94 protein-coding genes (2 of these 94 cut by a window edge) are annotated in these 115,343 nt (G+C 65.6%); 58 read left to right on the top strand and 36 right to left on the bottom strand.

The window, feature by feature from the left end; genetic code table 11:
* Positions 1-330, top strand: partial view of an ABC transporter permease gene (locus DK926_RS04495; protein ID WP_207890739.1) — the 3' portion only. Its footprint begins 408 nt before the window's first position; only the last 330 of its 738 coding nucleotides appear in the window; the start codon falls outside the window, past its left edge; the stop codon is at positions 328-330.
* Positions 327-1,295 carry a glycine betaine ABC transporter substrate-binding protein gene (locus DK926_RS04490; RefSeq protein ID WP_114329026.1) on the top strand — a complete coding sequence of 323 codons (969 nt, stop codon included), beginning with the start codon at positions 327-329 and terminating at the stop codon, positions 1,293-1,295. The genes DK926_RS04495 and DK926_RS04490 overlap by 4 nt, the downstream gene beginning before the upstream one ends.
* Before the next feature lie 9 nt (positions 1,296-1,304).
* Here DK926_RS04490 and DK926_RS26570 read toward each other — a convergent pair whose 3' ends face one another.
* The gene (locus DK926_RS26570; RefSeq protein WP_165839502.1) at positions 1,305-1,952 is read right to left on the bottom strand and encodes a hypothetical protein; all 648 of its coding nucleotides are present in this window, start codon (positions 1,950-1,952) and stop codon (positions 1,305-1,307) included.
* 139 nt (positions 1,953-2,091) lie between these two features.
* Here DK926_RS26570 and DK926_RS04475 point away from each other — a divergent pair, with 139 nt between their 5' ends.
* The 9 genes from DK926_RS04475 to DK926_RS26560 all read left to right on the top strand — a co-directional run bounded on the left by DK926_RS04475 (position 2,092) and on the right by DK926_RS26560 (position 11,548).
* Complete coding sequence (locus tag DK926_RS04475; RefSeq protein ID WP_114329020.1) at positions 2,092-2,979, top strand: hypothetical protein; 888 nt, start codon at positions 2,092-2,094, stop codon at positions 2,977-2,979.
* Positions 2,980-3,326: 347 nt separating this feature from the next.
* Positions 3,327-4,421, top strand: coding sequence for a glycosyltransferase (locus tag DK926_RS04470; RefSeq protein ID WP_347812634.1), 1,095 nt, complete (start codon positions 3,327-3,329; stop codon positions 4,419-4,421).
* An 8-nt stretch (positions 4,422-4,429) separates the two neighbouring features.
* Positions 4,430-5,443 (top strand): glycosyltransferase family 1 protein, encoded by a 1,014-nt coding sequence (locus DK926_RS04465; RefSeq protein WP_114329380.1) that lies wholly within the window; start codon positions 4,430-4,432, stop codon positions 5,441-5,443.
* Positions 5,440-6,501, top strand: a complete 1,062-nt coding sequence (locus DK926_RS04460; RefSeq protein WP_165839501.1) for a polysaccharide pyruvyl transferase family protein — start codon at positions 5,440-5,442, stop codon at positions 6,499-6,501. The genes DK926_RS04465 and DK926_RS04460 overlap by 4 nt, the downstream gene beginning before the upstream one ends.
* Entirely contained in the window at positions 6,498-7,490 is a 993-nt protein-coding gene (locus DK926_RS04455; RefSeq protein ID WP_114329018.1) for a hypothetical protein, read from the top strand. The genes DK926_RS04460 and DK926_RS04455 overlap by 4 nt, the downstream gene beginning before the upstream one ends.
* On the top strand, positions 7,487-8,752 hold the full coding sequence (locus tag DK926_RS04450; RefSeq protein WP_114329016.1) for a hypothetical protein: 1,266 nt from the start codon (positions 7,487-7,489) through the stop codon (positions 8,750-8,752). The genes DK926_RS04455 and DK926_RS04450 overlap by 4 nt, the downstream gene beginning before the upstream one ends.
* Positions 8,749-9,354 (top strand): CatB-related O-acetyltransferase, encoded by a 606-nt coding sequence (locus tag DK926_RS04445; RefSeq protein ID WP_114329014.1) that lies wholly within the window; start codon positions 8,749-8,751, stop codon positions 9,352-9,354. The genes DK926_RS04450 and DK926_RS04445 overlap by 4 nt, the downstream gene beginning before the upstream one ends.
* Positions 9,351-10,649 (top strand): hypothetical protein, encoded by a 1,299-nt coding sequence (locus tag DK926_RS26565; protein WP_165839500.1) that lies wholly within the window; start codon positions 9,351-9,353, stop codon positions 10,647-10,649. The genes DK926_RS04445 and DK926_RS26565 overlap by 4 nt, the downstream gene beginning before the upstream one ends.
* Positions 10,646-11,548 carry a glycosyltransferase gene (locus tag DK926_RS26560; RefSeq protein WP_165839499.1) on the top strand — a complete coding sequence of 301 codons (903 nt, stop codon included), beginning with the start codon at positions 10,646-10,648 and terminating at the stop codon, positions 11,546-11,548. The genes DK926_RS26565 and DK926_RS26560 overlap by 4 nt, the downstream gene beginning before the upstream one ends.
* Before the next feature lie 10 nt (positions 11,549-11,558).
* Here DK926_RS26560 and DK926_RS04435 read toward each other — a convergent pair whose 3' ends face one another.
* Positions 11,559-12,092: a hypothetical protein gene (locus tag DK926_RS04435; protein ID WP_114329012.1), complete on the bottom strand. Its 534-nt coding sequence runs from the start codon at positions 12,090-12,092 to the stop codon at positions 11,559-11,561.
* A 121-nt stretch (positions 12,093-12,213) separates the two neighbouring features.
* Positions 12,214-13,989: a DUF4012 domain-containing protein gene (locus DK926_RS04430; protein WP_114329009.1), complete on the bottom strand. Its 1,776-nt coding sequence runs from the start codon at positions 13,987-13,989 to the stop codon at positions 12,214-12,216.
* A gap of 361 nt (positions 13,990-14,350) precedes the next feature.
* On the opposite strand from DK926_RS04430, the gene DK926_RS04425 reads away from it, so the two are divergent.
* The 3 genes from DK926_RS04425 (at position 14,351) to DK926_RS04415 (ending at position 25,806) form a co-directional block, all read left to right on the top strand.
* Complete coding sequence (locus DK926_RS04425; protein WP_114329007.1) at positions 14,351-23,908, top strand: non-ribosomal peptide synthetase; 9,558 nt, start codon at positions 14,351-14,353, stop codon at positions 23,906-23,908.
* Between the two features lie 65 nt (positions 23,909-23,973).
* Positions 23,974-25,455 (top strand): polysaccharide biosynthesis tyrosine autokinase, encoded by a 1,482-nt coding sequence (locus tag DK926_RS04420; protein ID WP_084423711.1) that lies wholly within the window; start codon positions 23,974-23,976, stop codon positions 25,453-25,455.
* A gap of 54 nt (positions 25,456-25,509) precedes the next feature.
* Positions 25,510-25,806: a hypothetical protein gene (locus DK926_RS04415; RefSeq protein ID WP_068425568.1), complete on the top strand. Its 297-nt coding sequence runs from the start codon at positions 25,510-25,512 to the stop codon at positions 25,804-25,806.
* Here DK926_RS04415 and DK926_RS04410 read toward each other — a convergent pair.
* Entirely contained in the window at positions 25,790-26,380 is a 591-nt protein-coding gene (locus DK926_RS04410; RefSeq protein ID WP_114329005.1) for a hypothetical protein, read from the bottom strand. The genes DK926_RS04415 and DK926_RS04410 overlap by 17 nt on opposite strands.
* Positions 26,381-26,422: 42 nt before the next feature.
* Between DK926_RS04410 and DK926_RS04405 the strand changes: the two genes are divergently transcribed.
* Positions 26,423-27,787 carry an MFS transporter gene (locus tag DK926_RS04405; RefSeq protein WP_114329003.1) on the top strand — a complete coding sequence of 455 codons (1,365 nt, stop codon included), beginning with the start codon at positions 26,423-26,425 and terminating at the stop codon, positions 27,785-27,787.
* Here DK926_RS04405 and DK926_RS04400 read toward each other — a convergent pair.
* Positions 27,774-29,639 carry a DUF4012 domain-containing protein gene (locus DK926_RS04400; protein ID WP_114329001.1) on the bottom strand — a complete coding sequence of 622 codons (1,866 nt, stop codon included), beginning with the start codon at positions 29,637-29,639 and terminating at the stop codon, positions 27,774-27,776. The genes DK926_RS04405 and DK926_RS04400 overlap by 14 nt on opposite strands.
* A 307-nt stretch (positions 29,640-29,946) precedes the next feature.
* Between DK926_RS04400 and DK926_RS04395 the strand changes: the two genes are divergently transcribed.
* The 4 genes from DK926_RS04395 (at position 29,947) to DK926_RS04380 (ending at position 33,582) form a co-directional block, all read left to right on the top strand.
* Positions 29,947-31,179 (top strand): acyl-CoA dehydrogenase, encoded by a 1,233-nt coding sequence (locus DK926_RS04395; protein WP_114328999.1) that lies wholly within the window; start codon positions 29,947-29,949, stop codon positions 31,177-31,179.
* A gap of 26 nt (positions 31,180-31,205) precedes the next feature.
* Positions 31,206-32,558, top strand: a complete 1,353-nt coding sequence (locus DK926_RS04390) for an LLM class flavin-dependent oxidoreductase (protein WP_114328997.1) — start codon at positions 31,206-31,208, stop codon at positions 32,556-32,558.
* Between the two features lie 121 nt (positions 32,559-32,679).
* Positions 32,680-32,880 carry a hypothetical protein gene (locus DK926_RS04385; protein ID WP_068425551.1) on the top strand — a complete coding sequence of 67 codons (201 nt, stop codon included), beginning with the start codon at positions 32,680-32,682 and terminating at the stop codon, positions 32,878-32,880.
* Positions 32,881-33,015: 135 nt separating this feature from the next.
* A complete protein-coding gene (locus tag DK926_RS04380; protein ID WP_114328995.1) occupies positions 33,016-33,582 on the top strand; it encodes a YdcF family protein in 567 nt (188 codons plus the stop codon).
* Here DK926_RS04380 and DK926_RS04375 read toward each other — a convergent pair.
* On the bottom strand, positions 33,567-33,929 hold the full coding sequence (locus tag DK926_RS04375; RefSeq protein WP_114328993.1) for a CrcB family protein: 363 nt from the start codon (positions 33,927-33,929) through the stop codon (positions 33,567-33,569). The two genes, DK926_RS04380 and DK926_RS04375, sit on opposite strands and share 16 nt — an antisense overlap.
* Positions 33,926-34,303, bottom strand: coding sequence for a CrcB family protein (locus tag DK926_RS04370; protein ID WP_243636641.1), 378 nt, complete (start codon positions 34,301-34,303; stop codon positions 33,926-33,928). Before DK926_RS04370 ends, DK926_RS04375 begins: the two co-directional genes overlap by 4 nt.
* Before the next feature lie 94 nt (positions 34,304-34,397).
* On the opposite strand from DK926_RS04370, the gene DK926_RS04365 reads away from it, so the two are divergent.
* From DK926_RS04365 to DK926_RS04355, 3 genes are all read left to right on the top strand, one after another.
* Positions 34,398-34,778, top strand: coding sequence for an STAS domain-containing protein (locus DK926_RS04365; RefSeq protein WP_068425537.1), 381 nt, complete (start codon positions 34,398-34,400; stop codon positions 34,776-34,778).
* Positions 34,779-34,799: 21 nt separating this feature from the next.
* A complete protein-coding gene (locus DK926_RS04360; RefSeq protein ID WP_243636640.1) occupies positions 34,800-35,279 on the top strand; it encodes an ATP-binding protein in 480 nt (159 codons plus the stop codon).
* A 105-nt stretch (positions 35,280-35,384) separates the two neighbouring features.
* A complete protein-coding gene (locus DK926_RS04355; protein WP_125833366.1) occupies positions 35,385-36,377 on the top strand; it encodes a hypothetical protein in 993 nt (330 codons plus the stop codon).
* Positions 36,378-36,393: 16 nt separating this feature from the next.
* Here the strand turns inward: DK926_RS04355 and DK926_RS04350 are convergent, their stop codons facing one another.
* Together DK926_RS04350 and DK926_RS04345 are read right to left on the bottom strand one after the other, a co-directional pair.
* Positions 36,394-36,780 (bottom strand): hypothetical protein, encoded by a 387-nt coding sequence (locus tag DK926_RS04350; protein ID WP_243636639.1) that lies wholly within the window; start codon positions 36,778-36,780, stop codon positions 36,394-36,396.
* A 100-nt stretch (positions 36,781-36,880) separates the two neighbouring features.
* Entirely contained in the window at positions 36,881-37,384 is a 504-nt protein-coding gene (locus tag DK926_RS04345) for a low molecular weight phosphatase family protein (RefSeq protein WP_114328988.1), read from the bottom strand.
* 155 nt (positions 37,385-37,539) lie between these two features.
* Here DK926_RS04345 and DK926_RS04340 point away from each other — a divergent pair, with 155 nt between their 5' ends.
* Positions 37,540-38,883, top strand: a complete 1,344-nt coding sequence (locus tag DK926_RS04340) for an Hsp70 family protein (RefSeq protein WP_243636638.1) — start codon at positions 37,540-37,542, stop codon at positions 38,881-38,883.
* Positions 38,884-38,953: 70 nt separating this feature from the next.
* A complete protein-coding gene (locus tag DK926_RS04335; protein WP_114328986.1) occupies positions 38,954-39,925 on the top strand; it encodes a glycosyltransferase in 972 nt (323 codons plus the stop codon).
* Positions 39,926-39,928: 3 nt separating this feature from the next.
* Here DK926_RS04335 and DK926_RS04330 read toward each other — a convergent pair whose 3' ends face one another.
* Positions 39,929-40,465 carry a YdcF family protein gene (locus DK926_RS04330; protein WP_114328984.1) on the bottom strand — a complete coding sequence of 179 codons (537 nt, stop codon included), beginning with the start codon at positions 40,463-40,465 and terminating at the stop codon, positions 39,929-39,931.
* Between the two features lie 187 nt (positions 40,466-40,652).
* Between DK926_RS04330 and DK926_RS04325 the strand changes: the two genes are divergently transcribed.
* On the top strand, positions 40,653-42,290 hold the full coding sequence (locus DK926_RS04325; protein ID WP_243636637.1) for a DUF4832 domain-containing protein: 1,638 nt from the start codon (positions 40,653-40,655) through the stop codon (positions 42,288-42,290).
* 7 nt (positions 42,291-42,297) lie between these two features.
* Here DK926_RS04325 and DK926_RS04320 read toward each other — a convergent pair whose 3' ends face one another.
* Positions 42,298-42,837, bottom strand: coding sequence for a hypothetical protein (locus DK926_RS04320; RefSeq protein ID WP_114328980.1), 540 nt, complete (start codon positions 42,835-42,837; stop codon positions 42,298-42,300).
* 50 nt (positions 42,838-42,887) lie between these two features.
* On the opposite strand from DK926_RS04320, the gene DK926_RS04315 reads away from it, so the two are divergent.
* Positions 42,888-43,982, top strand: coding sequence for a glycosyltransferase family 4 protein (locus DK926_RS04315; protein WP_243636636.1), 1,095 nt, complete (start codon positions 42,888-42,890; stop codon positions 43,980-43,982).
* Here DK926_RS04315 and DK926_RS04310 read toward each other — a convergent pair.
* From DK926_RS04310 to DK926_RS04300, 3 genes are read right to left on the bottom strand one after another with little or no spacing between them, the layout of a single operon-like run.
* On the bottom strand, positions 43,899-44,990 hold the full coding sequence (locus DK926_RS04310; protein ID WP_114328976.1) for a glycosyltransferase family 4 protein: 1,092 nt from the start codon (positions 44,988-44,990) through the stop codon (positions 43,899-43,901). The two genes, DK926_RS04315 and DK926_RS04310, sit on opposite strands and share 84 nt — an antisense overlap.
* On the bottom strand, positions 44,987-46,942 hold the full coding sequence (locus tag DK926_RS04305) for a glycosyltransferase (protein WP_114328974.1): 1,956 nt from the start codon (positions 46,940-46,942) through the stop codon (positions 44,987-44,989). The genes DK926_RS04310 and DK926_RS04305 overlap by 4 nt, the downstream gene beginning before the upstream one ends.
* Positions 46,939-48,603 (bottom strand): flippase, encoded by a 1,665-nt coding sequence (locus DK926_RS04300; protein ID WP_243636635.1) that lies wholly within the window; start codon positions 48,601-48,603, stop codon positions 46,939-46,941. Before DK926_RS04300 ends, DK926_RS04305 begins: the two co-directional genes overlap by 4 nt.
* 107 nt (positions 48,604-48,710) lie before the next feature.
* Between DK926_RS04300 and DK926_RS04295 the strand changes: the two genes are divergently transcribed.
* Positions 48,711-49,778 carry a glycosyltransferase family 4 protein gene (locus tag DK926_RS04295; RefSeq protein ID WP_114329364.1) on the top strand — a complete coding sequence of 356 codons (1,068 nt, stop codon included), beginning with the start codon at positions 48,711-48,713 and terminating at the stop codon, positions 49,776-49,778.
* Here DK926_RS04295 and DK926_RS04290 read toward each other — a convergent pair.
* Together DK926_RS04290 and DK926_RS04285 are read right to left on the bottom strand one after the other, a co-directional pair.
* A complete protein-coding gene (locus DK926_RS04290) occupies positions 49,738-50,619 on the bottom strand; it encodes a WecB/TagA/CpsF family glycosyltransferase (RefSeq protein WP_114328972.1) in 882 nt (293 codons plus the stop codon). The two genes, DK926_RS04295 and DK926_RS04290, sit on opposite strands and share 41 nt — an antisense overlap.
* Positions 50,616-51,323, bottom strand: a complete 708-nt coding sequence (locus DK926_RS04285) for a GNAT family N-acetyltransferase (RefSeq protein WP_114328970.1) — start codon at positions 51,321-51,323, stop codon at positions 50,616-50,618. The genes DK926_RS04290 and DK926_RS04285 overlap by 4 nt, the downstream gene beginning before the upstream one ends.
* 116 nt (positions 51,324-51,439) lie before the next feature.
* On the opposite strand from DK926_RS04285, the gene DK926_RS04280 reads away from it, so the two are divergent.
* Both DK926_RS04280 and DK926_RS04275 read left to right on the top strand, forming a co-directional pair.
* Positions 51,440-52,756 (top strand): hypothetical protein, encoded by a 1,317-nt coding sequence (locus tag DK926_RS04280; RefSeq protein ID WP_114328968.1) that lies wholly within the window; start codon positions 51,440-51,442, stop codon positions 52,754-52,756.
* Complete coding sequence (locus DK926_RS04275; RefSeq protein ID WP_114328966.1) at positions 52,753-54,168, top strand: O-antigen ligase family protein; 1,416 nt, start codon at positions 52,753-52,755, stop codon at positions 54,166-54,168. The genes DK926_RS04280 and DK926_RS04275 overlap by 4 nt, the downstream gene beginning before the upstream one ends.
* Here the strand turns inward: DK926_RS04275 and DK926_RS04270 are convergent.
* Together DK926_RS04270 and DK926_RS04265 are read right to left on the bottom strand one after the other, a co-directional pair.
* Positions 54,107-55,471, bottom strand: coding sequence for a glutamate-1-semialdehyde 2,1-aminomutase (locus tag DK926_RS04270; protein WP_114328963.1), 1,365 nt, complete (start codon positions 55,469-55,471; stop codon positions 54,107-54,109). The genes DK926_RS04275 and DK926_RS04270 overlap by 62 nt on opposite strands.
* Positions 55,468-56,571 (bottom strand): transferase, encoded by a 1,104-nt coding sequence (locus DK926_RS04265; RefSeq protein ID WP_114328961.1) that lies wholly within the window; start codon positions 56,569-56,571, stop codon positions 55,468-55,470. The genes DK926_RS04270 and DK926_RS04265 overlap by 4 nt, the downstream gene beginning before the upstream one ends.
* Positions 56,572-56,624: 53 nt before the next feature.
* Between DK926_RS04265 and rfbC the strand changes: the two genes are divergently transcribed.
* A complete protein-coding gene (rfbC, locus tag DK926_RS04260) occupies positions 56,625-57,179 on the top strand; it encodes a dTDP-4-dehydrorhamnose 3,5-epimerase (protein ID WP_068425480.1) in 555 nt (184 codons plus the stop codon).
* Positions 57,180-57,203: 24 nt separating this feature from the next.
* On the opposite strand, the gene DK926_RS04255 is transcribed toward rfbC, so the two are convergent.
* The 4 genes from DK926_RS04255 to DK926_RS04240 are packed head-to-tail and all read right to left on the bottom strand — an operon-like array spanning position 57,204 to position 61,007.
* The gene (locus DK926_RS04255) at positions 57,204-58,235 is read right to left on the bottom strand and encodes an SDR family oxidoreductase (RefSeq protein ID WP_114328959.1); all 1,032 of its coding nucleotides are present in this window, start codon (positions 58,233-58,235) and stop codon (positions 57,204-57,206) included.
* A 3-nt stretch (positions 58,236-58,238) separates the two neighbouring features.
* On the bottom strand, positions 58,239-58,889 hold the full coding sequence (locus DK926_RS04250; protein ID WP_068425472.1) for a PIG-L family deacetylase: 651 nt from the start codon (positions 58,887-58,889) through the stop codon (positions 58,239-58,241).
* Entirely contained in the window at positions 58,886-59,704 is an 819-nt protein-coding gene (locus tag DK926_RS04245) for a glucose-1-phosphate cytidylyltransferase (RefSeq protein ID WP_114328955.1), read from the bottom strand. The genes DK926_RS04250 and DK926_RS04245 overlap by 4 nt, the downstream gene beginning before the upstream one ends.
* Position 59,705: 1 nt before the next feature.
* Positions 59,706-61,007 carry a class I SAM-dependent methyltransferase gene (locus DK926_RS04240; RefSeq protein ID WP_114328953.1) on the bottom strand — a complete coding sequence of 434 codons (1,302 nt, stop codon included), beginning with the start codon at positions 61,005-61,007 and terminating at the stop codon, positions 59,706-59,708.
* A 453-nt stretch (positions 61,008-61,460) separates the two neighbouring features.
* Here DK926_RS04240 and DK926_RS04235 point away from each other — a divergent pair, with 453 nt between their 5' ends.
* Together DK926_RS04235 and DK926_RS04230 are read left to right on the top strand one after the other, a co-directional pair.
* Complete coding sequence (locus DK926_RS04235; RefSeq protein WP_114328951.1) at positions 61,461-62,930, top strand: sugar transferase; 1,470 nt, start codon at positions 61,461-61,463, stop codon at positions 62,928-62,930.
* A gap of 109 nt (positions 62,931-63,039) precedes the next feature.
* Positions 63,040-64,716, top strand: coding sequence for an Hsp70 family protein (locus DK926_RS04230; protein WP_114328949.1), 1,677 nt, complete (start codon positions 63,040-63,042; stop codon positions 64,714-64,716).
* A gap of 1 nt (position 64,717) precedes the next feature.
* Here the strand turns inward: DK926_RS04230 and DK926_RS04225 are convergent, their stop codons facing one another.
* Positions 64,718-65,248 carry an Lrp/AsnC family transcriptional regulator gene (locus tag DK926_RS04225; RefSeq protein ID WP_114328947.1) on the bottom strand — a complete coding sequence of 177 codons (531 nt, stop codon included), beginning with the start codon at positions 65,246-65,248 and terminating at the stop codon, positions 64,718-64,720.
* A 98-nt stretch (positions 65,249-65,346) separates the two neighbouring features.
* On the opposite strand from DK926_RS04225, the gene ald reads away from it, so the two are divergent.
* Positions 65,347-66,405, top strand: a complete 1,059-nt coding sequence (gene ald, locus DK926_RS04220; protein WP_114328945.1) for an alanine dehydrogenase — start codon at positions 65,347-65,349, stop codon at positions 66,403-66,405.
* A gap of 43 nt (positions 66,406-66,448) precedes the next feature.
* Here the strand turns inward: ald and DK926_RS04215 are convergent, their stop codons facing one another.
* Positions 66,449-67,708 (bottom strand): YibE/F family protein, encoded by a 1,260-nt coding sequence (locus tag DK926_RS04215; RefSeq protein ID WP_114328942.1) that lies wholly within the window; start codon positions 67,706-67,708, stop codon positions 66,449-66,451.
* 256 nt (positions 67,709-67,964) lie between these two features.
* Positions 67,965-69,242 carry a pyridoxal phosphate-dependent aminotransferase gene (locus DK926_RS04210; RefSeq protein ID WP_240930875.1) on the bottom strand — a complete coding sequence of 426 codons (1,278 nt, stop codon included), beginning with the start codon at positions 69,240-69,242 and terminating at the stop codon, positions 67,965-67,967.
* Positions 69,243-69,300: 58 nt separating this feature from the next.
* On the opposite strand from DK926_RS04210, the gene DK926_RS04205 reads away from it, so the two are divergent.
* Positions 69,301-70,008 (top strand): SOS response-associated peptidase, encoded by a 708-nt coding sequence (locus tag DK926_RS04205; protein ID WP_114329362.1) that lies wholly within the window; start codon positions 69,301-69,303, stop codon positions 70,006-70,008.
* Between the two features lie 11 nt (positions 70,009-70,019).
* Entirely contained in the window at positions 70,020-71,930 is a 1,911-nt protein-coding gene (locus DK926_RS04200) for a prolyl oligopeptidase family serine peptidase (protein WP_114328939.1), read from the top strand.
* A gap of 104 nt (positions 71,931-72,034) precedes the next feature.
* Here the strand turns inward: DK926_RS04200 and DK926_RS04195 are convergent, their stop codons facing one another.
* Positions 72,035-72,976 (bottom strand): hypothetical protein, encoded by a 942-nt coding sequence (locus DK926_RS04195; protein ID WP_114328936.1) that lies wholly within the window; start codon positions 72,974-72,976, stop codon positions 72,035-72,037.
* A 171-nt stretch (positions 72,977-73,147) separates the two neighbouring features.
* Positions 73,148-76,546: a heterodisulfide reductase-related iron-sulfur binding cluster gene (locus tag DK926_RS04190; protein ID WP_114328933.1), complete on the bottom strand. Its 3,399-nt coding sequence runs from the start codon at positions 76,544-76,546 to the stop codon at positions 73,148-73,150.
* A 534-nt stretch (positions 76,547-77,080) separates the two neighbouring features.
* On the opposite strand from DK926_RS04190, the gene DK926_RS04185 reads away from it, so the two are divergent.
* The 12 genes from DK926_RS04185 to DK926_RS04130 all read left to right on the top strand — a co-directional run bounded on the left by DK926_RS04185 (position 77,081) and on the right by DK926_RS04130 (position 87,951).
* Complete coding sequence (locus DK926_RS04185; RefSeq protein ID WP_114328931.1) at positions 77,081-77,743, top strand: ammonium transporter; 663 nt, start codon at positions 77,081-77,083, stop codon at positions 77,741-77,743.
* A gap of 658 nt (positions 77,744-78,401) precedes the next feature.
* The gene (locus tag DK926_RS04180) at positions 78,402-79,781 is read left to right on the top strand and encodes an MFS transporter (protein WP_114328929.1); all 1,380 of its coding nucleotides are present in this window, start codon (positions 78,402-78,404) and stop codon (positions 79,779-79,781) included.
* A 126-nt stretch (positions 79,782-79,907) separates the two neighbouring features.
* Positions 79,908-80,450, top strand: coding sequence for a VOC family protein (locus DK926_RS04175; protein WP_114328927.1), 543 nt, complete (start codon positions 79,908-79,910; stop codon positions 80,448-80,450).
* A 2-nt stretch (positions 80,451-80,452) separates the two neighbouring features.
* Entirely contained in the window at positions 80,453-81,208 is a 756-nt protein-coding gene (locus tag DK926_RS04170) for an SDR family oxidoreductase (RefSeq protein WP_114328925.1), read from the top strand.
* Positions 81,198-82,118, top strand: a complete 921-nt coding sequence (locus DK926_RS04165; RefSeq protein ID WP_114328923.1) for a 3-keto-5-aminohexanoate cleavage protein — start codon at positions 81,198-81,200, stop codon at positions 82,116-82,118. The genes DK926_RS04170 and DK926_RS04165 overlap by 11 nt, the downstream gene beginning before the upstream one ends.
* Positions 82,119-82,170: 52 nt before the next feature.
* Entirely contained in the window at positions 82,171-82,527 is a 357-nt protein-coding gene (locus DK926_RS04160; RefSeq protein WP_207890738.1) for a hypothetical protein, read from the top strand.
* A gap of 47 nt (positions 82,528-82,574) precedes the next feature.
* The gene (locus tag DK926_RS04155; RefSeq protein ID WP_243636634.1) at positions 82,575-82,961 is read left to right on the top strand and encodes a hypothetical protein; all 387 of its coding nucleotides are present in this window, start codon (positions 82,575-82,577) and stop codon (positions 82,959-82,961) included.
* A complete protein-coding gene (locus DK926_RS04150) occupies positions 82,958-83,953 on the top strand; it encodes a dihydroxyacetone kinase subunit DhaK (RefSeq protein WP_114328918.1) in 996 nt (331 codons plus the stop codon). Before DK926_RS04155 ends, DK926_RS04150 begins: the two co-directional genes overlap by 4 nt.
* Before the next feature lie 28 nt (positions 83,954-83,981).
* Entirely contained in the window at positions 83,982-84,611 is a 630-nt protein-coding gene (gene dhaL / locus DK926_RS04145; protein ID WP_114328916.1) for a dihydroxyacetone kinase subunit DhaL, read from the top strand.
* Positions 84,608-85,504: a 3-keto-5-aminohexanoate cleavage protein gene (locus tag DK926_RS04140; protein WP_114328914.1), complete on the top strand. Its 897-nt coding sequence runs from the start codon at positions 84,608-84,610 to the stop codon at positions 85,502-85,504. The genes dhaL and DK926_RS04140 overlap by 4 nt, the downstream gene beginning before the upstream one ends.
* Entirely contained in the window at positions 85,494-87,209 is a 1,716-nt protein-coding gene (locus DK926_RS04135) for an IlvD/Edd family dehydratase (RefSeq protein WP_243636633.1), read from the top strand. Before DK926_RS04140 ends, DK926_RS04135 begins: the two co-directional genes overlap by 11 nt.
* Positions 87,193-87,951 carry an SDR family oxidoreductase gene (locus DK926_RS04130; protein WP_114328912.1) on the top strand — a complete coding sequence of 253 codons (759 nt, stop codon included), beginning with the start codon at positions 87,193-87,195 and terminating at the stop codon, positions 87,949-87,951. Before DK926_RS04135 ends, DK926_RS04130 begins: the two co-directional genes overlap by 17 nt.
* A 5-nt stretch (positions 87,952-87,956) precedes the next feature.
* Here the strand turns inward: DK926_RS04130 and DK926_RS04125 are convergent, their stop codons facing one another.
* The gene (locus DK926_RS04125; protein ID WP_114328910.1) at positions 87,957-88,745 is read right to left on the bottom strand and encodes an IclR family transcriptional regulator; all 789 of its coding nucleotides are present in this window, start codon (positions 88,743-88,745) and stop codon (positions 87,957-87,959) included.
* Between the two features lie 149 nt (positions 88,746-88,894).
* On the opposite strand from DK926_RS04125, the gene DK926_RS04120 reads away from it, so the two are divergent.
* Entirely contained in the window at positions 88,895-89,842 is a 948-nt protein-coding gene (locus DK926_RS04120; RefSeq protein WP_114328908.1) for an acetaldehyde dehydrogenase (acetylating), read from the top strand.
* Complete coding sequence (gene dmpG / locus DK926_RS04115; protein ID WP_114328906.1) at positions 89,839-90,888, top strand: 4-hydroxy-2-oxovalerate aldolase; 1,050 nt, start codon at positions 89,839-89,841, stop codon at positions 90,886-90,888. Before DK926_RS04120 ends, dmpG begins: the two co-directional genes overlap by 4 nt.
* Positions 90,889-91,000: 112 nt before the next feature.
* Here dmpG and DK926_RS04110 read toward each other — a convergent pair whose 3' ends face one another.
* From DK926_RS04110 to DK926_RS04095, 4 genes are all read right to left on the bottom strand, one after another.
* Positions 91,001-92,317, bottom strand: a complete 1,317-nt coding sequence (locus tag DK926_RS04110) for a S1 family peptidase (RefSeq protein ID WP_207890737.1) — start codon at positions 92,315-92,317, stop codon at positions 91,001-91,003.
* A 90-nt stretch (positions 92,318-92,407) separates the two neighbouring features.
* Complete coding sequence (locus DK926_RS04105) at positions 92,408-93,529, bottom strand: hypothetical protein (protein WP_243636632.1); 1,122 nt, start codon at positions 93,527-93,529, stop codon at positions 92,408-92,410.
* Between the two features lie 56 nt (positions 93,530-93,585).
* A complete protein-coding gene (locus DK926_RS04100) occupies positions 93,586-95,673 on the bottom strand; it encodes a LuxR C-terminal-related transcriptional regulator (protein WP_114328905.1) in 2,088 nt (695 codons plus the stop codon).
* The gene (locus DK926_RS04095) at positions 95,673-97,436 is read right to left on the bottom strand and encodes an Hsp70 family protein (protein ID WP_114328903.1); all 1,764 of its coding nucleotides are present in this window, start codon (positions 97,434-97,436) and stop codon (positions 95,673-95,675) included. The genes DK926_RS04100 and DK926_RS04095 overlap by 1 nt, the downstream gene beginning before the upstream one ends.
* 257 nt (positions 97,437-97,693) lie before the next feature.
* Here DK926_RS04095 and DK926_RS04090 point away from each other — a divergent pair, with 257 nt between their 5' ends.
* The 3 genes from DK926_RS04090 to DK926_RS04080 all read left to right on the top strand — a co-directional run bounded on the left by DK926_RS04090 (position 97,694) and on the right by DK926_RS04080 (position 103,887).
* Positions 97,694-100,528, top strand: a complete 2,835-nt coding sequence (locus DK926_RS04090) for an IniB N-terminal domain-containing protein (protein WP_114328901.1) — start codon at positions 97,694-97,696, stop codon at positions 100,526-100,528.
* A 99-nt stretch (positions 100,529-100,627) separates the two neighbouring features.
* Positions 100,628-102,442: a dynamin family protein gene (locus DK926_RS04085; protein ID WP_114328899.1), complete on the top strand. Its 1,815-nt coding sequence runs from the start codon at positions 100,628-100,630 to the stop codon at positions 102,440-102,442.
* Positions 102,439-103,887: a dynamin family protein gene (locus DK926_RS04080; protein WP_114328897.1), complete on the top strand. Its 1,449-nt coding sequence runs from the start codon at positions 102,439-102,441 to the stop codon at positions 103,885-103,887. The genes DK926_RS04085 and DK926_RS04080 overlap by 4 nt, the downstream gene beginning before the upstream one ends.
* 14 nt (positions 103,888-103,901) lie before the next feature.
* Here the strand turns inward: DK926_RS04080 and DK926_RS04075 are convergent, their stop codons facing one another.
* From DK926_RS04075 to treS, 3 genes are read right to left on the bottom strand one after another with little or no spacing between them, the layout of a single operon-like run.
* Positions 103,902-104,864, bottom strand: coding sequence for an ABC transporter substrate-binding protein (locus DK926_RS04075; protein ID WP_114328895.1), 963 nt, complete (start codon positions 104,862-104,864; stop codon positions 103,902-103,904).
* A 51-nt stretch (positions 104,865-104,915) separates the two neighbouring features.
* On the bottom strand, positions 104,916-105,452 hold the full coding sequence (locus DK926_RS04070) for a hypothetical protein (RefSeq protein WP_243636631.1): 537 nt from the start codon (positions 105,450-105,452) through the stop codon (positions 104,916-104,918).
* 17 nt (positions 105,453-105,469) lie between these two features.
* On the bottom strand, positions 105,470-107,650 hold the full coding sequence (gene treS / locus DK926_RS04065; RefSeq protein WP_114328893.1) for a maltose alpha-D-glucosyltransferase: 2,181 nt from the start codon (positions 107,648-107,650) through the stop codon (positions 105,470-105,472).
* 253 nt (positions 107,651-107,903) lie between these two features.
* On the opposite strand from treS, the gene DK926_RS04060 reads away from it, so the two are divergent.
* The 5 genes from DK926_RS04060 to DK926_RS04040 all read left to right on the top strand — a co-directional run bounded on the left by DK926_RS04060 (position 107,904) and on the right by DK926_RS04040 (position 112,749).
* Entirely contained in the window at positions 107,904-108,401 is a 498-nt protein-coding gene (locus DK926_RS04060; RefSeq protein ID WP_114328891.1) for a Pro-kumamolisin, activation domain family protein, read from the top strand.
* Between the two features lie 248 nt (positions 108,402-108,649).
* On the top strand, positions 108,650-110,494 hold the full coding sequence (gene dnaK, locus DK926_RS04055) for a molecular chaperone DnaK (RefSeq protein ID WP_068425414.1): 1,845 nt from the start codon (positions 108,650-108,652) through the stop codon (positions 110,492-110,494).
* Entirely contained in the window at positions 110,491-111,126 is a 636-nt protein-coding gene (gene grpE, locus DK926_RS04050) for a nucleotide exchange factor GrpE (protein WP_068425412.1), read from the top strand. Before dnaK ends, grpE begins: the two co-directional genes overlap by 4 nt.
* A 31-nt stretch (positions 111,127-111,157) precedes the next feature.
* Positions 111,158-112,336 (top strand): molecular chaperone DnaJ, encoded by a 1,179-nt coding sequence (gene dnaJ, locus DK926_RS04045; protein ID WP_114328889.1) that lies wholly within the window; start codon positions 111,158-111,160, stop codon positions 112,334-112,336.
* Positions 112,336-112,749 (top strand): helix-turn-helix domain-containing protein, encoded by a 414-nt coding sequence (locus DK926_RS04040; protein WP_068425406.1) that lies wholly within the window; start codon positions 112,336-112,338, stop codon positions 112,747-112,749. The genes dnaJ and DK926_RS04040 overlap by 1 nt, the downstream gene beginning before the upstream one ends.
* A 292-nt stretch (positions 112,750-113,041) precedes the next feature.
* Here the strand turns inward: DK926_RS04040 and DK926_RS04035 are convergent, their stop codons facing one another.
* The gene (locus DK926_RS04035) at positions 113,042-114,175 is read right to left on the bottom strand and encodes a nitric oxide synthase oxygenase (protein WP_207890745.1); all 1,134 of its coding nucleotides are present in this window, start codon (positions 114,173-114,175) and stop codon (positions 113,042-113,044) included.
* A 343-nt stretch (positions 114,176-114,518) separates the two neighbouring features.
* Here DK926_RS04035 and DK926_RS04030 point away from each other — a divergent pair, with 343 nt between their 5' ends.
* On the top strand, positions 114,519-115,343 hold the 5' portion of the coding sequence (locus DK926_RS04030) for a globin domain-containing protein (RefSeq protein WP_114329350.1). Its footprint extends 327 nt past the window's final position; the window shows 825 of its 1,152 coding nt (coding positions 1-825); its start codon is at positions 114,519-114,521; the stop codon falls past the right edge of the window.

Raw genomic sequence — 115,343 nt, 5'->3', positions numbered from 1 at the left:
GGCATCGATCAGGTCGACAAACGAACCATCGAAGCGGCCCGCGGCATCGGATTCTCCGGCGTCCGGACACTCGCACAGGTCGAGCTGCCGCTCGCAGTTCCGGTGATCCTCAACGGAGTTCGCACCGCACTGGTGATTCTCGTCGGCACCGCGACGCTCAGTACGTTCATCGGTGCCACGAGCCTCGGCACGCTCATCACGACCGGAGTGACGCTGTTCCTGCCGAAACTCCTGATCTCCGGCGCCGTTCTGGTGGCACTGCTTGCCTTGATCATCGACTGGCTCGGGCGACTCGTCGAGCTCGTCGCAACCCCGCGAGGAGTGGCATGAGAGGCAGAGCAGCACTCGGAGCCGCATTGATCGCGGCACTCGCGTCGGGATGTGGGCTCGTGAGCTCGTCCGGAACGTTCGAGAGCACCACGTTGACCGAGAACACGACGCCGCTCGACGGCGCATCGTTGGTGGTGACGTCCAAGAGCTTCACCGAGGGTGTGCTTCTCGGCAAGATCACCGCGACCTACCTGGCCGCGGCGGGCGCGAACGTCACCGACCTCACCGGGGCACCGGGGTCCGCGTCGTCGCGTCAGGCGCAGTTGAACGGTGACGCGGACATCCTGTGGGAGTACACCGGAACGGGCTGGGTCAACTACCACGGCGAAACCGAGACGATCGCCGACCCCGACGAGCTGTGGCAGCGCGTCCACGACATCGAGAAGCAGGACTACGACCTCGAATGGCTGCCGCCCGCCAACTTCAACGACACGTACGCGTTCGCCGCGTCGGCCGGTACCGCCGAAAGGCTCGGTGTCACGTCGCTGTCCGACGTCGCACAGCTCCCGATCGGGGACCGGACGTTCTGCGTCGACGACGAATTCTTCAGCCGCGCAGACGGATTCGTGCCAATGCTCGAGACGTACGGGATTCCGCTCAACGCGCCCGACGGGGTACCGTCGGACCAGGTGACGCGCATGGATGCAGGCGTCGTCTACACCTCGACGGCGCAGAGCGCACCGTGCAACTTCGGCATGGTCTACACGACCGACGGGCGCGTGAAGAATCTGAACCTCACCGTGCTCGACGACGACCGAAAGTTCTTCCTGCCCTACAGCGGAACGGCCGTCGTGCGGGGTGCGGTTCTCGAACAGCATCCCGAGATCGCCGACCTGATGGCCGTCGTCTCCGAGCGCTTGAACGACGACCTGATGCAGGAACTCAACGGGCGCGTCGACATCGACGGTGAAGATCCCGCAGACGTCGCCTACGACTGGCTGCGGAGCGAAGGCCTCGTGACCTGATTCAGCCGGCTAGCCGGCACTTCCGGTGGACGGCAGCCCGGGGGTCAGCGGGAAACCAGGTGAGCAGATGGTCTGCTCACACAGCTGATCGAACGGCTGAGTTCCGAAATTCGGCACAGCATCGGGGTTGACGAACGTGACTCCGTCCGGCGACGTGCACGACACCGCACCGCACGTGGTGCCGAGCGGAAATCCACGCGAATCGACGGGATTCGGCGGGGGCATCGACGGTTCGGGCGGTGCAGGGGATGGCGTCGCGATGCCGTTGTCGACGGGCGGTGCAGGAACGTACTCCGTCGTCTCGGCAGGCGGGATCGCGGGAACGTCGTAGTCGACGGACGGAACCGGCTCTGCCGTCGCGACGACGCTGGGCGGGATCAGCGGGGGAGGCGTCGAGGGCGTCGTCGGCGCAGGGGTCGGCGTGGACGACGCGACCCTCGTGGGGGATGTGGTCTCCACGACCGGCGTCGGTTCGGCGACGTCACGTGCGCCGGCGGTACACGCCGTGACGCCGTACAGCGACGCACCTGCCAGCAGAATCATGGCCGACGACCGGAGCCGGCGACGCGCGATCGGTACGCGTCCGGTTCGATACGGCATGAGTCCTCCGGAGCACCCGAGGTGCCGTGTGTCGTCGTCGATGGTCGAGTAGTTCATCTGATCGTGACCTTAGTTCATTACAAAACCATCGGTTCGCTGCTGCGGGCGGCGCGTCGAACTCGATCCATTTCGGGCCCGCACATCGCCGGTCCGATGTTCAATGAAGTGTTCGGTACCTGTCGACATGGGAGGCTGCGTGACTGGAAACGGGGATGGCGACGGTTTCCCGGTCGCCGCCGTTCTCGGTACGTATCGCAGCCTCCGGATCGGCGTAGTGATTCTGGTGCTGATGCTCTTCGTCTCGGTCTTCATCCAGGTCGCGTCCGCCGGATGGTGTCTCCAATCATCCATCAGCGCCTACTTTTTCACCGACGTGCACACTGTCTTCATCGCTGTGCTGTGTGCCCTCGGCACGTTGCTGCTCGTCTACAAGGGCAGTTCGGATACCGAAGACGTCCTGTACGACTTCGCCGGCTTGTGGGCGTTCGTCGTCGCCACCGTTCCGACTGGATGGCCGACCAACCTCGGTCCCGACGGCGGCGGCCGGATGCGAGGCCTGTGCGGTGGGCCGGGTTTGCCGCTCGACTACAACGCAGGTCATGCGATCGGCAACAACGTATCGAGCGTCGTCGTCGGTGCTCTCCTCGTTCTCGTGGCGTCGGTGTCGTTCGCGTCCGGCGCGTTCGGGGCGTCGTGGACGCCGGTCGGCACGCTCGCACGGATCGTCGGCGGGATCGTCACGGCGGTGCTGGCGTACACGTTCGTGTTCACGCCGCACTGGTTCGAGCGGCACGGCCACAGCCTCGCTGCGGTGGCGATGTTCGCGTTCGTGATTCTTGCGATCTGGGCGGATGCCGTTCTCTCCGAATCGGATCGGTACGTCCTCGCGTATCGGATCGTCGGAATCGTCATGCTGGCCACGTTGATCGCCGTTCTCGTGTTGTCGGCGACGGTGGAGTGGACGTTGTTCGTGCTCGTCGCCGAAGCTGCGCTGATACTGGAATTCGCCGCGTTCTGGGCTATCCAGACCGCGGAGCTGTGGAACACCGTCTGTCGCCCGTCCGGGCATCAGGAACTGATCTGACGCGAGCCAAGTGCGCGTTTTTCGGGGATTCGAACGGTTTACGGATCGTTTCGAGCGTGACGGCCCGCGGAATGTCGCGTCGGACCGGTCGTGTGGTGCAAGAATTCGTCGAATCGGTATCGCGGCGTTCGCCGAAAGGCATTCATTCGATGAAATAAATCGATTCATCGATGATTGTCGATACCGACGCGGCTCGAATTCCATCTCGGTTTGACAACGATCGAACGACGGTGTGTCATTCCCTTGGATGACAGAATCGGCGTCGAAATGCCGTGTCGAGTCGTTCGAATCAGAGGTCGAGCCGTCCGGCCGTATCAGCGCCGTGTGGGCAGCTCGCTCATCTGTGCATGCAGGTTACACAAAGCGCACTTCGTCGGGGAGTTGCAGTGACACAACGAATTACGGGCACACATGTGTGCCGAGCGGATGTCCTTCATATTTCGGAGGCATACGGAGGCGGGGTTCAATCCGCCATTTCTCGCTACATCGAGAATTCTCCGTCGCTCGTTCATCAGGTTCTGGTGCGAACGCGGTCTGAACACGACATCGCAGAGCCGTGCGGTGCCGAATCGATCAGTTACAACGGGTCTTTGGCCGGTTTCATCCGGGCGGCACGAGCGCATATCCTCCGCACGAAACCGAATGCAATTCATCTGCATTCCAGTTTCGCCGGATTGTTGCGTCTGTTCGATTTCGGACCGGATATCAAGGTCGTCTACACCCCGCACGCGTACGCATTCTTGCGTCGTGACAGCTCCGGCGCCGCACGGTCGGCCTACCGCGCGATCGAGACGGTGCTGAGCAGACGAGCGCAGACGATCGCAGCGATCAGCCCGTTCGAGGCCGCGTCCGCAGCGCGCATGGCAGGCCCGTCCACCGAGGTCACCTACCTGCCCAACGTCGTACCCGACGCCGCACTCGTGCCGCCGTCCGACCACGGTCCCGACGGCAGACCCGAGGTCGTCATGGCAGGGCGGATCTCGGCGCAGAAGGATCCGCTGTTCTTCGCCGAAGTAGCCCGTGCGTCGCACAGCAACGTGCGCTGGACGTGGGTCGGCGACGGTGACGCCGACATGCGTGAGGTGCTCGAACAGGCAGGCGTCGCCATCACCGGGTGGGTGCCGTCCGACCTGGTCAAGAAGCACATCGCGGCCGCCGATCTGTACCTGCATTCCGCCGAGTGGGAGGGTGCGCCGATCACCCTGCTCGAAGCTGCGGCCGTCGGGACACCGATCCTGGCGCGCGGCATCGACGCCCTCGAAGGGCTCGGATTCCCGCTGACGCGGAACTGCCCCCGTGCCGCTGCCGACGCCGTCGACCGATTCTTCTCCGATCGGGCCTACCGGCACCGCGCGCAGAGGGAGACGAGGGAATCGGTGGCCGTTCATTCGCCCGCGGTCCAGTCGCTCGCACTCGACACTCTGTATCGGAGGGCAGGGTGAGAGTGCTGATGCCGGGACGCATCCTGGAGCGGCACGTGGGAGGCAACACGACCTACGCACGGGCGTTGGCGCATGGCCTACGCGCGAGGGGTACTGCCGTCGAGTCGATGCGCTTCCACGGTTCGGCACCGATGACCATGCTCTCCGAAACCGTGCAGGGCCTCAGGCGTACGGACGCGGTGCTGCACTACGTCGCCGACACGGGCCCTCTGCTGCGGACGAGAACGCCGTCCGTCGTCACGGTGCACGGCATCGCCAGCCGATGGATCGACGGCGTCCGTAGCGGTGCGCAGGAGAAGATCTGGCGCACACGCGTCGCACGTGCGGTGGCGAGTACCGACGCCGTCGTCACGGTGTCGGCGTCGAGTGCCGAGGACATCGCCGACGTGTTCGGTGTCGACCTCGCGACCATCCACGTGGTGCCGCACGGTATCGACGCCGACGCGTTCGCCGAACCGGTGTCGTTGTCCGACGACGTGCGTGGGCGGGTTCCCGACGAGTATCTGCTGTACGTCGGCAACATCGAACCGCGCAAGAACCTCGTCGCACTCGTCGAGGCGATGAGCCGTCCCGACGTGCGGGCGCTCGGGTTACCGCTCGTGATCGCCGGAAAGCCGGCGTGGAACTTCGAGGCGTCCATGGACGCAATCGCGAAGAGCCCGGACGTGATTCACGTCGGATTCGTCTCGGACGACGACCGTCGTGCGCTGATGCAGCGGACGTCGCTGTTCGTGTTCCCGAGTCTCTACGAGGGATTCGGTTTCCCGGTGCTCGAGGCGATGGCCGCGGGGGCGCCGGTTCTCACGTCGAACCGGGGCGCGTTGCGTGACATCGCCGGTCCGGCAGGGGTTCTCGGTGACATCGACGCCGACGCGATCGCCGACGGGATCGTCCGCGCGGCCGAGGATTCGGAGTGGCGCGCCAGTGTGCCCGCTCGCGGACGTCTGTGGGCGTCGTCGTTCACGTGGGATGTGAGTGTGGATGCCCATCTTCGGGTGTACGAGAAGGCGGCGGCATCATGAAGGTCGTCGTGCTGCACGGATACAGCGCCGAGAACGCCGGTGACGGACTGCTCGTCGACGAGACGCTCGCGTTGGTGCGTGCAGCGTTCGGCGACCGCGTCGACGTCACGATCGCCGCGTCGCATCCCGAGACCTTCACGGGAATCGATGCACGCGTGGTCGATTCGAGTCCGTCGCTCACCGGCTACGCCGGGCCGTATCGTCGACTGCTCCGCGAGCTCGACGACGCGGACCTCGTCGTCGCGGTGGGCGGTGGCTACCTGCGCGCCGGCTATGCCGTCGAAACGCTGAAAACCGCACTGGTGCACGGTCCGCAGTTGTGGGCGGCGAGCCGAACCTCCACACCGACGGTGTACCTTCCCCAGAGCGTCGGCCCGGCGAACTCCGCGGTGACCAGGCTGTTGGCGGGCCGCATGCGGAGGATCGACGCGTTCTACGTGCGGGACGATCGCAGTCTGGCGCAGTTCGCCGACGCCGGTGTGCGGCGGCTCAGCGATCTGGCCATTCTCGGCGCGGGCCACATCGAGCGCAGGGGGCTCGATGTGGATCCCGTGCCCGTCCTGACGGTGCGGGCCGTACGCGGGAAGGTCGGTCCGCTGGTGGTGGATCTCGCACATCAGGTGGGAACGTTCGACGGGTACGTCCAGAGTGCGACCGCGGGCAACGACGACGTCGACGCCATGGCCTCGGTCGGTGCGCGAAAGATTCTGCCGCGCGGTGACTTTCTGGCCCCGCAGACGCCGAGAGTCGTCGTCGCGGTGCGTTTGCACGCCGCGTTGATGGCGCTGAAAGCCGGGCACTTCGTAGTTCATCTTGCGTACGAGCGCAAGGGTTTCGGTGCGTTCGCCGATCTCGGTCTCGATCGGTACGTGCACAACGTCAACAAGTTCGAGCCCGCGCGTGTGCTGCAGCAGGTGCGTGCCCTACTGGACGACGAGTCGGAGCGCCGGCGCTACGTCGCGGATGTGGACGAAGGGATGCGCCGCGCGGTACCCGCACGGGACGAGTTGGTGCAGAACCTGCGCAGTCTCGTTCCTCACGTGGAGGCCACGCCGTGAGCACCGTGTACGTGTGCGCGCCGGGACGCACCGGGAACATCGCGTCGTCCATCGCGCGGCGCGGCTATCTCGACTATCTGCGTGAGCGCGGGCACCTCGTCGTGTGGACGGGCACGTCGTCGCCCGACTACGTCGCCGGACTCGGCCTGGACGCGAACGACGTTCGAACGGGCAGCTTTCGAGTGTGGCTCGGGCGGGCATTCGTCAGTGCACTGCGCGGGCCGACGCGCATCGCCGTCGACACCGGACGCGTCGAGGTCAACGTGCGCCACTCGATGCACATGTGGATGCTGGCGGTGTTGATGATCGTCGCGTTCCCGCGCGGCGGGCGCGGGATCTGGCGCGGCCGTGGCGTCGACGCGTCGTCGGCGAATCCGTTGGTGCTGTTGCCGTATCGTCTCGTGGCCGCTCTCTGTCGCAGGCGGCATCCCCGTCCGCTGCCCGACTGGGCTTTTCGGCTCGGCACGCCCGTCGACCGATGGGAGACCGATCGGCCGTTCGCGGCAGTGGTGCTGCGTGGTGATCGCCCGAGGCCGTCGGATACCTGGATGGAGTGGTTCACCGCGACGACGTCGGCACTGGGGCTCGAGCCTGCGGTGCTCGTGCACTCCTCGGCCGACTATCTGACGTCGCAGCATCTGTCGCGGGCGCTCGGCGGGCAGTACCGTGCCTGGTTCGTCGAGAATCACGCCGACCAGGAACAGACGGTGCGCGACGTCTACGCGCGCAGTGCGCTCGTCGTCAGCGACCGGGTCCACGCCCTCGTCGCAGGCGCGACGGAAGGTGCCGTGCCGTTCGGATGGGTCGAGTCGTCGTCCGACACGGTCGGGCCGGTGTTCGACGCCGTCGGCATGCCGTGGGTCGGCCGGTGGGAAGGCGATGCCGCCGAACGGTTTCCGACGATCGACGCCGATCTGTTGGCCGAGTGCCGCGCCACGATGACCGAGTCGGTCGAACGCTGCCGCCGAGTGCTGGGCCGGCGGCAGTGACCTCGACCGAAGCGGGTGTGCGCAGTCTTGCGGTTCGGTTGCTCAAGGGCGGGTTGCCTGCCATAGCCGCGAGTGCCTTCGTGGCGTTCGTGCCGATCCTCGGATCCGCTTATCTGAGTGTCGACGACTACGCCGTGTGGGCTCTGGCAGCGACGTTGTCGACGATCTTCATCGTGTTCGACTTCGGCACACCGACACTCGCGACCAAGCTCTCGGGCGGTGGCCACCTCGACTTTCGCACGTCGACGACGTTGTGCGGGTTGTCGGCTCTGCCTCCGATCGTGTTGGGAGCGTTGGCCATCGGGATCTGGCCTGCGTATTCGACTGCGGCCGGCCTGACCGCCGATGGTGGGTCGGCCTACATGCTGATCGCGCTCGTCTCGCTCGGCGGTGTGCTGCGCAGCATCGGCGTCGTCTACGGTGCTGCGGCGTTGGGGCGCAGCCATTTCTATCGCCGGACCGCGGTGTTGTTCTTCGGCGGATCCGTGCAATTGGTCGCGACCCTCGTCGCGCTCGAGTCCGGGGCAGGCATCGTCTCGCTCGGCATCGGAACCGTCGTGGCAGGCGGCGTGCAGGCGGTTCTCGGATTCGCGCTCGAAGGGGGCAGGCGCCGCAACGATGCTGCGCTGGCTGCCGATACGTCGGCATCGGTGCGGCAGACGATCGTACTGTTCATGAAGACTCGCGTCGTCGTCGCGATGCTCGGGCTGTTGATCACCCAACTCGACAGGTGGGCACTCGGTCTCGTCGGAGACGCGGAACTGCTCGCCCGCTACGACATCGTGACGCGATTCGTCATGATTCCGAAGATCGTGCTGATCGCGCTTGCTGCCGGACTTGTCGCCGACTCGTCCCGTTTGACGACGTCCGAGCAGGGCACTGTTCTGCTCGTCCGAGTCCGGAAACTCGTTCTGCTCGTGATGGTTCCGTTGATGATCGGGGCAGGCGTCGTGGCGTTCGTGGCCCAGCGCGTCGCGCTCGATCTGACGCCGTCGCTGACCGTCGTACTGCTCGTCGCACTGGCACACGGCGCGAACTGCGCCACCATCGCGCCGGTGAACATCCTGACCGGCGCAGGTAGGCCCGACTTCGAGCTGCGCTACCTCGTGCCCCTGGCGGCCGTCGTCGTACTCGGTTACGCAATCGGCATCACGACGGGCGCGGGGATGACGCTGATCACCGTCTGGGCTGTCGCCATGGTGGCGTTCTCACTGTGGTTCTGGGCGGTCTCAGGCCGCTACGTACGGGAGGTGTTCGCATGATCGATCATGTGCTGAGGGTCGTCGACCCGAACCGGTATCGCCGACGCGTTCTGCGGAACCTGATCGCGTCGGGACGCGTCGAGATGGGCGCGCACAGTTACGGAATTCCCGAAGTGCGCCTGTACGACAACGATCCGACGCGGCTGCGTATCGGTCGATACTGCTCGATCGCTGCGGGAGTGAACATCCTGCTCGGCGGCAACCATCCGACCGATCGGCTGACGACGTTCCCGATCCGTCACAAGTTGGGTCTGCCGGGAGCCGGAACCGATGGATACCCCTGCAGCAAGGGCGATGTCGTGATCGGCAACGACGTGTGGATCGGGTTCGGCGCCACCATCGTCTCGGGAGTTCACATCGGCGACGGCGCGATTGTCGCGGCGGGAAGCATCGTGGTGCGCAGCGTCGAACCGTACTCGATCGTTGCCGGTAATCCGGCAACATTGGTACGCAAACGATTCGACGACGACGTCATCGCGCGTCTGCGAGCGTTGCGCTGGTGGGATTGGGACGACGACCGAGTGGCGGACGGCGTCACCGATCTTGCGGGGGAGGACCCGCTGGAAGCGTTGGCGCGGCTCGAGAAAGGTGCTGCTCGATGACGCTCCCGGCGAGGCCGGTGATACCGGCGCAGGTGAGACGCAGCACTCGCTTACGTACACCTGCACCTGCGGAGACCGTGCGGACGGAGCGACGCGGGAGGCGGAGCATTACGCTGCTGCTGCCTGCCGCAGCGATCGTCGTCGCGATACCGGTCGACTTCGTCACGGTCGGGTCGTTCTGGCGCTACCTCGGACTGGCCGGTCTGCTCGTCGGGTCGGCGGCCGCGGTGTGGGCGATTCGTCGCGCCGAGACGACGATCGTGGTGCCCGCGTTGCTGTTCGGCTTCCTCGTGCTGACGTTCAACCAGGTGATGAACTTCAACCCGGTCGGATACGTGACGCTGCTCGCGCCCATCGTCGTCGGCGCCGGACTGGCCGTGGCGCTTCGGCAGCCGCTGGTCGTCCTCGTCGTCCTGTCCGTCGCGCTGGCCGTGACGATGGGCGTCGAATATCTGGTGCAGCAGCACGTCTTCGGCGAGCTGTTCGGCGACCCGCACTACACCGCGTACTCGCGGGACACGTTCCGGTCCCGCGGGCTGATCGGCCAGGCGGTGCCCGCAGGAATGGTGGCGGTCGGTGTCGGTGCCGCGGCTCTGGTGCTGTCGTCGACGATGGCGTCGAGGCGCGCCGCGGTGCGATGGGTCGTCGTGGTGTCCACGGCAGTGTCGGTCTCGACCTCGGGCACCCGTTCGGCCGTTCTGTGCGCTGCAGCCGTCGCCGTGCTGACGGTCGCGACGACTGCGTATCGACGTCGGCAGGGGCAGCTGGCCGTCGGGTACCGGACGGCGTGGCTCGGGCCGCTGCTGCTGGCAGCTGCCGTCACTGTGGTGGTGCTGTACTGGTCGGCGCTGGCAGGCCAACGTGTCTTCGACTTCGGCGGCCTCACCGGGTCCGCGTCGCTCGACAATCGGAACTACGCCGCGATCGTGTTCGACGAATGGTCCGACACCTGCAGCGGCGCGTGCGTCGTATTCGGTTCCGGTGCACGCAGTTTGCTCGACGCACTCGGCAGCGGACTCGGCATCCAGGGGTTCACGACCGTCGACAACCTGTTCCTCAGTCTGCTGTGGGATTTCGGCATCGTCACCGTGCTCGGCATCGTCGCCATCGCGGTCATCGCGATTCGCGCTCTGCTGCGGTCCGATTCGACGAGGGTCCGCGCCGGAGCTGTCCTGATCCTGGCAATCGTGCTGTCGGGCTTCTTCTACGACGCGCTCTACATTCGACCGGTGCTTCTGTTGTGCGGCTTCGGAATCGGCCTGCTCGGATTCGACAAGAAGGACGTGAGCTCATGACGCGCAGTACGACCGTGGACGTCGTCGTGGTCTGCTTCGAATCCGACCCCGACCTGCTCCGTGCGTGCACCGACTCGGTGCAGGCGTCGTATCGAGCATGCGGCGTCGACGGATCGATCCTGTTGGTGGACAACGCAAGTTCGACCCCCGTCGAGGACACGATCGACGCGTCGACCATGCGGGTGTTGCGGATGGACCGCAACGTCGGATTCGGCCGCGCCGTCAACCACGGCGTCGCCGCGTCGACCGCGGATTCGGTTCTGATGCTCAATCCGGACGCGGCACTCGCGCCCGACGGGCTCGCCCGGTTCCTCGACGCGGCCGACCACCACCCACGATCGCTGGTGGGAGGATGGCTTCACCGTGACGGCCGGGTGCAATCCGATGCGTACATGCAGTGGAACTTCTCGATCTCGCGCAAGCGGAAGCGCGACCGCTTCGCTGCCGCGCTCGCCGAGGTCGACGCGGATGTCGTGGTGGTCGAAAAAGTCTGTGGCGGTGCGTTGTTCGCCGACCGCGAGCTGCTCGCAGAGCTCGGACCGTTCGATGCGCGATTCTTCCTGTACGGCGAGGATGCGGACCTGTCGCGCCGGGCGTCGTCGCAGGGAATCGAACTCCTCGTCGCACGGCGAGCGGAGATTCAGCACATCGCCGCGTCGTCGCAAAAGAGTCACGGCACCCTCGTCGAACGAGCACGCGCCGACGCCGCGATCCGCCTGACGTCGTATCACTGCAGCAGACTGACGAGCTACGTCCAGCGTGTGGAACTCGCTCTGGTCACGCTCGCCGGTGTGGTTGCCGGTGGGGCGTCGTCGGCGTCGCGACGCGCGCGGGTGGCGCGCCTCGGGCAGGTGTGGCGGTGGGGCCTGAAGCGAGATGCCCCACCGTTCACTCCGTGATGCAGCCGCACTACTGCTGGTTGATCGAGAAACCGCACGTGCTCTGCGCGTACTGATCGACGCGGGTGCTCGCATCGATGGCGGCCTGAGCGGTGTCGACGTCGATCGACGTGGTCGACTGCTCGTTGAACACCTCGTACGACGGTGCGTCGGCCGCGCTCGCGGTGGCGGCGGCGCTGGCGTCGCGCAGCTTGGTCAGGTCCGATGCGGTCTGCTCGTCGGCGACGTCGATGGCCGGGTCGTAGTGCTCGGCCAGACCGGACGAGTACGCCGTCAGCGCGGACTGCAGTGCAGGCCAATCCGCCGGATCGGCGCCGGCCAGGGCTTGCATCGACTGCATCTCGTAGTCCGAGATGTCCTGCAGCTTGGCGCAGACTTCGTTCGACGGGTCGCTGCCGCCCGCGGCCTGCGACGGCGCGGCGCTCGTCGTGGTGTCGGCAGCTGCTTCGTCGGAGCCGCTGTCGGAGCTGCAGCCGACCAGGCCGACCGTCCCCACAGCGAGGGCAGCAGCGACGGACCAGACCGGTCGGGACTTCGGCAACATGCGGGTACATCTCCGTAACTGTTCGTGGACGCGTATCGCCTCCACATTCACAGTTCAGGGGTCTCGATGTCGAGCCAGCACCCGAAGGTTGGGAAATATCACTGGAAAATTTCAGGAACGGCTACCGGCATTCGGGGACGTCGACGGTGACGGCAGGGGTGTCGACCAGCGGCTGGACCGGGACGCTCGCCTGTCCCGGCACCGAAGGCTCCTCGAGCTCCCACGTGACGGACGACGATTCGCCTGGTGCGATGGACAGGTACGCCGCCTTGACCGGACGTCCGAGTTCGGTGCCGCTCTGCACCGAGAACGCGGGTGCGCCGTCGATCGACATCGACGTGATCTTCGCGCCCTGGGTTCCGTACAGGTAGGCGATCGACTCGTTGGTCCCGTACGGCACGCCCTGCAGGAACGTGCTGGCGACGTACGTGGTCAGTCCATCGGCCTGGACGTTGTTGGTGAGCGTGGCCGTCACCGTCGACTTCCGTGTCGGCCCGGTGCAGGCCTCGGCCGTGTACGTGATGTCGCGTGTCAGGTAGTAATCCAGCTTGTTGCCGCCCGCATTGTTGACGACGACTCCGGCATACGGCGCCGGGTCGTCGGGAAGCGCGTGTCCGATGGCCGTGCCCGCGAGAATCTCCTGCGCCGACGCGTCCGCGCTCCACACGGCGATGCGTCCCTCGCTTCCGGCGCGGCCGAGAGCGTCGATCAGCGCTCGGGTGGGTGCGACACCGCTCGTCATCTTCGTCACGACGGCCGCTGCGATCTCCTGCAGGTACATCTTGCGCGCGAGTTGGTCGTCGCCGAAGCGTGCGTAGGAACTGGACAGCGTCACCTCGACGACGTTGTCCGCGGTGATCTCCTCGCCGTCGGCCAGCCGGACCGGGCCCGTGGCACCGAGCAGATAGCTCAGTGCGATCGGGTCCGTCGCGATGGCACCGTCGAGCGACTCCCCGGTCTGCTCCGTCCACATCGACGTCCAGATCTGCCCCGCGTACGGAAAGTTGGCGCTCGCGTTGGAGTTTCGGAAGTCGACGGTCGTGTTCCGCGGTCCCCACAGCGCGTTGTATTCGGAGCCGAGGTCGATCGGGCGCTCGGCGAACTTCAGTTCCCTTGTCGTCCCGAGCTTGTCGATCTCCGCCGTACCGTTCTCGGCGCGCAGAATTCCGTACCCACCGATGAGCCCGCCGGTTCCGCGTGCCTCCGCAGGCGTCTGGAATGCGAGGAAGTACGAACGTGGACCGTCGGCGCCCATCATCTTCGGCAGCAGACGGGTTGCGGTGTAGGTGTTTCCGAGCAGGCTCGCGAGGTCGTGTGTCTGATTCTGCAGTTGTTCGCGAGCTTCGCCGACCACGGACAGGAACGCCGGGTCGTCGATGGACTGCGCGCGCCGGTACAACTCGTCCGCAGCCGCGGAGGTTTGCGCGAGAACGGGTTCCGCGTCGGACAGAGCCTGCAGGTTCACTCGGCCCCCGCCCTCGACGACGCTGTCGGGCGAGATGGTGGCGCCTGCTTCCGTCGCAGGCTCCAGCACGTCCACTGCAAGACCGTGCACGACGTCGGTGATCTGCACGACGGTGTCGACCGGACTGCCGAGCCACGGAACGGCTGCCGCGACCGTCATCGGCAATGCCGACGTGTTCGCGCGCGCCGCGTCGGCAGCATCCGCGGCTTCCGCGGCAGCGGTGCGGGCGGCAGGTACGTCTCCGGTCAGCAACGCATCCTTGGCTCGTGTCGCGGCGTCGCGTGTCGTCTCGAGATTCGTCCGTGCCGAGTACGTGCAGTAGCCGAGCCAGAGCCCGAAGCCGACGACGATCAGGACTGCGACTGCGAGTCCGATCAGTAAAGGACGTCTTCTTCCCGACGCGGGCGTTCCACTGTGCGCATTATCGGACATGACAGAAATGCTCCTGACGGGAGAAAACCGGACCGCGTGGTACTCGAGAATGAGTGTGAATTCTCCGTGATCGTAGCGTGATGACAAATTTTGTCCATCCCGGACGTCGTGGAACGGGTGGCACGACGTCGCCCAATTCGGGTGCGAACTGACACCTGCACGGCCACTCACCTGCGAAACGGGCGATAGGACGATTCGAGGGGCTGCGCCGAAGCGACGGCGTCGAAATTTCCCGAAATATCGATTCATATACGGAATTCGGGCTCATTCACCGAGTAGAACAATTCATGGAAAAGAACTAACTTGTACGAGCGGGATTACTCAGCTCGCATTCGTTCGGCCCTTGTCGGGAGGGGATCGTGTGGCGTCGAAATCGACTCGTGTCGCGGCGCGCTCGCCTGCCCCCAGCGCCTTCCCGCTGTCTCCCGCGCAGGCCGACATCTACCTCGCACAGACCGTGGATCCGCACGTCCCGTTCACCATTGCTCAGTACGTCGATGTCGTCGGGGGCATCGACGTACCGACGCTGACCCGCGCCTCGTACATCACGACGCGGGAGCTCGAATCGCCGATCGTGAGTCTCTGCGAGCGCGACGGCGTCGTGTACCAGCAGGTGGATCGACACGCGACGTACGGCCTGGAGTATCGGGATCTGACCGGCGAGGCGGATCCCGTCGAAACTGCGTTGGCGTACATGGAGTCTCGTTGCCGACAACCGGTGGACATGCTCCACGATCGACTGATGATCTCGGAGTTGCTGCAGGTCGGCCCGAGGAGATGGTTCTGGTTCAGTCGGGTCCACCACGTCGTCATGGACGGGCTGGGCGCGATCGCCCTGCGGGAACGCACGGCCGCCGTGTACGCGGCGATGATCGACGGCGCCGAGATCCCGCCGACGCGTGGGTTGTCCCTACGGGCCATCCGAGACCACGAACTGGCGTACGAGACCTCGACGCGATTCGAGTCGGACCGGACCTACTGGGAGGCGGTGCTCGCGAATCGCCCCGAACGGGTGTGGCTCGCGGGCCGGTCCGCCCCTGTCGGGGGCGCGGCGATCTCGGTCGGTGCCACACTGAAAGACACTGCTGCGGTAGGTGTTCCGGACGTCCTCGCGGCGTTCGCGCTGTACCTCGCGCGCCTGACCGACACGGACGATGTCGTGCTGAGCCTTCCCGTCTCGGGTCGTACGACCGCGCGGCTACGAGCGTCGATCGGCATGCTCGCGAACGTCGTACCCCTTCGTGTTGCCGTCCCGTCGACGACGACCGTGGGCGAGTTGCGCCGCCGCGTCGAACTGGCACTCTCGGGAGCTCTGCGGCATCAACGCTACGACGCCGGACACAGTTTCGGTCCGACCGTCAACATCATGACCTTCGGCAACGAGATACGTCTCGGCGACACCGTCGGTGACTACCACGTCCTGTCCAGCGGCCCTGTCGACGACATCATGGTCAACGTGTATCCGGGCCTCCCGGGCGCCAGCACCAGGGTGGACCTGTTGGGTAATCCACTGCTGTACGACGTCGTCGCACTGACGACGCACCGGGACCGCTTCCTGTCGGTGCTCGACGCGTTCGTCGCGGCCGACGACGGTGTTGCGGTGTCGGCGATCGCACTCCCGCCCGCCGATCTCGGTTGTGTTCCCGCACCGGTCCCGCCGTGCACACTGCCCGAATTGCTCCGCGGGCGGGCGGGCGATGTTGCGCTTCGGTACGGTGAGACGTCGTACACCTACGATCGACTGCGCGGCGAAATCGACCGTCTGGCAGAACAACTGGTGGCCGCCGGTGCGCGTCCGGAGGTGCGTGTCGCGGTCGCGATGGCCAGGTCGCACCGGTCTGTCGTCGCGTGCTGGGCCGTCGCACGGGCAGGGGCTTCGTTCGTGCCGGTCGACCCGGCCGACCCACGGTCCGTCGACATGATGCGCGCCGCCGACGTACGACTCGGACTCACGGACGTGCAGCCCGTGTGTGACGACATCCGGTGGATCGCTCCCGGCGCCGACGCGGCCCCGGTGGTGGCGTCTGTGTCGGTCGACAACGAGGCGTACGTCGTGCACACGTCGGGAACCACCGGAATCCCCAAGGGCGTCAGTGTCACTCATCGCGGGCTCGCCGCACTCGCGGATGCGGTCGTCGAGCAGTACCGCGTCGACCGCACGTCGCGGGTGCTTCACCTCGCGTCTCCGGTGTTCGACGCGTCGATCCAGGAAATGCTGATGGCCTTTGCGGCGGGCGCCACCCTCGTCGTCGCGCCGACCGACGTCACGTCCGGCCGGCGACTCGCCGATCTGATTGCGGCAGAACGCATCACCCACCTGATCACCGCGCCGGCGGTACTCGCGACCCTGGCGCCGGAGGATCTCGACGGCGTCGCCGTGTTCGACGTCGGGGGCGACGTCTGCCCACCCGCGCTCCGCGACCGGTTCGCGCCGGGGCACACCATGCTCGACGCGTACGGTCCGACCGAGGCAACCGTGGTGGCGACGGTGTCCGCGCCGATGCGCGTGGACGAACCGGTGGCGATCGGCCGCCCGATTCCCGGGGTGCGGGCAGTGGTTCTCGATCGAGCGCTGCGCCCCGTGGCCGCGGGAGGCGTCGGCGAGCTGTATCTCGGTGGCGACGGAATCGCACGCGGCTACGATCGTCGATTCGGCTCGACGGCAGCAACATTCGTCGCCGATCCCTTCACGCCCGGGCAGCGGTTGTACCGCACGGGTGATCGGGTGCGGACCTCGGCGGCCGGAGACGTACTCGAGTTTCTCGGCCGCACCGACACTCAGGTGCAGGTCAACGGTCGACGCATCGAGCTCGGAGAAATCGAGGCGTGCCTCGTGCGTCATCGTTCGGTGCGCGATGCCGTCGTCGTCGTTCGCGGTACGTCGCTGGTGGCGTTCGTCGTGGTCGACGACGACGACGATCATGTCGCCAATCTCGATGCACATGTCAGATCCTCGCTGCCACACTGGATGGTGCCGTCCACGATCACCGTCGTCGACGAGATTCCTCTTGCCCCCAGCGGCAAACCGGACCGCGGGGCGTTGTCGAACCCGGACGACGACGCACAGTACGAAGCACCGATGTCGCCGACGGAAATTGCTGTGGCCGAGGTGTTCTCGACCGCCCTCGGCATCGACCGGGTCGGCCGCCACCACAACCTGCTCGATGCAGGCGGCGATTCGCTGACCGCGTCGACCGTGCTGGCCCGGTTGGGCACGTCGGTGACGCTCGCCGAGTTGTTCCGGCACCCGACGGTCGCCTCTCTCGCGGCGCTGCTGGACGAGAGACACGCAGTGCCCATGACGCCTCTGGCGTCCGTCGTCGTACCGGATCGGGTTCCGTTGTCGGCGGCGCAGTTCCGCATCTGGATGGCCGAGCAAACGAACGAGTCGACCGTGTACGCACTGCCGGTCGCCGTTCGTCTTCCGGATGGACAGGCGCAGAACGCGATCGCGGCACTCCGCGATGTTCTGGGGCGGCACGACATCCTGCGCACGTACTTTCCGGCGGACGAGGACGGAGCGCATCAGGTTGTCGTCGATGCGTCCCAGGTGCTAATCGACCTACCCGAGCTCGAGGCGGCGTCCATCGAGGCCGGCCTGAACCTCTGTGCGGCAACGCCGTTCGACCTGACCGCCGAGGTCCCTCTCCGGGCCACCGTACTGCGCACTCCTGACGGCGACGCCCTGGCGATCGTCGCGCACCACATCGCCGTCGACGGTCGATCGGTCGAGGTGGTGCTGCGGGATTTCGCACGCGCGTTTCAGGCCCGCGGCGTCGGCCGGCCGCCGGAGTGGGTACCGCTCGCCGTGCAGTACGCGCACTTCGCGTCATCGAACCACGCCCACGTCGACGTCGCTCCGCTGGACGACGCACCGACGGCGTACCTGCCCGCGGACGGGACGCGCGGGAGCCTGCGCATCTCTCGACGGCCCGTCGACATTGCCGTGAACGATGTGAGGATGCTCGCGCAGAACGCGCGTGTCACACCGTTCATGGTCGTGCACAGCATCTTCGTGACGACCCTCGCGCGATTCAGCGGACTGGGCCGAACGGTGATCGGCACACCTACGTCGGGACGCACGCACCCGGACACCGTCGACATGGTCGGCATGTTCGCCCTGACGGTCCCACTCGTGGTGCAGGTCGACCGGGAGGCGACCTTCGTCGAACTGCTCGATCAGGTCGGACGGTCGGATCTCGCTGCGCTGTCGGACATTCGGCACGCTGCGCCGAGGATCATGCTGTCGTACGAGAACCAGGTCGATCTGCCGTCCGACGTCGTCACCGGAACCAAGAACGTGTCCGAGTTCGATCTGGGCCTCGTGCTGACCGAGTCCGAGAACAACATCGACGGGTGGCTCGAGTACGCGTCGGACATGTATCGACGTGAGACCGTCGACGCGTTCCTCGCGGCGTTCCAGCGCACTCTCGGGGCCGTGGCCGCGGACCCGGCCGTCGTGGTCGGCGATATCGAATGGGTAGTCGGGGCTACAGCCCCGAGCCATGCACGTGCGGGGGAGGGCACGCTGCTCGACGTCTTCCGATCGGTCGACCTCGACGGCACCGTGGCCGTGGCCGCCGACGTGCTGGAACGGCGATCGAATCGATTGGCGCGCAGTCTGATCGCGCACGGTGCGGGGCCGGAAACCACGGTCGCGATCTCTCTCGAACGTTCTGCCGATTACATCGTCGCGATGTGGGCCGTCGTGAAGTCCGGTGCGGCGTTCATGCCGGTCGATCCGCAGTACCCGGCGGCACGGCGCGCTCAGATGCTCCGCGGGACGTCGCTGGGAATCGGCGGATCCGAATCCGACGTCACGTGGGTGTCCGAGGCGGATGCGGGTGCATGTCGGGACGCGGCGGTCACCGATGCCGACAGGCGGGGACCGCTGAGACCGGACAATGTCGCCTACGTCGTACACACCTCCGGGTCGACCGGCACGCCGAAGCGGGTGACCGTCACTCACCGGGCGGTGCATGCGCTTGCGCGCCAGGCTGTTCCGCGGTACCGGGTCACATCGAAATCACGAGTGTTGCAGGGGTATTCGCTCAACTTCGACGCTGCTGTGCTGGAGATTCTGTTGGCATTCGGTTCGGGCGCGACGTTGGTGGTCGCACCGCCGACGCTCGCCGGTGGCGTCGAGACCGCGGAGTACCTGCGCGCACACGGCGTCACACACTTTCTGTCGACTCCCGCTCTGCTGGCCACGGTGCCGCCCGTCGACACCATCACCACCGTCGCGGTCGGCGGGGATGTACTGCCGGACAGTGTGGTTGGGCAGTGGTCGACGGGACGAACGATGTTGAATGCCTACGGGCCCACGGAGTCGACCGTCGTCGCAACGCTGACCGAACCGCTCACGACGACGGCCACCATCGGCGCACCCCTCGACTCGGTGCACGCGCTCGTGCTCGACGCCCGGTTGCATCCGGTTCCCCTCGGCGCGATCGGCGAGCTCTACCTCGGTGGTGACGGCGTGGCGAGGGGCTACGGCGAGGCGGCGTCGACTGCCGCGTCGTTCGTCGCCGGTGCCGGTGGACGACGGCTGTATCGCACCGGCGACCTGGTCCGTCGACGGCCCGATGGTGCCCTCGACTTCGTCGGACGAGCCGATGCGCAGGTGCAGCTGCGTGGCGTCCGCGTCGAATTGGGCGACGTCGAAGCCGCCCTCACGTCTCATCCGGCGCTGACGCGTGCCGTCGCCGATGTGCGGGACGAACGGCTGGTCGCATGGGTCGTCGGCGACGCGGCGGTCGATGCGCGAGCGTGGGCGTCGAGCAGGCTGCCTGCGTCGATGGTTCCTGCCATGATCGAGTTCGTCGACGACATCCCCGTTACCGCGAACGGCAAGGTCGACCGAGCCGCGCTGATGGCCCCGGATGTCGTTGCTACACAACAAGGGTCGCCACGCACCCTGCGCGAGAGCATCGTGCTGGGAATTCTGTCCGACGTGCTGGGTGTCGACGACCTGACCGTCGACGCGGACTTCTTCGCGCACGGCGGTGATTCGTTGACGGCGCTGCGGGCAGTAGGACGCATCGGATCCACCTTCGCGGTCGAGGTCTCGCTCCGTACCTTGTTCGACGCGCCGACGGCGAGAACGCTTGCCGCTGTGCTCGATACGTCGTCGGGCCGTCGCGTGGCGCTGCCGGTGTTGCGGCACAGCCCGGACGGCGGCACCGATCTGTCGGCCGCCGAACGGCGAATCTGGTTGCACAACAGACTCGACAGTGCGTCCAGCGCGTACAACCTGGCGTTCGCGCTAGCGCTGCCGCGCGACGTCGACACCCGTGCCCTGCGTCGAGCGATCGTGGACGTGATCGACCGACACGAGCCGCTACGGACGGTGTACGCGCCGGGGCCTGTCGTGTCGGTGCGCGCCGCGGACGACGTGGTTCCCGATCTCGCACTGCGGGTCGACGACATCGATCGGATCGCGAATGCCGGATTCGACCTCACCGTCGACGCACCGGTTCGAGTCGCACTCGTGGACTCGGGACGCGAGCACGTCGACCTCGTCGTCGTCGCTCATCACATCGCGGTCGACGGTGCATCCGTGGCACCACTGGTGCGGGACGTGCGCGTCGCGCTCGACGCGCGATTTGACGGTCGCTCGCCCGAGTTCCCCTACCTTGCAGTCGATTACGCGGACTACCGTCGTTGGCACCGCGAAATCCTCGACATCGTCGCGCCGACACAGCTCGCATTCTGGGAGCAGGCGTTGCAGGGACTCCCCGACTACCTCGAACTTCCGAGCGGCACTCCCACGGCAGACGGCCCGGCGACGCCGGCCAACTTCACGATCGACGACGCCACCGCCGTCGAACTGCGGGCGTTGGCACGTCGGCTCGGCGCGACGACCTTCGTCGTCGTCCATGCAGCCGTCGCCCTGTTGCTCGCCGATCTCGCGTCCACGGACGACGTCGCCGTCGGAACCCCGGTGTCGGGTCGCACCGATCCGTTGCTCGACGATCTCGTCGGAATGTTCGTCGGCACAGTCGTTCTCCGGACTCCGATCGATCGCGCGCTCACGTTCGAGCAGTTCGTCGCGGATGTGCGCGGTCGCGACCTCGATGCATTCGCGCACGCCGACGTGCCGTTCGACGACGTCGTGGAGCATCTCGCGCCGCCGCGTCGGGGCGATGCCCACCCGTTCTTCCAAGTCCTGCTGTCGGTGTCGTCGCAGCCGGTCGTCGACGACCTCACCGTTCGCCCTCTCCCCACCGGCGACACCCAGTTCGATCTCGAGATCGTGCTCGACGACGCGTCCATGACCGGCAGTATCGCGTTCGCGCCTGGGCGGTTCGACATGGACACGGTGCGCATGGTCGCGTCGCGCCTGACGGCGTTGCTGCGGGCCGTCGTGCGCGAGCCCACGACCGAGCTGAGGCGCATCGACGTCCTCGGTACGTACGGTCAGCTTCCTGCACACACGGTCGGTGTCTCCGAATCCTGCACGTTCGCAGACGTCTTCGACCACGCCGTCACTCGGTGGCCCGACGCGACCGCCGTGGTCGACGGGACGGATCACCTCACCTATCGCGAACTCGGTGCGCGTGCAACGGAATTGAGCTACGCGCTGCTGCAGCGCGGGGCTGCCCCGGGAACCGTCGTCGCACTGGCACTGCCACGATCGATCGATCACTTCGTCGCGGTCTGGGCCGTCGCCAGGACCGGTGCTGCATTCCTCCCGGTGGATCCGGCGCATCCGGCGTCCCGCATCGCCGACATCGTGAGCGAAGCCGCGCCGGTCGCGGGTGTGTCGAACGAGCCGATCTGCGACGGAACCCACTGGCTGCCTCCGGAGTCGACGGCGTCCCCGTCGGCAGCGGTACGGCCCACGCCCGACGACCCGGCCTACGTCATCTACACCTCCGGGTCGACGGGGACGCCCAAAGGTGTGCGCGTGACCGGACGCGGAATCGCGAATCTGGTGGCGACACAACGTGAGACATTCGGCGTCGACGATCGGTCGGCGGTGCTGCAGTTCGCGTCCCCGGGGTTCGACGCCTCGGTGTTCGAGATTCTGCTCGCAGCAGGTTCTGGCGCGTCCCTCGTCGTCGCGCCGCCTGCCGTGCATGCAGGACGCGAACTTGCGGACTTCATGACCACGGCCGGCGTGACACATGTTTGCCTCACGCCCGCCGTGCTTGCCGCGACGGATCCCGGCGCAGCGCCGACCGTCACGACCGTGATCACGGCCGGGGACGTCGCCGGCTCCGAACTCGTCCGACGCTGGGCGCCCGGCCGATCGGTGTTCGACGCGTACGGTCCCACCGAGGCCACGATCATGGGTACGTGCAGCGACGACCTCGCTGCCGGCGTCGACTCGGGAATCGGCTGGCCGACGCGGGGTTTCGACGCGTTGGTTCTCGACCCGGTTCTGCGGCAGGTCCCGACGGGCGTCGTGGGCGAGCTGTATCTGGCGGGACCTGCGCTGGCCGACGGCTATGTCGCGCGGCCAGGGCTGACGGCGTCACGGTTCGTGCCAGACCTTCTGGGCAAGCCGGGAGCACGCATGTACCGAACGGGCGATGTGGTGCGCTGGCGTCTCGGTTCGGGTGGGCCGTACCTTGAATTCCTCGGCCGCGCGGACACCCAGGTGAAGATTCGCGGGCACCGCGTCGAACCGGCGGAGGTGGAAGCCGCGCTGCTGCAGCATCCGGCTGTCGACCAGGCGTTCGTGACAGGTCGGCACAGCGACACCGGCACGGTTCTCGATGCGTACGTCACCGGGGACGGTACGCACACCGATCTGCGCACGTTCCTTGCGAGGATGCTGCCGTCGTACCTGGTTCCGAGCACGGTGACGACGGTCGACGCGCTACCGACGACACTTGCGGGCAAGATCGACGTGAGCAGGTTGCCTGCCCCGGTGCTCGCGTCGTCGTCGACTCGCAGGCCCTCCACCGAATTGGAAACAATCGTGTGCACCGCTTTCGCCGATGTACTCGGGATACATCCCGACAATGTCGACGTCGACGCCGATTTCTTCGATCTGGGCGGGCATTCCCTTGGGGCCGTGCAGGTTTCCGATTCGCTTTCCGGGCTTCTCGGCCGCGAGGTCCCGGTGGCATGGATGTTCGTCGACCGCACCGTGTCGGCGATGGCCGACAGGCTCGAACGGTCGTCGAACATGCTGGCCCAGAACATGTTCGACGTGCTCCTCCCGCTGACGCCCGGCCGTGACGGAATCCCGGTGTTCTGCATTCACCCTGCCGTCGGGATCGCGTGGAGTTACGCAGCGTTGGCCGCCCACGTCGATGCGCCGATCTACGGGCTGCAACGGCCCGGCGTGGCAGGAGACGAGATCGCCCCGACGTCCATCGACGACTACGCGGATCGCTACGCCGACGAGATCCGCGCGGTGCGTCCGCACGGGCCGTACGTCGTGCTCGGCTGGTCCCTCGGCGGCGTCATCGCGCACGCCGTTGGAACGAGACTCCAGAAAGGGGGAGCGGAGGTGACGCTTGTTCTCGTCGATGCGCATCTGACCGAACCCGAGAACGCCCCGCAGTTCACGGCCCGGGATCTCGGTCGTCATCTCGGGGCGGAGGGTCATTCGTTCGAAGCAATTTCTAGGAATTTGGCGGCGACGTATCCCGGCGCCGCGACCGTCACCAGCGAACATCTGCGCCGCATGTACGAGCCGGTCGTCGCTGCGCCCGCACTGGTCGCTGCGAATGCGCCCGAGAAGTTCTCGGGCGATACTATTTACCTCTCGGCGCGGAACTCCGACGGTGCATCCCAGTGGCACCCGTTCGTGGACAGGCCGGTTCGGGTGCGCGGTCTGGACGTCGAACACGACGAGATGTTGGGGCCGGTGGGGGCGAGTGTGATCGGGGAAGAACTGCGCGCGGTGTTGAGTCCGCAGGCGGCCGAAGGGCCGGGTGTCGGAGGCGACGTGCATTCATGAGGAAAGGCAGTCCGTACGACGCTATGAAATTATCGACACGAATTTTTCGAGTTTAGGAGCACGACGTGGAAATCCAGGACTATCTCAAGATATTGAAGACCAGATGGATGATCATCGTCGTCACTGTCGCCGTCGCGATTCTGGGCTCGCTGGCCGTCTCGCTTCTCACCACACCGACGTACCAGGCATGCAGCCGGGTGTTCGTGTCGACGTCCGGCGGCTCGTCGGTCAGCGAGACGTACCAGGGCAACCTGTTCTCGCAGCAGCGCGTCGCGTCGTACTCCGAACTCGTGACGGGGGAAACCCTGGCCGCACGTGTCATCGACGAGCTGGGATTGACGGCTACCCCGGCCGAGGTCGCGCGCGACACCACGGCCAAGTCGACGCCCGACACCGTCCTGCTCGACATCTGCCACACCGGAACGGACGCGGCGACGGTCCGCGACGTCGCGAACTCGATGGCAACCCAGCTCACCACGCTCGTCCGTGAACTCGAAACCCCGGAGGACGGCGGCTCTCCGACGGCAGGCGTCCGCCTCGTCGAACAGGCGCAGACACCGTCGACGCCCGTCAGCCCGAAGACGAAGCGCAACCTCGCGCTCGGTGCTGCCGTCGGTCTGCTTCTCGGTATCGCACTCGCCGTCCTGCGCGACCGTCTCGACAACACCATCAAGGACCGCAAGACGCTGGAGAAGTCCGCGAATTCGGCGCTCGTCGGCAACATCCCGTTCGACAAGAGCCTCAAGGATTCGTCGATCGTGTCGTTCGGTGCCGGACATTCGTCGAGCGCCGAGGCGTTCCGCGAGCTGCGCACCAACCTGCAGTTCCTCGAGGTCGACAATCCGCCGCGCGTCATCGTCGTCACCAGTGCCGTCCCGTCGGAGGGCAAGACGACGGTCGCGATCAACCTGTCGCTCGCGCTCGCCGAGGCCGGCCACCACGTCGTGCTCGTCGAAGGCGACCTGCGTCGTCCGCGCGTGTCGAAGTACCTGGGTCTCATCGGGTCCGTCGGACTGTCGACGGTCCTCGCGGGCCAGGCGGGTCTCGACGACGTCCTGCAGCCCAGCAAGTTCGTCGGACTCGACGTGTTGGCGTCGGGGCCGTTGCCGCCGAACCCGAGCGAGCTGCTCGGCTCGGAGGCGTCGCGCCGCGTCATCGAAGACCTGCGTGGCCGGTTCGACTACGTCATCGTCGACGGCGCACCGCTGCTGCCGGTGACGGACTCCGCGCTGCTGACGACGCACAGCGACGGCGCGCTCGTCATCGCACGCCACGGCCACACGTCCGAAGCCGAACTCGAGCGCGCGACAGGCAATCTGACCACCATCGGTGCGCACATCCTCGGCGCGGTCTTCACGATGACGCCCACCTCCGGCCGTCGTGGCGGAGACGGCTACGCGTACTACTACGAGACGGACAAGTCGGTGCCGAAGCAGGTGTTGAGCCCGGCGCAGCCCAGCGTCCACTCGACTGCCCAGCCCGCTGCCCAGCCCTACGACGGCGGCCCGGCTCGCAACGGCGTCAGCGAGGCGTCGCGCTACAAGTAACTCGAGTGGTCGTCTCGTTTGAGTCGATCATGCTTTCGAACATATGATCGATCGGTGGACGGATGGGATGGTGGTGCGCACCCGCGGCGGCAGCCGTTCAAGGTGCTCACCCCACCGGTCAAGGTGCTGGTGGATCTCGCGGTGCTCTACCCGCAGCCACCGCACCACACCGGCCGCTACACCGCGGACGGGTTCGAGGTCCGCACCGTCGTACCGGCTGATCTGACGGAGTGGTCGATGACGGTCGACGGCGACTGGATCGGCCGCGTCACCTATCAGTTGATGTCGAAGGATCGCAGCGAGACCGTGACGCACTGGGTGCCGAGCCGAGTGCTCAAGCCGCTCCGGTGACCGACACCGTCAGCGTCGGCGGATTCTGCTGCGGCACGACGACGATGTCGGATCTGTCGACGGACGTCCCGATGAACGCCTGGAACACCCCTTCCGACGCCTGGGCCGTGTGCACGAAGATCGGCCCCTCGGCCTCGGGAGCCGTCACCGTCGACCGGACCATCTGCGTGGTGTCCGCGGACGGATCGGTGATCAGGTCGAGCTGCAGAATCGACCGCCCCGGCACGTCCACCGTCTGGTCGCTGCCGTAGACGGCTGCCTCGTCGACGTAGCGCGCCACGTAGTTGACGACGCCGTCGCCGTCGAACGTGAACACGGCCGCGCCGTCGGCGATGTGGACGTCGGCGATGGTGAACGTGCTGTCGGGCGGCTGATCCACGAAGCCGGGAACGACCGACGGCGAACCCGTCGGCGGGGGAGCGGGCGTGGGATATCCGACCGTCATCGATCCGGATGCGTAGTAGACCTGATGCGTCGTCGAGGATTCGGTCCGCCCCTCGGTACTCGTGTTCTGGTCGCCGCTGCACCCCGCCACGAGCAGCGCTGCAGCCACGAGCGCTGCCGCCGTTCGCATGGCACGACTGTATACCGAGCCGTGCGATGAGAAGATACGGCGGTGAAGACCGGTGAACAGGTGGTGCAGGAGCTCCCCTGGAAATGGGCAGTGCAGGGACGAATCTTCGTCATCGGCGGACTCGGCTACATGTTCGATGCCTGGGACGTCGCGCTCAACGGGTTTCTGACGCCTCTGCTCGGAACGTATTGGGATCTCTCGGAGGCCGAACGCGGACTCGTTGCCACGGGCAACCTGATCGGCATGGCCGTCGGCGCCGTCGTGTGGGGCACGATCGCCGACCGCGTCGGACGCAAACGCGCGTTCTCGCTGACCCTGCTGATCTTCGCGCTCTTCTCGGTGCTCGGTGCGTTCTCGCCGAACTTCGAGATCTTCGTGTTGCTCCGATTCTGTGCCGGATTCGGCCTCGGCGGCTGCATTCCCGTCGACTACGCCCTCGTCAGCGAGTTCTCGCCGCGTCGGATACGCGGAAAAGTGCTGTCCGCCATGGACGGATGGTGGCCGATCGGCGCGACCGTGTGTGGCGTCGTCGCCACGATGCTCGTGCCGATCGACGGCGACACCCGCTGGCGCGTCATGCTGCTGTTCATGGTTCTGCCTGCGCTGCTTCTGTTCTGGGTTCGCCGCGGAATCCCGGAATCGCCGATCTATCTCGCCAAGGTCGGCCGAGAAGCCGAGGCGCGGGCGGTGATCGACGACATGGTCGTGCGCACCGGAGCCGTGCTCCAGCCGTACGAGATCGTCGCCGAGACCGCGCCGAAGCGGTCTGCGCTCGCAGGACTGCAGGCAGTGTGGAGTTACAGCTCGCGGATCACGTCCGCCGCGTGGCTGCTCTTCGTGTCGATCATGTTGCTGTACTACGCCGCACTGAGCTGGATGCCGTCGATTCTGCGCAGACAGGGCTACGACGACTTCGCCGCATTTGCAGGCACGACACTGATGACCGGGGTCGGCATCGTCGGCGTGATCGTGTCCGCGTACCTCGTCGAGGTGGTCGGGCGTAAGTGGGTCATCGGTATCTCGGGGCCGGTGGCGGGCGCCGCGCTCGTGGTCTTCGCGATGATGCTCGACGCCGGATCCGGTGCACTGGTGTGGCTTGCGGTCTTCGGTTTCGTCGTGCAGATCGCGATCCCGGTGCTCTACTGCTATGTCTCCGAGCTCTATCCGACGACGTTGCGCGCCTCCGGTTTCGGCTACGCGTCGTCGGTCAGCCGTGCCGCGACGGGATTCGCTCCGCTGCTGTTCGGATCGGTTCTGTGGCCGGTGCTCGGTCTGCCCATGACGTTCGCGATCGTCGGCGGGCTCGTCCTCGTCGCCGTCCTGTGGATGGCGTTCGCGGCCCCGGAAACGAAGGGCCGCGAACTCGACACCCTGGTCGACGACCGCGAGGCCGTCAGCGGCAGGTAGGCACGTCCACCGTCGACGTCGACGGCTGCACCTGCGGTTGCACCGGTGCCTGCGCCTCGCCCGGCGCCGTCGGTTCGATCAGGTCGAACTCGAGCACGTTGGTCTGTCCGGGCTCGGTCACGATCGGCGTGTAGAAGAACGGGTGCCCGCGCTCGCTCGCCGTCACCAGGAACACCGGGTTGCCGTTGAGCGTGACGTTCTCGAGCGTCGCGCCCTGCGTCGCGTACAACTGCACGACGCTGCGGTTGGTGCCGGGAGGGCCGCCGAACCGAGTGGACTCGTTCTGACGCCCCGCGACGTACACCGGATAGTCCTGAGCCGGTGCGTTGTTGGTGATCTCGGCGACGACCTTGGTGGGACGCGTCGGCCCCTCGCACGATCCGCCCGTGTACGTGACGTCGCGCTGCAAGTAGTAGTCGAGTTTTCCGCCCGCACCGTTGGTGACCGCGACGGCCGCGTACGGGGCCGGGGAATCGGGAATCTCGTGCCCGATCTTCGTGGGGCCGATGATGCTCTGAATCGCGGGGTCCGCACTCCACACCGCGATGTGACCTTCGCTCGTGGCGCGGCCCAACGCTTCCAACAGTGCTGCGGGAGAGCCGATGTCACCCTGCATCTTCGTCACGACCCGGGCCGCGATCTCCTGCAGGTAGTCCTTGCGGGCACGGTTGTCGTCCTGGAAGCGGAAGTAGGCGTCCGACTGCGTGATACGAACGACGTTGTCGGCGTCGATGACTTCGCCGTCGGCCATCGTCACGGGCCCGACGACGTCCAGTACATAGCTGAGCGCAACCGGATCCGTCGCGAGGGCGCCGTCGACGATCTCACCGGTCTCCTGCTGCCACATCGACTGCCAGATCTGCCCCGCGTACGGGAAGTGCGGACTGATGTTGCTGTTCTGCCAGTTCTGGGTCGCCTGGTAGCGCTCCTCGTACGCGGCGTAGAAGTCGGGGCCGAGGTCGATCGGGTCGTAGCGTTCCTTCAGCTCACTGTTCCGGGCGAGATCGTCGACCTGCACACGGCCGTCGACGGCCGTCACGATGCCGAAACCGCCCATCAGCCCGCCGGTTCCACGCGACTCCGCATTGGTCTGAAACGCCATGAAGTAACTACGCGGCCCGTCGGCGCCCATCATCGACGGCAACACCTGCGACGCGATGCTGGTGTTGGTCAGAAGCGTCGACAGTTCGTGCACCTGATCCTGCAGTTGAATCCGTGCATCGTCGACCTGGCGGAGGTACGACGGCTCGGCGATCTCGGCCGCGCGTGCGTTCAACGCATCCGCCGCCGACGCGGCCTCGGTGAGCGCGGGGGCCGCGTCGCGCAACGCCTGGACGTCGATACGGCCGTCGGGAGTGCGAAGACGCTTGGGATCGAGCGCGGTTCCCACCTCGACCGCCGGTGCGAGCACATCGGTGGCGAGCCCGTCGACCACCTCGGTGATCTTCGAGACCGTGCGCAACGGGCTGCCGACGAACGGGATCGCCGACGCGGCCCGCCAGATCGGCGAACCCGTCGCGCTCGCGGCGTCGCTCGACGTGCGGACCGCTTCCGACGACTGCGCGGACGCGCGCTCGCTGTTGCCCGCCAGCAGGGCAGCCCTGGCAGCACTCGCGTGGTCCTTGGCCGCAGTCAGATTCGAATATGCGCTGTACGCGGTGTATCCGAGCCAGCCGCACAGCGCGAACAGCACGAGGACGACGACACCCGACCCGAGGAGGACGCGTCGACGTGTCCGGTGCCGGTTGCGACGAGCATCGGCATGACGACGTCGCCGTAACCGATTACGCCGACGGGAATCGTCGGTCCACCCGCCGTACGCGTCGTAGGAGTCGAGACTGCGTCTGCTCATCGTCGAAAAGGGTCCCTTCGTTCGCGTAAGCGTACAAAGCGGGTGACGGGGAGGCGAACTGGGAACGGGTCGGGTGCAGGCACGCCTCGGCCGCGCAGGTTTCAGCGAACGCGCGGGTTGCAACGTGCGCATCCGCTGAAAGGTGCGCGGGGAGCGGGGTCGGCGACCTCGACCCCGAGGGCAACAAGGTGGCCTTCGTCGAGGAACTGACCTCCTGACCCGTTCTCGCGACCGAAGCCGGGAATTCTTATGTTCAGGCTGATTTCAACTACTGACAACGTGCGCTGAAGGTTCGACGATCGAACGCATGACCACCGCAGTAGACAAGCCCGTCGGCGTGCTCGTTCCCGGCTCGACCGAATACCGCGCACTTCTCGCGACCATCGCCGAGGGAGCGAGCAGGCGTGACCTGGAGGATCAGAACCCGTTCGACCAGATCGACGCACTCCGGCGGGCGGGCGTCGGAGCGCTTCGACTTCCGAAGGACATCGGCGGTGGCGGGCTCACCGTCCGCGAACTGTTCGGCGTCATCACCGACATCGCCGAGGCCGACCCGATCGTCGCGCACATCCTGCGCACCCACTTCTGGTTCGTCGAGGAACGACTCCGTCAGGCGACCGCCGTCGACTATCCGGGATTCGAGAACGACCGCTGGATCCAACTGATCCTGCAGGGCAAGATCTTCGGCAACGCCAGCAGCGAGCGCGGCAGCCAGGCCGTCGGCAACTTCAAGTACGGAACACACCTGACTGCATACGGTGACAAGTTCCTGCTCGACGGCGAGAAGTTCTACAGCACCGGCACCTTGTTCTCCGACTACGTCAGCATCTGGGCCGACATCGACGGTGTCGCGGTGGCATCCGTCATCGTTCCCACCGATCGCGACGGCGTCGAGATCGTCGACGACTGGGACGGAATCGGTCAGCGCCGAACCGGTACCGGAACAACACGATTCACGTCCGTGTCGGTGACCGAGAACGACATCGTCTCGCGCATCCCGCTCGACGCCGCGCCCGACCCGTCGTACCAGTTCGCATTCCTCCAGCTGTACTTGCACGGCCTCGTCAGCGGAATTCTGCGCAGCGTCGTGACCGACGCCGTCGACCTGATCGAGAGCCGTACCCGCGGGTTCGCGCACGGACCGACCGAAGAGCTGACGCGAGACCCGTTGCTGCAGAACGCAGTCGGACAACTGGCAAGTACGGCGTTCGCCGCCGAGTCGACGACGCTCGCTGCGGCGGACGCCATCGACGCCGCCTACGCGTCTCTCGTGAACGCCGTTCCCGACGCCGATCTTGCGGCCCTCGCGTCGCTGCGTGCGTCGCAGGCGAAGGTGCACATCGACGACATCGCCACACGTGCGGCGACGGTTCTGTTCGAGGTCGGCGGCGCATCTGCCGCGTCGCGCGCGAAGAACCTGGATCGGCACTGGCGCAACATCCGCACGATCACGCTGCACAACCCTGCCGCGTACAAGGCCGCTGCCATCGGCAACAAAATTCTCAACGACGAGCCCCTGCCGTTCAACGGCTACTTCTGATCGCACTCACGCACAAGGGAATTCACATGTCACGCGAACTGCACCTCGCAGGCTTTCTCATCGCCTCGCACGTCACCCACTCTCATGCCGCGTGGCGGCATCCGGCGTCGGAAACCGACTATCTCGGGCCCGACTACTACACGCGCGTGGCGAAGACGCTCGAACGCGGCAAGTTCGACTTCCTGTTCTTCGCCGACCTGTTGGCCACTCCGGTCCGCTACGGTAACGACATTCGCGTTCCGTTGAGCAGTGGAACTCAGGCGTCGGCGACCATCGATCCGTCGTTGGTCGCGGCCGTGCTCGCGGGCGTCACCGACAAGATCGGCCTCGCGATCACGAAGTCGACGACGTACTTCCACCCGTATGAACTCGCACGCATCTTCGCGACGCTCGATCACCTCAGTCGCGGGCGCGCAGGCTGGAACGTCGTGACGTCGCTCAACCAGGCCGAGGCGCAGAACTTCGGAATCGACAACCATCTCGGTCACGACGAACGCTACGCTCGCGCACAGGAATTCCTCGAAGTCGCGTACAAGCTCTGGGGCAGCTGGGAGCGCGACGCCCTCGTGCAGAACAAGGAATCCGGACTGTTCGCCGATCCGGACAAGGTGCACACCGTCGACCACGACGGGGAATTCTTCAAGACGCGTGGCCCGCTCACCGTGCCGCACTCGCCGCAGAGTCGACCGGTCATCTTCCAGGCCGGATCGTCGTCGACAGGAAAGGATTTCGCGGCACGGTGGGCCGACGCGATCTTCGAGATCGACCCGACGAGGGAAGGACGCAGGGCCTACTACGACGACGTCAAGTCCCGTGCGTCGAATTTCGGCCGCAACCCGGACGACATCAAGATTTTCCCGTCGTTCGTGCCGTTCGTCGGCGAGACCGAGTCCATCGCGCGGGAGAAGCAGGCGTTCCACAACGAACTCGCCGACCCGATCTCGGGCCTGATCACATTGTCGGTGCACACCGACCACGACTTCTCGCAGTACGACCTCGACGCACCCATCGAGGAGGTCACCGTCCCCGGTAGCCAAGGCCTGTTCGACGTCGCACACCGCTTGAGCGACAAGGACTCGCTCACGCTGCGCGACATCGGAAAGCTGTACGCGCAGGGTGTTCTGCTGCCGCAGTTCGTCGGGACGGCGTCGCAGATCGCAGACCAGATCGAGGAAGGGTTCAACGGCGGGGAGGCCGACGGCTACATCCTGTCCGCAGCACAGGCTCCCGGCACGTTCGACGACTTCGTCGACCTCGTGGTCCCGGAACTCCAGCGCCGCGGGCTGTTCCGTACCGACTACACCGGAACGACGCTGCGCGATCACCTCGGCCTCGCCGACGCGAGCTTGGAAGTGCGCTCCGCACCCGTGCGCGCTTAGTCGGACCCTGGGCCAACCAAGCACGCACGAGCGCGCAGCGCCTGGGTTTCGCCCACCTCGGACCGGGTATCCGCCCGGTCCGCAGTGGCCGATGGGCGGTCACGGGAGGGGATGTGAAGTCATGCGAATCGTCAGTTTGATCGTCCTGATCTGGCTCGTCATCGGAGCCGTCGCAGTGTTCCAGAGGGGATACGCCTCCAGCGCGCCGGAGAACTGCGCGGGCGTCGGGACCATCGCCCTCACCGTCGTGGCCGGTCCGCTCAACTACGTAGGGGTCAATCCCAAAGTGACGGACTGCAACCTCCCGCAGCCGAGCCAGTAGGTCCGCGGCAGACGACATCGATGCGCCGTGGCAGCCGTCTACCGGTTGCTGCGGCGCATCGATGCGTGTTCGGGTAAGTGAGCTTCATCGCTGGCCGAGGCGTCGTCGCGCGTCGCTGCCTACGCTGGACGGGTGATGCGGAGAAGCCGATGGATCGTGGTGGCCATCGTGCTCCCGGTCATCGTGATGTCGGTGGTCGGAATCGGCGGCTATGTGACATTCACCAAAGCGCGCATCGATCCGATCTCGCACGCGGACGCCATCATCGTCCTGGGCGGCGAACACGACGGCCGCGAGGCATACGGAGTCTCGCTCGCCGAGCAGGGCGTCGCCGACACCGTCGTGCTGTCCGACCCGTACGGGCCGAAAGACCCCGTCATGAAGAAGTACTGCGGCGCCGACACCGAGAAGTACACGGTGCTCTGCATTCCACCCGAGCCGAGTACGACGCGTGGCGAAGCGATCTTCACCCAAGAGCTCGCGCGAGAACGAGGGTGGGATCACGTCGTCGTCGTCAGTTGGCGCTACCACCTGCCGCGGGCGCGCTACATCTTCGATCAGTGTTTCGACGGCGACGTCACGATGCAGGCCGTGCCGCGCACCTACAACTTCTCTCTCGTCTTCTGGGAGTACACCTACCTGTACCAGGTAGCTGGGTTCGTCAAGGCCGCAGTCCAGGGCGACTGTCAGAACTTGGAGTAGAGCGTCACGCCGGACTTCAACAGCAGAATTCCGAACATCACGCACGCGACGCCACCGACGACGTTGGCCGCGAGGAACAGCGCCGCGTCGCGCAGTCTGCCGTCGCGTATCTGCGTGACCGTGCACAACGCGACCGACGACATCGGCGCCAGGCCGCCCAGGAATCCGAAGCACACGACGCCGACGATCCATTGCGGCGGTGCCGCGGCGATGACGACGCCGAGTATCCCGCACGTCGAGACGGTGAGAAGGAGAACGCGTCGACGATCGGTGGCGGCCTCGGTCAGCGCGACGTGCGTCAGAGCTGCGGCGCCGCCGCCGAGGGCGACGAATAGAAGAAGGATCATCGACGCGCGGCCACCGGTCGGGTGATCAAGGCGCCCACTGCGAGAGCGACGACCGACAGCACCGGCGTCGTGACGATGTAGAGGACCGAGTGCCATGCTGCGTCGTACGTGACGCCGTGCAGCGCGTAGAAGCCGAACGTGGTGAAGCCGCAGGCGAGCCCGAGCACGCCGGCGCGCAGCACCGGAGCGCGTGAGCCCGACAGATATCCGAGCGCGGCACCGAGCAGCAGGCACCCGACCACGTTCACCGCGAACGTGCTGGCCATCAGCCACCGCGACGAATCGCGTACCTGCCAGATCTGGAATCTGGCCACGGCGCCCACAGCTCCACCGAGGGCCGTCGCCGACAGCGAGGGAAGGCGATCGGTCGTCACCCGATCGACTCTAGTGTGAAACCGACCGAACGCCAGGTGAGCGCGCAACAGCACCATGTGAGGGGCCGCGAGCCCTCGGGTATCTTGTTCTTCTGTGACCGTGGACGAGTCGGGCCTTGGGCCTCAGCATTTCGACGTAGCAGTAGATTGGCGCGACGACATCGTCGTCGTGACCGTATCCGGTGAGCTGGATTTGGTGACCGCACCGCAGTTGTCGGAGTCCATCTCCTTGGTTCTCGGGAAATCGCCGGCGGCTCTCGTCATCGATCTGACCGACGTCGGGTTCCTCGCGTCGGCGGGAATGTCGCTGCTCGCCTCGACCCACCAGCAGCTCGGTGAGAAGGCGAGCTTCGCCGTCGTCGCCGATGGGCCCGCAACCGGTCGACCGCTTGCTCTCGTCGGCCTCGACCAGCTGTTCGGCATCTACGCGACCGTCGACGAAGCACTTACTGCACTCGATGCGGGTAAGTCCTGAAGTTTCGGGTATGACGCTCTCATGAAGGTCACAGCACTCGGTGGAGACGACACGCCGCTCGACGCTGCCACCGGACAGTTACTCAGCCCAGGTCGAGGGGACGTCATGCACCTGAACTTCGACGGCGAAGCCGCGGCCCCGGACCGGGCGTCCGCGCTCAGAGTCGCACTCGGAGAATGGCTCACCGGTCTCGAGGTAGATCCGGAGCGTGTGTACGACGTCGTTCTGGCGACGTACGAAGCTCTGGCGAACGCCGTCGAACACGCTTACCAACAGGACGGCGCGACAGGGACTCTGGATCTGCACGCGTTGTACGCCCCGGAGACCGGTCGGATCGAAGTGACGATCTGCGACCACGGCGTCTGGTCCGTGCATGCCCCGGATGCGACGCGCGGCCGCGGCGTTCCTCTCATGCACGCGCTGGCGGACTCCACAACTGTCACGTCCGACCACGACGGCACCGTCGTGCGCATGGTGTGGGGCGCACCGCAATCCGCCTGAGGAGTTACCGCAAAGCCCGGACAGTCGCAGTTGTGAAGTAGCACAATCGCCTCAGGGTCAGCAGTGCCGGGCGTGGGGGATGGACCACGGGGGACGGCGCCGGCGATGACCCGCACGGTAGTGACTCTCCTCGGCCTGTCGTCACGGCGAGGTGAGTCGCCGGGGTGGGAGGCGACGATGAGCGCGACGGTCACTGCGGGAAGTGTTCTGGCCGACCGATATCGGCTGCTCGAGAAACGCCCGTCGCCGTCGTTCGCCTCATCCTGGCGCGCACGAGACCTCGCGACGGGCCGCGAACTCGGAGTCAAGGTCGTACACATGGACATGGTGCGACCGAACCGTCCGCGATCCGACGCGCTGGAGAAATTCGCGACCCCGTCCGCCGTCCCGCCGCGGGTGATGGTGACCCCGCCCTACGTTCTGTTGATCGCCGATCAGCCTGCGGTGCCGATCGAGAACGGTCACGTCGAACCCTCGGACGCACCACGAATGACGTCGCGAACGCGACTGGCGGCGGCGATCGGTGCAGTGGTGGTGCTGCTGCTGTTCGGCGGTGCAGGGTGGTTGATCTCCACCACCGTGTTCGGCCGCGGCGTACAGAGCGTCGCGGTCCCGTCGTTGTCGGCTCCTCGTGGACCCGGGCCCTCGTCGGCCGACGTACCGTTGCGGCCCGCGAGTGCACAGGCGTGGTCTGCCGTGCGCTACGCGGACAACGCGAACGACGCGGGCCGAGCCGTCGATTCCAATCCGGCCACACGGTGGTCGACCGACACCTACCGCAGCGCGTTCGGCAGTACCGAGCAGGGCATCGGCCTCGTCCTCGACTTCGATCGAACCGTCGACATCGACGAGGTCTGGATCGCATCCGACGACGTCGGAACGGCCGTCGAGATCAGGACTGCGCCGGAGAAGGACGAGGATTTCGACGTGACGCGGGTTCTCGGCTCGGGCGTGTTGAAACCCGGTACGACGCACATCGCCCTCGACCAGGCGACCGAGACTCGCTCGATCCTGGTGTGGATTTCGGAACTCGCCCCGGCCGAGAACGGGTTCGAATCCTCGATCGGTGAGGTCGGCGCGTCCGGATCCGTCACGTAGCGCGCGACTCGGCGACTCAGCGCCTGGGCGTCGCCGTCTCGGTGGTCGTCTCGTTCTCCGAACGATTGGCGGTGGTTCTGCGGGGACTGCGCGTCGTCGACGTGTCGTCGGTACCGGTCGGCGCGGTCTCGGTGGTGGTCGGGGGCGTCGTGGTCGTCGTGCGCGGCTGCGTGGGCACGGCTACCTGCCAGGTGGGTGACGGCGGAACGGTGATGGCCGACGGCGTCGCCGTCACGGCGGTACTGAGGTCCGACCGCAACGCCGGTGGCGCGACCTGCTCGGCGGAATCGTCGAACGCGCCTCCGAGAGCGCCGATACCGAGTCCGACGGCTACTGCGAGTCCTGCGATTGCCACCGCAGATGTCGCGATGACCTTATCACGCATCGTCTTGTCAGCCCTCACGCGAAGTTGCCGTCCCCTTGTCGGCGGCACCGATATCGGAACGTTACCTCAGCGGTCGGTGGTGCGCTCAGCTCGCGACGACGTACAGCCGGACTGCTCGTCAGAAGAGACGAACGATTCCGGGCAGTGCATCGGCTATCTGCTGCCCCACGCTCTCGTACACGTCGTGAGGTCTCGTGTACGGATCGGCGATGTCGGTCTCGTCGACCGAGTGTCGCGCCCGTGCGGCCGCGAGGTCGTCGAGCGACTGCGCTCCCGACTGCTCTGCGAGAGACACCGCCTCGAGGAGAGTGAACGTCCGACGCAGTTTCCTCGGTGCCATTGCGAGCACCTCGTCTCGATGCCGGGCTGTCATCGCCAGAATGAGGTCGGCGTCGTCGGCGATGCGCGGTGAGATGCGGCGTGCGACGAATCCGTCGGGTTCACCGCCGAGCTGACGCAGCACCAACGCGGCGGTCTCGTCCATGGCGTGGCCGGTCAGACCGTGCGTCCCGGCGCTCGACGCCGTCAGCTGCACACCCGCCTCGTCGGCGTAGGCCACCGCAAGGCGTTCGGCGGTCGGCGAGCGGCAGATGTTCCCGGTACAAACGAAGAGGACATGCACTGGGACAGGCTAGTGCCCCCTCGTCACTCGCTGCATCCGGCAATCGCATTCGAAGAACGGTCAGGCTACAGTGATGCCCGAGCGACGGCTTCGAGATGGGATCGTTACCAAACCGGTCGGCGAGTCCGTTCGCTGCCAACCAAGTGAGGCAGGTCATGACTGAGGTTCTCGGTGTATCGGTCGGGTCCAGTGCCGTTCGAATGGCACGGCCCGATCTGCGCCTGCACACGTCCGGGCACCGAGAGTTGGATTTCCAGAGCGATACCGTCGACGCGCACTGGGACCGCGCCGAAGAACTGGCAGCGGAGTCGATCGGCGTCGTGCTCTCCCAGAACGACGGCAGCCAGGTGGAAGCCACCGGCGTCGCGTACCGCGATCAACAGCAGTTCGGCGACATCCAGCAGGCGATGGCCCGTCAGCGGTTGTACAACTATCGGTTGGTCCCCGAGGCCAGAGCCGCGCTCGCGTATCTCGATGCCTCCGGTGAAATCGGTGACTTCTCGACCATCGCCCTGTACGACCTCGGCAGCTCCGGATTGACCGTCAGTGTCATCGATCGGGCGTCGGGCAACGTTCTGCTCGCCGAGCGCACCATCGACATCAGCGGAGACGATTTCGATCGTCTGATCTGCGACAACCAACTCGCCAAGCAGGGCGTGGACCCCCAGAACACGCTCGGCGTGCAGGAGTTCACGAGCCGCTGCCGCATCGCGAAGGAACAGCTGTCCACCAGCGGTGCCGTGTGCCTGCCCGGTGAAAGTGGCGTCATCCTGATCTCGCGTGAATCGTTCGAGGCGCTGGTGACCGTCCCGATCGAGTACTCGGCACGTTTGGTGCGCGACGTCATCAGCCGTTCGCCGCAGCACGTCGACGCCCTCTTCCTGATCGGCGGCGGCGCACGCATTCCGTTGGTCGAGGCCATCCTGCGGTCGTGGACCGGATTGCCCGTCGTCACGCCGCGGGATCCGGAAGCCGTCGCGGCCAAGGGCGCTGCGCTTCTGGCGACACCGGTCGAGAACCCCGAGCCGACCGTGGCAGCTCCCGCACAGGCGCTGACCGGTGCTCCCGATTGGCTCAGCCCGGAGCCGGTGGACCGCACGGCCACGTCGAAACGGAAGATTCGCGGCGCGGCGTTGGTGGCGGGTGGACTCGCTGTCGTCGCAGCCCTCGGACTCGCGCTCGGCTACGGCGGATCGGAAGAACCGGCGAGCGCGCCGACGGAAACGGCCGACACCGTCACCGGAGTGCCGTCGACGTCGAGCTCGGCGGCGTCCACCACGACACCCGACACGACCGTGACACCGCCTCCCGCGACGACGGAAGCTGCGCCCGCTCCCGCTGCACCCGTCGAGACGTACGAGGCTCCGCAGTACGACGAACCCGCTCCGGCGCCTGCGCCCGCACCCGCTCCTGCACCGCTGATTCCGGGATTGCCGCAGATTCAGCTTCCCCAGATCCAGCTGCCGCCTCCGCCCGTGTTCGAGCTGCCCAGGTTCTAGGTCATACTTCCTGTCCTAGAGCTGCGCCGTGCGTCCGACATGCTGCGCACTCCGATTCGGGAGGATTCACGTGGATCAGCGCAGCGGGCAGGACCGACGTGTGGTGAGCAATGTCTGGTACGGCGAATCGTTGGGTGCGGACATCCTGGCGCAGCCGTCGGGAGGCTACGTCAGCGCGGTCGTGTCGGCGCTGTCCTTGCTGTCCGCGGCCGGCAGGAACGGCATCGTCGTGACGTCCGAAGGCGTCGCTCGGCCGGCAGGCATCGTCGTCCTCGCATTGATCTGCGCGCTACGCCGCCACCGCTCTCTCGTGATCGTCGAATTTCTGCCCGGGTTGAAGTCGGGGCTCACGGGCAGGACCGTCAGGTTCCTGTACCGGCGACTACTCCATCGGGCCGCCCGATCCATTCAGGTGATGACGCAGTGGGAACGGTCGCTGTACATCGACGAGTACAACCTCGACCCGGCGGCCGTGACGGTGGTTCCCTTCTACTTCTACGACGATTCGACGTCGCGGACCCCGACGCCGGACGCGGACCGCGTCGGTGTCTTCGCCAGCGGACGCAGCTCGTGCGACTGGAATCTCCTGATCGATGCGGCCCGCGACCGACCGTGGAATCTGACCATCGTCTGTTCGGCGGACGATCACGACGACGTCGTTCGGTCCGCCGCCGGCACCGACATCGTCGTCCGCAGCGAAGTGTCGGAAGAGGAGCACGCCGACATGCTTGCCGCGGCGAGTGTCTACGTCATCCCGCTGCAGGACCGGTCCGTCAGTGCGGGCCACGTTCGGATCATGAGCGCCGCGACACTGGAGACGCCCGTCGTCGTCACCGACGTTCGCGGACTCGAGGGCTACAAGCATCTCGCGGCTGCGGTCGTGCCTGTCGGCGACGCCGTGGCGTTGCGCGAGGCCGTCGACCGTTTGACGAACGACCCGGTGACCCGTGAGCGGGTGCGCAGTCGGGTGCGGGACCTCGCGAGCGCGAACACACGCAGCATGTACCTCGCCGACATCGGCAAGCTGCTCGATCCCGCGTAGCGCTCAGCAGTCCTCGAACACGGCGCGCGCATAGCCGGCGGTCTGATAGACGTACTCCCACGCCCACTCGAACACGTAACGGTCGGTGGTACTGGGCACGTAGGTGACGTCGCCGTCCCAGCACTTGCCGATGATGTACCTGGCCCGCGAGAGGTGCGGCGTCGACGTGACGACGACGACCGACTTCCATCCCTCGCGCCCCGCGCGATCGCGGATCTCGCGAGCCTCGCCGCGCGTCGTCCCCGGTTCGGGCACGAAACATTCGACGGTGACATCGCTGCGACCGTCGCGACAGATCTCGGTCAGCCGGTCCACCGAACCGTACGGATTCGAGTACACGAGCTCCGGCGCGTACCCGTCCTCCGCGAGCTCGAGGCCGAGTTCGTCGCGATTGTCCTCCGATCCGCCGAGGACGACGATCGCGTCGGCATGCGCAGGCCGATCGGCTACCGGATCGACGTATACGGGGTATCCGACCGCCGACGCCGTGGCCACGGCGACGGCAACGGACACGACGACGACCCGTCTCGTGGCCTTCACAGCGGCCGAGAAGTATCGGTTTCGATCACGCACCCTAATTTACCGGCAGTTCTTGTACTATCGGTCCGTAGAGTGCGCCGTTCCCCCCGAGGTGCGCTGTTTCTGTTCCGGTAGAAGGGCCTCATGAACGTCGACGCACGGCTCCCCGCTTTCCTGCGGAGGGCGTACGAGAATGCGACGTCCGCCGTTGTCTGACCGAAGAATGCGCGGTCGATGGCTGATTCTCGCGCCGGTGCTCGCGGTGGCCACTGCCCTGGTCGGGACGGTCGCGCACGAACCCGTGACCGACCATCCCGTGTTCCGTGAGATGGACGGCCCCGACGTCGTCAACCCGATGCGCGGCCAATTCGACAACATCGGAACCGGGTTGTTCCCGCAATCGAACGTCGGCCAGCAACACTATCCGGACTGGCCGGGTTCGAAAGATGCTGCCATCCGAGTCGATTGGCGTTCGCTCCAGCCCGTCGACCCTCGAACGCTGCCCCCCGATGCGCCGGAATCGGCGAAGTACGACTTCTCGGCGATCGACGAGGCGTTGGAGACGTACGCGGCGCAGGGAATGCGCGTCGGCCTGCGGGTGTCGTCGTACGACTCGTGCTGCGAGACGTCCCCGGAGGGCAACGTCAACATCGGTGTACCCGACTGGCTCACGACCGTGCCCGGTGCGACGGCCACCTACGAGTACGACGGCGTGCAGCAGGTCATCCCGAACTGGAACGACAACAACTACGTCGGGAACTTCGAGGCGCTCCTGGCTGCTCTCGGGCGTAAGTACGACCGAGACGAACGACTGTCGATCTTCGAGATGTCCGGCTACGGCGACTTCAGCGAGAATCATGTCGCGTTCATGCGTGACCAGCTCGGAATGCCCGCGCCCGACGAGCAATCGAGTGAAGCGGAACTCGGTTACTACAGTCAGTACCGAGATCAGTACATCACCAAAGCAACGGTGATCCGGTTGGTCGACGCCAATCTTCGTGCGTTCAGGAACACCCAGATGGTCACGGCCACAGGTAATCCGGAGATCGTCAAGCAGTTGCTCAGGGACAGTGCGGAGCTCGCGGGCACCGTCAAACCCGTCGGCCTTCGCTCGGACTGCCTCGGCGTCTTCTCGCCGGTACCGACCTGGGCCGAGAACCAGTACTCGAAGTACGTCGAACGCTCGGATCCGATCGTCGACGTTCTGCTCGAACGCTATTCGACGGCGCCCGTGCTGACGGAATGGTGTCAGAAGCCCGACGACATGACGTCGACCGAGTATTACGAGCGTGCGCTCTCCGACGTCATCGACCACCACGTCTCCATGACGGCGAGCAGCGGATTCCCCGACCAGTTCAACGGCGACACCATGAGCCGGGATCTCTATTCGCTGTGGTCGAGGGCGAACGTCGTGTCGGGGTACCGCTACGTCGCCGACGCCACCGCAGGTGTTCCCGACAGCGACGGAACGGTGTCGGGCACGGTCCGGTGGACCAACAAGGGCACCGCCGCAGTTCACGAGAACTGGACCGTGGAGTACCGGCTGCTCGACCCGAGCGGAGCTGTGGTGCAGACCGTTCCGTCGGCGATCGACCTGCGGACCATGACCTCACCGCAATCGTCGTCCGACACCGGTGGTGTTCCGGCTCCGACCACCGCGCAGGAGAACGTCGAATTCGACGTCTCGGGTCTGTCGTCGGGTTTCTACACGGTGTCTGCAGCGGTGGTGTGGAACGAGCACAAGGCAGGTGCGACGTCGACCGTGAACTACGAACCGATGAGCCTGGCCCAGAACGGACGTGGAATGGACGGCGGCTACGGGCTGGTGACGTTCGAGATTCCGTGACCGCGCGTCAGTCGAGCATCGCGGTCCACAGGTGTCGACGAGTGCCCATGACGTCGTCCACGTAGCCGGGAACGTCTCCCTCGCAGGCGAATCCCCGTAGACGGAGTGCGCGCGACAAGCCGATGTCGTCCGGGTGGACTGCGATCGACGCCCGTCGCAGCCATGGGTCGGAGTGCCGAATGGAGTCGACAAGGGCGCCAACCGCTTCCGGTGCCACGACGTCGTAATCGTCTGTGTCGATGGTCGACACAATGGTGGCCGACGCGGTGCCGTGATCGAGAAGAGCGATGACGAACCCGACCGGAACGGTGTCCACCTCGACGGAGTATCGGTAGTGCGGACCGATGTGACCGCGACCGGCTGCGTGACGCTCGGGCGGTGTCCGCACCAGCTCGAGCACGCCTGCCGTGGTGACGGCCTCCGCCTCCACGGCGCCGAAGTGCACGGACGGGCGACGGGCCTGCCTGATCCGGGCTTTCGCGAGACGAACACCGATCTGGAGCAAGCCGAACCCGAGCTCGAGGGTTCCCTTGGCGGATGGGGGCATGAACCGACTCTCGAGCTGGAGGACAGGAAAAGACCAGTTAGACTATAACAGTGCAGAAATCGCTTCGTGTGCTGGTCATCGGGCCTGCTGCATCGTCACCGACCAGCCGTGGAGGGATGGCGACCGTCGTGTCGCTGATGCTGGCGAATCCGTCCCCGGACGTCCGGACGATCAGCATCGCCACCTACGTCGATTCCACCCGAGCTCGCAAACTGTGGGTCGGTGTGACCGGCATGCTGCGTGCGTCGTGGACGATCGCGCGTCGTCGCACCGACGTGGTGCACGTCCATCTCGCCCACGGTGGCAGCGTTCTCCGTAAATGCCTGCCCATGGCGGTGGCTCGACGCGTCGGCGTTCCCGTCGTCGTGCATGCACACAGCTACGATTTCGCCGGGTGGTTCGACGGACTGCCCTCGGCGGGGCGATCTTTCGTTCGACGCGCCTTGACCGCGGACCGGTGGCTGGTACTCGGTAGCGCTCTCGCCGACGAATATGCGGAGCGCGTGGGGCTGGACCGTCGTGCGGTGACGGTACTGCACAATCCGGTTCGGCTACCAGAAGTGGTTGCCTCGCAGATCGATACGGACACCGTACGCATCGTCACGCTCGGAAGGCTCGGGCAGCGCAAGGGATCGTTCGACCTGGTGGACGCGGTGGCGTCGCTACCCGAGGACGTTCGACGACGCACGTCGGTGACGATGTGCGGCGACGGTGACGTCGACGAGGTACGAGAAGCCGTGCGCCGTCACGGAATCGGCGACGTGGTGACCGTCGCGGGATGGATGTCACCCGAGCAGTGCGCGGAGATCCTGTCGCGATCGCACGTGTTCGCGTTGCCGAGCTACAGCGAAGGCCTGCCGATGGCGCTGCTCGAGGCAATGTCGCACGGGCTCGCTCCGGTGTGCACCCCGGCGGGTAGCGTCGGCGAAGTGGTCACGGACGACGTCGACGCGCTCGTCGTGACCCCCGGAGACGTTCCAGCACTGGCGAAGTCGATCCGACGCCTCGTCGAGGACGGTGACGCGCGACGTCGCATCGCCGCCGGGGCGCGGGCCACCGCATCAGAGTTCGACGTCGACGCCTGGTACGCGGGGCTGGACGAGATCTGGCGCGACACCTGCCGTCGCCGCGAGCAGCGCATGTAGACGAGCACCGGCGACGGCGGAGGAGAACTGCGCGTCGTAGTGCTTCCGAGCAGCAGATCCGGATCGAAAGGCAATGTCGGAGTTCGCAACCCGATCGAGTTCGGCGACGAGCGCATCCACGTCGTCGACTCCGATCACCGGTTCGCCCGGAGTCTGGAATTCGGGTAGTGCACCCCGGTCGCTGACGATCGTCGCGACACCGAGCTGCATGCACAACACCTGAACACCGCTCTGCGACGCCCGACGATAGTGCACGAGAGACGCTTTCGCGCGCGAGATCGCGCCGAGTTCGTCGTCGTATCGGAACGGTTCGTTGCGGTGAATCGTGTGCGGGGGCAGCGGGACCCCGATCTCCCCTTTGCCGATGACGACGAGATCGTCTCCACGCCAGCCCGGTCCACCGACATGGCGTCGCCACGCCTCGAGAACGACCTCGATGTTCTTGTACGAGTTGATGCGTCCCAGCAGAACGACGTCCCGACGCGCATCCGCGGGAACGACCGTCGAGACGCGTGTGTCTTCGACATCGCTCGTCAACGGGATCACATGGACCGGTGAGCCTGCGCCCGGAACCCGCCCGTGGCGTACCGCATCGGCAACGTAGTCGCTGAACGCTATCGTCGCAGCGGAGCGTCCGCCCCACCGGTCGAAGATCGCACGCTCCCAGGCCGGTCGATTCTCGGACGCATCGTGCGGTCGGTCGTCGTGGATCAACTGCACGCGAGGGGCGAGAGCGCCGAACGCCGTCCAGCGCGGATCACGCACGAGCTCGGTGACGACGACGTCGGGTGCGAATGCGCGCGCGGCCCGCAGGGCACGCAGGAACGGCACCCAACTCGACGGCTGTTTGACACGCGCGTCGAGCACGATCTCGTACGGGCGGGCCGCGTCGGACTCCGGGTGTTGGTCGGTGGTGACCAGCATGACGTCGTCGCCCTGGGCGCGCAACGCTTCCACGTGTATACGAGCCAGCGGCCGCATCCACGGGGACAGCCACAGTACCTTCATCGAGAACCCTCCGACAGCACGGCGTCGAACGCTTCCTCGTAGGCGTCGGCCATCGATTCGATCGTGTACTCCGATCGCATGCGGTCGTACCCGGCGAGACCGAGTGCAGGCCACGTCGACGTGTCGCCGAGTAGATCTGCCAGAGTCCGACGCCACGCGTCGACGGTGATCGGTTCGACGAGGCGGCCTGCCTTGCCGTGATCGAGCATGTCGGGAACCGCGCACACCGACGACGCGACGACCGGGATGCGACGCGCCATCGCCTCCAGAATCACCATCGGGAACGCCTCCGACCGACTGGGGACGCACAGAAGATCGGCGTCGGCGAGCGCATGCTGTGGCCCGGGAGACCAACCGCGCCAACGAATTCGATCGCCCAGATCCGCCGGAGTGAGTGCTTCGAGCCGCTCGCGATCAGGTCCGTCGCCGTAGATCGACAGTTCCCACGGCAGATGACGCAACCCGTCGAGCGCCTCGACGAGCAGGTGAGGATTCTTGTGTTCGAGAATGCGCGAGAGCATGACGAGGTGCGGGACGTCGGCGATCGGACGTCGCGGTTCCTCGGCGGGAAGAGACCGACCGGAGACCACGCCGTTGGGTGCGACGAACACGCGGTGACCGAGATCCTGGTGCGCGGTGGCCTGATCCCAATGCCCTCTCGACAATGCGACGAAGCCGTCGGCGCGCGTCATCGCACGTGCCAGCGGAGTCGAGTACGTGGGTCCGTCGAGTTCCGGCGGAATGTGCGCCGCCGCCAACCACTTCCGATGTCTGCCCGCCGCGCGCCAGAGGCTCGCGAAACCGACCTCGGTGTTGGTGTCACCACTGACGACGATCGCATCCCTGCTCGCCGTGTCGATCATCGGGGCCCACCAGGGTTGGCGCACCACCCGCACCGTGTGCGGAATCTCGGCCACGAGAGGTCCGAACCGCTGCATCGCGGCGATCGTGACGTCGTACCCCCGTCGGTGCAGCTCGGTCGCCAGCAGTACGTGATGGCGTTCGGCGCCGCCGTAGACGAGCCGATTGATCGTGAACACGATGGACGGCCGAGCGTGCGCACGGGTACGTTTCCTGGCTGCTCGACGCGAACGCTGCACGCGGTCGAGCAGGGAGGTGCCGGCGAGATAGATGTCCGCGCTGTGGACCCCGCGTCGGTGCTCGAGACCGAGAGCGACGTTGGCGCGCAACAGCTCCGCGGATCGTGACGTGCCCTGCTCGTCGCCGGCGACCGTGCCTGCGCCCGAGTGCGCGATCGCGGTCTCGTCCACGAGCCGTATCGTCCACCCCGCGGCCCGAGCGCGTTGCTGCCAGTCGAATTCCTCGCCGTAGAGGAAGAATTCCTCGTCGAAACCGCCGACGGAGTCCCACGCGTCGCGGTCGATGGCGAGGCACGCACCCGTCAGATAGCCGTCCACGTCGCCCGGTGCCGACGCGTACAGGTCCGACAGCGGTGTGCCCCGGAGCCTTTCGGCGTAGCCGGCCTTGGACACGAGAGATCGAACGACACCGGAATCACGGTGCGCGACATCCCAACTACGATGACGGCCGGTGCGTTCGGAGTGGAACCTCTCCCCGTTGGGGACGACCATGGGCGCGGCCGCGGCCACTCCGTCGCGGCGCAGTGCAGCGAGGGTGCGGTCGAGCGGTGCGAGAACCTCGGCGTCCGGATTCAGCAGCAGCAGATGGTCGTTCGGAGCTTCTGCGGCGAGTGCGTTGACCGCTGCCGCGAAGCCCTTGTTGGTGCCGTCGCCGAACCAGCGCGACGTCGGGTGGCTGCGTCGGACGTCGTCCATGCCCGGGTAGTCCGGGCCGGAGTTGTCCCACACCAGAACGGAATCGGACGGCATGTGCTTGTCGAGAGAATCGAGGCACGTCCGGAGTTGCTCGGGGCTACGGTAGGCGACGATCAGGACGCTCACCGAGCGCTCGTCGTTGCTGGGCCGGGTCACGGCGTGGTCCTTCCTCGGTCGGTCGCTGTGGGAACGTCGATGGGTTCGTCCTCCGGATCACCTTCGGTGTCCAGCAGGGTCTTCAAATTCCCGATCTTGGCAGGCCCGAAGATTAAGTTCGCCGCCGCGTAGACGACCACGGCCACGACACCGGAGATCACGAGCGGAAGATCCTGCACGAAGTAGACGGCGACGCCCGTGACGGTCAGGGGGAGAAGCACCTTGGCCATGTACTTGACCGGCGTCCGGTACGGACTCTTGCGATGCAGTCGCCAGGTCACGACGACGAGGCCGCTGAGTTCGGCGAACAACAGCGCGGCGCTGGCGCCGATGGCACCGAACGTCGGAATGAGCGCGATGTTCAGACCGATGTTGACGACGAGGTTGACTACGTTGAGCCGCAACAGGAACACCTGATCGTGCGCCGCGAACAACGCCTGACTGAGGACGCCGTTCATGAAGGTGACCGCTACCGCGCAGAAGAGCAGAGCCAGGGTCGGCCGTCCGTCGGACACGAATTCGTCGGATCCCATGGTCGCGACGATCGGACCCGCCAGCATGATGCCGACCAGACCGATGGGAAGTGCCACGAGCGACAGGGTTTCGACGCTGCGCTCGACGAAGTCGGCGAAGCCCTTCTTGTCGACGGCGAACTTTCGCGTCATCGACGACAGCGTCGACGACAGGAAGAACTGCGAGATGACCGACGTCGTGAAGGCGACCGTGTACGCGAGGCCGTAGACACCGACCTGGGCAGGGGTGCTCAACAGACTGAGCAGGACCGCGTCGGTGCGCCAGTACAGCACGCCGATGATCAGGACACCCGTCTGCGGAAGGCTTTCGACGACGAGACCGAGACTTTCCCGCCACGAGAAGATCGGCCAGAACGGAATCATCTTGCCCGCGGCCCAGAACTGGACGACGAGTTGCACGACGAGAGGGACCACCTGCGCGGACGCGAACCACACCAGGGGCGCGTCGATCTGGATCATCACGAGCGTCGCGGCCAGTGATGCGATACGTCCCACGAGGTCCGACACCGCCACCGCGGTGAAGTTCACCTTCGTGACGAAAATCGGTTGGACGCAGGTCAATACGGTCGACACCGTCAGCGTCGTCGACATGATGATCAGCATCGCGCGTACTTCGGCGTCGCCCTGGTAGATCAGCAGACCCGAGGCCATGGTGATCAAAGACAGTGGGACGCAGTACACCAACGACAAACCGGTGTTGATACGTATCAGTCGTTGCAGGTCACCTTTGCCGGATGTCACGCGTCGCACGATCACCGAGCCGATTCCGAGTTCGGTGAAACTCGTCCACAGACCGACGAACACGATGGCCGTCGTCAAATGGCCGTACGACGTCGGGCCGAGATGACGAGTCGTGATGGCGACGGTGAAGACCGATGCGATCATTCCGACGACACGGAAGATCAGCTGTGTTCCGAAGGCCTGCGCGATCTTTCCGGTCGACACCTCGTCGTCGCTAGCCTCGGGCGGACTGGGCTGCGGAGCGGGAGCGGTGTCGACTATTCGGTCGAATCGTATGGTGGATTGCTCCGGAAACTGCCAGAATGCCTCTCGTGCGGCCATTTCCTGCGCACGCTTCGACGGGTCACGGTGCGCCGTGGCCTCCGGAAGGTGATAGGCGAGTTTCATGCCGTCACCCGTTTCAGAACAGATCGTGCCGCACCGCAATCGAACGCAGAGACTATTGTGGCGGGATGGTCGATCGAGTCCACTTTCGGGGAGAGGACGTTTCGAGCATGCGGGCTCATGTTCCGCTGGCGGGGATGCTGTCGGCTACGCAATGGCGTCGTCGTTACGACGCGGGGGAAGTTCCGGACGCAACGCCGTACGGTCTGCACAAACTGGCCGAGAACGGTATCGAGACCACGTTCGGCACTGCGAAACTCGGACGCGCGCGATCCAGAGTCGGTGCGTCCGTGAGATATCGAGTGGACGGGCTCGAGCTCGTCGAAGCGCTGGGGGAGCGCAGAAACTACACGAGAAGCAAGACCGACGCCGTGCTGTGTTACGACGAGCGCACCGGCATTCCGGCGGCGCTGCTCGCCGAGTCGTCGCGCAGATACGCGCCCGTCGTGTCCGGCATCGGTTGGATCACACACAGATCCGCTCCGTACCCGAAGTGGAACGGTCTGTTCGCGCATGCCCTCGCGAAGACTCCGGCGTTGTGGTCGCAGAGCCGTCCCGTTCTCGACACTCTGCACCACGAGTGGGGCGTCGAGAAAGAAAGACTTCACTTCGTACCTCTCGGAATCGATGCCGACTTCTACGGTGTCCAGACCGACCCACCTGTGCCCGGACGCATCATGAGTGCAGGCGAGGACCGTTTCCGTGATCACGCCCTGCTCGTCGACGCGGTAGCCGCCGTTCGGCGCTCGGTGCCCGAGGCCTTCCTCGAACTGGCCACCGGGCTGCCCGTCGACGTGCCGGAGGACCTCGGCACCGTGCACACCGAACGCCTCGACGGCCGGATGCGAAATCTGTACCAGCGCGCGAGCGTCGTCGCGCTCGCGCTCCGACCGACCATCTCGGGATCGGGGCTGACGGTGGTGCTCGAAGCGATGGCGAGTGGCCGGCCGGTCGTCGTCACCGACAACCCAGGGATGAGCGACTACGTCGAGGACGGCGTGACCGGCGTGCTCGTCCCGGGTGGCGACGTCGACGCTCTGGCCGATGCCATCGCTCGACTGCTCGCCGACCCGGATCGGGCCGCGGCGATGGGTCATGCCGCGGCGGCCCGGGTGCGTTCGCAGTTCACGTCGAGCGTCATGGCATACCACCTAGCGCAGATCGTTCGGTCGGTGTAGCGACGTCGGCCCGGCGGAAGAGGGGCGAATCGTCGACTACCTCGATGTGTGCGTGTCGAAGCTGCATCAAAGCACGCGGGCCCTCGAGAAGATAGCGACGTGACAGACGTCTCGGCTCGGTGACCAGCCGGTAGAACCATTCGAGACCGTTCTCCTGGAAGAACCGGGGTGCGCGCTGCGACTCGCCGGCGAGGAAGTCGGCTGCAGCTCCGAACGCGAGAAGCAGCCGGGCTCCCGTTGCGAGGCCGTACGTGTCGATCCACTGCTCCTGGCGCGGCTTGCCGAGCCCGACGACCAGGATGTCGATGCCGGCAGCCGAGATCTGCGCGGCGATGCGCGACGACTGTGCCGGATCTGCGAGTTCCTCCGCCGACGGCGACCAGAAGCCGGCGACGTCCAGATCGGGATGGCTACGGCGCAACACGAACCGCAGACGCTCGTGCATGCGGGAGGTACCGCCCAGGATGCCGACGGTACGACCCTCGGCCGACGCCATGTCGACGATGGCGGGCAGCAGGTCGGATCCGGTCACCCGCGACCACGAGCGCCCGGTCAACTTCTCCGCTTGATTGACGATCGGTGCGCCGTCGGCGAGGAACGCCCACGCCAGGTCGTCGCGCTCGGTGTCGATGTGGTCGACCGAGTGGGGCATCGGGCGAAAGTGGTGAATGTGATCGAGGTTGACCGACCCCAGTGCGAGGGGAACGTGACCGGGATCCGCCAGACGACGGGTCACTGCCTCGACCACCTCGTCGAAGGTGCACAACTCCACCGGGGTGCCGCCCGCAACCAAGCGGACCGTGGATCCGTTGCGGTAGTCGTCGTATCTGTCGATGCTCATGCGTTCTCCATCAGTTCTTGGAGGCGGATCCGGTTACGCGGGGTGTTCTCGCACACCCACAGGTTGTGGTCGGTGGGGCTGCCGTCGTAGTCCCGTTGCCGTCGGAGCCTGGCGGTCTTCTCGAATCCGGCCAGGGCCAAACCCTTTGCCGGACGGGGGTTGTCGACGGCGACGGGGGCGATGACCCAGCGCAACGGATTGGCGCGGGTGAAGGCCTCCAGTACGACGACGTGTCCTGCCCAGCCCGTGACTTCGGACTGATGGACACTGGGCGTGCACCACACACTCAGTTCTCCGGCCTGCGACAGGCCGTCGACGCGGGAGATGTTCACCTCACCCGCAACCCGCGGGCCGGCGACGTCGGTGTGTGACGATTCGAACAAGAGGTGGGGAAAAGAAAGACCTCGTCGTGACAACCGACGGTCGGTCACGTACTTCTCGATCCAGGCGGCCGGCGTGTTCAGTTCGGCCCAGGTGCGACCGGCCTCACCGAAAGCCGGGGCCAGGAAACGGGAATGGTCGATGCGCGTCGCGCGCCACCGTTCGAAGTCTGCGAACCGGGGGACGCGAAGGCTGAAAGTGCTGGTACCGAACCTGCGAGTCAGTGCTTCTCGATCGATTTCTCCCGTGTGCTCGGCGTGTGTTCGGATCCCCGACTGTTGATACCCGACCAAAGGTATGTTTTGGGCGTGGTTAACGGTCATGCAAACAGAATACAGACCAGTCGCACTACTGCATATCCGGTTTGAGAGGCAAATACCGTCGCGGACTGGTATCAATGAAGCTGTAACATTCCACAATCACGATCGAAAGCAGAGATGTGAACGTCGACGAATTGGTGAGAGCCACGCTCCGCCGCAAAGTGGCATGTCTCGTCGTACTGCTGTGTGCCGTCGCGGCCGGCACGTACGGAGTCATGTCGTCGACCGACACGTACGAGTCGTCCGCGGTGGCGGTGGTCTACCCGCCCGGAGCAGGCGATATCGACGCCAAGCTGAACCCCTTCGTCAACTTGAACGACAACATGGGCCAGCTCGCGGCCGTCGCGGCCACGTTGCTGCAGTCGCCCGCTGCGGTGGCGCTGGTCGAAGAGGCAGGCGCCTCCGGCGAGTACACCGTCACGTCGACGCTCGGAGACACCGCATCCGCGCTGCGTCTGTCGCCTCAGCTGATGATCACCACCAGCGGACCCACCCCGGAAGCGGCGCAGGCGGGCGCGCAGGCATTGCTCGACTATTCGTCCACCGCGCTCGCACAACTGCAGGTCCAGACGGGTGTGCGACCCAATACCGAAGCCTCCATCACGGCCGCCGTCATGCCCGAGCCGGGAGCGCTCGTCGCGGCCAGCCCCCTCAAGGCGGCGGGCTCGTACGCGTTGGCGGTGCTCGTCGTCGGACTGCTCGGCATCGTCACCGTCGGGACGATCCTCGACCGCCGCAGGCCGAGACGCGACGCTCGGTCCGCGGTTCCGGTGGCCGACGAGACGATCCCCGAGACGACGGTGCCCGAGGCGGCGACCCCCGAGAAGGCAGCTCCGCCTGCCCGCCGCGCGACCGTCATCAGCGCATCGAAGTCTGTGACGGCTCACAATCCTCGGCGTGTCGCGAAACCCGCTCCGGCCCAGCCGGTTCGATCCGAATCAGTCGACGACGCGTCCGACGCCGACGATCAGACGGTCTCGGTCGGCGCCGAGTCGCATGAGACCGAGGCCGATGACGCGGACACCGCGGCGTTCCCCGCTCAGGTCGACTCCTGGTCGGCGTTCGGGAATGCCAAGGCAGCCGAACCGACGAAGACCGAGTCGTCGTCCGACGACGCCAAGCCTGAGCGAGACCGTGTGTCGGTCCGGCCTCCCGGACGTGTTCATTCGACGGCCGCGCCGAAGCCGCCGGACTCGTCGAGCTACCAGGATTTCGATCCGTTCAACGTTCCGACGCCCCGGGATCCGAGGGTCGTGGAACAGCGGCGGACGGACTCGACCGATGGTTTCCCGGCGCGCACGACGACACCGGTGCGTGAGATCGAGCACGAGATCGACGACTACTACGGCGTCGAAGAGCGTGTGCACGTGCCGATCCGGTCGGGCCATCACGACTACCCGCGGTCGTCGATCAGCGGAGGCGGTCCGCGGCGGTGACCGTCGACCTTCCGGGACGGCAGATCCGGTTCGGTGCGCACGCGATACCGATCGGCGCTGCCGTCGTCGTCGTGGGTTCGGTGCTGCTGCTCGGTATGCGGCAGTCGTTCACCGTTCCCGGCGCCCTCGGCTTCAGCCCGGCGTCGCTGATCTTCTTCGGGTGCGGCCTGCTGTGGGTGCTGACGCGTATCGTCGGCCAGCGTTCGCGGGCCGAACTCGGAATCCTCTCCGCTGCAGTCGTTCTGTACGCCGTGGCCAGCCTCCTGTCGTTCGCGTCGCTCGCCTCGAAGCCGACGGAGCCTGCGGTGCTGGCGAGTTCGCAGACCAACTTGATCACCGAGTTCGCGCTCGTCAGTGTCTTCTTCTTCGTCGTCACGGTCATCCGGACACGAGAGGCCCTGGAATGGGTCGCGAAGGGTCTGGTCATCGGCGGCGCGATCAGCGCGACGTTCGGAATCATCCAGTACGGCACCGGAATGGACCTCGCGGCGATGCTGAAGCCGCCGCTGCTGAAAGACCACGGCTCGGTGCTCAGCGAAGCGCTCATGCGGGAAGGCTTCGCTCGGCCGCAAGGAAGCGCCGGTCACCCGCTGGAACTCAGCGCAATTCTGACGGTACTGGTGCCGATCGCGCTGGGCGTCGTGTATTCCGCACGCGCGCAAGGACGTCGGTCGTGGCACTGGGCGGTACTCGCGGTCGTCCTCGTCGGTGGGGCAGCGTTGACGTTGTCTCGCTCGGCCGTCGTCGGCCTCGGTGTGGCGGTGCTGTTCATGGCGTGGAAATGGCCGGTGCGACGCGTACTGGCGCTCGTCGGCATCGTCGGCGTCCCGTTGGTCGTCGCCTACGTGACCGACTCGAAGCTGCTCAACGCGTTCGTGCAGATCTTCGCGACGAGCGGTACCGACTCCTCGCTGCAGTCTCGCGACCGCGGCCGCGCCTACGTGCTCGAGCACTTCTCCGACCACCTGTGGTTCGGGGAAGGCACCGCGACGTACTCCGCGCGCGGCTATCCCGTCCTGGACAACCAGTACCTCGGCAGGCTCATGGAGGCCGGCGTGATCGGGGTGCTCGCGTTCGTTCTGTTGCTCGGCGCGGGATTCGGCGCCGCACTTGTCGCGTCACGACGCTTCTCGCAGCGAGCCGCACGAGCCGAGAATCGCGCCGACGCAGGCATGTTCGAGCTGACCCGGGGCATCGCGGCCGCCATCGCTGCCGTCGCCGTGATCGCAATCATCCTCGACATATCCGGATTCGCCCAGATCTGGCTGCTCATGTGGATCTTCATGGCGCTCGCGGGCTCGGCGTTCTACATCGTCCGCGCCGAGGACCGCAACGATGCCTCCGGTTCGATCACCACGCCCGACGCGGATCGGCGAGCGACCGAAGAGCCGGAGCCACAGGCCGTCCGATGAGCAGACCGTCGGTGGTCCCGGCCTCGATTGCCTTGCGGTAGGCGACCATTGCGGCCTCGCATGCCGCGATCGTGTGATCGACGTCGGCCTCGGTGTGCGCCGCCGAGATCACGAACGACTGTCCGAGAACGCCACGCGTCAACAATTCCTGGAGGAACAGGGTCCGATATGCCTGCGACGGAACGCCATCGGCGTCGCGGGTGACGAACACCTCGCACGACGGCCGTCCGATGACCTGCAGGTAGTCCGACAGTCCGGCGCGGTCGGCAGCGTCGTTGACGCCGTCGGCGAGTGCAGTGCCCCTCGCCTCCATCACGGCAACGGGGTCCTGCTCGCGGTAGGTCTGGAACACCGCCTTCATCGCGGCGAGTGACGTCGTCTCGGGTCCGTACGTCGTCGACATCAGGAACGCACGCGGCAGGTCGGTGCGTAAACCGCCGCGCTCCATGTACTCTCGCTTGCCCGCCAGGGCGGACACGGCGAACCCGTTGCCCATCGCCTTTCCCCACGACGACAGATCCGGCGTGACGCCGTACACCGACTGAGCGCCGCCGGTGGCCCAGCGGAACCCGGTGATGATCTCGTCGAACAGCAGCAGTGCGCCTTCCTCGTCGCACAGTGCACGGACGCCCTCGAGGAAGCCCGGTTCGGGTTCGGCGGTACCCGTCGCGGCCTCCATGACGACGCATGCGATCCGTCCCGGATGCGCGTCGAAGACCGCACGCAGCGAATCGAGGTCGTTGTACGAGAACGGCAGCGTCAGATCGCGATAGGCCGACGGGATGCCTGCGTTCATCTCGGTCGTGCCGATGAACCAGTCGTCGGTGGAGAAGAACGGCTGACGGCACACCGCGACGAAGTCCCTGCCGGTGTGCGCGCGAGCAAGTTTGACGCCGGCAGAGGTCGCGTCGGAACCGTTCTTGCCGAACTTGACCATCTCTGCAGTCGGAACCAGATCCAGAAACGACTCGGCCACCTCGGCTTCCAACGCCGTGGGCCTGCTGAAATTGTGGCCCCGGCGCGCGGCCTCGGTGACGGCGTCGACGACGGGCGGGTACGCGTGCCCCAGGGTGACCGAGCGAAGACCCATGCCGTACTCGACGTAGCAGTTGCCGTCGAGATCCCACACGTGTGCAGCCGATCCCGATTCGAGAACCGGGGCCATGTCGTCGGGGTACTGGTCGGCGCCGCGTGCATACGTGTGCGCGCCGCCGGGGATGACATCGTGCAGACGCGACTGAGCCGCAATCGATTTCGTGAATCCGCGATGACTGTGCAATGACGGCGATTCGTTGACGTTCATCGAGTGCCCTCTCGTATGTCGGTGCCGTGCAACCACCATCGCCCGCGCAGCTCGGGAATCGACGCGTCGAGTTCGCCGAGCAGGTCGGGCAGCGTCAGCAACACGACGTCGGGCTGTGCCGCAACCAGTTCCGCGGGAGAGATGATCGGAATGTCGGTGCCGGGCATGCGTCGGCCCTGCTTCGACGGGGACGCGTCGGCGACACCGGCAAGCAACGACCGCGTCAATTCTGCCATCGCGAACAGCGCGACCGCGCGGGAGGCAGCACCGTACGCGAACACGACCTTGCCCGCACTCTTCAGCTCGACGAGTGAATCGTGCAGCATCGCCCGGTCCGTCTCCGCGGCGGTATCAAGCGCACCGACGGTCTGCGCGTCGTCGATACCCGCTGCACGCTCCGCCTCCAGAATCTCGCGGATCGACGCGTCGGGAACGCCGGTTCGGGTGGCTGCCACCAGGACGGTGCCGCCGTACAGCTCGAACGTCCACGCGGATCTCGCGACGAGGCCGACGCCCGCGAGCAGGTGTATCAGCGACGTCAGCGAATAGTACGCGAAGTGTCCGTGGCGCAACGCGTTCCACTGCCCTTCTCGCACGATCGCCGACAGCGTGTGGAACTGGATCAGCAGCACTCCGTCCTCGGCCAGTGACGCTGCGCGCACGGCGAACGCGTCGGCCTGGTCGGGCTCGTGCATGATGCCGAAGCAATCGAGTACGACGTCCGCCCGTTGCCCGGGCTCCACCTCGTCGACGCCGCGGTCCGACAACAGAGGGAGCCACGTTCCGCCGTGCGGGCTGCCGAACTCGCGAACGGTACTGCCGCGCAGCCATCCCGAATCTGCAACCACGGCAACGGCCTCCGCGGCCTGATCCGTCAGAGCCTTGGGTTCGATACCGCGTGGTTCGTCGGCGACGGTGTCGTCGTCGGCCAACTGGGCCAATGCGCACCTGCCGCACAACACCATTGCGAGCGGGTGGCGGGCATCGTCGGACCCGGCACTCGCATATTCGGGAAACTGATCTGCGGCGGGCACGGAGTGCAGGTCCAGGACGATGTCGAGCTGATCGGAACCGCACCCGCGGCAGCGACGGCCGGTCATCGAATTCTCGCCATCGACGTGACGCGGCGCGCGAAATCGTTCATGATCGACGCATGCGAGTCGACTCCAGTGACATCGAGGGCGTTCTGCTGTTCGTCCCCCAACCGTTCCGAGACCAACGCGGTTTCTTCACAAGGACTTTCGACACCGAGATCTTCGACGCGCACGTTGCCGGCACCGAAGTGTCGTCGACGAGTTTCACGCAGGACTCCCAGTCGCGTTCCGTGCGGGGAACGATTCGAGGGATGCACGGACGGCTCGGCCGAGGTGAGGCGAAGCTCGTTCGATGCGCGCACGGCGCGGTGCTCGACGTGATCGTCGACGCCAGGCCCGGTTCCCCCACCTTCGGTGAGGTGCGTACGTTCCGGTTGGACGACGACACCCACGCACACCTGTACATTCCTCCTGGCCTGCTGCACGGCTTCCAGGCGCTCACCGAGACGGCGGACGTCTGCTATCGCATCGACCGACCGCACGACCCGAGCGAGGACATCGGTGTCGCGTACGACGACGCCACCCTGGCCATCGAGTGGCCGCTCGAACCGACGGCCGTCAGCGACCGTGACCGCACCGCAGGCACGTGGAAGGATGCAGTCGAACGGCTCTGACCGAAGCGAAGGGGGCACGGCCGGTCAGACTTTCGCTCGAACGAATCGCATCGATTCGTCGATACGACCGGCATCCTGCAGGGCCTTCAGCTTCTTCAGGCGGGTGAACTGGTTGTCGAAGTTCTCGCGTGTGAGACCGGCGGCGGTGTACTCGCGGTAGAGCTCCTCCGCCCCGTCGAGCACACTCCACCGCGCCTGGTAGCCGGGAAGCGCCTCGCGGATCGCGGAGAAGTCGACGCGGTACGAACGCGGATCGGCGCCGTGCTCACCGGTGATGTTCAGCGTGGAACCGGGAACGGTACGCACGACGGCGTCCGCGATGTCGGCGACGGTCACGTTGTTCGACTCCATGCCGACGTTGAAGGCGCGGGTGTGGATGCGGTCCACCGGGGCGGCGAGCGCCTCCACGAATGCCGACGCGATGTCCTGGGCATGGACGAGCGGACGCCACGGGGTGCCGTCGGACAACACGAGTACCTCGCCCGACAGGACGGCGTGGCCCACGAGGTTGTTGAGCACGATGTCGGCGCGCAGTCGCGGCGAGAACCCGAATGCCGTTGCATTGCGGAGGAATACGGGGCTGAAGCTGTCGTCTGCCAAGGCTGCGACGTCGTCCTCGACGCGCACCTTGCTCTCGGCGTACGGGGTCAGCGGCTTGAGGGGCGCGCTCTCCGACACCAGGTCCTCGCCCGCGGAGCCGTATACCGAGCAGGTCGACGCGTACAGGAACCGGGACACACCCGCTTCCTTCGCCAGGCGCGCAAGGCGGACGGAGGCGAAATGGTTGATGTCGTAGGTGATCTCGGGAGCGAGGGCGCCGAGCGGGTCGTTCGACAGCGCAGCGAGGTGGACGACCGCGTCGAAGCCGGCCAACTGCTCGGACGTCACGTCGCGTAGGTCGACTGCGAGGGTCTCCGGGTCCTGAACTGGCCGGCCGAGAACCGAATCCGCGAACAGTCCCGAGTCCAAACCGGTGACGGTGTGCCCGGCCTCGACGAGCGCGGGGACCATGACCGTGCCCAGGTAGCCTTGATGTCCGGTGACCAGTACTCGCATCAGTCAAGCTCCTACGAAATCGATGACGGTTTTCTCTACGACGAATGCTTCGGCGTAGCGAGACTTGCATTGCACTCCGCGTATGCGGCACAGGCCGAGGAAGGCGTCGGCGTCGAACCAGTCCTTGTCGGTCTGCGACGGGTACGACGCGTGCAGGAGTTCGACCTTCTCGCGTGCGATCTCGTCCGAGATCGGGTGATACAGAGAGGGAGTCGGCAGATCGGATTCCCATTTGAGAATTTCGTAGCCGAGGATCATGTGATCGCGGAACTCGGTCGGCGCGAGCGTCGCCAACTGGCGATGATCCTGGTGAGCGTCGTTCTTCTGGGGTGCGAACACCACGTCCGGCTCGCACGTGCGTCGGAACGCAGCCACCGTGTCCTTCGCGGCATCCCAGTGCGCGGGGGACCGGCCGTCGGGAATGTCGGTGACGGTGAGCCGCACGTCGGCACCGGGAAGAAACGCAGCCAGCGCCGTCTTCTCCTCGACCTCGCGCGCGCCACCGCCGCCGGTGAGGACGAGCGCATGAACCGTCAGGCCGGGGTTGGCCCGAGCGATCGTCAGCAGGGTGCCGCCCGCTCCGATGGCGATGTCGTCGCAGTGCGCGGCGAGCAGCGCTATCTCGCGGATCGAGCCGGAGGCGAAGGACTTCACGGAACGGCGACCAGTCCGAACGGGGCGGGCTCGGTCTCGGGGTCCTTCTCCCACACCATCCATGGGCGAACACCCTTGTAGTAGTTCGCATCCAGCTCGGCGCGCTCCTTGAACGTGTCGGCGGGCTTCCAGAAACCGTTGTGCTGGTACGCGAGAAGTCGACCCTCTCCAGCCAGCGTGCCGCATGCATCCTCGACGAGATCGCCGTTCGGGGGAATCAGATCGAACACTTCCTGGGACAGGGTGAAGTATCCGCCGTTCTCCCAGATCGGGAATTCGCTCACCGGCGTTATCTGCTTGACGGCGCCGCCCGGAGCGACATCGATACAGTGGAACGACGACTGCGGCGGCACTGCGAGAAGCGAAGCGGCAGAACCGGAATCGACCGTGCGCGCGATCATCTTGTCGATCGGTGCGTCGGTCAGCGTGTCCGCGTAGTTGGCGAGGAAGTAGTCGTCACCGCCGACGTACTTGCGGACGCGGCGCAGACGCTCCCCGATGGGGGATTCGAGCCCGGTGTCGACGAACGTGATGGTCCAGTCGGCGATGTCGGAGTCCAGGAGCTCGACAGTGTCACCGCGCATGACGAAGTCGTTGGACTCGGTCTCCTTGTAGTTCAAGAAGTACTGCTTGATGTGCTCGCCGCCGTACCCGAGGCACAGGATGAATTCCTTGTGTCCGTAGTGCGCGTAGTACCGCATGACGTGCCACACCAGCGGGCGCGGGCCGACCAGCTGCATCGGCTTGGGCAGAGTGTCTCCGCCGTCGTTGCGCATACGCATCCCGTATCCGCCACAGAAAAGTACGACCTTCATTTCAGTGCTCCTCCTTCGCCTCGGGCCTGCGGGATTCGTGCAAGGTGGGCAGTGGATAGACGATCCGGCCGCCCCACTCGCGCACGTAGTCGAGTTGTGCGCTGATCTCGGTTTCGAGATTCCAGGGCAGAACGAGGACCACGTCGGGCCGGTCGACCGCGATGCGGTCGGGGTGATGGATCGGGATGCGCGTGCCGGGCGTGAACCTGCCGTGCTTGTACGGGTTTCGGTCCACCGTGTAGGCGAGCAGGTCGGGGCGGATGCCGCAGAAATTGAGGAGGGTGTTGCCCTTGCCCGGTGCGCCGTAGCCGACGACGGACAGTCCGTCCTTCTTGCAGTCCAGCAGGAAGGAGAGCAGGTTTTGCCGGACCGCTTCGGAACGGGACTGCAGATCGAGGTATCCGGACGGTTCGTGAAGGCCCGCAGCGCGTTCGACGGCGATGATCTCCTCGACGGCGGCGGACGGCGTCGCACCTGCTTCCGACGGTCTGGCCCACAACCGGATCGAACCGCCGTGTGTTCCGAGGCGTTCGACGTCGACGAGCTGTAAATCGGCCGTGGCCAACGCATTTCGCGCGGCGAGTACCGTGTAGTACTGGAAGTGCTCGTGATAGATGGTGTCGAACTGGGCGTGCGTCACCAATTCCATCGCGTGATGGACCTCGATGCTGACCGTGCCGTCGTCGGCCAGCAGGGTGCGCAGCGCCCGCGTGAAGCCCAGAAGGTCGGGGATGTGCGCGTACACGTTGTTGGCGACGACCAGATCGGCAGGCCCGTGCTCGTCGCGCACCTGCTGCGCCGACTCCTCGGTGAGAAAGGCCGTCAACGTCGGTACCCCTCGGTCGACTGCTGCACGACCGACGTTGACGGACGGTTCGATGCCCAGGCAGGGGATACCGCGCTCGACGACGTGCTGAAGCAGATAACCGTCGTTGCTGGCCACCTCGACGACGAACGACGACGCGTCGAGAGCCAGGCGGTCGGTCGCGGCGTCGACGAACGTGCGCGCGTGCTCGACCCAGCTGGTGGAGTACGACGAGAAATAGGCGTACTCGACGAACGTGTCCTCGGGAGTGATCAGGCCGGGAATCTGCAGAAGCAAGCAGCGCTCGCACAGGCGTAGATGCAGCGGGTAGGTAGGCTCCGGGTCGTCCAGCTCGTGTGCGGTGAGGAACTTCTCGCACGGTGGGGTCGCCCCGAGGTCGAGAACACTGAGCAATTCGGTGTTGCCGCACAGCCTGCACGCAGCGGCGCTCTCGACGTCCGCCACGGTCGAATCGGCTTCCGGGTGTGTCAGATTCATGCAGAGCTACTTTCACGCGGACTCGACGCGAGTCGAGTCGGTTTCGTCGGTACGTCCGGCACCACCGCCAGGCGCGGAGCGAGCCGCACCGAACCGTGTGGTGACCGTTGGCATGCGACGACCCCGGATCGCAGTACCGATGCTTGCTATCTACCGACAATATAGTCGAACGGTCTGTTTTGCACGAAATTGGACGCTTCGATCGGATCGATCGTCCTTCGACGTGTCGCGAAACCGCTGCAGAACCGAATTGAAGGGCAAAAACAAACTCGAAGTAGGATTTTCTGTTAGCCTGGCGATCGCACCGCTCGACGCGGTGCAGCGGCCGCGTCGGGGGCGGTCCGTTGCTCGTTGTGCCGGGAGATCAAGTCTCGTCGGGCGGCCCATGCCCACGCCGGCCGGCCACGAACGCGTCGACCGGTCATAGGGACGATCACGACGGAAGGCGACCACTTGACCAGCATCGACAGGGAGCTCCGAGCCCCGTCGGTTCCAGGAAGCCTCAGCGGCCAGTCCCGCGCAGAGTGGCAGAAGCGCTACTCGCACAGACTGGTCGTCAGTGACACGCTGGTCGTCGTTCTGTCCGTGACCTTCGCCCACTTCGGTCGCTTCGGCGCGGACACGGACTCCGGGTATCTGCCCGTCACCGTGGGCCTGATCGTCGCGTGGCTCATCGCCCTGGCCGCGTTTCGCAGCAGGTCTCCGCGCATCGTGGGTTCGGGTCCCGACGAGTACCGGCTCGTTCTGACCACGTCGTTCCGGTTGTTCGGGCTGCTCGCGATCGGAAGTCTGCTGTTTCAGATGGACGTCGCCCGGGGCTATCTCGCGATCGCGTTCCCGCTGGGCACCGTGGGTCTTCTCGTCACGCGTCGCGCGTGGCGTAAACGGCTCGCGCACGAGCGTGCACGGGGAATGTCGACGACGTCTCTTCTCGTGGTCGGGTCTCCCAGTGCTGCCACCGGCTTGATCCGGTCGCTCGAACGCGATCGGACGTCGGGATATCGCGTCCTCGGCTACTGCGCCCCCGACGCCGCCGGTGCGCCGGAATTCCTGACGGTGCAGGGTCGTTCGGTCCCGTTGCTCGGCAACGAGGACACGGTTCTCGACGCGGTGCGCTCATGCGGCGCGGACACCGTCGCAGTGACCGCCACCGAACATCTGGGGCCCGTCGGTATCCGCAAGCTGTTGTGGGCGCTCGAACCCCACGACATCGACCTCGTCGTGGCACCCGGTGTCATGGACATCTCGGGCTCGCGCCTCGTGATGCGCCCCGCCGCGGACATTCCGCTCATCACCGTCGAGAAGCCGCAGTACGACGGGGCGGCGAAGTTCACCAAGAACGCATTCGACGTGGTCTTCGCGCTCACCGCGCTCGTGGTCGCTGCGCCGGTGATGCTGGCCATCGCCGTCGCCGTCAAATGCACCAGCCCGGGTCCGGTCTTCCATCGATCCGAACGCATGGGCCTCGACGGCACACCGTTCGAGATGATCAAGTTCCGCAGCATGGTCGTCGACGCCGAAGCCCACCTCGAGGCGCTGCTCGGGCGGAACGACTCCGACGGCGGCGTCCTGTTCAAGATGAAGGACGACCCGCGCGTCACCCGCGTCGGGAAGATCATTCGACGCCTCAGCCTCGACGAGCTTCCGCAGTTCTTCAACGTGCTGAAACGCGACATGAGTGTGGTGGGCCCGAGGCCGCCGCTGCGCCGCGAGGTCGACGGCTACGACATCGACGTTCGACGACGCCTTCTGGTCAAGCCGGGTGTCACCGGATTGTGGCAGGTCAGCGGCCGGTCCGATCTGTCGTGGGAGGAATCGGTTCGGCTCGATCTGTCGTATGTCGAGAACTGGTCGATGAGCCAGGATCTGGTGATCATCGCCCGCACGGTTCGCGCTGTCACGAGACGCGAAGGAGCCTACTGACCAGGCGATCGATCAGGTGTAGTACACGACCCTCGGCCGTCCCAGGTAGCGTGTGACGCAATCGGGGCGATTCGAGCATGCCCCGCCGGACACGAACGAGGGTCTTTGCATGACTGTGTTGCTGGGGGTGTCCATGGGTGCCCACGCCGTACGTATGGCGCTGCCGCGTGGTGGTGCGGCCGTCGCGACACGCGTGGTTCCGTCGGACCCGCCGCAGCCGTTGTTCTTCAAGAACCAGGTCATCGACACCGTCGACGACGAAGTCGAGTACCTGGCCGCCGAGTCGATCAGCGCGGTCGCGGCGGAGTCGGAACCGTACCTGAGCACGGGCGTCGCCTATCGCGACGCGCGGCAGGCCGACACTCTGCATCGCGCGCTCGAGAACCAGCACCTGCAGAACTACTCCCTCATCCACGAGGTCGAGGCGGTCATCGAGTACCTCGTTGCGAGCGGTGAAGCAGCGGGGCACTCGACGGTCGCGCTGTACGACCTCGGGAGCTCCGGCCTGAACGTCAGCGTCGTCGACCTGAGGGCTCGCCGGGTCGTCGCGTCGAGTCGTAGCACCGAGTTCAGCGGCGACCTGTTCGACGACGTTCTCCGGGACAACCAGCTCGACAGGCTGGGTAAGCCGAGTGACGACGCCGACATCGATCTGTTCGAACGGCGATGCCGTGTCGCGAAGGAACGGTTGTCGAGCAACGATGCCGTGTGCCTGCCCGACGCGAGTGGAATGATCCTGCTCTCGCGTGACAGCTTCGAGTCGCTCATCGGCGACACCGTGGACAGGTCGATCGAGTTCGCGCGCGACGTGCTCATCAGCGCGCACGTGCCCATCGACGCCGTCGTGCTCATCGGTGGCGGTTCGCGTATTCCGCTCGTTCGCGAGCGCGTCGGACGATCGCTGGATCTGCCCGCGATCACCCCGAACGAGCCGGAGTCGGTCGCTGCCCGCGGCGCCGCGCTGTCGGCGAGGTCGACGGCCGCACCCGCCGTCGAACGGCCTCGGCCTCCCGCGCGTCCGATACCCGTGCGTGCTCCGCGTGAAGGCGCGCCGCAGCGATCTCCGCGGCCGACGGACGCGACACCCACCATTTCCATTGCGCGAGAAGATCTTCCGCGACTTCAGGAATCGATGCCCGTCACGCAGCAGGTGCCCGCAGTGCCCGCAGTGCCAGCTGTGTCCGGCGAACCGCCGACGGGTGGGGCTCCCGTGGCACCCGAGCCTGTGCCCGAGACGAGCTCGGCTCCCGCGAAGTCCGCGCATTTCGCGCTCTCCAACGTCTACTGGCTCGACGCCGACTTCGACGACTCCGACGGCGAGAACGACGAGGAACGCAAGCGTCGCCTCGTCCGTGGATGGTCGGTCGCGGGAGTCGCGGCCGCGGCCGTCGTCGCCGCAGGTGCGTTCCTGTTCACCCAGCAGAACGACGCTCCGGTGGTCCAGACGTCGGTGACGAACACGCAGACCGAAGCTCCGGCTGCGACGTCTGCCCCGGCCCCGACGACATCTGCCCCGGCTGCGACGTCGGAGGTTCCGGTCGTGCTTCCTCCGCCGCCGGCCCCGGCCCCCACGACGACCGTGGAGGAGCCAGCGCCTGCACCCGCGCCTCAGGTGGTTCCGGACACGTCGGACGCAGTCACCCAGCCAGCGCCGACGCAGGAGGCGCCGACTCAGCAGTCGCCGCAGCAACCGGCGCCTGCACCGGCTCCACCTGCACCGTTGATTCCGGGTCTGCCGGACTTCACGCTGCCGGTGCTACCGCCGCTGTTCCCGCCTGCTCCCTGAATCAGTCCGTGACGGGCGTGCGATGTCCGCGCGGCCGAATGTGTTCGAAGATCAGAATCGTCTCGGTCGCCGCGACGGCGGGGTGGGCACTGAGGTTGTCGACGACGAAATGTCGCAGTGCGACGGTGTCGACGGTCGCCACGTGGATGAGAAAGTCGTCGGCGCCTGCGATGAAGTAGATGTTCGATGTCTCCGGTAGGGCGGCGATCTGCTCGCCGAACTCGCTGATGCGTCGTCGGGCGTCGGCCTGTAGCCGCACCGAGATCATCGCCTGGATGCCTTGCCCGAGCGCGTCGGGATCGATTTCCGCGTGAAAGCCTCGGATGACGCCGCGTTCTACGAGTGACCGGACGCGGCCGAGTGCGGTGGACGGCGCGATACCGGCCGCGGCGGCGAGAGCATTGTTGGGCATGCGGGCGTCGCGGCGTAGTTCGTCGATGAGGATGTGGTCGATCGCGTCGAGCGGTGCGCGTCGAACATCGTTCGATCCCGGCGAGCCCGAACGTGCTGAATCCGAATTATCTGCCACCATATCGCCACTCTACAGAATTATGTTCACACCTGTTGTGGGTATTTCTTTCGATAATTCATAGTGGGGACATCCATCGGACCCCTGCTCTGGAGGCGGCAATGAAGATCGGAATTCCGCGCGAGATCAAGAACCACGAATACCGGGTGGCGGTCACTCCGGCAGGCGTGCACGAACTGATCTCGCATGGACACGACGTGGTCATCGAGTCCGAGGCGGGCGTGGGTTCGTCGTTCTCGGACACCGACTACAAGGCCGCGGGTGCGCAGATTCTCGTCGATGCGAACGACGTCTGGGCAGAGGCGGATCTGCTCGTCAAGGTCAAAGAACCTGTAGCAGAGGAGTATTCGCGATTGCGGGCGGATCAAGTGTTGTTCACGTACCTCCATCTCGCCGCGTCGAAAGCCTGTGCCGACGCGCTGTCGGCATCGGGGACGACGGCCATCGCGTACGAAACGGTCACCGCACCCGACGGGTCGCTACCTCTGTTGGCGCCGATGAGCGAGGTTGCCGGCCGTCTCGCGCCCCAGGTCGGGGCGTATCACATGATGGCCAGCGGCGGTGGGCGCGGCGTTCTGATGGGTGGTGTGCCGGGGGTCCGACCGGCAAACGTCGTCGTCATCGGCGCGGGCGTTGCGGGGCGAAATGCGGTCGCGATCGCGCACGGTATGCACGCCGACGTCACCGTCCTCGACCTGAACGTGAAGGCGCTGCGCGCGATCGACGACGCGTACCACGGGTCGGTGAAGACCGTCGTCTCCAATGTGCTCGAGCTCGAGCAGGCCGTACTCGGTGCGGACATGGTGATCGGTGCCGTGCTGGTGCCCGGGGCGAAGGCGCCGAAGTTGGTGTCGAACAGCCTCGTTCAGCGTATGAAGCCGGGTTCGGTACTCGTCGACATCGCTATCGACCAGGGCGGATGCTTCGAAGACTCGGTTCCGACGACGCATGACGACCCGACGTACCGCGTCCACGAATCGGTGTTCTACTGCGTTGCGAACATGCCGGGCGCGGTGCCGCACACCTCGACCTACGCGCTGACGAACGCGACGCTGCCGTACGTCGTCGCCCTGGCCGACAAGGGGTGGGAGGCCGCGACCGCCGCCGATCCCGGTTTGAGGGCGGGATTGATTGCGGCTGCGCCACCCATGCGCGGATAGTCGGCCTCTGGGCCAACTATCCACGCACGGCCGCGCAGCGGCACTATTTGGAATGCCGCCCGGACTTCTTCGTCGGAACGCCGCCGGGTCGCGCGAGAAGAGCCGCGATGGCCGTCGTGAGGGGTACGGACAGCGCGAGCGAGATGCCGCCCACCGAGGATCGGACGATCTCGATGGCCACGGCGTCACCCGTCAGCACATCCTGGATGGATCTGCCTGCAACCGAGAACAGCAGCAGCAGCGGCAGTGCGCCACCGGCATAGGCCAGCACGAGTGTGTACACCGTGCTCGCGATGTGGTCGCGGCCGACGCGCATCGCCGACGAGAAGATGTGGCGTCGCGTCGTCGTCGAATCGGCCCCGGCGATCTCGAACGCGGCCGACGCCTGGGTGATCGTGACGTCGTTGAGCACGCCGAGCGATCCGATGATGAAACCCGCGAGCAGCAGGCCGGTGATGCTGACGTGTTGGATGTAGGCCTGCACGTCGGTGTTCTGTTCCTCGGAGAGACCGGTCAGATGCGTCATGCGGATGGCGACGTAGGACAGAACGGCTGCGAGCGCCATCGACGTCAAGGTTCCGAGAAGAGCGGACGACGTCCGAAGATTCACTCCGTGCGCCAGATACAGCACGGCGTACAGAATGATCGACCCCGCGACGAGGGCGACCGGAATGGCAGGAGCGCCGTCGAGAAGCGCGGGCAGCATGAACACCACGAGCACGGCGAACGCGATGATCAGACCGATCAGTGCACGGAATCCACGCCACCGGGCGACGATGCAGATCACGACCGCGAAGACAGCGACGATCAATGCAAGTGGAAGGCCTCGCGAGAAGTCGTTGAACGAGTACTGCGTCGTACCGCTCGGGTCGGTCTGACGGACGAGCCGGATGCTCTCACCGGTGCGGAGATCGGGTTGCCCTGGCCCCGGGACGATTTCGAGCAGAGTCTTCGTGCCGGCGTTCGGCCCCGATTCGATGGCGACGATGCTGCGTTGACAGTCGTAGCCGGCGCTGACGGGCGGCGTCGGATTGCCGGTGAAGACGCGACCTGCCGATGCACTTCCGCACGCGCCGATGTCCTGCGAGACGACGGTCCCGGCCTCTGTGGTGACAGCGCCGCCGCCGGACGTCTGGAACGGAAGCGGGATGTCGACGTGCTGCTCGGACGGCCACAGCGCGATCGCACCCGCGACGACGGCGAGACCGATCGCGACGAGAAGTCCGACGACGATGCGGGCTGCGAGAGGGGTGAGAGGCGCCGGGGCGTCGGAATGCCCGTGTCCGTGACCGTGTGACTCCACAGGTGCAAGAGTAGGTGCCGGGATGAGGAGCGCGGTGGCGGGGAGCAGGGGGGGCGTCCCCCGCCACCTTCCTGATCGTCCCGGGGGGATGGGATACGACCAGTGCTCGGGCACACGAAGTGCCGCCCGCTAATCTACAGACTTCGCGTCGGTTTGGGGCCGATCGAGGTATGTTTTTTGCATCACTTTCAACCACTTCGATGGATTATCCACCGATTTTCGACGACGCGAACGCGCGACGAACTCGTTTTCGACGCTATTGCGTGTACGACGCGAGGAAGTTACCGAAGCGTTCGATGGCGACCGAGAGGTCCCGCGCCCACGGGAGCGTCACGATGCGAACGTGATCGTGGCCCGGCCAGTTGAACCCGGTGCCCTGCACGACGAGGATCTTCTCCTGCAGCAGCAGGTCCTGCACGAGCCGTTCGTCGTCGTGAATCTCGTGCACTTCGGGATCGAGACGCGGGAACGCGTACAGCGCGCCACGCGGCTTCACGCACGAGACGCCAGGAATCTCGTTGAGCTTCTCCCACGCCACGTCGCGCTGCTCGAGCAGGCGGCCGCCCGGAAGTATGAGGTCCTCGATGCTCTGGTGACCGCCGAGCGCAACCTGAATGGCGTGCTGTGCAGGCACGTTCGGGCACAGGCGTGTCGACGCCAACAGATCGATGCCCTCGATGAACCCGGCCGCGTGTTCCTTCGGCCCGGTGATCGCGAGCCATCCGGCTCGGTAACCCGCGACCCGATACGCCTTCGACAACCCGTTGTACGTCAGGCACAGCAGGTCGGGAGCGAGGCTCGCGAGCGAGGTGTGCTTGGCGTCGTCGTACAGGATTCGGTCGTAGATCTCGTCGGCGAGCAGAAGCAGCTGGTGGCGTCGTGCCAGGTCGACGATGCCCTGCAGCACCTCGGTCGAGTAGACCGCGCCCGTCGGGTTGTTCGGATTGATGACCAGCAGCGCCTTGGTGCGCGGGGTGATCTTCGATTCGATGTCGGCGAGGTCGGGGTTCCAGTCGTTGTCCTCGTCGCACAGGTAGTGCACGGCCTTGCCGCCGGACAGCGTCGTCATCGCCGTCCACAGCGGATAGTCGGGTGCCGGAATGAGCACCTCGTCCCCGTCGTCGAGCAGCGCCTGCATCGTCATCGTGATGAGCTCGGAGACGCCGTTGCCGAGGTAGACGTCGTCGACATCCAGCTCGGGAAATCCCGGCTCGAGCTCGTACCGGGTGACGATCGCACGACGGGCCGACAGGATGCCCTTGGACTCCGAATAGCCCTGCGCGTACGGCAGGGCAGCGATCATGTCGCGCATGATCACGTCGGGCGCCTCGAAACCGAACGGCGCAGGGTTGCCGATGTTGAGCTTGAGGATGCGATGTCCCTCGGCCTCCAGCCTCGCCGCGTGCGCGTGTACCGGACCCCGGATCTCGTAGAGAACGTTCTGCAGCTTGGTGGACTGCTGCAGCGGGCGGTGAATACGCGGCTGGTGGCTCTGGTGCGGATGGCTCACGACCCCATCGTGCCAGGTGTGCATTCTGCGCTGCCAGTCCACCTGGGTGCCGATGTCGGTGCTCGGTGCGACAATCGGTCGCATGTGCGGACGGTATGCCAGTACCCAGACAGACGGTGATCTGCGTGCGGTCTTCGACATCGCCGAGACGGTCGGCGACGAGCTTCCGCCGGCGTACAACGTCGCGCCCACGCAGACGGTGAGGACGGTTCTCGAGCGGGCACCCAAGGACGAACCCGAGGCCGACGCCGTCCGCCAACTCCGGTCGGTGCGGTGGGGCCTGATCCCGTCGTGGGCGAAGGACGCCAAGATCGGGAGCCGCCTGATCAACGCGAGGTCCGAGACGATCACCGAGAAGCCGTCGTTCAAGAAGGCGGCCGCCCGTCGCCGCTGCATCGTCCCCGCCGACGGCTACTACGAGTGGGAGAAGCGCGACGGCCAGAAGATCCCGTACTTCCTCCACGAGGAGGGGGTACTGGCAATGGCAGGCCTGTACGAGCTGTGGCGCGATCCGGCCAAACCCGAGGACGATCCCGATCGCTGGCTGTGGTCGGTGACGGTGTTGACGTCTCCTGCCGCGGACGCACTCGGACACATCCACGATCGGTCGCCCGTCATCGTCCCCGAGAACATGCGGTCCGATTGGCTGAATCCGGCCATCACCGATCTGAACTCGGTGCAGGAGATGCTCACGGCCATCCCGGAACCCAGGCTGGTCCCCTACGAGGTCAGCACGGCCGTCAACAGCGTCAGAAACAACAGTCCGGAATTGTTGACACCGGTCGGGTAATACTGGTCGTCGTGACTCGTACCGCGCTGCCCTTCGGATCCTGGCCGTCTCCCATTTCCGCGACCGACCTGTCGGCCAGCGGACATCCGGTGGAGAGCGGGCGCTTCGTCGACGACCAGATCTGGTGGTCGGAGATGCGTCCCACCGAGAACGGTCGCACGACCATCTGTCGCTACACCGAGGGCCGCGTCGAGTCGCTGCTCTCCGAGCCGTTCAACGCGCGCACTCGTGTGCACGAGTACGGCGGCGGCGCGTGGGCCGCCACCGACGACGGCCGAATCGTCTTCTCGGAGTTCTCCGATCAGCGCGTCTACCTCGCCGTGCCTGGCGAGACGCCGGTCCCGTTGACCGACAAGCCGGACATCGCGGCGTCGGTCAGGTTCGCCGAACTGTCGGTCGTCGGCGACGAGGTCTTCGCGGTACGTGAGACCCACGAGGGCGACGAGATCCGCCGAGACATCTGCGCAATCGCACTGAACGGTACAGGAATTCGATCGATCGTCTCCGGCTCCGACTTTCTGGCGTACCCGCGTCTGTCGCCCGACGGCACCAAGCTCGCCTGGATTGCGTGGAACCATCCGCAGATGCCCTGGGACGGAACGGAATTACGCGTCGCGGATCTGGCGACCGGGACCTGGGAGACCGTGCTCGGTGGCACCGAGGAATCGGTGCTGCAGCCGGAGTGGATCGACGAGACGTCGCTGTACGTCGTCTGCGACCGCACCGGATGGTGGAACCTCTACACGGTCGCGCTCGGCGGCGACGTCACGCCGTTGTACCCGGCCGAGGCGGACTTCGGCGCGCCGCTGTGGCAACTCGGTGCGCGCTGGTACTCGATTCTCGACGACGGAACGCTGCTCACCGTCCGCACTGTCGGCACCGAGACGCTCGGCGTTCTCGATCCCGCCACCGGCGCGATGGACGACATCGACCTCGGGCCACTGACGTCGGTGTCGCTGGGTGGCCGTCGCGGTTCGCTCGTACTGCTCAAAGCCGGTGGCGCACAGAGCCCGGGCGGTCTGCGGCAACTCGACCTGTCCACGCGAGAGGTCACCGACATTCGGTCGAGCATCGAAACGATTCCCGACGCCGAGTACCTCCCGCAGGGGGAAGCCAGAACCTTCCAGGGCCCCGAGCGCGAAGTGCATGCCATCGTCTACGCCCCGCGCAACCCCGAGTACGAGGGACTGGACGGGGAGTTGCCGCCGTACGTCGCCTTCGTGCACGGTGGCCCGACAGCGCACGTCGCGCCCGCGCTCAACCCGGTCTTCGCCTACTTCACCAGCCGCGGAATCGGAGTCATCGACGTCAACTACGGCGGGTCGAGTGGGTACGGCCGCGAGTACCGCAACCGGCTCCGTGGACAGTGGGGGATCGTCGACGTCGAGGACACCGTCGCGGCGGTTCGAGGTCTTGCCGACGCGGGCCTCGCCGATCCTGCACGATTGGCCATCGAAGGCGGTTCCGCCGGCGGGTGGACGGTATTGGCGGCGTTGACGTCGTCGGACGTATTCGCTTGTGGTGCTTCGTACTACGGCGTTGCAGAACTGGAACTGTTCGTCGCCGAGACGCACGACTTCGAATGCCGGTACATCGACGGGCTGATCGGTCCGCTGCCCGAGGCGATCGACCTGTACCGGACTCGGGCGCCGGTCAACAACGTCGACGGTTTGTCGTGCCCGGTGCTGCTGCTGCAGGGGCTGTCGGACCCGATCGTGCCACCGTCACAGGCCGAGCGTTTCCGTGACGCGATGGTACGCAAGGGAATTCCGCACGCGTACCTCGCGTACGAGGGGGAGTCGCACGGTTTCCGCAAGCTCGAAACACAGGTGAACGCACGCGAATCCGAGTTGTCGTTCTACGGCCAGGTGCTCGGATTCACCCCGCCGGGAATTCCCGAACTCGAGCTGTGGAGGCCGTGATCGGGGGAGGTCGGGAGCTGCGGGGTAGCTAGCACCGCTGTTGTCGAGCTCGCCTCTCTGCTCGGACGCTATTCGGCATGCCGGCTCTGCAAGAGAGGTGCCAGCTATCGACCGATCGTCAGCGTCGGCGGCGGGGACTTCCTCGCGCGGTCTGCGGCGGCGCGAATGCTGCGTGCGATCCGCTCGGGGTGCTGCAGGTCGTCGTACGTCAGGCGCACCACCTGTGCACCGCCCGAACGGATTCGGTCCTCGCGTCGCTTCTCCTTCCATGCGACGTCGGACGGTGTCTGCCCCTCGGGCACGAGTCGGCCGTACTTGATGCGGCCGTCGAACTCGACGACGGTGAAGATGTCGTCGAGGTAGAAGTCGACCCGAGCGAATTCTCCGTCCGCGTCGGCAAGACCTACCTGAAGTCTTGGGGCGTAACCCAACTCGTGCAGCACGATGCGGCAGAGCGATTCGCCGCCACTCTCGGCCCTACCATCCATGAAATTCGCTACCCGACGCGCTTTCCTGTTGTCGGGATGGGTCGGGCATGCATCGAGCACTGCGAGAACCTGGTCCCGCGTGAGCTTCTTTCTGCGTGCCGCGAGATCTGCAAGGCAGACCGCGTTCTCGAAGGTCAAGGACCGGCCGATGTCCGCGATCGTGCGGGCAAGCGTCGTGACTCGTACACCGTCGACAAGCGTGACTTCGGATGGAGAGTACGCCGCCGCGTGCACGATGCGTAGCTTGCTCTTCCGGCTACCGCCGATTCGGTTGCGGGTGAGGTGAACTCGTCGAAGATCGGATGCTTGGACGTCGAGACCGTGGAACACCGCAGCACTGACGTGGCTGACGACTGTATCGTCTGCGGTCGCCGAATTGTACACAGCTTCCGCGACGACCCTGTGCTTCTCCGTCGCGGACAGCGAGTCGAATTCGCTTCGGCTGACGAACTTTCCGGGGCGGAGCCGACGCCACGCTTTGGTGCGGCAGTACCGCTGCAGTTCGGCGTCGGAAAATCCGCGGGCAAGGGCGTCGGATCGGGAGACGATGCGAGTCATGAGCGAATAGTGGCGTCGGATCCGGCGTCGAACAAGACCGATTCGAGAATTGTGGACAAAGTATGTGCCTGTGGATAACTCGGCGATCGCGGACCAAGCACCCCCGTTCACGACTTCGCCCCCGGGCTCTGACGCGAGCGCGGGGGCGAAGTCGGTGAAAAAGGTGCCAGGTTACTTCCGTCGACCGGGTGCCTTCGCTCCGGCACGGAAACCGAGCCCACCGGGCTTCGCCGCCGGGGGAGCAGGAGCATCCCCGTTCGACGTCTCGGCAGGTGCTTCCTGCGTCGTCTCGGTTGCCGTCGACTCCGGCGCGTTCCTCTCCTGAGCCGGGGTGGTCGGCTCGGATTCGGCAGGTACCTCCGCGTCCTGGGTCGGCTGGGTCGGCGCAGCCGGTTCCGCGGCAGGCTCGGCAGGTGCCGGGGCTGCTGCAGGCTTACCGGGTGCCTTGGCGCCTGGCTTCTTGTACCCCGACTTCACAGCGAGACCCTTGGCCTTGACGGTCGGCTTCGACTCCTGAACCGGTGCCGACGTCTCCGACGTCGTTGCCTCGGGTGCAGATGTGTCCGGTGCGCTCGCCTCGGTAGACACATCCGCCGGAGCTTCCGATGTGGCCTCGGCAGAAGCCGGTGGTTCTGCCGAGGGCGCAGGCGCTGCGGCGGGCTTGCCGGGTGCCTTGGCGCCTGGCTTCTTGAAGCCGGACTTCACGGCGAGACCCTTGGCCTTGACCGTCGGCATCGACTCGGACGCAGGCGCTGCCGGCGTATCGGTCGACTCGGCCGGAGCGTCTGCGGGCGCATCGACTGTCTCGGCCTTCGGCGCCGCAGTTGCCGCAGGCTTGCCGGGTGCCTTGGCGCCCGGCTTCTTGAAGCCCGACTTCACGGCGAGACCCTTGGGCTTGACGGTCGGCTTCGTCTCCGTCGCTTCGGCAGGTGCCTCCGACGTCGCGTCGGCGGTCGACTCCGCTGCTGCGGGCTCGGCAGGCTTCGGTGCCGCAGACTTCGCGCCCGGTGCCTTGCCCTTGACCTGAAGACCCTTGCCGCCGGGAGCCTTCGCGCCGCCGGCAAGACCGAGACCCTTGGGCTTCGACGCGTCGGCGGCAGTGTCACCGTCGGCGTTCTCGGACTTCGCTCCTGGTGCCTTCGCCCCGGGCGCCTTGGCTCCCGGCGCCTTCGCGAGGCCCTTCATCTTCAGGCCGCCTGCCGCCTTGGCGGGCTGTGCCTTCTCGGTGGCTTCCTCGGGATCGACACCCTCGGCAGCGACCTCGACCTCCTCGACGCGGCCCTTCTCCTCGACCTCCGCGATCTTCTCGGACTCGAGCTTCTCTTCCGGGGTGAGCTCGCGGGGAACGACCTTGACGTTCTCGCTGAGGACCGACGAGTCGACGCGGGTGATCGACTCGAGCATCAGCTGCGCGACGTCGACGACCTCGACGCCTTCGTGTGCGCCGCCTTCCTGACGTGCCGTGACACCGTCGGTGAGCATGACGCGGCAGAACGGGCAGCCCGTGGCGATCTTCTTGGGGTTGGTCTCGAGCGCCTCGTCGACCCGGTCGATGTTGATGCGCTTGCCGATGTTCTCTTCCATCCACATGCGGGCACCACCGGCACCACAGCACATGGACCGCTCACCGTGACGCGGCATCTCCTTCAGGTTGGAGCCGGACGCGGCCATCAGCTCGCGGGGAGCGTCGTACACCTTGTTGTGACGGCCCAGGTAGCACGGGTCGTGGTAAGTGATGTCCTGGCTGACCGAGGCGACCGGGATGAGCTTCTTCTGCCGCACGAGACGGTTCAGGAGCTGCGTGTGGTGAACCACCTCGTAGTCGCCGCCGACCTGCGGGTACTCGTTGCCGAGAGCGTTGAAGCAGTGCGCACAGGTGACGACGATCTTCCGCTTCTCCCGTGAGACGCCGTCGAACACGGTGTTGAGCGTTTCGATGTTCTGCATCGCGAGCTGCTGGAACAGGAACTCGTTGCCGGCGCGGCGAGCCGAGTCACCGGTGCAGGTCTCGTCGGCGCCGAGCACCATGAACTTCACGCCCGCGGTCGCGAGCAGTTCGGCGACGGCCTTCGTGGTCTTCTTCGCGCGGTCCTCGTAGGCGCCGGCGCAGCCGACCCAGAAGAGGTACTCGTAGTCCTGGAACGAGTCGGCGTCCTGTCCGAAGACCGGGATGTCGAAGTCCATCTCGTTGATCCAGTTGAGACGGTCCTTCGAGTTCTGGCCCCAGGGGTTGCCCTTGTTCTCCAAGTTCTTGAACAGGCCGGCCAGCTCGGTCGGGAACTCCGACTCGATGAGGACCTGGTAACGACGCATGTCGATGATGTGGTCGACGTGTTCGATGTCCACCGGGCACTGCTCGACGCAGGCGCCACACGTGGTGCAGCTCCACAGAACTTCGGGATCGATGATGCCGCCCTCGACTGCGTCGGCGACGAGCTTGCGATCGGCTTCGTCGCGCGCAGCCTGCGGGATCCGGTCGAGCTTCGTCTGATCCGGGTTGCCGTCGGCGTCGACGAGACCCACCTCGTCACCGCTGAGATCCTTCTTGCCGCCGGCGAGGAGGTACGGCGCCTTGGCGTGGCTGTGGTCGCGCAGCGACATGATGAGCAGCTTCGGAGACAGCGGCTTGCCGGTGTTCCACGCGGGGCACTGCGACTGGCAGCGGCCGCATTCGGTGCAGGTGGTGAAGTCGAGCCAGCCCTTCCAGCTGAAGTCCTCGATCTTGCCCGCGCCGAACGCGTCGACGTCGGGGTCGGCTTCCTCCATCTCGAGGACCTTGCCGCCGGACATCATCGGCTTGGCCGGGCCGAGAGCCACGGTGCCGTCGTCCATGCGCTTGAAGTAGATGTTGGGGAACGCCGTGAAGCGGTGCCACGCGACACCCCAGTTGATGCGAGTCCCGACGATGTAGAGCCAGATCATGCCGGACATCAGTTTGATGAACGCGAAGATCGACACCATGGTGGGGCTGGCGGGCAGCAACTTCGCGAGGTTCATCGTGAAGAAATCGGTCCACGCATTGGCGTGACCGTAGGTGGCGATCTTGCCTGCCTTCACGAAGATCATGCCGAGACCCTCGATGAGGACGACGGCTTCGACGAAGTAAGCGGCCTGGAAGCGCGACCCGGCGAAGCGCGATTGACGCTCGGGCTTACGTGGGTGGTTCAGCTGACGAATGATGATCAACGTTGTGATACCGATGACCGTGCCGAGGCCCAGGATCTCGTCCAGGAAGTGGTAGACCGCCGTGTTGCCCACGAGTGGCCAGTGGAACTCGGGGTTGAACGTCTGGCCGTAGGCCTCGAACCACACGACCGCGCCCAGCATGAAGCCGATCATGACGAGCCAGTGCGCCCAACCGACGGTCCGGAACTTGACCATCTTGGTGTGAGCGAGGAACTCGACGACCATCTGCTTGAAGCGAGGGACGATCGGGCGCCAACGGTCCGGAGCAGGTTGGCCGAGTCGGACGATGTTGAACATCCGCAGTGCGCCGCGAATGAACGCGTACCAACACACGAGACTCAACAGCGCACCGACCGTGCCCAACGTGATCGTCAGGGCGTTCATGTAAGCGGCCTTTCGTTCAGCGGTAGCGGGGCTGCGCTACCTCGGGTCAGCCCGATCAGCCTAAGCGTAGTCAAGTTACTCATCGGTAACAACTTCGGTACTACCGGTGAGTAACTTCGCACGCCCCATGGGAGCAATGCAGGTGGTTCGTCGGATCGGCCTACGTCGCGGTGGGCTGAACCGGTCGGTAGGAAACGTCCGAAAGCTCACGTTAGGCCCATGCCTCGACAGCCCCCATCGGAAGGCAGACCTAAGTTGAGTGCATTGCTTTCATGGACGGTCTCGAATGGGTCACGTTTGCCCCCATAAGTAGGGGCATCGGCAGCTTTCGATGCCTTTTTCGATCGCTTTGCAGGCGTTTTACAAAGATCTGGACTCGGCAGGATCCCGAGACGATAACGCTCGGTCCGACTTGTGCGTTATGCTGCAGCGGCACCGACATATTCGCGGATTCAGTCTGGGTGTTTCTGCGTAGACGGGCCCCCTCATGATCGGTACTGCCAGGCTCCTGCATAGAAACGGAACAATCTCCACATGAAACTCAGCAAACTGGTCGTTACGGCGGCATTCGTGGCCGCCGCGATGGGTCTCGCCAGCGGAACTGCGTATGCAGACCCGGCAGCAGACGCCCCCGCCCCCGCAGAAGAGCTCAACTACGAGTCGCACCTGGAAGACCGCACGATCGTCACGACGATCGATGCCGGTGTCTTCAAGGTCGCCGACGACGGCAAGACGGTCGACGTTCTCGACCAGGCCGACAACGTCGTCGTCACCCTGCCGCTGTCCTTCAACCTCGGTGGCCTGAACTTCCCGTACGAGCAGAACGTCGACAACGACGGCAAGACGCTTCGTCTGGTCCCGCAGCTCGACCTGACCAAGGCGTCGGCTAACTCGAAGTCCATCGGAGCTACGCCGGTTGCGTCGCCCGACGAGAACCTGAAGGCGCAGCAGACCTTCGCCTCGCAGCTCGGACTGGCTACCGCTATCGGTGGGTTCACCGGCACGGCCATCGGTTTCGGCATCGGCGCTATCGGCTTCCTCGGCGGCCCAGTCGCACTGGCAACTATCCCGACCTTCGCGGCTATCGGTGGCATCGTCGGCACGATAGTCGCCGGTGGACCGACCCTGATCGTCGCCGGTATCGATCTCATCAACACCCTGAATGCTCCTCCGGGAAGCACCAAGTTCGCGAACTGATCAGCTTCACGGATACAACTCAGGCCCGTCACCTCCGAGGTGACGGGCCTGAGTTGTGTTCGGGGGTAGGTCAGTTGAAGGTGCCAGGTGAGGAGAGTTTGATCGCCTCGGCGATGATGGTTACGGCATAGCCGGCGAGGTCGAAAGCAACTCCAAGCAGTCCAAGCATGTGGTTCCCATATCTGTTCGGCGACGAGTTCGTCGTGGGTATTTCGAGGGGGTCGAGCTCGTAGTGTCCGAAACGAATTATATGGCGTACGAACCGAATTGCCGGTTTCTGTAGTTGGTGTCGTGTTCGTGAGGACGCAGATCGTGCCCTACGGGCTTTTGTGTGCGTAGGTACAAGTCCGCCTTCAAATAAGCGAAATGATGCACGCTCCTGTTCGGCCGTCGCGTCGTCGCTGTGCCTAGCCGCATGTCGGGTCGACATCGTGAAACCGCTTGCTTCCGTATCCGGACGTCGTTGTACACGGGCAGGCGCCGACTCGTGCGTCGCTGGGCACATTCGAACACTCGGTGGGCCGAATGCAAGGCAGAAGATCCGCCCGAATGGCAGTCCCGATCATCGGGACTTCAGGCTGTGAACTCGCATCGACAACGCGCAAGGTCCCTGTGTCAGCCATCACAGCGGTGTGCTGAAATAACCACGAGGTGAACCATGGCCCGCGATCGAATCGCAACCGAAGACCTACCGATATCGCAGAGAACAGTCCGCAAGGTCATGTTCCGCTTCATGCCGGTGATCGGGCTGGCATACATTGTTCTGTATCTGGACCGCCTTAACATCGGCGTCGCCGCGTTGACCATGAACAAGGAACTCGGAATCTCCGCGTCCATGTTCGGGTTTGCTGCCGGAATCTACTTCTGGAGCTACACGATCTGCGAGCCGCCCAGCAACTACATCCTCACCAAAGTCGGCGCTCGACGCTGGATCACTCGGATCATGATCACGTGGGGAATCGTGACCATCGGTACCGCCTTCGTCCAGGGCGCGACCGGCCTGGTCGCTGCTCGGTTTCTGCTCGGCATCGCCGAGGCCGGGTTCTCACCCGGCATGTTGTTCTTCGTCTCCAAGTGGTTCCCGAACCGGGACCGAGGCAAGGCGATGGCCTGGATCGTCACGTTCATCTGTATCTCTGGCCTCGGCACCCCGATCACGACGCATCTGATGGCGATCGACGGATTCCTCGGACTCTCGGGATGGCGCTGGGTCTTCATTCTGACGGGCATTCCTGCCGTCGTCATGGCCCTCGTCATCTACAGGGTTCTTCGAGACAAGCCGTCGGAAGCAGAGTTCCTTACCGTCGACGAGCGCAACTGGCTGTCGGACACACTCGACGCCGAAGCTCAGGAGCGCGAAGCTGTCACCGGTAAGCACAACTTCTTCCAAGGACTGATCCATCCACGCGTCCTGGTGCTGATCGCCGTGTTCATCTGTTTCACGTTCAGCTTGAACGGTTTCCAGATCTGGATGCCGCAGATCTACGCACAGTTCGGTTTCACCACGACACAGATCGGCTGGGTTGCCGCGCTGCCTGCGTTGATTGCCATCGGTCCGATGATTTGGTGGACACGTCATTCCGACAGGGCGGGCGAACGAGCGATTCACTTCGCAGTCGCGGCATCCGTAGCAGCGGTCGGATTCGCCATAGCTGCCCTGTTCTTCACCACTCCCGTCGTTGCGATCATCGGATTCTGCATCGCAGGAATCGGCCTGTACAGCTCGATGAGCATCTTCATCACCATGCCTTCGAGCTTCCTCACCGGCGCGGCGCTCGCTGCCGGATTCGGCGTGATCAACGGAATGGGCAACCTCGGCGGCTATTTCGGTCCGCAGGTGACCGGGTGGATCAAGGACGCGACGAGCAGCTTCACGCCGGCAATCGGCGTGTACTCCGGCGTTCTCGCCCTGGCGGCACTCATCGTCCTCAGCCTCAAACTGGCTAACAGGAACTCCGACAAGAAGAATGCGCAGCTGACGCTCGACTATCGGTCCGATCGCGACTCGGACGATCTGCTGGCCCCGGACCAGGGCTGACGCGTCCTAGGAGTTCCGGCAAGTCCCGATCAACGGGATTTTCATCTTCTCCGAACCCACTGATGGCGACATCATCGGGGTTCGCTCCCAACCGCATATTCGCTCCCAACCACGAACGGGGACACCGTGAGCAGACATCTCGGGCCGTTGCGCCAACTGGGATACGTGGTCGACGACATCGACACCGCAATGAAGTACTGGACCGACATGGCAGGCGTCGGACCGTTCTTCTACGTCGACGACCAACCGTTGAACGACTTCGTCTTTCGAGGCGAACCCAGCACACCACGATTCAGCGTCGCACTCGCCCAGAGCGGCAACGTCCAGATCGAACTGATCCAGCAGCACAACGACCAGCCCTCGGCATTCCGCGAATTCACCGCCAGCGGGCGTACCGGACTGCAGCACGTCGCATACTGGACGACCGAATTCGACCGGTTTCTCACCGAATCCACGCGACGGGGCCTGACCGAACTTCAAAGTGGTCGATCCGGCAGCGGTGCACCGGACGAACGGTTCGTGTACTTCGAAGAAGGCCCGTACCCCGGCACCGTGATCGAGGTGTCCGAGGTCAGCGGTCGTAAAGGCGATCTGTTCCGCGCGATCGAGTCGGCGTCGCAAGGATGGGACGGGACCGATCCCGTCCGCGACATGCGAAAGGTGTTGTAACAGTGAGCACCAAAGTAGCGGTGGTCACGGGCGGCGCGTCGGGCATCGGGCGGGCCACGTGCACGCGGTTCGCCGAACAGGGCTGGAACGTGGTGTCCGTGGACAGGGCGCACGAGCCTGCCACCGCACGGACCGGCAGCACGACCACAGTGAAGGCAGACGTGACCGACGAAGTCGACCTCGACCGGCTTCTCACCGTCGTGCACGAAGAGTTCGGACGAGTGGATGCGGTGGTGACCTCCGCAGGCACCGCAGACAATGCGCCGATCCGGCAGACAACGCCCGAACGTTTTAGGCAGACACTCGAACTGAACCTGGTGGCCACATTCACCATCGTTCGACAGTTCGTGGATTTACTGGCGGCCGACGGTGGCGGGTCGGTGGTCACGATTTCGTCCGTGTCCGGTATCCGCGGCAGTATCGATCGCGCGTCGTATTCCGCGTCGAAAGGTGGGGTTGTCGCGTTGACCACGCAGCTTGCCGTCGAACTCGCAGCGGAAGGGGTCAGGGTGAACTGCGTCGCCCCTGGATCCACGTCGACGCCATTGGCCGACAAAGCGCAGAGCCCCCGAATGCGGAGTGCGATAATGCAATCCATCCCTTTGCGGCGCTACGCGGTCCCCGACGAAATCGCCGAAGTGGTCACGTTCCTCGCTGGACCCGCAGCAGGTTTCGTCACAGGCCAGACCTGGACAGTCGACGGCGGTCAGTCGATCACTGCAGGTTGGCGACTACCGAGGGGCGGTCATGACATCTGAGACGAGAACGAGTAACAAGCCCGTTGTGATCGGCGTACACGTCAACGAAGGCACCATGCGTGATCCGAATCCCCGCATCCCCTGGACACCAACGGAAATCGGCGATACCGCACGCGAGTGCGAGGACGCCGGAGCATCGTTGATCCATTTCCACGGACGTACGTCCGACGGCGGGGCCGACCACTCGTCCGACACGTATGGCGCCATCATCGAACGGATTCGTGCAACGACCGACCTTCTACTCGCACCGTCACTTGCAAACGTGCCCGGTTATACCGTCGAACAGCGGTTGTCGAATCTTGTTCCGAATCTTGAGAATGCGAGCAGGCGACCAGACTTCCTGGTTATCGACATGGGATGCGCAGCAATGGATCTGGTTGATCCAGACACGGGCCGGTACGTCACCGACACCAGAACATTCGTCAACGACACCCGCACGCAGACCGAGCTTCTCGATCGCGCCGAAGAGCTGGAGCTGACGCCCTACATGGCCTCCTTCAACGTCAGTTGGACGCGCGCAATCGTCAATCACGCCCGATCGCGCAGTCTGACATTCCCGTTGGTGGTCGCGTTCATACTCGGCGGGGACGAGTTTCCGGCCGCGCACCCTGCCAGCGCGGCGGGGTTACGTGCGCAGCTCGATCTTCTGCCGCCCGATCTGCAGGTCGAGCCGATCGTGTCGGCGTACCGCGGCAACGTCCTGGAAGCCGCGGAGGAGTCGATCAGGAGAGGCGGGCACGTTGCGATCGGCGCAGGTGACCATCACTATGCAGAACTCGGCTGTCCCTCGACCGCCGACCTGGTGCGACACGTCGTCGAGATCGCACGTCGACACGGACGTGCACCGGCCACTCCGGAACAGGCTCGTCGAATTCTGGGGGTGAAAGCACATGCGGGTAATCGACAGTGAAAGCATTGAACCGACTTTGGTGCACAGCACGAGCGGGCATCGAATCTGGATCATGGACTCGATCGCTTTCGCATCGTCCGCCCAGGCAGGAGATGTGATCGTGACCGGGTCGCACGGCGGGACCAGTGCAGGCGAGTACGCAGTCGAGTTCGGCGTGAGTGTGGTGGTGTGCAGCGACGCAGGCATCGGCAAGAACAGTGCGGGCGTCGCCGGCCTGAGCGCGATCGACACGCAGGGTATCGCCGGCGTCGCCGTCGGGCACGACAGTGCGCGCATCGGTGACGGCACGGACATATGGGAGAACGGCACAATCACCTACGTCAATGCGACGGCCGAGGCACTGGGAATTCGAGTCGGGGCAGCGCTGTCCGAGCAAATTCTGGCGTTGGTCGACGAAAGGACACACTGATGTTTCGGCAGGTCATCGAGGTACAGCATGGTCGAAGCATCGTCGTCATGGACAGCATGTCCCAGATCGAACGATCCGACCGCGATCAGATCGTCGTCGCGGCCTCCAACGGTGGACAGGAGTCGGGTCGAATGGCGATCGCCACAGGTTGCGCGCTCGCAGTGATGAACGACGCCGGAGTCGGCAAGGACGATGCAGGCATCATCGGCATCGTTCACATGGCCGATGCAGGCATCCCTGGGATAGCGGTAGACCACGACTCCGCCGAGATCAGCAACGGAATCGACATGTGGCACAACGGGATCGTCTCCTACGTCAACGCGCCTGCGCAGGAGGCAGGAATCCGAGTGGGCGACGATGTTCGATCGAGCGTCGCCGGTTTCGCTGAACGCTTTCCACTCGACCGCACAACGGAATCCGAGAGATCGTCATGAGCAACCACATCATCAACAGGCCCGAGGATGTCGTACACGAGGCGCTCGAAGGCCTCGGCATTCTCTATCCCGACATCGTCGCATATCACCGAGACCCACGCTTCGTGACTCGGTCGGTTGCAAGCACGGACAAGGTGGCGCTGATCTCCGGCGGCGGTGCCGGGCACGAACCTCTGCACACCGAGTTCGTCGGCACCGGAATGCTCGACGCGGCAGTTCCTGGTGCAGTGTTCGCCAGCCCTACGGCTTTGCAGATCAAAGCAGCTGTCGAGAATGTCGAAACCGGCCATGGAGCACTCCTCATCGTCAAGAACTACACCGGCGACAAGCTGAACTTCTCGATCGCAGCGGAATTGCTCTCTCCCGAAAGAGAAGTCGCCATCGTTGTCGTCGACGACGATCTCTCCACTGCGACGGCGGACAGTGGGGGACCTGGGCGTCGAGGTACCGCCGCAGTACTCACCGTCGAAAAGATCTGCGGTGCAGCCGCAGAACGCGGCCGGTCGTTGACAGAGATCGCTGACCTCGGGCGTCGAGTAGTGTCCGCTTCGGCGACGTTGAGCGTCGCGCTTCGATCGTGCACGCCCCCGGGGCACAGCGTGCCGTCGTTCCAACTGAACGAAGGCGAGATGGAGTTCGGGGTCGGGATCCACGGCGAACGTGGTCGGGAAACCCGTGCGACGGCAGCAGCATCCGAACTGATTCCACAGCTCGCAGGACCCGTCGTCGCCGAGATCGCAGCAGTCGAAGGGGACGGAGTGATTGCAGTAGTCAACGGTCTGGGTGCGACCCACGGACTCGAATTGGCAGTCGCCACAGCGGAACTCCAGTCATTTTTGAAGTCGAAAGGAATTACCCTCGACCGTGTCATCGCAGGCTCGTTTGTCACTGCGCTGGACATGCACGGACTGTCGATAACTCTGCTTCGATCGACGGAAGAATTCCTCGACCTCTGGGATGCGCCGGTACACACAGCCGCGCTGACCTGGTAACAAGCGATCACTACCGAAAGAGCTTTCGATGACAATACTCGACGTCGACACCACCCTTGCGTGGATCACGCGGTTCGCCGATGAAGGAGAGAATCGATTCGATTCCCTTACCGACCTCGACCGACTCGTGGGAGACGGCGACTTCGGCATGAACTTACGTTCCGGACTCCGCGGCGCGGTACGCAGATTGGAGTCCGCGCCTCCGGAGACCCCCGGTGAGGTGTTCGCTCGCCTCTCCGATGCATTTCTCGAGATCGGCGGAACAAGCGGGCCGCTGTTGGGGCTGTGGTTCGGCCGGATCTCTCATATCACCGGGGATACCGTCACCACCCAGGATCTCGCGTCGGCATTGGCCGAAGCCACCGATGCCGTTCAGCGCCTCGGTGGAGCGCAGGTCGGGCACAAAACGATGGTCGACGCCATGGTGCCTGCCGCAGCGGCCATGAAACATGCTGCAGCCGAGGACTTACCCGTCGCGATTGCCTTGAAAGAGGCAGCCGAGGCGGCACTGCGAGGTGTCGATTCGACCCGGGAGATCCTGGCGAGCCGCGGACGCGCTTCGTATGTCGGCGAACACGCACGTGGGGTGGAGGACCCCGGTGCAGTGGCGATTGCCCTCTTCTTCACAGCATTTCATGATGCTGGAGAGATCGGATGATCAGCCACGACGGTAAGGTCATCGTCACGGTCGCGCCCACGGGTGGATTCTTGACGAAGGCGGACAACCCCTACATCCCGACGCAACCGGACGAGATCGCAGCAGACGTCGAGCGCTGCCACAGTGCAGGTGCGAGTGTCGCGGCGCTCCACGCGCGTCGTCCCGACGATCAGGCCACGTGCGACTCGGCCATCTATCGAGAGATCAACACCCTTGTGCGCCAACGATGTGACGTCGTCATCAACAACTCGACGGGTGGCGGGGTCAACGGGGACATGGTGCGCATCCGCGACGACGGCAGCCGCGTCGTGGATCGGGATGCGCGACTACAGGGCTTGTACGGCGGAGCCGATACCTGCACCCTCGACGCGATCACGGCATACGTTCGATCACCTCACGGCGAGATACTGATGGATACGCCGCCGAGCATGGCCACCGAATTACACTCCGTCATGCGCACTCTCGGTATCAAGCCGGAATGGGAGGCCTTCAGCTCCGCGCATCTGGTGCAAGAGATCGGTGAACTCACGAGAGGCGAACCCGGACCACACCTCGTGAACATGGTGCTGGGCCTCGACAAGACATTCCAGAACGCTGTTCCGTACTCGCCGCACATTCTGCAGGAGATGGTCGCCCACCTCCCCGAGAACGCACTCTTCTCGGTGAGCATCAGTGGCAGCGAACAGTTACGCGGACTCACTCATGCGCTGCTGCTCGGCGGACACGTCCGTGTCGGAATCGAGGACTATCCGTTTCTCGAGACGGGCCAACCGGCAGAGAACGCTCGGTTGGTGGAGAACATCGTCGGAATCATCGAGCGACTCGGCATGCAGACCGCGACACCGGACGAGGCGCGAGCCATCCTCGGATTGGATACCGACAGTGAACACTAGGCTCCGGTCACAGGATTGGTTCGGCGGCAACGACCTCAATGCCTTCATCCACAGATCGTGGATGAAGAATCAGGGAATTCCCGACCGAATGTTCGACGGCAGACCCGTAATCGGTATCTGCAACACACATTCCGAGCTCACTCCCTGCAACGCCCACTTCAACGACTTGGCCGAGCAGGTACGACTCGGGGTCGTCGAAGCCGGAGGTTTCCCCGTCGTGTTCCCGGCCATGTCGTTGGGAGAAACGATCATTCGACCGACGACGATGCTGTACCGCAACCTCGTGAGTATGGATGTGGAGGAATCGATTCGCGCGAACCCCATCGACGGCGTAGTACTTCTCTGCGGGTGCGACAAGACGACGCCGGCTTTGGTCATGGGTGCTGCCAGCTGCGACCTTCCTACCATCGTCGTATCGGGCGGACCCATGCTCAACGGCCGTCACCAGGGCCGAACGGTCGGATCGGGGACGTCGGTGTTCGAGATGAGCGAGGCCGTCCGAGCTGGCTGCATGAGCGAATGCGAGTTCCGGTCGGCCGAATCCGCGATGTCTCGCTCACCGGGACACTGCAACACGATGGGTACGGCGTCGACCATGGCGTCGATCGTCGAAGCCCTCGGGCTGACACTGCCAGGCAACGCCGCCATACCGGCCGTCGATTCGAGACGTCGAGTGCTGGCCCGTGACAGCGGAGTTCGGATCGTGGAGATGGTCGTCGAAAATTTGACTATGTCCTCGGTGTTGGACCGCAGATCATTCGAGAACGCGATCAGGATCAACACCGCGATCGGTGGATCGACGAACGCCGTCGTGCACCTGCTTGCGATCGCAGGAAGGTTGGAGATACCACTCGAATTGTCCGACTTCGGGGAACAGGGTCGCGACGTTCCGTTGCTTGTGAACCTCATGCCGTCCGGAACGTTCCTGATGGAGGACTTCTTCTATGCCGGAGGCCTTCCCGCAGTGATCGCCGAACTCGGCGATTCCCTGCATCGGGACGCCAGGACGGTCACGGGAAAGAGCCTGGGCGAGAACAACAGGGATGGAGTCGTGTGGAATCACGACGTCATCCGCAGCAAGGAATCCCCACTGCGCGACAACGCCGGAATCGCGGTGCTGACAGGAAATCTCGCACCGAAGGGCGCGGTGATCAAACCGTCTGCTGCAACGCCGGAGTTGCTCCAGCACATCGGAAGAGCTGTTGTCTTCCACGGAATCGACGATTTCACTGCTCGGATCGATTCCCCTGACCTCGATATCGAGGCCGACGACGTCATCGTTCTCACCGACGTAGGACCCAAGGGGTTCCCCGGCATGCCCGAGGTGGGAAATCTTCCCCTGCCCCGACGGGTTCTCGAACAGGGAGTCCGCGACATGGTCAGAATTTCCGATGCACGCATGAGCGGAACCGCATTCGGAGCTGTCGTACTTCACGTCGCACCGGAGTCGGCGGTCGGTGGTCCGCTCGCTGCCGTGAAGGACGGAGACATGATCGAGCTGGATGTTCCGCGTGGAGTGCTGCGGATCCTGATCGAAGACGACGAACTACAGCAGCGACTTTCATGCCTGGAACGTCCGAAGTCGTCGAACACCGGTGGATATCAACGATTGTTCGTCGATCACGTCATGCAGGCCGATCAGGGAGTCGATTTCGATTTCCTGGTGGGAAAACGAGGGACGGAGGTTCATGGTGACAACCACTGAGAGGTCTGGTCAGGTCATTGTCGTGACCGGTGCTGGTTCCGGGATCGGGCGGGCGATGGCCACTGCCCTCCTCGACGCAGACCACCAGGTCGTCCTGGTTGGGCGTAACCCCCATAAGCTCGAGGCAACCGCGGAGGGATACGCCAATGCACTCACAGCTATCGCTGACGTGTCGTCACCAGATTCTGTTCGCTCGTTGTTCGACTTGGTAGCGAAGCGATTCGGAAGACTCGACGCACTCATCAACAACGCGGGAACATTCGGTCCCGTGGGAAGCGTCGACACCATCGAGCCCGAAGACTGGAGCGACACCATCGCTTCCAACTTGACGGGGGTATTCCTGTGCTCTCGCGAGGCAGTCCAGATGATGAAAGCGCAGAGACCCCGAGGTGGAAGAATCATCAACAATGGTTCATTGTCCGCGCATACACCACGGCCGCTGAGCGCGGCGTACACAGCGACCAAGCACGGCGTTTCAGGATTGACGAAGTCGATCGCGCTCGACGGCCGGGAGTTCGACATCTGCTGCAGTCAAATCGATATCGGAAACGCGGCTACCGACATGACCACAGGAATCGGGCATGCTGCGATGCAAGCCGACGGATCGAGAAGCCCTGAACCGACATTCGACCCACGGTATGTCGCCGACACCATCGTCCGCATGATCGATCTCCCGTTGGAAGTCAACATTCCGACGCTGACGATCATGGCGAACCGCATGCCGTACGTAGGACGTGGGTGACGAAGTCAATGCCGTCGAAGAACAGGTCGCACCACCGAATGCGCACTCGACAGGTCGTGCGAGATCGAAATTGCGGTAGTTCTCACCGCGGCGTCGATTCGCGTCAAGTTGATTCTCCCGGCCATTCCCGAGATCGAAATGGCACCGAGGACTTCTGCATCGGGCCCGAATATCGGTGCTGCCGCCCCGGTGATGCGAGGGAACGCTTCCTGACGGTCGAAGGCCACCCCACTCTTGCGGACTCGTTCCAGTTCTCGGAGCAGAACTTCGCGGTCGGTGATCGTGTTCTCGGTGTGCGCTTTCATGGTGAACTCGAGTTTCGCAACGTCGGCAGACGGGGTGAACGCCAAAACCGCCTTGCCGGAACAACTTGCGTATGCCGGCCACCGCCCACCCATCTGATGGGGCAGGCGTGGGCCGTCTTCACCTCGGAAAACCTCCAGGTAGACCACATCCGAGCCGTCCAGTACCGCGAGTCCTACGTTGTGGCCGGTCGCCTCACGGAGCGCAGAGAGATGTCGGCGAGCAGCCTCTCGAAGGCTCCGTTGTCGCGGTACAGATTCCCCGATTTCGAACAACAGCAGACCTAGTCGGTAGTCCGTTCCGTGCCGTTCCAACAGTCCCACTCTGGTCAAGTCGTCGACCATCCGATAGACCGTGGTCTTCGCCATTCCGGTTCGGCGTACCAGCGCGGCCGGACTCAATGTCCCCGAACTATCAAGGAAAGCCTTGAGGATCTCGGTGGAACGCCCGATTGCGGAGATCTCTCCACCGGTCCGATGAATGGGACTCATGGCTCGAAATCATCCACTTCGGATCGTCGCGTGTCCAGTCGACCGAAGCGAATACATCGGCCCAGGGCCGACGAACCATCGCGAAACAACTGTCAACCCACACGCTTCATTTGAAGTCACGTTCGATACGTCAACGAAAGCAGCGCACCATGACTCGTACGAAAGTCGCAGTGATCGGTTCCGGAAATATCGGGACCGACCTCGTAATCAAGCTGAAACGAGTGGCCAGAAATGTCGAGATCTCTGTCCTCGTCGGAATCGATCCGGCCTCCGATGGTTTGGCCCGCGCGCGCAGACTCGGGGTGGACACGGTTGATTCAGGCGTTCAGGGTCTGATCGACCACCCCGATTTCGCAAACATCGACATCATCTTCGATTCGACCTCAGCCAAGGCGCACGTGGCCAATGAAAAAGCTTTGCGCCCGTTCGGTAAACGACTGATCGATCTGACCCCCGCTGCTATCGGTCCGTACGTGGTGCCCCCGGTCAATCTCGACGAACACCTGGATGCCCCTGACATGAACATGGTGACCTGCGGCGGGCAAGCCACCATCCCGATCGTGGCAGCGATCTCGGCGGTGACAACAGTCCACTACGCCGAGATTGTCGCCTCGATCGCCTCGAAGTCAGCAGGACCAGGGACGCGCGCGAACATCGACGAGTTCACCGAAACCACCTCGGAAGCAATCGAAAAAGTCGGAGGGGCGCAGCACGGCAAGGCCATCATCGTGTTGAACCCGGCCGAGCCGCCTTTGATCATGCGCGACACCGTTCTCGCGCTGGTCTCCAGCCCGAACCAACACGACATCCGAGAGTCGATACGCGCCATGGTGGACAAGGTGTCGGCCTACGTTCCCGGTTACCGATTGAAGCAGGATGTGCAGTTCACCCGGCTCGACGATGCCGAATCCGTTGCAACATTGACCGGTGGCATCGACAAAGGTCCGGGGTTGTGGAAAGTCTCGGTGTTCCTCGAGGTCGAAGGAGCCGCGCACTATCTTCCCGCCTATGCCGGCAATCTCGACATCATGACTTCCGCAGCACTGCAGGTTGCCGAAAAGATGGCCGAGAGCAAGACACTGGAGGTCGCACGATGAGCACACGGTCCGAACGGCCCACAGCTGACAATGGGGCATCTCTGTACATTCAAGACGTCACACTGCGCGACGGCATGCATGCCATGCGGCATCGCATCAGCCCCGAGAACGTTGCCCGAGTGGCAAGTGCGCTCGATTCTGCTGGAGTCGACGCTATCGAAGTGACGCACGGAGACGGGCTTGCCGGACATAGCCTGACCTACGGCCCGGGTAGCAACAGCGATTGGGAGTGGATCGAGGCGGCCGCATCGGTTGTGCACCGCGCGAAGCTCACGACCTTGCTGCTCCCTGGTGTGGGAACCGTCGCGGAACTCGAGCGAGCATTCACGCTCGGGGTGACGTCGGTGCGTGTGGCGACGCATTGCACCGAGGCCGACGTTTCGGCTCAGCACATCGAAAAGGCGCGCGAACTGGGGATGGACGTCTCGGGGTTCCTCATGATGTCCCACCTCGCCGAACCCCTGAAACTGGCTGAGCAAGCGAAGCTGATGGAATCCTATGGTGCACAGTGTGTTTACGTCACCGATTCAGGCGGCCGCCTGACCATGAGCGGTGTCCGCGAGAGGGTTCAGGCCTACCGCGACGTCCTCGACCCAGGCACAGAGATCGGCATACACGCCCATCAGAACCTGTCACTCGCGGTCGCGAATTCGACAGTTGCGGTGGAAGGGGGTGTGACCCGTGTCGATGCTTCTCTCGCAGGCCATGGTGCTGGTGCGGGCAATTGCCCGATCGAGCCGTTCGTCGCCGTCGCTGATCTGCACGGGTGGAAGCACAATTGCAATCTGTTCGCATTGCAGGATGCAGCCGACGACATCGTTCGGCCGTTGCAGGATCGGCCGGTGCAAGTCGACCGCGAGACATTGACTCTCGGATACGCAGGAGTCTATTCGAGCTTTCTCAGGCATGCCGAGGCCGCTGCACTGCAATACGAACTCGACACCAGGGCGATCCTGCTGGCAGTCGGGCAGCGCGGACTTGTGGGCGGACAAGAAGACTTGATTACCGACATCGCGCTGGACCTACTCTCCGAACACGGTGTCTGACCTCGTCTCCCGTCAGTGGATGGCATCTACCATCACGTCTGGAACGCGCCGTGAACACCGATGGGCCACCGCAGCAGATGCTGCGATGGCCCATCGTCGTGGCGAGAGAGAGTCAGTCGACCGGAGCGGTCCTGACCGTCGTACCTGTCTCCGCTGCGATTGCGTTGACCGGAATGCCCAGGCTTGCAGTGCCTCCGAAGTGTGCGAGCGTGATGTTGGCTTCGGTGCAGTTCGGTGCGCCACCACTGTTGGAGCCGCTGGTGACGCCGAGGGCGAGCGTGCCCGTCACGATGGCGCCGCCGCTGTCGCCGGACAGCGTGCATGCGGTGCTGGCGAATCCACGGACCGTGCGGCTGGTGCCGTCGTCCATGAACAACTGCGTCTCGACGCGATCGGCCGCGATGACACCGCACGTGAACGACGACGACTGACCCGACTTGCAGACGGGCGCTCCCACAACGGGATCAGCGGTGCCCGTGATGGTCACCGTGCTGCCGTTGGCGCCACGCACCGTGGGGCGGTCCAGTCCGGACTGAACTGCCTTGTCATTCAACGAGATGACCGACCAGTCGAGTGCATTGCCTGTACCGAGGCTCGACCCTTGGAAGGTGCCGATCTGCGTGCTGTTGTGCACGTCCGCGGGGTTCGGCAGGTACACGGGTGCGCCGCCGGCGCCTGTCTCGGCGTTCGGGTTGCAGTGTCCTGCACTCAGATTCACCGGGTTGCCGGAACCGTCGACAGCGTTGAATCCGAACGAGCAGATGCTGATGTCGGTCGTCGGCACGTCTGCAATAGGTGCAGGCGTCGTGACGTAGGTGTCCCCGCCCATCGGCGACGGGTCGGCCGGCTGCTGTCCGCCAGGGGACAGATTGACCTTCAGATTGGCCAGCAGAGTCGGGAGATTGAGCGCGCGTCCGATGTCGCTGTTGGCGATGTCGATGACGATTCGGTTGTCCAGGAAGTCGATCGACGTTCCATTGACCTGACTGGAGACCTCGCGGGGCAGCGACGCCACCCACTTGTTCAGTTCGCCCAACGACTGTTCGAGACCGTCCGCCGACACGGGGCGCTGCTCGGTGCCGAATCCGTCCTTCGCGACAGCACGCGCGGCGTCCTGCGACGTCACCGCTACTACTGCCTGACCGTCTTCACCGATCCAGGCACCGGCGAAATCACCGGGGCGTGACGCACGGAAATCGGATGCGTACGTCGACAATTCCTGCGCACGTGCCGCGCGATCCAAGTACTCCTGCGGCGAGATCTTCAGGTCGCGGACCACTGCGTCGGCGAGTTCCTGCGGAAGCTGATCTGCGGAACCCTGCACGACGCTTCCCTCGGGGGCAGCCGAGGCAGGAGTGGAGAAAGTAGCGAAGAACAACAACGCCGATGATCCGATCACTGCGGCGCGCAGTGCCCCCGTGTTACGCATGAAATCCCTTCATCGGGTCTGGTGTCAGCGCCCCACCTTAGGGCATGAGGGTGTGCAGCCGGCACCGGCGCAGGTCAGCGTGCGCGGGGGCTAGTTTGCCGGCGAGGTCTCGACTGCCTGACGCGATTCGGAGTCCGGCGTCGTCGGCTCTGTCGGATCCACCTCGTCGTCACCCGGCGCTGTTTCCTCGGGTACCTCGACCTCGGGTAGTTCAGGCGCCGATTCGTCCTCGGTGCGATCCGGGGTGGTGACGTCGGGCGTCGTCGTCTCCTCTGTCGCTGGATGCGTCGACACCGGTTCTTCGACAACCGGAGGCGTGGTCTCCGGTGGCGTGGTGACCTCGACAGTCGGGGCGACGACCACGGGCCCCTCGGGCTCGATGATGGGAACGACCGTCGGGAATGGGATCTGCGGGGCAGGCGAGGAGACGGTTGTCGTAGGTGCGGCGACGTCGGCGCTGTCGATCGTCGGAACGAGCGTCGAATCCGACCCGCGCAAAGCCAACGCCGTGACCCCGGCTGCGAGCGTGAGCACGGCAGCGAAACCGGCAGCGAGAAACAGAGGAGTGCGCGACGACGTCCGCCGCCCTCCGGCTACCGGGATTCTCTCGGTCACCGCGTCGACGGGATACGCACTCGCCATCGCTGCGGCACCGCGCGCGGCGGCGATACCGGAATCCGATCCGGCCCACGTCGACAAGGTACTTTCCGACCACGCTCGCAGTGCTTCGGCTTCCGACACGAGCGCGACGTGCCCGAGGCCGTGATGGTTCATGGACTCCCGCACGGATCCGATGTGTTCGGCAGTCCACGTGGCAGGGTAGGTCGCCGCGGCGGCGAGGGCGTCGACTCCGTTGTTCGTCGGGCCCGCGACGTCGCTCAACAGGCACAACATCGTCATCGCAGTGAGGTCCGAGGCGCTGAATTCGCCGCGGTCGTCGGTGTCGGAGACGAAACCGGTGAATTCCGTGGCGTCGGCGTCGTCGGTGCCGCCCAGAGAGGCAGAGCCGTCGGCATGCACGAACAGCACCGTCGGATGCAGTGACGCAACGTGCAGCGACGGGTTGGAACGCAGCGGGTGCGACACCGCCGCGATGGCGCGGTCGTCGTCGATGAACAGGCCGACGGCGGGAAGTGCTTCGCCGGTGGACGAACTGTGCGCGGGCTGCGCGTGCCGGTTGTACATCTCAGCTTTGACCTCGGGTCGGACCATGGCGAACCGTACGGCGCACCTCACTGCCCGGGATGTCGTATTCGGGGGCCCGGGAGTTACACCTCGGCGCCGCTCGACCCGTATCCCATCGCCCGCAACATCGACAGCAGTTCCGAGCGCGAGCCCGCGCCGAGCCGTCGGCGAATGCGTGCAACGTGATGTTCGACGGTTTTCGCGGAGATGTAGAGCCTGCTGCCGGCCTCGCGGTAAGTGACACCGAGGACGAGGAGTTCGGCGACCTCCGCTTCGCGTGCGCTGAGAGACCCCTTGGGTTCCACCGCCGTTGCGGTGGGCGCCGCGACGGGTTGGCGTAGCGATCGGGCGATCTGCAGGAGTGCCGTCGCGACCCGCGTGTCCTCGACGCGCAATGCTGCTTCGCTGGCGAGACGCGCCCCGTCCCAGGACAATCCGACGCCCGCCAACGAGCGTGCCGCGGATTCGACGTCCGCGACATCGGGGTGCCCCTGAAGTACGGCCAGCCACGCACGGCCCGCACCTGCCAGCGCCGCGCTGTAGCGGTTCGATTCGGCTGCGGCCGCAAGTGCTTTGGCGTGCGGGACGAGCTCGGGTGGATTCTCGGCGAGGATCGCCGCCTGAACGCCGTACCAATGCAGCGCAGACGACCATGCGGGCGGCTCGTCCAGCATCTCGACGATGAGCTGCGCCTGCGCGACGAGATGCGACACTGCCTCCGGCCTGCCCAGTCGCACTGCCGCAAGCCACAACTCACCGACCGGAAGTAGCGACAGCAGATCCGCCGAGTAGGCGGCGACGACGTCCTGTGCGTCGTCCCACGCCCGCAGGAGCGCGCCCGCGTCGCCCGAGCGTCGCGCTAGGCCGACGCGCAGTGCGTGCGCGAAGAACAGACTGCGCGTGTGCGACGCGGGGATCTTCAGTGCGTCGAGTCCGGCGGTCGCCGATTGGGTGTCCCCGGCGAGCATCGCAGCCCAGATGCGCAGCAACGCGATTCGAGTGGCAGCGGGGTGGCGAGGCGGCAGCTGGTCCGCGGCGCGCGCGGCGATCGACTCCGCCCTCGCGAGGTCGCCAGAATGCAGTGCGAGCAGCACCGACGTCGACGCGGCGTTCTCGGGTGCGACGCGACGAATGCTGTTGCCGGACAATGTTACCGACCGCATCAACGTGTTCGTCGCGGCAACGACGTCTGCGGTCGACCGGGCTGCGACGCTCTGCTCGAGGCCCGTCGCCAACAGGGCCACCGCGGCGGTCGCCGAGGTCGGTGGCGCCGACGGCTTGTCTGTGTCCGACGCAGGGAGAACGCCGCCGACGAGCGACACCGTCCGCGCGAGATCGGCGTCGACGCCGAGTCGTTCGGGTCCGAGCCACTCGAACAGCTGAAGGCTTCGTGCTGTCATCCCGCGTTCGGCGGCGACGGTGGCGGACACCCTGACCGCCCTGCGTACTTCGCCGACATCGACCGACGTGCTGTTCTCGAGCACGGTGTCGCACAACTGCTCGGCCGCATCGAAGTCGCCGAGCGCGGCCGACGCCTCGGCTCGGCGTGCGGCCACCGGCAGCGGATCAGCCCCGGCGTCGACGGCGCCCGCATAGAGGAGCGCGGCGTCGTCCGGCTCGGCGGCGTCCGCGGCAGCGCACAGAAAGCGGGCCAACGAGGGGTGCTGTATCCCGTTGCGCGACAACGTCAGTGCGGTGGACGCGTCGAGAGTCTCGGTCTTGAGCCGGAACTCGAGCAGCGTCGTGAGAACGGCCGAAAGTCGTCGAGCGCCGAGAACTTCACGCAACGCCCGGTCGACGCCCGGCAGCGGAGCTGCGGCCAGCACACCCGACGCGAGCGCCTGCTCGAGAACGGACGCGGCGTCGGAGCCGTCGGACAGTTCGGTCAACACCTCGACGTCGTGACCGATGCCGAAGTGCGCAAGGGCGACGACGTCGTGCTCGGAGCTGTCGAGGTCACGAAGCCGTCGAACCTGATGCTCGTATACGGCGTCCGTGACGACTCGGGTGACGGATTCGTCCGAATCTGCTTGTCGCGCAGCGTCGATCGCGATGTCCACCGTCGTCGGACACCCGCCGGTCACCGTCAGGACGGTACTGGCGAGAGCGCCCGAGATCGGTCGGCCTCGTTCCGCTGCCCGTGCGGCAATCGCCGGCTTCGTCAGCGACATCAGTTGCCGAGCAGAGGTCCGGTAACTCCGCCGACGACGTTGCCGAGACCGTCGACGACGCCGCCGGTCAGGCCTCCGACGCCGGTGCCGAGATCGCTGACGGCTCCGCCGACGCCGGTACCCACGTCACCGAGCGTCGGACCGTTGTAGGTCGGCGGGGTGTAGGTGGGTGCTGTGTACGTCGGTGCCTGCGGGCTCGGAACGGACACGCTCGGGACGGAGACGTCGGGAACGGTGACGTTCGGCGCGGGCGCACCCGGTGTTCCGGTTGCCGCGGGAGATGCCGGATCGGCGACGACGCTGCCGTCGGGCGCGATCACGGTGCCCGGCGCCGGGATGAGCGTTCCGTCGGCTGCGACGGTCGGGGCGGGCAGGCCGTTCGACGTCGTGGCCGTCCCGTTCGAGTCGGCGACGGTCGCTGCGGTGGTTCCGGGCGCGGCCGTCGTCGACGGGGTCGTGGTACTGACGACCGCTGCATCTGCAGGCGCGTCGTTCGAGGTGAGCGCGGTACCGAGAGACAGCCCGCCACCGGCCAGGATGGCAAGTGCCGCAACCGAGGCGACGACGATGCCCGCGCGCTTGCGGCCCGACATGCGGCCCTCGTCGGCAGCTGCCGTCGACATCACCGGCGCAGGACGAGGCGCGGGGCGGGTGACTGCGACGGCTGCCGCCGTGGGTGCCTCGGCGACGCTTGCGGCGGCGATCTCGGCGCCGAACAGTGCGGCTCCGATGGCCGGGATGCGGTCCGGGTGCGGACCGGTGACGACCGGTACTCGCAGCTCCGAAGAGATCAGTTCGGCGACGAGTGGAATGCTCGAGCTGCCACCGATCAGGAGAACCTGCGTCACGTCGGAGATGTCGAGACCCGTCGTGTGCAGCGTTTCCCGGACCAGTTCGATCGAGTCGAGAATCGGCCGGCGCAGCAGGTCCTCGACCTCGTCGCGGACCAGACGCGTCTCGGCGCTGAATCCGGGCAGGTCGACCGACAGCGTCGTCGCGGTCTCGTAGGACAGCTGCTCCTTGGCCTCGCCGCAGCGGGCGCGCAGTTCGACGAGAGCACCGACGGTATCGGGATCGAACGGATCGAAATCGAAAGAGTGGCTGCTGGAGACGGTTTCGAGCACGTACTGCGTGATCAGGTGGTCGAACTGCGCGCCGCCGAAGTCGGTGGAGTGCACGCCGGGGCCGAGGGCGACCTGCTCGACGCCGGTTCGCATCAACGTGACGTCGAGCGACGATGCACCGAGGTCGTAGACGACGACGAGTCCGTCGCCCGACGCACCGCGCATGCTCTCGAGCCACCGCATCGAGGAAACCGAGTCGGTGACGAGGGTCGCGTCGGGAACGCCTGCACGTCCCAGCGCGTCGCGCAGGGTGTCGACGGTGTAGCCGGACCAACGATCGGGATGGGTGAGAACGACGGCCGCGTCGGATTCCGCCCCCGCGCTCACCTCGGCGACGAGAACACGCGCGGCCGTGGCAAACAGATCCTCGGCCTGGTGCGAACGGCCTTCGTCGTCGATGAGCGGAACAGGGTCGCCGACGCGATCTGCGAAGCCGCTCAGCAGGTGCCGCGGACTACGCTCCCACGCGTTCGCGAGGCTGGGTGCGGCACCGGGGCGCAGATCGAGCGCGGACTTCTTTGTGACGGTGGGCATGGCCTCGTCGGTCGCGTAGTCGCGGGGCGCGTGCGGGTCGTGGGAATCGCTGCGGACGGCCACCGAGGTGATCGTGCCGATCCTTATGCCGAGCCCTGCGCTCATTTCTGCGTCTCCGACTTCTCGAGGTGCCAGCGCCGAGCGGCGCTGTCATTGATGTCGACAGCATGGCATCTTTCGTTACGCTTCACAGCTGCTCACGGGTGGTTGGCGGGGAAATCCCCTATAGCTCCGAGATCCCCTAATGCGGCACCCCTGGGAGAAGCCTCGCGAATAGGGGGCTGGGGCCCGTTGGCCGAACCCGCTGGGGTCCATAGCTTTGTGATCAACCACGAATCACCGATTCCAGAAGGAGCCAGGACATGGCCACCAACGCAGTACTCGACTTCATCCTCAGCCTGCTGCGCGACGACGAGGCAGCTGCCGCGTACTGCGCCAACCCCGAGGCTGCTCTCGCCGCGGCCGGGCTCGGCGACGTCTGCCACGCGGACATCGTCGCGGTCGCACCGATGGTCGCCGAGTCGGGCCTCTTCGCCGGCGCCGGATCGCAGTTGGCCGCGATCGTCGGCGCAGGCGCGTCGGGCGGCATCGAGGGCGGCCTCGCCGGCGGTGCCGCAATCGGCGGCGGACTGTCGACCGGCCTCGGCCTGACGGCAGGAGCTGTCGTCGGCGGTGGCCTTGCAGGCGGCGGAATCATCGGTGGTGGAATCGGAGGCGGACTCGGCGGCGACATCGACCTGGCCGGCGACATCGCAGCGTCCATCGGTGCAGCTCTCAGCGCGGCACTGGCCGTCGGTGGCCAGATCGGTGCCGAGCTCGGCGCAGCATTCGGCGCCGCACTCGAGGCGATCATCGGCGCGGGCGGATCGATCGATCTCGGCGGCGCAGCGGATCTCGGCGGCGCACTGACCGGCCTCATCGGCGGCGGACTCGACCTCGGTGCCGACGTGACGGCAGGACTGAACGGTGCTCTCGACGCGGCCCTCGGAGCTGTCGGCGGCATCGACCTCGGCGCTCTCGCCGGCGTCGACGGTGCACTGAGCGGCGCCCTCGAATCGGTCTTCGGTGTCGGCGGAGCCATCGGTGCCGACCTCGGCGCAGCACTCGGCGACGCCTTCGGTGCCGTGATCGGCCTCGGCGGAATCGATCTCGCCGGTGACCTCGGAACCGCACTGACCGCGGGCCTCGGCCTCGGCGGCGGTGTCGCAGCAGGACTCGGCTCGGCCCTCGACGCCGCGATCAGCGCAGGCGGCGGTCTCGCGGGAGGCCTGGCCGGCGGTCTCGCGGGTGGTCTCGACAGCGTTCTGGCTCTGCAGGGTGGCCTCGGAACTGCCCTCGGCGGCGCCCTCGGTGCCGTCCTCGACGCAGGCGCCCTGGCCGACCTGGACCTCGGTGGCCTCGTCGGCGCCGACCTCGGTGCCATCGTCGCAGGCACGCTCGGAACTGCGCTGGATCTCGACGCAGGTGTCATCGGTGACCTGACCGGTTCGCTCGGCACGGCGATCGACGGCGCATTGGGCGCAGGTCTCGGTGGCAATCTCGAAAGCATCCTCGGCGGCGCGTTCGGACTGGGCGGCGAAGCGGGAGCAGGCCTCGGCGCAGCTCTCGACGCCGTGCTCGACACGACCGGTGCTCTCGACCTCGGTACGGCTCTCGGTGCAGGCGGAGCGCTCGGCGGCGCACTGACTGGCGCACTCGACGCAGCCCTCGGTGCAGCGGGTGACCTGGCGGGTGGCGTCGACCTCGACGTGGCCTCGGGCCTCGGCGGCGCACTCGAGAGCGTGTTCGCGACCGAGGGCGGCCTCGCGTCGACGATCGGATCCTTGCTCGGCGCAGTGCTCGACGCGGGTGCCCTCGCCGACCTGGACCTCACCGGAGTGACCGGCGCCGACCTCGGCGGCATCGTCTCCGGCGCGCTCGGCACCGCACTCGACCTGGACACCAGCGCGATCGGCAGCCTGACCGCGGCTCTCGGCTCCGCACTCGACGCGACTGCAGGCGTCGACGTCGGTGCAGCCACCGACCTCGAAGGCGTGCTCGGCGCGGCATTCGGTGTGGGCGGCGAAGCGGGCGCAGGCCTCGGCGCAGCCCTGGATACCGTCCTGGACACCAGCGGTGCACTCGATCTCGGTACGTCGCTCGACCTCGGTACGGCCCTCGGTGGCGGCGCAGAGCTCGGCGGCGCGCTCACCGGAGCTCTCGACGCGGCCCTCGGTGCGGCCGGCGACCTCACGGGTTCCGGTGATCTGGGACTCGGAACCGTCGGCGGCGTCGCAGGTGGCCTCGCAGGCGGACTGGACGGTGGCCTCGCCGCCGTCGGCAACGCGGGTGCAGGCCTGACCGGCGGACTCGCAGGTCTCGGCGGCGGACTCGCCGGACTGGGCGGCGGACTCACCACCGGCCTCGGTGGCGCTCTCGGCGGAACCGTCGGTGCGGGTGTGGACGCGGCTGCCGGTCTGGGCGGTGGCCTGGCTGGTGCGGTGGATGGAACCGTCGGTGCGGGTGTCGACGCGGCTGCTGGTCTCGGTGGTGGCCTGGCTGGTGCGGTGGATGGAACCGTCGGTGCGGGTGTGGACGCGGCTGCTGGTCTCGGTGGTGGCTTGGCTGGTGCGGTGGATGGAACCGTCGGTGCGGGTGTCGACGCGGCTGCTGGTCTTGGCGGTGGCTTGGCTGGTGCGGTCGACGGCGCTGCCGACCTCGGTGGCTCGGTCGCCGGTGACCTCGGCGGCGGCCTGACCACCGGACTCGGTGCCGGAGTCGACGCAGGTGCGGCAGCAGGCGCAGGCGTCGCCGGCGCAGTCACCGGCGGTGCAGAAGCCGCAGGCTCTGCCGCCGGAAACGTGGCGGGCGACGTCGCAGGCGGACTGGCCGGTGGCGTCGACGCCGGATCCGACGTGGCAGGGCAGATCGCGGGCGGAATCGGCGGCGGTGCCGACGCAGTGGGCGGACTCGCGGGTGGAATCTCCTCCGGCATCGGCGGATTCGCCGACGGCGCCGCGAGCACGTCCGGTTCGCTGTCGGGCTCGTTCGACGGGGCCGCGTCGAGCAGCGCCTGGTCGTCGGTCGACTCCGATGTCTTCGGCAGCGCAAGCTCGGCACTGTCGGGTGACAGCAGCCTGCACGGCGATATCGACAGCACTGCCGCGTCCGTCACCGACGTCGCGGTCGACCACAACACGGACCTGCTGAACCCGTGACACCCTGACATGGTTCGACGAAGAGGCCCCGCATAGTGCGCGCGGGGCCTCTTCGTCGTTAGAGTCTCGTTCAAACACACGTGTATCCGAAAGAAGGCTATGGACGGGCAAGCGAAGCAGCTGGCCGATCTGCTCGATCGCACTGCGGCAGTGGCGCAGACGGTCGGACGGTCCGATCTCGTCTCGCGTATGGAACTCGCACGCGATCGAGTGCTCGACCCCAGAAGACGAATAGTCGTCGTAGGACCCTTGAAACAGGGAAAAAGCCAGTTCGTGAACTCGCTGTTGAATCTGGAGGTCTGCTCGGTCGGTGACGACGAGACGACGGCGATCCCGACGATCGTGCAGAACGCGGAACAGCCGAGCGCGCAACTGGTTCTGGCCGACCCGGGTAACGACCCGATACGCGTCGACCTCCCGCTCGAGGAACTGCAGACCGTCACGCCCGCGAGTCCACGTGCCGAGGGGCGCGAGGTGCTGCGTCTCGAGGTGAACGTTCCGAGTCCACTTCTCGCGGACGGACTCGTTCTCGTCGATACGCCCGGCGTCGGAGGTCACGGAAATCCGCATGCGGCAGCAACTCTCGGTCTGATCCCGTCGGCCGACGCGGTACTGGTCGTGTCCGACGCGAGCCGCGAGTTCACCGAACCCGAAACCGCCTTCCTCCGACAGGTTCTCGGCCTGTGCCCGTCCGTCGCCGTGTTGATCACCAAGACCGACCTGTATCCGCACTGGCGTCAGATCGTCGAGGCCAACCGTGGGCATCTGCAGCGTGAGGGGCTCGACGTTCCCATGATCGCGCTGTCGTCGCTGCTGCGTTCACATGCGCTGCGGTTGAACGACGAGGAACTGGGCGCCGAATCGGGCTTCCCCGACCTCTACGCGTTCCTGCGCGACCAGGTCGTGTCGACGGCCGATGCCACGACGCGTTCCGCGGTGTCGCTCGACGTCCGTTCCGTCACCGAACATCTCACGCTCGCCATGGGCAGTGAGCTTGCGGCACTGCGAGATCCGGAGCGCGCCGCGGCAGCCGTCGCCGGACTGCAGCGGGCCAAGGCCGCCGCCGAGGAACTGCACAAGAAGACATCACAGTGGCAACAGACGCTGAGCGACGGTATCGCCGACCTCGCGTCGGACATCGACCACGACCTGCGCGACCGCCTGCGCAGGGTGACGCGTGAAGCCGAAGAGACCGTCGACGAAGGCGATCCCGGATCCGATTGGGTCGAGTTGGGGGAATGGCTCGAAGAGCAGATCGCCGCATCCGTCGGCGACAATTTCGTGTGGGCGCACGAGCGTGCACTGTGGTTGTCCGAGCTCGTCGCGGAACACTTCGCGGCAGCGGGAGCCGTCGCGCTACCCGATCTGGACCTCGGCGACCTCGAGAACGTGCTCGATCCCGTTGCGTCGCTTGCAGATCTGGAAACCGGCAAGACCGGTATCACGCAGAAGGTGCTCGTCGGTATGCGCGGGTCGTACGGCGGCATCCTGATGTTCGGACTCATCACCACGTTCGTCGGGCTCAGCCTGCTCAACCCGATCTCCATCGGCGCCGGAGTGCTGCTGGGCACCAAGGCGTACAAGGAGGACAAGGAGAATCGGATCAAGAGCAGGCGTGCCGAAGCCAAGATGGCGATCCGCCGGTTCACCGACGACGTCAGCTTCCAGGTCGGCAAGGAGTCGAAGGACCGACTGCGGCAGATCCAGCGCGTCCTGCGCGACCACTTCACGTCGATCGCCGAGCAGACTCTTCGATCGCTCAACGATTCGCTGAAGGCCGCCCAGGAGGCCGCGAACGTCGAAACCACCGAAAGGACAACGCGCATCGCGCAACTGGACCGGGACATGAAGGTCGTCGCGGAACTGAACGATCGCGCGTCCGCTCTCGTACCGGCGGGTGATTCCGTCCGGTGACCGCTCTCGCCGACGCTCGCACCCTCATCGCCGCGGCGCGTAGCGCCTACTCCATCGACACCTACGCGGCCGCAGCACTGACTGAATGTCTCGACCGGCTGGACCAGCCGTTACGCGTCGCGCTGGCGGGGTCGTTGAAGGCGGGCAAGTCGACTCTGCTCAATTCGCTTGTCGGACAAGACATCGCGCCGACCGACGCGACCGAGTGCACCAAGGTCGTCACGTGGTACCGCAGCGGCCCGTCGCCGACCGTGACGGCCTGGTACGACGGCGACCGCTCCGCACACGTGCCGGTGCAGCGTCGCGACGGAAGGCTGACGTTCGACCTCGGTTCCCTGACGGCGTCGCAAGTGGATCGCCTCGACGTGGAATGGCCGGCACGAACGTTGCACCACACCACCATCATCGACACCCCGGGGACGTCGTCGCTGTCCCGCGACGTGTCGGCGAGGACGCTGTCGATGCTGACACCGGAGAACGCGTCGTCGGGCGCGGACGCGGTGGTGTATCTGCTACGGACACTGAATGCGACGGACGTGTCGTTCCTCGGCCAGATCGGCGCACACGTCGGCGGTGAGTCCGGCCCGCTCGGTGTCGTGGGCGTCGTGTCCCGTGCCGACGAGGTGGGCGCGGGCCGCATGGACGCGATGATGTCCGCCAAGGAGGTGGCGTCGCGCTTCGCGGCCGAGTTGGAGGCGACCGGGCTGTGTCAGGCCGTCGTTCCGGTGGCAGGCCTGCTCGCGTTGGCTGCAGAGACGTTGCGGCAGAACGAGTTCGCTGCGTTCGAGACGCTTGCCCAGGTGCCCGACGCCGATCTGCAACTCGCCATGCTGTCCGCCGATCGATTCTCCCGTCCGGGATTGCTGCCGGTGGACGCGGATCTGCGTGCGTCCATCGTCGACCGCTTCGGGTTGTTCGGAATTCGTATGGCGATCACGCTGATCAAGCTCGGTGTGCACGATTCGCCGACGCTCGCAGCGGAACTCGTCGAGCGTAGCGGGTTGAACGAACTGCGTTCGGTCATCGACGTCCAGTTCGGCCAGCGTGCCGACCAGCTGAAGCTCCACTCGGCTCTCGTTGCGCTGCAACGCATCCTGGAAGCGCGGCCGATCCCGCAGTCCGGGGTCTTCCGTGCCGAAGCGGGCCGGTTGTTGGCCGACGTGCACGGTTTCCAGGAGTTGCGCCTGCTCGGCAGGATGCGCTCGCAGGCGCCGAAGCTTCCGGAAGGCGACCTCGCGGAGTTGCAACGCCTCATCGGCGGCTACGGGATAAGTCCCGCGGCCCGGTTGGGTATGGAAGCGGACAGCGGGATACGCGACGGTGCGCTCACCGCAGTGCAGAAGTGGCGCAGGATGTCCGAGCATCCGCTGCTCGATCCCTTCACTGCGCGTGCCTGCGCCGTGGCCGCGCGCAGCGCGGAGGGCATCGTCGCAGGCACGCGCTGATCCGGACGTAGCTCCTACTCGGCGGCGTACAACTGCTCGACCAGGTCGAGCGTCCACAGTGCGGTCAACGGTCCGCCGTCGTTGGTGAACTTGTCGGTACGGACGATGCGGCCGTTCGCTACCGCGGGCAGGGACGTCCAGAGTGCGTTGGCGTTCATCGCGCGCAGGTCCTCGTCCGTGGTGATGGCGGCGATCATCGCGTCGGCGTCGTCGGCTGCCGTGATGTTCTCGGGCCCGTACTCCACCTCGGGAGTCGCTGCATCCCATGCACTTCCGAAGCGCGCGCCGATGTCCACGAGTGCGATGGACGGAACACGCTCGCGTCCGACGGAGATGCCCCCTTCGTCGGATGTGCTGACGGGCAACACGACGGTGTTCGCGATGGCGTCGGCGTGGGTGGCCTTGATCTCGTCGACCCGTGCGTCGTACTCGGCGATGATCTTCTGCGCGTCGTCCTGCAGGTTCAACGCGTCGCCGACGGCCTGGACGTCCTGCTGCCACGTGACTCCGGAACCGGTGGAACCGACGGGTAGAACCGGTGCGACGGTGCTCAGCTGGTCGTAGATCTCCTCGACGACCTCGTCACGACCGATGATCAGGTCGGGGTCGACGCGTGCGATGGACTCGACGTCGACGACGTTCCGCGGATACAGCTCCGGAACCCCGTCGGCGAGAAGCGCTTCGGTGGGTGCGGTGAGGGCGCCCGGAATCTCCGGCGGAGCTTCGGTTTCGACCGGCATGCCGACGATCGGAAGATCGAACGCCATCGCGATGTCGAGGTCGCGGCGTCCGTCGATGACGACGACGGATTCGATCTCGTCGGGAACGTCGATCGTGCCGAACTGCGTCGAGACCGAATGCGTACCCGGCGTCGCCTGTTCCTCGGACGCGTCCGAAGAACTACAGGCAGTGACAAGTAAGAGAACCGACGCCGTGCTGGTCAGAGCCATGAGACGTCGGGTCGAGATCGATTTCATGACTTAAGTAAAGCAACCCTTAGCTGTTGAACGCATCCCGGGCGGCGAAGATCACTTCCGGGCCATACCGATACCCGAGGCGACCGACGCGATTGCGGCGAAGCCCGCACCCACCAACGGACCCCACTGCAGCACGCCCGACGCGATGGACCCCGCGTCGGACATGAACGACCAGAACAGGACGCACGCACCGACCGTCGCGAGTCCGACGACCAGGAGAAGAATTCCCGACGCGACTCGTTTGGCGGCGGCCATCGATAGACCGAGCGCCGCGAGTAGAAGCAATACGAGCGCTACGGCGCCGCTGCCGAGCAGGGTTGCCGTCACCGTGTCCGCGACCTCGGACGATGTGGCGCCGGCCCCGGCGTCCTGCACCGAGACCGCGAGAGCGGCGCGCACGTCGTCGTACTCGAGGGCGACGACGGCTGCGATCCCGACCAACACGACGGCCACCGCGGCCCACGCCCACAGTGCGATTCGCAGCGCGGGCGTCGGCCCGGCCGGTTCGGTGTGTGGACGCAACGGAGCGACGGAGAATTCCGGGCGTGCCGGCGGTCGACGAAACTCGGATTCTCGCTCTTCGTTCACGCTGACCAATCCTAGGGTCACCGCAGGATGACCGGCACCCCCTGGTACGGCGCGAGCGTCATCGGGAAACTGTTCAGCTCGTCGACCACAGCGACTTCGGAGTCGTCGAACATGTCGTAGACCGTCGCACCCGCCGTGAGATGTTTGGACTGAATGGTGGCGACGACCTCGTCCGACGAGAAGTTGATGACGGTCGCCTGGATGACGCCTTGATTCAGGCAGTGGACCAGCACGAGCAGGCCCTTGTGAGACACCGTCGGCACGTCGAGCTGTTGCGCGGTGGCGATGCCGTACCTGTTGCGTAGCTCGATGATTCGGGCCAGACGACGGGCGAACGAGTTGTGGTCCTTCAACTGCTCGGGAAGCGTGCCGTACAGGCTTCTGCCGCGCGGCATCCCGGATTCCGATCGCTCTGCTTCGGGGTAGCTGCCCATCAGGTCATGCGCCCCGCGGTTCAGCCAGCGGGTGTCGCCCTCACGGATGAGCTCGGCCACGTCGTCCGCGTCGACCGGCAGAATTCCGAGCAGGTCCCAACCGGACAGCGCGAACACGCCGGGCTGCAGCGCGTTGTACATCGCGAGCATCAAATGTGCCGTCTTGACGGTCTCGATGTCGGATTCGTCCATCCGGTCGAGGTCTCTGATGCCGAGCGACGCCGTGATGACACTGGCTGTGGTGCAGGCGATTCCGTTGGTCGTGAACGTTCGGTTGTACGGCGCCCATCGGCCGGTCAAACGGTCGGTGAGCTCCGCGCGGATCTGGTCGCCCAGGTCGGAACCCTTGACAACCTCGCCGCAGTAGTGGAACTCGTCCTCGGCATGCAGCGTCGCGAAGTGAATCAGCTCGAAGGTGAGCTCGTCGTGGTTCTGCAGCGCGTGCACCAGGGATGCCGGGTCGACGCCGTGGTCGCGGGCCAACGACATTGTCAGCCGCAGGAATTCGGTGTTTCCCATGACGAGTGCGTGGTGGTACGCGGGCCGGTTGATGAAGTCGTACGACAGGTCGGCACCGTTAGTGCCCATGGCCTTGATGTCGTCGATCGTCAGGTTCAGTTCCTGGAACGTGAACCCGCCCATCTTGCGCACGACACTCGCGATCAGGTGATTTGCGGCCTCGGACAACGGATGTCCCTCGGACCATCCCGGTCCTTCGGCGCGACGCTCGACGCCGAGGAACCCGTTCGCGTCGAGACGCAGGGCGCCCGCTCCGAGATCGGCGATGGAGTGGCACGCGTCGCCGATCACCAGACGCATGCCGGCGAACGACGGGTCCAGCCAGTTGATCGACGGCTGCCCCGCCTTGAAGTAGTGCAGATACACCCAGCGTCGTTCGACGCCGTCGACACCGACGACGGGAGCTGTTGCGCTCCAGTTGGTTTCCTTGACCCCGAGCTCGTAGAAGATGACGCGCTGCAGCTGGCCGATGATGTAGCCGGCGCGGGCGAGATTGGCTTCGGCTTCGGCATCGATGTTCTGTGAATCGGCGCCTGCACGGACGCGGGGGAGCAGATGCCAGTCCTGCGGTTCGATCTCCACCATGTGGTAGATGCCGGGGTAGTCGGCGACGGCCATCTCCGCGAGCCGGAAGTCGGCACCCTTACCGGTGTGGCCGGGGACGATGTCGTCGATGACGATGCCGTCGTACGCGGCTGCGACGACGCACAGGCGTCGGAACTCTTCCTCGGTGCCGAAGGCCGGGTCGATCTGCATGCCGATGCGGTCGAAGTGACCGTCGACGGACGGTGTCGGACGCCAGCCGTGGATGCCGCCCGCGACCTTCACCGGCCCGGTATGGACTGCGGTGATACCGATTTCGGAGAACGCCTGCCACAGCGCCTCGTCGCCGAGGGTGCTGAGGAAGCTGGTCCGTGGGGCGTTGATGACCGAGATCGGGTAGGCCGTGAACCAGACGGGCGCACGTTCGACGGCACCGCGCGGGTTCGGATCGGCGTAAGGGTTCTGCCACATGCTGCCCTTGCCGGACAGCTGCTCGGCGATCAGCGTGGCGTCGCGCAGCATCGACTGCTCGGTGAGCCATTCGACGTACTGCGGGTTGTCCGCCGATGGGTCGCCGTCCTGGGATCGCGCGCCGTTGCGGTCGGCACGGCGAACGGAAGGGCGCAGCGGACGGGGTCGTGCCGGATAGAACTTCTCGTCGTACGTGATCTCGCTCGGTTCGTGCTGCACTTCGGGATCCATGTGCCTCCGTAGCCTCGCTTTGTTCTAGACCCTACGTACGCGCGGGCTGCGCCGCAGTGTTCCGTATCCCCCCGCCGATATTCCGCGAAACCTGACTGCGAGACAGGCTCTGCGGCGGTGAATTACATCGTTGTAAGCCGTGACGTTCGGTGCTTGAAGCGTCACCCAATCGAGACCGTTCGGTGTGGAATGTCCGATTGAAGTAGGTAATAGTTAGTCGCAACAACCTTCACTTCAGTCACAGGAGTCACATATGCGTCGCTTTGCCCGCACCACAGTCATGGCCTCGACGGCCGTCTTCGCCGCCGCCGTCGGTGCGGTAGCGCTGGCACCCGTTGCGTCGGCTCAGGAAGAAGAGGCGACCGCACCCGCGCCGTTCGGATCGTCGATGCCGGAGTCGCCCGACCTGGCGGTGGCCATCGGAACCAAGTGCGTGCCGGTCGAGGGCAAGGAGGGGCTGTTCGCCGCTCTGACGATCGACGTCGAGAACGTAGGTAAGGGTGACGCGGCGAACGTCGCCACCAACTTCGCCGTGTTCCCCGATGCGCCCGGTGTCTTCAACGAGGAGGTCATCGAGGCCGGCGAGAAGGTGACCTACACGGTCCCGAGCGAGCTGACCGAGTGGGTCTCGCGTCCCGGCGGTGCGGCAGCGTTCAGCCCGCAGCTCGACGCCGCATACCCGAACAACATTGCCGTCGGCCTGCTGAGCATCAACTGCGCGCCCGAGGTCGACGACGAGGCCGACGCCTAGGTATCGAGCTTTCACCGAATCTGCGCCGCGACGGGTATGCCCGTCGCGGCGCAGTGCTGTGTCTGGCCATGTCGAACAATTTTCGTGAGCCGCGGGAACAAACGCGCCGACCCCTCCGTTGAGCCTTTCGACAGCCTTGAGTGGACCAGGCTCAAGTCCGAGTTGACGGATCCGAATCCGTCGGGGCAGACTTGAGTGCGGTTCGCTCAGCTAGGAATCAGACCAAGCTACAAACAGGAGGAAACACTATGGCTCGTGCGGTCGGTATCGACCTCGGGACCACCAACTCGGTCGTGTCCGTCCTCGAGGGCGGCGAGCCGGTTGTGGTCGCCAACTCCGAGGGGTCACGCACCACTCCGTCGATCGTCGCTTTCGCCAAGAACGGTGAAGTGCTGGTCGGCCAGCCCGCGAAGAACCAGGCGGTTACCAACGTCGACCGCACGATTCGCTCCGTCAAGCGCCACATCGGCACCGACTGGACGACGTCGATCGACGACAAGAAATACACCTCGCAGGAGATCTCCGCGCGCACGCTGCAGAAGCTGAAGCGCGACGCCGAGGCCTACCTGGGCGAAGAGATCACCGACGCGGTCATCACCGTGCCCGCCTACTTCGAGGACGCGCAGCGCCAGGCAACCAAGGAAGCCGGCCAGATCGCCGGTCTCAACGTTCTGCGCATCGTCAACGAGCCCACCGCGGCTGCTCTCGCATACGGCCTGGACAAGGGCGACAGCGAGCAGACCATTCTGGTCTTCGACCTCGGTGGCGGCACGTTCGACGTCTCGCTGCTCGAAATCGGCGACGGTGTCGTCGAGGTCCGTGCGACGTCCGGCGACAACCACCTCGGTGGCGACGACTGGGACGAGCGCATCGTGACCTGGCTCGTCGACAAGTTCAAGGCTCAGAACGGCATCGATCTGACCAAGGACAAGATGGCGCTGCAGCGTCTGCGTGAGGCTGCCGAGAAGGCCAAGATCGAACTGTCCTCCAGCCAGAGCACCTCGATCAACCTGCCGTACATCACGGTCGACGCGGACAAGAACCCGTTGTTCCTCGACGAGCAGCTCAGCCGTTCCGAGTTCCAGAAGATCACCTCCGACCTGCTCGACCGCACTCGTGCGCCGTTCCAGGCAGTGGTCAAGGACTCCGGCATCGCCGTCAAGGACATCGACCACGTCGTGCTCGTCGGTGGTTCGACGCGTATGCCCGCCGTCTCCGAGCTCGTCAAGGAACTCTCCGGCGGACGCGAGCCCAACAAGGGCGTCAACCCGGACGAGGTCGTGGCTGTCGGAGCTGCTCTGCAGGCCGGCGTCCTCAAGGGTGAGGTCAAGGACGTTCTGCTCCTCGACGTCACGCCGCTGTCCCTCGGCATCGAGACCAAGGGTGGCGTGATGACCAAGCTCATCGAGCGCAACACCACCATCCCGACGAAGCGGTCCGAGACCTTCACCACCGCTGACGACAACCAGCCGTCGGTGCAGATCCAGGTCTTCCAGGGTGAGCGTGAGATCGCCGCGCACAACAAGCTCCTCGGCTCCTTCGAGCTGACCGAGCTGCCGCCGGCTCCGCGCGGGGTGCCGCAGATCGAGGTCACCTTCGACATCGACGCCAACGGCATCGTGCACGTCACGGCTAAGGACAAGGGCACCGGCAAGGAGAACACGATCAAGATCCAGGACGGCTCCGGCTTGTCCAAGGAAGAGATCGACCGGATGGTCAAGGACGCCGAGGCGCACGCAGAAGAGGACAAGGCGCGTCGCGAAGAGGCCGAGGTCCGCAACCAGGCCGAGTCCCTCGTCCACCAGACGGAGAAGTTCGTCAAGGACAACGAGGACAAGGTCGACGCAGAGCTCAAGGGACGCGTCGAGACGGCCATCGAAGAGGCCAAGTCGGCTCTCGCCGGTAGCGACATCGCGGCCGTGAAGACGGCCGTCGAGAAGCTGTCGACGGAGTCGCAGGCACTCGGAACCGCCATCTACGAGGCTCAGGCCAAGGAGCAGGGCGGCGCCGACGGTGGCGCTCAGGCAGCCGACGACGGCGTCGTCGACGCCGAGGTCGTGGACGAGCCTGCCGACGATTCGGAGAAGAAGTGAGCTCGGAGAACACCGAGCAGGAACCGGTCACCTATGTCGACAAGCGCAAGGTGGATCGCGAGACCGGTGAAGCACGGGACGGCGACGCAGTAGCGGAACCCTTGGCGGGTACCGCGGCTGCGCCGCAGCCCGGCTCGGTGGAAGAAGCGATCGCGGAGGACGAGCAGGACCCGCGTGACACGCAGGTCGAAGAGCTCACCGCGGATCTCCAGCGTCTGCAGGCGGAGTACACCAACTACCGCCGTCGTACGGATCGGGACAAGCAGTCGGTGATCGACAACGCCAAGGCGTCCGTCGTATCGCAGCTGCTTCCCGTTCTCGACGACCTCGAGCGCGCGCGTCAGCACGGCGACCTGGAGACGGGTCCGCTGAAGTCGGTGGCCGACAAGCTGGCCGGTGTCTTCACCAACATCGGTCTCGCGACGTTCGGTGTCGTCGGCGATACGTTCGACCCGGCGATCCACGAGGCCGTCTCCCACGAGGGCGACGGCAGCAATCCGGTCATCGGGACGTTGATGCGTCCGGGCTACAAGCTCGGCGACAAGGTCCTGCGTACCGCGATGGTGGGCGTGGTCGACGAAGTCCCGGCAACAGCTGCGGAATCGGATGCCGATGCATCCGAGGAGAAGTAAAAAGAAATAGAGCGAGAGGAGGAAACGCCCGGTGAGCCAGCGGGAGTGGATCGAGAAGGACTTCTACAAGGAGCTGGGCGTTTCCTCCAGCGCCACCACGGAAGAAATCACCAAGGCGTACCGAAAGTTGGCCAGGGACAACCATCCCGACGCCAACCCGGGCAACGCCGAGGCCGAGCAGCGGTTCAAGGCCGTCAGCGAGGCCAAGTCCGTGCTGACCGACCCGGCCAAGCGCAAGGAATACGACGAAGCTCGACGGCTGTTCGCGTCGGGCGGCTTCGGTCGCGGCGGTGGCGGTGGGTTCAATCCCGGCGCGGGCGGGTTCGGTGGTGGCGGACAGACGTTCGACGTCGGCGACATCTTCGGTCAAGGCGGCGGTGACGGCGGCATCGGCGACCTGTTCGGTGGTCTGTTCAATCGCGGCGGCGGCCAGCAACGCACCGCGAGCAATCGGCCGCGGCGTGGAAGCGACGTCGAAACCGAGACGACTCTCGGTTTCCGCGAGGCCACCCAGGGCGTCACCGTTCCGCTGCGGCTCACGAGCCCGTCGTCGTGCACCACGTGTCACGGCAGCGGGGCCAAGCCCGGAACCAGTCCGCGGGTGTGCCCGAGGTGCAATGGCGCCGGCGTCGTCAACCGCAACCAGGGTGCGTTCGGATTCAGCGAGCCGTGCGACGACTGCCGCGGAACTGGCTCGATCATCGACGATCCGTGCGACGACTGCCGCGGAACCGGTGTGCAGAACCGCACGCGCACCATCACCGTGCGCGTCCCACCAGGAGTTTCGGACGGCCAGAAGATCCGACTCGCAGGTCAGGGCGAAGCCGGGCTGCGTGGAGCACCGTCGGGCGATTTGTACGTCACCGTCCGTGTTCGGCCCGACAAGGTCTTCGGACGCAGCGGCGACGACCTGACGGTCACGGTTCCGGTCAGCTACGGCGAGCTCGTGCTCGGGACGACGCTGTCCGTCCCCACGCTCGACGGCCGCGTCGGAGTGAAGGTTCCGCCGGGAACGGTCGACGGCCGCGTGCTGCGTGTGCGCGGACGCGGCGTCCCGAAGAAGGCCGGAACACCCGGTGACCTGATGGTCACGGTCAAGGTCGCGGTGCCGCAGAAGCTCGACGATCCGGCCACCGAAGCCTTGCATGCCTATCTGGAAGCAGAGAAGGCCAGCGGATTCGACCCGCGGGCCGGGTGGGCAGGTGCATGATGACGGTTCCCCCTCCCGGCTCCGGCGCGCAGGGGCCCGGCCACGCTGATCCCGACGCGCAGGTGTTCGTCATCTCCGTCGCGGCACAGCTCGCCGGCATGCACGCGCAGACGTTGCGTACCTACGACCGACTCGGGCTCGTCACACCCCACCGCACCAACGGCGGTGGTCGACGGTATTCGCCGCGAGACGTGGCGTTGCTTCGCGAAGTTCAGCGGCTGTCGCAGGACGAAGGCGTCAACCTCGCGGGCATCAAGCGCATCATCGAGCTGACCAACCAGGTCGAGGCACTGCAGGCGCGGGTAGCCGAGCTCGCGCAGGAGTTGGCGGATGTTCACGCCGGCTACCGACGCGATCTCGTCCCGGTGCAGCGCAACGCCCTCGTCGTCTGGAAGCCGCGCAACCAGCGCTGACTTTTGCTGCGCACGTTGCAGCCGCTGCGCAGGTTGCAACGTGCGCGTTTGCTGAAAGGTGCGCGGTGGGCGCGGTGCTTCGCTCTCTGCCCGTCTGCGCACGTTGCAGCCGCTGCGCCGGTTGCAACGTGCGCGTTCGCTGCAAGGTGCGCGGTGGGCGGGGAGTTTCCCTCCCTCGGCCCTTGCTGCGCACGTTGCAGCCGCTGCGCAGGTTGCAACGTGCGCGTTTGCTGCAACCTGCGCGGTGAGCCCGCGCGGTAAGCCCCCGCAGTAGGCCCGCCGGCCCCGCAACTCAGGAGAACGGGCAGCCCGACGTGCCACGGGACACGAAGTTCGGCCGGATGTCCATGTCCGGCGGGTCGTACAGACGGTGGAACGTCGGGGTGATGCCCGACGACATCGGCGGATTGACCCACGTCCAATCCGTCGGGCATGCGCGGCCCGCCTGGGCTTCGCGGTCGACGTGGTCCACGAACTGCTTCGCGACGGTGTGGTGGTCCACCATGTAGGCGCCCGCCTCACGGAAACTGTGGATCACGGCGCGGTTGAGTTCGACGAGCGCACGGTCCTTCCACAGGGTGCGGTCGGAGCGCATGTCGAGGCGCAGCTTCTTCGCGATGGTCGGCAGCATGTCGTACCGATCCTGGTCGCTGAAGTTTCGGGCGCCGACCTCGGTGTTGACGTACCAGCCGTTGAACGGCGCGCACGGGTAGCGGACTCCACCGATTTCGAGGTCCATGTTGGATACCGCGGGGACCGCGTGCCATTTGAGTCCGAGTTTCGCGAACCACTGGTAATTGGGATGAACGAAGTCGACTTCGAGGATCAGATCGCGTGGGATCTCGAACCATCGCAGCGGTTCGTCCGGCGTGGACACGATCAGGGGCAGAACGTCGAACCGTGAGCCTTCACCACGCCACCCGAGCCGCATGGCGAGCTCGGTGAGCTCGATGTGAGCGGGATCACCCGTGATCTTTCCTCTGCCGTCGTCGTATCCCGCATACCGGATCAGCTGGGGCGAGACGATGCGATATTCACGGCCGTCGGGCAGCGGCGGTGGGCCCACGGTGACGATCGACTTGAGGGCTCCGCCGTTGGTTGCGCGACGCAGATGTTCGAAGCACGCGTCGGCGATCTCGTGCGCTGTCGTCGCGTGTCGCGCGTCGATCAGCTCGAGGGTGCGCCAGTGCTTGCGTCCGACGCATCGCGCGTGGTTCCGCCAGGCCAGTTTGGCGCCGACGAGGATTTCCTCCGGTGTCTGCAGGTAGGTCCCGGTGCTCGCGAGCTCGGTGAGCGCTTCGGCCTTGCGGCCCGGGTGCAGGTGCGCCAGCTCCGGGGCGTCGAAGAATTCAGCGCATTCGCGAAGTCGACGCACTCGATCCGGGTCGAGTTCTTCGTGCTGTCTACTTTCGTTCCGGTCTTGCAGGCTCGCCCCGACAGCGACAGTCACGATGCGCAAACCCCCGTTTCGCTCGATACAGAAGTCGATCTTGAAGGACCCCGCAGATCCTAGGGCCTTCGGCCTGGACGTGGAAGCCCGAAAACGATGCGCCGCACGAGAATTCGAATGCATGGTCGGCTCGTACGCGGAATCCGGCGAGGTCGTTCGGAGAATCTTTTGTTACTGGGGTGAACGGTCTGTTTTCGTCCGGTCGGCATCACCGCGCTGAGCTACACTCTCCGGATCGACCTTCGATCTCCGCTTTCGACAGACGGTGATCGAGAATGCCGACTTCCCGCGTCTGGGCGCGGATTGGGGACTTCGAACAATGGATGCTCGCGCGATCTCGCTTGTCAGAGCCTCGTTCAAGGCTGTCGCGGCGGTCGAGGGTGGGCCGGAGAAGCTGACCAGTTCGTTCTACGCGATCCTGTTCGCCCGCAACCCGGAGGCGCGCGACTTCTTCCCCGCGGCGATGGACGTCCAGCGCGACAGGTTGGTCTCCGCGATCGCACATGTCGTCGACCAGCTCGAAGAACTCGATCGGGTCCTTCCGTTTCTCGCTCAACTGGGTCGTGACCATCGCAAGTACGGCGTCACCGATGCCCACTACACTGCGGTCGGCAACGCCCTCATCTCCGCACTCGTGCAGTTCGCGGGTACCGAACTCTGGACCGACGACGTCGACTCCGCCTGGCGTGAAGCCATCGCCGTCATCGCGGGAGCGATGATGGACGGCGCGAACGCCGACGAGGGACCGCCGATGTGGCACGGCACCGTCGTCGATCACATCCGCGTGCTCGACGACGTGTCGATCGTCCGCCTGCAACTCGACCAACCCATGGATTACAGCGCCGGGCAGTACGTCAGTGTGTCCATTCCGAGCCGGCCGCGTATGTGGCGATACCTGTCGCCCGCGATACCGGCCAACGCCGAAGGACAGATCGAATTTCATGTACGACGCGTGTCCGGTGGCTGGGTCAGTCCGGCCATCGTCGCGAACACCGCGATCGGCGACCGCTGGTCGCTCGGCTCGCCGCTGGGAAGCATGACGCGTCACACGGCGGAGGGGCGAGACCGGTTGCTGATCGCGTCGGGAACGGGAATCGCACCGATCCGCGCGCAGCTGATGGAGATGGCGTCGCGCACGGACAAC

The sequence above is a fragment of the Rhodococcus sp. Eu-32 genome, assembly GCF_003336925.1.
Classification (GTDB): Bacteria; Actinomycetota; Actinomycetes; order Mycobacteriales; family Mycobacteriaceae; genus Rhodococcoides; species Rhodococcoides kyotonensis_B.
The sequence above is the reverse complement of the archived record's forward strand: the minus strand, read 5'-3'. Positions and strand labels throughout refer to the sequence as shown.

Bases quoted from the DNA above. Each gene is read 5' to 3' on its own strand.
- DK926_RS04410 (WP_114329005.1), bottom strand. From the start codon at position 26,380: ATGCGAACGGCGGCAGCGCTCGTGGCTGCAGCGCTGCTCGTGGCGGGG.
- DK926_RS26560 (WP_165839499.1), top strand. From the start codon at position 10,646: ATGACGCGCAGTACGACCGTGGACGTCGTCGTGGTCTGCTTCGAATCC.
- DK926_RS04180 (WP_114328929.1), top strand. From the start codon at position 78,402: ATGGCCCGCGATCGAATCGCAACCGAAGACCTACCGATATCGCAGAGA.
- DK926_RS04470 (WP_347812634.1), top strand. From the start codon at position 3,327: ATGCAGGTTACACAAAGCGCACTTCGTCGGGGAGTTGCAGTGACACAA.
- DK926_RS04110 (WP_207890737.1), bottom strand. From the start codon at position 92,317: ATGCGTAACACGGGGGCACTGCGCGCCGCAGTGATCGGATCATCGGCG.
- DK926_RS04190 (WP_114328933.1), bottom strand. From the start codon at position 76,546: ATGAACGCCCTGACGATCACGTTGGGCACGGTCGGTGCGCTGTTGAGT.
- DK926_RS04290 (WP_114328972.1), bottom strand. From the start codon at position 50,619: ATGAGCATCGACAGATACGACGACTACCGCAACGGATCCACGGTCCGC.
- DK926_RS04430 (WP_114329009.1), bottom strand. From the start codon at position 13,989: ATGTCCGATAATGCGCACAGTGGAACGCCCGCGTCGGGAAGAAGACGT.
- DK926_RS04375 (WP_114328993.1), bottom strand. From the start codon at position 33,929: ATGATCCTTCTTCTATTCGTCGCCCTCGGCGGCGGCGCCGCAGCTCTG.
- DK926_RS04320 (WP_114328980.1), bottom strand. From the start codon at position 42,837: ATGCCCCCATCCGCCAAGGGAACCCTCGAGCTCGGGTTCGGCTTGCTC.
- DK926_RS04300 (WP_243636635.1), bottom strand. From the start codon at position 48,603: ATGAAACTCGCCTATCACCTTCCGGAGGCCACGGCGCACCGTGACCCG.
- DK926_RS04090 (WP_114328901.1), top strand. From the start codon at position 97,694: ATGGCCACCAACGCAGTACTCGACTTCATCCTCAGCCTGCTGCGCGAC.
- ald (WP_114328945.1), top strand. From the start codon at position 65,347: ATGAAGATCGGAATTCCGCGCGAGATCAAGAACCACGAATACCGGGTG.
- DK926_RS04040 (WP_068425406.1), top strand. From the start codon at position 112,336: ATGACGGTTCCCCCTCCCGGCTCCGGCGCGCAGGGGCCCGGCCACGCT.
- DK926_RS04205 (WP_114329362.1), top strand. From the start codon at position 69,301: ATGTGCGGACGGTATGCCAGTACCCAGACAGACGGTGATCTGCGTGCG.
- DK926_RS04465 (WP_114329380.1), top strand. From the start codon at position 4,430: ATGCCGGGACGCATCCTGGAGCGGCACGTGGGAGGCAACACGACCTAC.
- DK926_RS04120 (WP_114328908.1), top strand. From the start codon at position 88,895: ATGACTCGTACGAAAGTCGCAGTGATCGGTTCCGGAAATATCGGGACC.
- DK926_RS04240 (WP_114328953.1), bottom strand. From the start codon at position 61,007: ATGAATCTGACACACCCGGAAGCCGATTCGACCGTGGCGGACGTCGAG.
- DK926_RS04185 (WP_114328931.1), top strand. From the start codon at position 77,081: ATGAAACTCAGCAAACTGGTCGTTACGGCGGCATTCGTGGCCGCCGCG.
- DK926_RS04150 (WP_114328918.1), top strand. From the start codon at position 82,958: ATGAGCAACCACATCATCAACAGGCCCGAGGATGTCGTACACGAGGCG.
- DK926_RS04245 (WP_114328955.1), bottom strand. From the start codon at position 59,704: ATGAAGGTCGTACTTTTCTGTGGCGGATACGGGATGCGTATGCGCAAC.
- DK926_RS04075 (WP_114328895.1), bottom strand. From the start codon at position 104,864: ATGAAATCGATCTCGACCCGACGTCTCATGGCTCTGACCAGCACGGCG.
- DK926_RS04295 (WP_114329364.1), top strand. From the start codon at position 48,711: ATGCGGGCTCATGTTCCGCTGGCGGGGATGCTGTCGGCTACGCAATGG.
- DK926_RS04165 (WP_114328923.1), top strand. From the start codon at position 81,198: ATGACATCTGAGACGAGAACGAGTAACAAGCCCGTTGTGATCGGCGTA.
- dnaK (WP_068425414.1), top strand. From the start codon at position 108,650: ATGGCTCGTGCGGTCGGTATCGACCTCGGGACCACCAACTCGGTCGTG.
- DK926_RS04395 (WP_114328999.1), top strand. From the start codon at position 29,947: ATGACCACCGCAGTAGACAAGCCCGTCGGCGTGCTCGTTCCCGGCTCG.
- DK926_RS04225 (WP_114328947.1), bottom strand. From the start codon at position 65,248: ATGGTGGCAGATAATTCGGATTCAGCACGTTCGGGCTCGCCGGGATCG.
- DK926_RS04210 (WP_240930875.1), bottom strand. From the start codon at position 69,242: ATGCACACCTGGCACGATGGGGTCGTGAGCCATCCGCACCAGAGCCAC.
- DK926_RS04140 (WP_114328914.1), top strand. From the start codon at position 84,608: ATGATCAGCCACGACGGTAAGGTCATCGTCACGGTCGCGCCCACGGGT.
- rfbC (WP_068425480.1), top strand. From the start codon at position 56,625: ATGCGAGTCGACTCCAGTGACATCGAGGGCGTTCTGCTGTTCGTCCCC.
- DK926_RS04105 (WP_243636632.1), bottom strand. From the start codon at position 93,529: ATGGTCCGACCCGAGGTCAAAGCTGAGATGTACAACCGGCACGCGCAG.
- DK926_RS04125 (WP_114328910.1), bottom strand. From the start codon at position 88,745: ATGAGTCCCATTCATCGGACCGGTGGAGAGATCTCCGCAATCGGGCGT.
- DK926_RS04270 (WP_114328963.1), bottom strand. From the start codon at position 55,471: ATGAACGTCAACGAATCGCCGTCATTGCACAGTCATCGCGGATTCACG.
- DK926_RS04085 (WP_114328899.1), top strand. From the start codon at position 100,628: ATGGACGGGCAAGCGAAGCAGCTGGCCGATCTGCTCGATCGCACTGCG.
- DK926_RS04460 (WP_165839501.1), top strand. From the start codon at position 5,440: ATGAAGGTCGTCGTGCTGCACGGATACAGCGCCGAGAACGCCGGTGAC.
- DK926_RS26570 (WP_165839502.1), bottom strand. From the start codon at position 1,952: ATGAACTACTCGACCATCGACGACGACACACGGCACCTCGGGTGCTCC.
- DK926_RS04400 (WP_114329001.1), bottom strand. From the start codon at position 29,639: ATGAGCAGACGCAGTCTCGACTCCTACGACGCGTACGGCGGGTGGACC.
- DK926_RS04490 (WP_114329026.1), top strand. From the start codon at position 327: ATGAGAGGCAGAGCAGCACTCGGAGCCGCATTGATCGCGGCACTCGCG.
- dhaL (WP_114328916.1), top strand. From the start codon at position 83,982: ATGACAATACTCGACGTCGACACCACCCTTGCGTGGATCACGCGGTTC.
- DK926_RS04130 (WP_114328912.1), top strand. From the start codon at position 87,193: ATGGTGACAACCACTGAGAGGTCTGGTCAGGTCATTGTCGTGACCGGT.
- DK926_RS04100 (WP_114328905.1), bottom strand. From the start codon at position 95,673: ATGTCGCTGACGAAGCCGGCGATTGCCGCACGGGCAGCGGAACGAGGC.
- DK926_RS04445 (WP_114329014.1), top strand. From the start codon at position 8,749: ATGATCGATCATGTGCTGAGGGTCGTCGACCCGAACCGGTATCGCCGA.
- DK926_RS04385 (WP_068425551.1), top strand. From the start codon at position 32,680: ATGCGAATCGTCAGTTTGATCGTCCTGATCTGGCTCGTCATCGGAGCC.
- DK926_RS04310 (WP_114328976.1), bottom strand. From the start codon at position 44,990: ATGAAGGTACTGTGGCTGTCCCCGTGGATGCGGCCGCTGGCTCGTATA.
- DK926_RS04360 (WP_243636640.1), top strand. From the start codon at position 34,800: ATGAAGGTCACAGCACTCGGTGGAGACGACACGCCGCTCGACGCTGCC.
- dmpG (WP_114328906.1), top strand. From the start codon at position 89,839: ATGAGCACACGGTCCGAACGGCCCACAGCTGACAATGGGGCATCTCTG.
- DK926_RS04390 (WP_114328997.1), top strand. From the start codon at position 31,206: ATGTCACGCGAACTGCACCTCGCAGGCTTTCTCATCGCCTCGCACGTC.
- DK926_RS04230 (WP_114328949.1), top strand. From the start codon at position 63,040: ATGACTGTGTTGCTGGGGGTGTCCATGGGTGCCCACGCCGTACGTATG.
- DK926_RS04380 (WP_114328995.1), top strand. From the start codon at position 33,016: ATGCGGAGAAGCCGATGGATCGTGGTGGCCATCGTGCTCCCGGTCATC.
- DK926_RS04340 (WP_243636638.1), top strand. From the start codon at position 37,540: ATGACTGAGGTTCTCGGTGTATCGGTCGGGTCCAGTGCCGTTCGAATG.
- DK926_RS04435 (WP_114329012.1), bottom strand. From the start codon at position 12,092: ATGTTGCCGAAGTCCCGACCGGTCTGGTCCGTCGCTGCTGCCCTCGCT.
- DK926_RS04095 (WP_114328903.1), bottom strand. From the start codon at position 97,436: ATGAGCGCAGGGCTCGGCATAAGGATCGGCACGATCACCTCGGTGGCC.
- DK926_RS04195 (WP_114328936.1), bottom strand. From the start codon at position 72,976: ATGACTCGCATCGTCTCCCGATCCGACGCCCTTGCCCGCGGATTTTCC.
- DK926_RS04355 (WP_125833366.1), top strand. From the start codon at position 35,385: ATGACCCGCACGGTAGTGACTCTCCTCGGCCTGTCGTCACGGCGAGGT.
- treS (WP_114328893.1), bottom strand. From the start codon at position 107,650: ATGGATCCCGAAGTGCAGCACGAACCGAGCGAGATCACGTACGACGAG.
- DK926_RS04155 (WP_243636634.1), top strand. From the start codon at position 82,575: ATGGACAGCATGTCCCAGATCGAACGATCCGACCGCGATCAGATCGTC.
- DK926_RS04060 (WP_114328891.1), top strand. From the start codon at position 107,904: ATGCGTCGCTTTGCCCGCACCACAGTCATGGCCTCGACGGCCGTCTTC.
- DK926_RS04160 (WP_207890738.1), top strand. From the start codon at position 82,171: ATGGACTCGATCGCTTTCGCATCGTCCGCCCAGGCAGGAGATGTGATC.
- DK926_RS04285 (WP_114328970.1), bottom strand. From the start codon at position 51,323: ATGACCGTTAACCACGCCCAAAACATACCTTTGGTCGGGTATCAACAG.
- DK926_RS26565 (WP_165839500.1), top strand. From the start codon at position 9,351: ATGACGCTCCCGGCGAGGCCGGTGATACCGGCGCAGGTGAGACGCAGC.
- DK926_RS04265 (WP_114328961.1), bottom strand. From the start codon at position 56,571: ATGACCGGCCGTCGCTGCCGCGGGTGCGGTTCCGATCAGCTCGACATC.
- DK926_RS04255 (WP_114328959.1), bottom strand. From the start codon at position 58,235: ATGCGAGTACTGGTCACCGGACATCAAGGCTACCTGGGCACGGTCATG.